The organism is Salegentibacter sp. BDJ18 (genome assembly GCF_017579965.1).
In the GTDB taxonomy this organism is placed as follows: domain Bacteria; phylum Bacteroidota; class Bacteroidia; order Flavobacteriales; family Flavobacteriaceae; genus Salegentibacter.
Window position 1 is genome coordinate 1 of sequence record NZ_JAFLQX010000028.1, and the last position, 115,343, is coordinate 115,343.

A 115,343-nucleotide genomic window follows, 5' to 3' on the forward strand; every position below is an offset into this window, starting at 1 on the left:
AAAAAGGAATTAGTGCTGATGTGATTAATATTCACACTATAAAACCTTTAGATGCAGAAGCCATAATCAAGTCGGTTAAGAAAACCGGATGTGTGGTAACTGCTGAAGAACATAACTTCCTTGGCGGTCTTGGAGAAAGCGTTGCCCGCACTTTAGCCGAAAATAATCCGGCACCACAGGAATTTGTGGCCACCCAGGATACTTTTGGAGAAAGCGGTACCCCGGAACAATTATTTGAAAAATACGGACTTAACGCGGAAGCGATTATTAAAGCCACAGAAAAAGTGCTAAAAAGGAAATAAAACTTCTTTTTAATTATCTTTAAAGCCTTTGAGAATGTGATTCTTAGAGGCTTTTTTTATTCAGTCAAAAATAACAGGCACTATTTGTGCGTTATTTAAACCTAACAATAAAACAATCTACTATGAAAAAATTAATGTTTATCGCTCTTTTTGTGTGCTCCTCTGCGGGACTCATGGCACAGGAAGCAGATTTTGGAATTAAAGGTGGTTTCAACTACGGGGCTACCGGAGATCTTAAAATGGAAAATGCTTCTAACGATTTAGGAGATATCATTGAAGGAAAGGAAAAATCGGGTTATCATATAGGGCTTTTCAGTCGTTTTGAGATTGTGGGAATTTTTCTTCAGCCAGAATTAATGTTCACTCGCCTGAATACCGAATATGAAACTTTCAACTATAAAATTGATAAAATTGATGCGCCAATTTTATTGGGCGTAAATGTTTTAGGACCCTTAAATATAAAAGCAGGTCCTTCTTTTCAATATATTATAAATAACGAGCTGGAAGATACTTCCTTAAAAATTGGCGACGTAGAAAAAGATATAACGGTAGGTTACCAGTTAGGTGCCGGCTTAAATCTTGGTCGATTAGGTTTTGATGTAAGATATGAAGGCGCTTTTACCGAAAATACCGCTTTTAGTGAAGAGGCTTCAGATAATTTTTCGATAGATTCCAGACCTTCTCAATGGATTTTGAGTTTGTCTTATGCTTTTTAAGTTCAAAGCAACCAAACAGGAAAGTTCTATTCTGTTTAATAAAAAAGGAGAGGTTAAGTAAAAAGACTTTCTTCGTCAAGCTGAACTAGTTTCAGCTTCTAGTATGTTTTAAAACAACTTAGATCCTGAAACAAGTCCAGGATGACGTTTAAGTTAACTTTCTACTTAACCTCTTTTCTATATAAAATACTTAAGCTTTTACTTATTCAAAAGTATCGGGATCTAAATAATCGGGAGTTCCATTTCCATTAGAATCTGGAAACTCTATACTACCATCTTCATTGATAATTATTTCGTCACGGGTTGGTTTTCCATCACCATCATCATCGGCATCAGCAAAATTTGGAGTGTCGTCACCATCGCTATCATCGTCCAAAATATTGTTATTTTCATTTAAATCTTCCATCCAGCTGGGTATACCATCCCGATCGTGATCGGTTTCATTAACACGGAATAACTGCACGTTAAAAACCAAAGGACTATAAGGTGGAATACTGGTTTGTGAACTTGAAAAATATCCTAAACCTGAAGGAAAAATTAAAGCTCCAATGCCGTAATCGTCATTAAAATCTACCGTATTATCTGGATTTACTTTATATCCTGAAGCTCCTTTAAATTCTATAATTCCTTCAGTAAAGCCTTTTATTAGTGTGGTAAGATCAAACCAAACAGGTGTATTTGCATTATCAAAAGCGGTAAGGTTTAATAGTTCCCCACGGTAACTTACAAGAGTAGAATCGGTGAATTTTGGTTGTTGGCCTTCCCCTTCTCTAACCTTTAATACATACATATTGTATTCTACATCATTATTCACCACCGTTTTCATAATCAGGTTTTCCTCTTCAGAAAGTGGTGTTTTATCTGCATTTTCACCGGCTATAGTATCAAGACGAACCATATAATCAAAATCATCTGAAGGGTTTTCAAAATCTTCGTAATTATAAAAATGGGTATCCAGGAAATTATTTATTGAATCGGCATCAGTCAAAGCCTGCTCTTCAGGATCTCTTTCCTCAATTTGCGGCGTATTTCTATTATCATCATCGTTACAGGAAATTAGAGTTGAAGCTGAAATAAGGCTTAGAATAAAAAATTTGTTTAATCGCATTGTCTTTATTTTTGGCGCGCAAGATACAATATTCTTGTATTTTTGTTTAAGATTAACGCAGTTTTAAAGGAGAGATTTTATGAGAGTTGACAAGTTTTTATGGTGCGTAAGATATTTTAAAACCCGAAGCATTGCCACCAACGCATGCAAGCAGGGAAAAGTGAAAGTAGATGGCGCTAATGTAAAGCCCTCTAAAGAAATTTTTCCAAACGATAAACTTACCGTAAGAAAGAACCAGATAGATTATCAAATTGAAGTTTTAGACCTTCCGCCCAGCCGGGTTGGTGCAAAACTGGTAAATCTTTATATAATTGATGTTACCCCAAAAGAAGCTTTTGAAAAATTAGAGCTTTTAAAATATTCTAAAGATTATTATCGTAAAAAAGGTACCGGAAGACCTACTAAAAAAGACCGTCGTGATATAGACGATTGGTTTGAAAATACAGATCCCAATCCAGATGACATCAAATAGTAGTTTTTCTTCGGAATTTTGGTCGCAACGCTACGAAGAAAACCAAACCGGCTGGGATATTGGCGAAATATCTACCCCACTGAAGCATTATATAGATCAGCTTGAAGACAGGGAACTTAAAATATTAATTCCCGGCGCCGGAAATGGCTATGAAGCCGAATATTTATTTAAACAGGGTTTTAAAAATGTGTATGTAGCCGATATTAGCAAAAATCCCCTGAAAAATCTAAAAAACCGTTTACCCAATTTTCCTGAAGAACAATTATTGCACATTAATTTCTTTGAAATTGAAGATTCTTTTGATCTTATTTTAGAGCAAACCTTCTTCTGTGCGCTTCCGGTAGGTTCCAGGCAGGATTATGCAAAAAAATCGGCTGAAATTTTAAATGAAAATGGATTGCTATGTGGACTGCTTTTTAAGTTTCCCCTTACAGAACAAGGTCCGCCTTTTGGCGGAAGCAAAGAAGAATATTTAACGTATTTTAGTCCGTATTTTAAAATTGAAATCCTGGAAACCTGCTACAATTCTATAAAACCAAGGCAGGGAAACGAATTATTTTTTAAATTCAGAAAAAAGTCAGTTTAACGCTGAACCCAAACATATAAGCAAATGAAAGAACGTGTACTTATTTTAAATCACGAACAAATTCAGCATAAAATTAAACGTATAGCCTACCAGGTTTACGAAAGCAATATTGATGAAAAGGAAATTATTCTTGCCGGTATTGCTAAAAAGGGCCATCAATTAGCCTTGCATTTAAAAGAAGCTTTAGAAACGATTTCCCCGCTAAAAATCAAGTTGTGCGAAGTTTACGTAAATAAGAAAAATCCGCTGGAAGAAATTACTACTTCGTTAGAACCTGAGGTTTATCAGGATAAATCGGTTATTTTGGTAGATGATGTTTTAAACTCTGGAACCACCTTAATTTATGGCGTAAGACATTTTTTAAATGTTCCGCTTAAACAATTTAAAACGGCGGTTTTAGTAGACAGAAATCATAAAAAATACCCTGTAAAGGCCGATTTTAAAGGAATTTCGCTTTCCACTTCTTTAAACGAAATGGTAGAAGTTTCTTTTGAAGCCAATAAATTTAAAGCAGAGCTTTTATAGTTTTTCTATAATTTGATCTACAATAAATTCAGGTTCTTTTTCGTCTACGTTTACAGTAATATCTGACTGGCTGTAATAATAAGCGCGCTCAAAGAGATGTTTTCTAATAAATTCTTCTAAAGCCTCCCGGGAGTCTAAATGACTAATTACAGGTCTATGAACTTTTTCCTGAAAAAGCCTTTCGGTTAATGTTGGGATAGATGCTTTTAAATAAATGCTTTTTGCATCTTTTTGGGCACAAATTCGGTCAAAATTATCTCCGTAACATGGCGTTCCCCCTCCTAAAGAGATCACCATATCTGAATTATTTTCCAAAATATCGTCTAAAATTTGTGATTCCAGTTTTCTAAAATAAAGTTCGCCTCTATCTTCAAAAATATCATTAATACTTTTTCCCTGGATCACTTCTATTTGATCATCGAGATCTACATATTTGTAATTCAGATTTTTAGCAAGCTTCTCTCCTACCACCGACTTACCCGATCCCATATACCCGGTTAAAAAAATTTTCATAGTTAAAGTACTTATTATTAGAAGGATTCAAATCTAATATAAATTTATCTCAATTTAGGCTTGAAAAATAAATTAATGAATGTATATTTGCACCCGCATTCGCAAAAAGACGGATGCTTTTTATTGATCTGGTAGCTCAGTTGGTAGAGCATCTCCCTTTTAAGGAGAGGGTCCTGGGTTCGAGCCCCAGCCAGATCACAAAATAAATTTTGATTTAGTTGGCGGGAAGCCTGTCTCGAACGAAACGAAACGCAGTGAAGTAGAGTTTCGGGAAGCCCCAGCCAGATCACTTTTTAAGTTCAGGATTCTTAATTGAATTCATTTTTTTGAAATATTCACAACCGATCTGGTAGCTCAGTTGGTAGAGCATCTCCCTTTTAAGGAGAGGGTCCTGGGTTCGAGCCCCAGCCAGATCACATTTTTAAGTTCAGAATTCTTTGAATTCAATTTCTTGCTACAGCCCTAGGAAATTTACTATTTCCAGACTTGTTTTAAGCCCGGGTGCTGGAACTGGTAGACAGGCATGGTTGAGGGCCATGTGTCCATTAGGGCGTGCGGGTTCGACTCCCGCTCCGGGCACTTTCTAAATTACTATCCTACTATTTTCTTTATCAATCCAAAAAACTTATAAGGCGGATACTTTAAAGGTATATCCAATTTTGTAGTTGAATTTACCACGCCTCTTTCATGCGTAAAAGCCAGGAAACTTTCTTTACCGTGATATTTCCCCATTCCGCTGTTTCCCACACCGCCAAAAGGCAATTTATGGTTCGCTACGTGTAAAAGCGTATCGTTTATACAGGCTCCCCCAGAACTTGTTTCTCGTAAAACTTTATCTGCGCCATTATCTTTTCCAAAATAATAAAGCGCCAGCGGTTTTTCATTCTTGTTTATATAAGATAAGGCTTGCTCTATTTCTTCAAATTCCATTACCGGTAAAATAGGTCCAAAGATCTCTTCCTGCATAATCTCATCTTCAGGTTTTACATTATTTAAAATCGTAGGAGCAATATATTTTTTTTCTAAATTTACTTTTCCGCCGTAATATATATCGCCATCTAAATATTTCATTAACCTATTCATCGCGTTTGGGTTTACAATTCGGCCATAATGATTAGAATGTGCGATATTATCTCCCAGCATTTCTTCAAAAGAATTCGTAATTTCAGCTAAAAGATCTTTTTTAACCTCTTTATGAACCAGCAAATAATCTGGTGCGATACAGGTTTGTCCTGCATTTATAATTTTACCCCAGGCAATTCTTTTTCCGGCAATTTTCAGGTTTGCTGTTTTATCTACTATACACGGGCTTTTACCTCCCAGTTCTAAAACCACTCGGCTTAAATGCTCGGCGGCGGCTTTCATTACGATCTTTCCAACACCGGGACTACCGGTAAAAAACATAACATCAAATGGAAATTTAAACAGCTCCTGGTTGGTTTCTTTCCCTCCCTGCACTACCGAAATATATTCTGAAGGGAAAAATTCTGAAATCATTTCTTCTATAACCCGGGCTACATTGGGCGTATCTGGCGAAGGTTTTAGTACCGCACAGCATCCGGCAGAAATGGCACCAATTAATGGATTTATAGTAAGCTGAAACGGGTAATTCCAAGGCGCGATTATTAGACCAATGCCCAGGGGCTCATAATAGATTTTTGAACGGGAAGGTTTAATTTGTAAAGGTGTCCCTACTTTTTTAGGCTGTGACCATTTCTTAAGGTTTTTAATATGATAATTCAACTCTTCTATAAGCAAACTGGTTTCGGTAAGAAAAGCTTCTTCCTTAGATTTATGAAGGTCTGCCCATAAAGCTTTATTCACTTTATCTTCGTATTGAAGAATGGCTTTCTTTAATTTCTTTAACTGCTGAAGCCTGAAATCTATACTTTTAGTTTCCTGAGAAGCGAAAAACGTTCTTTGCTTTTTATAAATTTCAGAAATTGTACTTGCTGAAGTTTCCATCATAATTTTATTTTTTTCGACCTTTAAAATCATCCATCGTTTTATAAACTCCAATTAATCTTCCTACAAACCAGTCGTAAAACCAGATTGGAAAAAGTCCTTGCGAAAATCTTACAAAACGCATACTCCATGGCATGCTTAGATAGATCCTGTTCTTTTGTATTGCTTTAATTACTTTTTTAGCCACATTATATTGATCCAGAATAGGAATATTAGATTTTACGCCATCAAACATTCCTGTATTTATATAGTAAGGAGTAACCGTGGTAACGCCAACGCCGGTTTTAAGCTGTTTCATTTCCAATCGTAAACTATCAGACCAACCGGTGGCCGCCCATTTGCTCCCCGCGTAAACCGCCATTTTTGGATTAGAGACCAAACCAGCCGAAGAGGTTATATTACAAATATGACTTTGTTTCCTTTTCATCATTCCGGGGAGAAAAGTTAAGGCAAGCTGCATTGGGGCAATGGCATTCACCTTCATTGTCTTTTCTATTTTTTCTGAAGAATTCTCGTGAAAATAACCTCCATACACAATCCCGGCGTTATTGATTAAAATATCTATGTTGCCAATTTCATCTTCAACCTGTCTTGCCATTTCTTTAACCCAAACCGTATTAGTGATATCTATGGTGTAGCCATAGACCTGGCCTAATTCTTTAAATTCATCAAGTGTACCTTGCAAATTGAGCTTATCAACATCCCAAATTACCAGTTTACCCCCGTGTTTTAATACTTCCCGGCCCATTATTTTTCCTATACCAGATGCACCACCGGTTATAAGGACAAGTTTTGAAGAAATCTTCGTCATAAATTTTAGTGTTTAACTTTTTAACTAAACCATTAAACATTTTAACACTTCCGTAAAGTGTTTAATGTTCATTTTTAGTTAGATTTGACTATCTTAAACACAATATGGAACTAATTAAGCAAAATTTCAGTATAAAAGACCTTGAAAATTTAAGCGGTATCAAGGCTCACACCATAAGAATTTGGGAAAAAAGGTATAATATCTTAAATCCCGACCGTACTTCTACAAATATAAGGACCTACGATAGTTCTAACCTCCAAAAGATCTTAAACGTAGCCTTTTTGAACGAACACGGTTATAAGATTTCCAGGATTTCCAAACTCAGTGATGAAGAAATTGCTAAAATGGTAAGAAGTATTTCTGCCAGTACAAGTAAAGAAAACCGCGCTCAAAATTCATTTAAACTTTCTATGATGAATTTTGATGAAGAGCTTTTTAATAATACCTACGAGACGCTACAGAAAGATAAAAGCTTCAGGCAAATCTTTCATCAGGTTTTTCTTCCCTTACTGGAACAAATTGGTATGCTATGGCAAACCGATACCATTAAGCCAATTCACGAGCATTATATTGTAGATCTCATTAAACAAAAACTATATTTTAATCTCGCTGAAATAAAAAAAGAGATAAAACCAACTACCGATAAGCTATATGTACTTTTTCTTCCCGAAAATGAAATTCATGATATAGGAATAATTTATTTGTATTATGAACTTCTTTATCACGGGAACCAGGCAATTTACTTAGGCCCCAGTTTACCACTAACAGATCTTGGCTATTTACTAGAACGCCACAATAACCTGAGCTTTGTAAGTTATTTTACCACCGCTCCCGGAGATGTTGAAGATTTTATAAACCAGTTTAACGAAGAAGTTTGCGAAAAGAAAACTTACGAGCTATTGCTTTTTGGACATAAAATAAGGGAAATTCAGCATAGAGAGCTTCCAGCCTTTGTGAAGACCTACACCAACTTAAACCAATTTATAGATAACCTTTAAATATGAAGAAAAAAGTTGCTTTAATTGGTTCTGGTTTTGCATCTCTTGCTGCTGCCTGCTATCTCGCAAGAGATGGTTATAAAGTTGAAATATTTGAAAAAAATGCAAATATAGGCGGACGCGCACGCCAGCTTAAAAAAGACGGATTCTGTTTTGATATTGGTCCCACCTGGTATTGGATGCCCGATGTGTTTGAACGCTTTTTTTCCGATTTCGGTAAAAAACCTTCAGATTATTATGAGTTGGAAAAATTGAGTCCCGCTTATAAAGTTTTCTTCGGAAAAAATGATAGCATTACCATAGAAGACAGTCTGGAGAAAATTTGCGCGGCTTTTGAAGCCGAAGAACCCGGAAGTTCAATAAAGCTAAAACAGTTTATTAAGGAAGCTAAAAACAATTATGATATAGCCATTAAAGATTTGGTATATCGCCCCGGCGTTTCTCCTTTAGAATTAATTACGCCCACCACAGCCGGCAAAATAGGCCAGTTTTTTAGCACAATTTCTAAAGAAGTCAGGAAAGAATTTACCAATCAGAAACTTATTCAAATTCTTGAATTTCCGGTACTATTTCTTGGAGCTAAAGCCAGCCACACCCCGGCTTTTTATAGTTTTATGAATTACGCCGATTTTGGCCTGGGAACCTGGCACCCCAAAGGCGGAATGTATAAGGTGATTGAAGCCATGGAAAACCTGGCGAATTCCCTGGGCGTTAAAATAAATACCAATGCCCCGGTTTCTGAAATTTTTGTTGAAAACAATACCGCAACAGGAATGCAGGTAAATGGTAAAAAAATAAGTGCCGATTATATTCTTAGCGGTGCCGATTATCATCATACCGAAACTTTACTGCCGGAATACAAAAGACAATACAAGGAGTCTTACTGGCAAAAAAAGACCTTTGCTCCTTCAGCTTTATTATTTTTTGCCGGTTTTAATAAGAAATTAGAGAATGTAACGCATCATACCTTATTTTTTGATACCGACTTCGAGAAACACGCAAAAGCAATTTACGACGATGCCGAGTGGCCAGAAAATCCACTTTTTTATGCGAGTTTCCCTTCAGTAACAGATGATGCCGCCGCACCGGAGGGAAAAGAAGCCGGTATATTTTTAATTCCGCTGGCACCCGATGTGGAAGATACTCCAGAAATTAGGGAGAAATATTTTCAGAAAATTATAACCCGTTTTGAAAGTTTAACCAATCAAAATGTAACCGACCATCTTCTTTTTAAAGAATCGTTTTGCGTTAAGGATTTTAAAGAAGATTATAACTCTTATAAGGGTAATGCTTATGGTCTGGCAAATACCCTCTTGCAAACTGCATTTTTAAGACCTAAATTAAAGAGTAAAAAAGTGCACAAATTATTTTTTACCGGGCAGTTAAGTGTTCCCGGCCCCGGGGTGCCTCCTTCCCTTATTTCAGGAAAGCTCGCTGCGGGATTAATTCAAAAAGAAAATTAAATTATGAAAGCCATTTTTGACAATGTTTCACGGGCTTGTAGTAAAACTGTTACTCACCAATACAGCACCTCGTTCTCTACTGCAACAAGGATGCTCGCGCCCTCTATTCGTCAGGATATTTATAATATCTACGGCTTTGTGCGCTTTGCCGATGAAATTGTAGACACTTTTCACGACTATGATAAGGAAAAACTATTTAACGATTTTGAAGTAGATCTTTATAAAGCAATTGAAGATAAAATTAGCTTAAATCCCATTCTAAATTCTTTTCAGGAAACCGTACATAAGTATCAAATAGACGAATCGCTTTATCGCGCTTTTATGAAGAGTATGCGCTTAGATTTGCATAAATCTGACTATCTTAGTATTGCCGAATATAAAGAATATATCTACGGAAGTGCAGACGTAGTAGGCCTTATGTGTTTAAAGGTTTTTGTAAAGGGAGATCATAAAAAATATGAATCGCTGAAGCAGTCGGCAATGAGTTTAGGCTCTGCTTTTCAGAAGGTGAATTTTTTAAGAGACCTTAAAGCCGATTTTGAAGATCTTAGCCGTAGTTATTTTCCCGGCACCAATCTTGAACAATTAGATGAAGCCAGCAAACAAAAGATTATAGCAGAAATAGAAGAAGATTTTAAACACGGTTTAAGCGGAATTTCGCATTTACCGGTAGAAGCTAAATTTGGTGTTTACACCGCATATATTTATTATAGAAAATTATTGCACAAGCTTAAAAAAGTACCTTCTTTAGAAATTAGGAACAGCAGGATTAGAGTTCCAGATTATCAAAAAGCAGGGCTTTTGGCCAAATCTTACATTTCTTATAGATTAAAACTTATTTAATATGGATATTTTATTATGGATTCTGGTTTTTCTGGGCACTTTCGCCGGTATGGAAGGAATGGCCTGGTTTACCCATAAATATATAATGCACGGGCTTCTTTGGAAACTTCATAAAGACCATCACCATAAAGATCACAGTCACTGGTGGGAACGCAACGACCTTTTCTTTATTTTTTACGCCCTGGTGAGTATTGGTTTTTTCCTACTTTGGCGTTACGAAGATGTTTGGATTGGCCTACCCATTGGCCTGGGAATTTTAGCCTATGGCATTACTTACTTTACGGTTCACGATATTTTTATACACCAACGATTTAAAATGTTTAGAAATGCTAATAACCGTTTCGCTAAAGGAATAAGAAGAGCACATAAAATGCATCATAAACATCTTGGCAAAGATGATGGCGAATGTTTTGGAATGTTATTCGTACCTTTCAAATACTTTAAAAAATAAAATAGTAATGCTGCGTTTAGTAATTTTATGCTAGGTCCCGTATATTTTTATGTTATTATTGGTGGAGGACTTGCAGGCCTTCAATTAGCCCGGCAACTTAGCCGGGATGTTTTTTTCAAAGGAAAAAAGATTGCCATAATAGATTCTGATTTTTCTATGCCGGTTAAAACCTGGTGTTATTGGGAAAAAGGCTCAGGCAAATGGGATCATCTACTTACCAAATCCTGGAATAATGGAAAATTTATTTCTTCTGAAGAAAATATAGATTTACAACTTTCCCCTTATTCCTATAAGATGATAAAAGCGGCAGATTATCATCAAAAATTGCAGGAAGAGATAGAAGAATCTGGTGATATAGAATTTATTACCGATGAAATTCAGAAAATTGATCCCGTAACCATGAAAGCCAAAGGCCGAAAAACATCTTATGGCGCTACACATTTTTTTGACAGCAGGGTTGATCCTTCTTACCTGGAAAGTAAAAAACACACTACTATATTTCAACATTTTAAAGGCTGGGAAGTAGAAACCGAAAAACCCACTTTTAGCCCAGATTCTTTTACGATGATGGATTATAGAATTAAGTATCCCGGCGCTACCGCTTTTACTTATATCCTACCTTTTACCGAAAGAAAAGCATTAGTTGAATACACTTTTTTCTCTCCATTTTTAACTGAAGATAAAGTGTATGATGAAATGCTTCAGAAATATTTTGAAAAGGTTTTAAAAACAAAGGATTTTACGATTAAAAGCACTGAAACCGGTGTGATCCCAATGACCGATTTCCCTTTTAATAAAGCAAACACTAAACAAATTACCAAAATTGGTACCGGTGGTGGCTGGGTAAAACCTTCTACCGGTTATTCGTTTAAAAACACGGAAAAACGTATAAACCGAATTATTAAAAATATTAAAAGCGGAAAAATACCGGGAGAGAACTTAATAAACGAGAAATTTAGAAAATACGATGCTATTTTCCTGGATGTGCTTGCCCAGAATAACCAAAAAGGAGAGGAAATTTTCACTAAATTTTACACTAAAAATTCCCCGCAAGACATTTTTAAATACCTGGATGAAGAAACTACGGTTTCAGAAGACTTAAAAATTATGTTTTCGCTTTATAGTTTCGATTTTGTGAAGTCCTTCTTCAGGAAAACCTTTTAATTTATTCAGCTAATAGCTGACTTAACAGGTTTCTAAAATTCTGACTATTCCAATCGGCTGCGCCTTTTTTATCCACTACAATAGTTCCATTCTTATCGATTACATAGGTAGAAGGCAGCGTATAACCATCTAAAGGCTTTGGATCTTCAGAAAGCATTCGGTAACTGGAAAAACGATAGCCTTTACGCTTTAGAAAGTTGTTGGTAGTTTCGTGATCTTCTCCAGAGATAAAATAAAATGCTACATCGTCTTTATAATCGGTATAAAGTTCCTGGAAACTTGGCATTTCGGCAATACAGGGTGGGCACCAGGTAGCCCAGTAATTTACGATTATCACTTTTCCTTTAGATTCAGCAAAATCAACTCTATTTCCATCTTTCGTTTCAAGGGTCCAATTGTAAGTTTCCAGCTCTTTCCTGTCTTCTTCATCTGTTGCCGAAGGACTAAACGCAAAAATTTTATTTACCACAATTTGAATGGGTTTCCGGGTTTGTGGGATAATCATTACCAGGATAATTACAATAAAAATAATGTTAGACCATTGATTCTTGAAAAGCTTCTTCATTGCCGAATTTTAATACTTAGACGTAAATAACAAAGGTACTTAACATCTAAATTTAATCCATAAAAAAGAGGCTGATTAAAATTGATTTTCTCCACGTCACCCTGAACTTGTTTCAGGGACTAACTCCTAAGAATTTAGATTCTGAAACAAGTTCAGAATGACGAGACGATCAAAAATTAATCAGCCTCTTTATAAATATAACCCTAAACTAATTAAGCGGCGTTTTGCTTCTTAATTAAGTTTAAAGCTGAACCATGTTTATACCACTCAATTTGAGGTTGGTTATAAGTATGGTTTGTTTTAATAGTATCCTTACTACCATCGGCATGTACAATCTCTACAGTAATTTGCTTGTCTGGAGCAAAATCTTCAAGATCTATAAAGTTAAAGGTATCGTCTTCCTGGATAAGGTCGTAATCGGCCTCATTATCAAAAGTCAATCCTAACATACCTTGTTTTTTAAGGTTGGTTTCGTGAATACGGGCAAAAGATTTTACCAATACCACTTTTACTCCCAGGTGGCGAGGCTCCATAGCCGCGTGCTCTCTAGAAGAACCTTCCCCATAATTGTGGTCTCCTACAACTACAGTTGGAACACCTTCTTTTTTATAGGTACGTTGTACAGCGGGAACACCATCATACTCACCAGTAAGTTGACTTTTTACAAAGTTGGTCTTTTTATTGTAAGCATTAATAGCTCCAATAAGGCAGTTGTTAGAAATATTATCTAAGTGACCTCTATAACGTAACCACGGTCCTGCCATAGAAATATGGTCGGTAGTACATTTACCAAAAGCTTTGATTAGCAACTTAGCTCCCATAAGATTTTTACCATCCCAGGGTTCAAACGGAGTTAATAACTGTAGTCTTTCACTGTCTTCAGCTACTTTTACAACTACAGAGCTTCCATCTTCGTTTGGTGGCACATACCCATCTTCTTCAACATCAAACCCATCAGAAGGTAATTCAATTCCTGTTGGTTCGTCTAACATCACTTCTTCCCCATCTTCATTGATAAGTTTATCGCGAGTGGGATCAAAATCCAATCTACCTGAAATCGCTATTGCAGCAACCATTTCTGGAGAACCTACAAAGGCGTGGGTATTTGGGTTACCATCGGCACGTTTTGAGAAGTTTCGGTTAAAAGAATGCACAATAGTGTTTTTCTCGTCCCCTTTTCTATCACTTCTATCCCATTGGCCAATACAAGGTCCACAAGCATTGGTGAAAATTGTAGCATCAAGATCTTCAAAGATCTTTAACAATCCGTCACGCTCTGCAGTAAACCTAATTTGTTCAGATCCTGGATTAATACCAAAATCAGATTTTGCTTTTACTTTCTTATCTACAGCCTGTTTTGCGATTGAAGCTGCCCGTGTTAAATCTTCGTAAGAAGAGTTAGTACAGGAACCTATAAGCCCCCAGTCTACATTAATTGGCCAGTCGTTTTCTTTTGCTTTAGCGCCCATTTCAGAAATAGGAGTTGCTAAATCTGGAGTAAATGGCCCATTAAGGTGAGGTTTTAATTCAGAAAGATTAATTTCAATTACCTCATCAAAATATTGTTTAGGATTTGCGTAAACCTCATCATCTCCTGTTAAGTGTTCTTTAATCTCATTGGCGGCGTCTGCAACTTCAGCACGATCTGTAGCGCGTAGGTAACGGTCCATAGACTCATCGTACCCAAAAGTTGAAGTTGTTGCACCAACTTCAGCTCCCATATTACAAATAGTTCCTTTTCCGGTAGCCGACATAGAGCGGGCACCTTCGCCAAAATATTCAATAATTGCTCCCGTTCCTCCTTTTACAGTAAGAATTCCGGCAACTTTTAAAATTACATCTTTTGCAGCGGTCCATCCAGAAAGGCTTCCGGTTAGTTTAACGCCAATAAGTTTTGGAAATTTAAGTTCCCAGGCCATTCCGGCCATTACATCTACCGCATCGGCACCACCAACACCAATCGCAACCATTCCTAGTCCGCCAGCATTTACCGTGTGAGAATCGGTACCAATCATCATTCCTCCAGGGAATGCATAGTTTTCTAAAACAACTTGGTGAATAATACCTGCTCCCGGTTTCCAAAAACCAATTCCATATTTGTTAGAAACAGATTCAAGAAAATCAAAAACTTCACTACTTGATTTATTGGCAGCCTGCAAATCTATTGCAGCTCCCATTTTGGCCTGGATAAGGTGATCACAATGCACTGTAGTAGGTACTGCAACCTGTTTTTTCCCGGCTTGCATAAACTGCAATAAAGCCATTTGGGCAGTTGCATCCTGGCAGGCAATCCTGTCTGGCGCAAATTCTACATAGTCTTTTCCTCTTTGGTAAGCCTCTTTGGCTGCACCATCCCATAAATGCGAATAAAGGATTTTTTCTGAAAGGGTTAAAGGTTTTCCAACCACCTCGCGTGCAGTATTCACACGTTCGGCCATTTGGCTGTATACCTTCTTGATCATATCAATATCGTATGCCATATTATTATATATTTAGTTCTAAAAAAGTCTAGCAAATTTAAGGATTTCGAGTGGATTTTGAAAATAAGAAGTGATTATCAAAATTTAATGAAAATAATTTTACATTTCATAATTTATGATAACTTAAATTCAACTAAAGATAATATTGAGGATGAATATTGTGAATTCCGCAAATTAATATTACCGAATTCTCAAAAATTCAATTACTCGTACTGAATAAATCAAAATTTAAACCCATTCTTGATAAGGGAATGCTGGTGAGACCTTACTTGAATTTTTTGAACCTGTTATTTTAAAGGTGGAATAAGTTTTTTCCTCAGAATTGAGAAAAAAGCCCAAAAATAGAAAAGCCTTCCAATGCGAAGTTTTTGCCCAATTATTTTCAAAAAAAGAAATAGGCAAAATCCCATCTCCGTTAATAAAGGTCTCTAATAATTTTTTCTTCTGAAATTCCTTCGGCTTCAGCTTTGTAATTTTTAATAATTCTATGGCGTAAAATTCCAATAGCTACGGCCTGTACATCTTCAATATCGGGCGAGAATTTTCCATTCACCGCTGCGTGAGATTTAGCGGCAAGAATAAGATTTTGAGAGGCTCTTGGCCCTGCCCCCCAATCTAAATAGTTTTTTACAAATTGCGGGGCTTCAGCAGAACCTGGCCTGGTTTTTCCTACCAGTTTTACAGCATATTCCACCACATTATCGGCCACAGGAATTCTTCTAATTAATTGCTGAATTTCCACGATTTCTTCCGCAGAAAATAAAGCATTTATCTTTTGAGTTTTATCTGAAGTTGTGCTTTTCACCACGTCTACTTCTTCCTGAAAACTTGGGTATTCCAGAAGAATAGAAAACATAAACCGGTCTAACTGTGCTTCAGGCAAGGGATAGGTTCCCTCCTGCTCTATTGGGTTTTGAGTAGCCAGTACAAAATAAGGATTGGCCAACTTGTAATTATGCCCGGCAACAGTTACAGATCTTTCCTGCATAGCCTCTAGTAAAGCGGCCTGTGTTTTTGGTGGAGTTCGGTTAATTTCATCGGCCAGGACTATATTTGAAAAAACCGGACCTTTTATGAATTTAAAGCTCCTGTTTTCGTCCAGGATCTCTGCGCCAAGAATATCGCTGGGCATAAGATCTGGGGTGAATTGTATTCTTTTAAAATCGAGGCCTAAAGCCTGGGAAATGGTATTTACCATTAAAGTTTTGGCTAAACCGGGAACCCCAACCAACAACGAATGCCCTCCTGAAAAAACCGAAAGTAGGATTTGGTCTATAACCACATCCTGCCCTACTATTATTTTGGCAATTTCTTTCTTTAAATCCCGGTGTTTAACCACCAGTTTTTCTACTAGAGCAACGTCTGACATTGATAAAATGCTATTTTTTTAACCAGTTACTGCTATACTCACAGTCTTTAAACTTTCCGTTTATTTTTATATAGGTATCTCCTATTTTTTCCTGTTGCCACTCTTCTATAGCTTCTAACTGTTTATCTCTTAACGCAAGCTCTTTGATCTTTGTAAAATCTGTAGCGTAATTGGCTTCGTGTTCCGCTATTCTTTTATTTACTTTTATAAGTTTAAAAAATGGGCGCCCGGTTCTATCCTGGTCGCGCATTCTTAAAGAAAGTTCACCTTCCTGCAAATCTCCTACCTCATCATACAATTTGGGGTCTATCTTAGAAAGTTCAAAACGAGTATCACCCGTTCTTGGGTTTATAAGTTTCCCACCATCTCCCCTGGTTTCTTCTTCGTCAGAAAATTCACGGGCAGCTTCAGCAAAATCTAAAACCCCTTCGTCTACTCTTTTTCTAATGCTATCAATTTTTGCCTTGGCTTCTTCTACTGAAGCATTGGTTACATCTGGAATAAGTAGTATATGTCTTAGGTCTATGTTTTGCCCTCTAATTCTATCTACCTGGATAATATGAAAACCGAATTCGGTTTCAAAAGGTTCGCTCACTTCCCCGGCTTGAAGACTAAAAGCTACGTCTTTAAATTCTTTTACAAAATTATCTTTTCTTGAAAGAGAAATTCTACCCCCGTCTCTTGCACTTCCAGGGTCTTGAGAATATAACACCGCTTTAGTGGCAAAGCTGGCGTCGTTATCTAAAACATCTGCCCTAAAATCGTTTAAACGATCAATTACTTTTTGTTTTTCACTTTCAGGAATTTCCGGCTCTACAACAATTTGAGAAAGCTCTACTTCCTCTCCAAAAACCGGTAATTCGTCTTCGGGAATGCTTTCATAATAAGCTCTTACTTCTTCCGGAGTAATTTCTACATTTTCCACAATTCTTTGCTGCATACGGTTTGCTAACTGTCGCTCTTTATTAAGCTCGAACAATTCGCTTCTAAATTCAGCTTCATTTTCTTTATTGTAGAATTCCAGGACTTTATCCATAGAACCTACCTGGCGTACCATTTCAGAAATTTGCTGGTCTATATAACTATTAACCTCGGCATCCATCACAATAATACTATCCTGGATGGCGTGGTGTGCATAAAGTTTGTTTTCCATAAGAGAACCGGCCAGCTGGCAATCGGTCACATCTGCAGTAGACATTCCCTGGCTTTGCATATCCTTGTACATCATATCTACATCGCTGTCAAGAATAATATAATCACCAATAACGGCCGCAATTCCGTCTACTTTACGACGTTCTGAATTATTAGTTTCGGCAACGGTATTTTGTGCGATCTCCTCTTCTGGTTGAATTGAGGTACTATCGGTTACAATCACATCTTGCGAATAACCGGTAAAACCCAGTAAAACGGCCAAAAGAAAGCCCGTATTTTTAATTATAGATTTCAAATTGTTCATTTTTAATTGCATCTTTTGTAATATCTTTTTCCAGTTCTTTTATTAAATTTCTTTTTCGCCTATTAAGCAAAATCTTTTCTATGGTAGGCTCTGCATACTCAAATGGAGCATCCTGCCCATGTTCTAACACATCATTTACGTAGATCAAATATACACCTAATGAATCTTCTACCTGAAAAAAATTAGATTTGTTTAATAGATTGTCCCTATTATTAGATGATAACGCGGGGATCTTATCGTAAACCGTTTTAATCTTTACCCAAACCGAATCGTTTAACGAGTAATTTTTAAACTGAAGCGATAATTTTTCAAGTTCTTCTTTATCCTCTTCATTAAAGCGTTTTAGATAAGTTTTTATTTCCTCTATATTGGTGTTATTTTCTTCCAGGCTTACATACCTTAGTTTTAATAAATCTTCAGTAAGTTTAAAATTTCCTTTATTTTCTTCAAAATAAACCTTTTTCTCGTTCTTGGTTAAACTACTATCTAATTGCCTGCCTACTACAGCATCTTTATATGCACTTGTATAAAGTTCATTTTTATAGTTTTCTATAAGATCTCTAAACTCTTTTTGCTGACTTTCAGGAAGGTTTAATTGCGCCCGGTCTATAAGTAATTGCTGTGTTGCCCAACGTGTAATGTAATTAGACACAATAAGACTACTGTCTTCTGTAGAAGTATTTTCGTTAATTAAAGCATTAATATCTTCTTCATACAAATAAGAATCGTTCACTCTTACTATTACCTTACGCGCTTCATCTTTCTCAAAATAAGTACAACTTGCGAGCAAAAAAGCGGCAATTAAAGAAACTATAAAAAACGATGATATCTTCAAATTCATTAAGTTGAGATAGCAATTTACATACCATTTTTAAAAGACTAACAGCCTGTAATTTGCGCGTAGGCAAAAATAAGAATTCCTATAGGTTCTACAAGCTTATGGCTAAACGATTATAAGCTTCTTAAAATTATAATTTTAAAATGAAATAAGCCTGTTAAATTGAAAATGAGCCAAAATAATTTTGAAGCTGCAATAGTTTTAAGAGATTTTGTATGAATAATTAAAACCTGCTATTATATTTGCCAAAAACAATATTATTATGACACGCAGCAGTTTATTAATTGCTTTTTTATGTTTTAGCGTTTTTGTTAGCGCACAAACAAAAGTAGGAACCATAGACACCGATTACATCCTTTCCCAAATGCCCGAAATGGAAGAGGTAAATGAAGGCTTACAGGCCTACGATAAGCAATTGCAACAAGATTTCCAGGGAAGTGTGAAAAAATATGACACCCTGGTAAAAAGCTACCAGGCAAATGTAGAAACACTTGCCGATGAAGCCCGGCAACAAAGTGAATCTGAAATTATGGAGTTGGAAAACCAAATCAAGCAATTTAGACAAAGAGCCCAGGTAATGATGCAAATGAGACGAAACGAACTTACCAATCCGCTTTACGAAAAAATTAATGTCGCTATGCGAGCAGTAATACAGGAAGAAGGTTATACGCAAATTCTTCACGCCGGCGGAAACAGTCTTGCTTTTTCGGCTGAAGAATATGATATTACCGAAAAGGTAATGAATAAAATGGGAATTGAAATTCCTGAAACTACAGAAGAAGAATAGAGTTTAGAGTCTCTATTTTATTTAAAACTGGAATAAATAATAAGACCCCACAGCTTCAGAAAACTTGTGGGGTCTTTATTTTTGAATAACCGGTCTAACCTACCTACTGTAATTAGGAGACTCGTTGGTAATAGTTACATCGTGCGGGTGGCTCTCGTGAATTCCTGAAGCGGTAATCTTCACAAACTTTGCATTTTCCTTTAAAGTTGGAATATCTTTCGCACCGCAATAACCCATCCCGGCTTTTAAACCACCTACAAACTGGTGTATACTTTCTTCCAGCTCACCTTTATAAGGAACCCTACCAACAATACCTTCGGGTACAAGTTTCTTTATATCATCCTCCACATCCTGGAAATAACGATCTTTAGAGCCTTTTTGCATAGCCTCTACAGATCCCATACCGCGATAGGATTTAAATTTTCTTCCTTCGTAAATAATTGTTTCCCCAGGAGATTCTTTAGTTCCGGCAAGTAAGGATCCAAGCATTACACAATCGGCTCCAGCAGCTAAAGCTTTTGGAATATCACCGGTATATCTTATTCCGCCATCGGCAATTACAGGAACTCCTGTTCCTTTTAATGCAGAAGCTACTTCCAGTACAGCAGAAAATTGAGGAAAACCAACTCCTGCTACAACTCTGGTAGTACAAATAGAACCGGGACCAATTCCTACTTTTACCGCATCTGCTCCCGCTTCAACTAAATATTTAGCAGCTTCACCGGTAGCAATATTTCCTACTACTACTTCTAAATCTGGAAACTTTGCTTTTACGTCTTTTAAAACCGAAACCACACCTCTGGTATGCCCATGTGCAGTATCAATAATAATTGCATCTACCCCTGCATTAACCAAAGCCTCTGCTCTATCTACCGCATCTGCAGTTACCCCAATGGCTGCAGCAACACGAAGTCTTCCAAAGCTATCTTTATTTGCATTAGGCTTTTGGGTAAGTTTAGTAATATCCCTAAAAGTTATAAGTCCAACAAGCTTGTTATCTTTATTAACCACAGGAAGTTTTTCAATCTTATTTTCCTGTAAAATATCTTCTGCCTCATCCAGCGAAGTGCCTTCGGCCACAGTTACTAGATTTTCTGAAGTCATAACCTCAGCAATTGGCCTGCTATTATTTTTTTCAAATCTAAGGTCCCTGTTTGTAACAATGCCAAGCAATTTCCCTTCATCGTCTACAATTGGGATTCCACCAATACTATGCTCGCGCATATTTGCTTTCGCATCGCTCACATTGGCTGTAATAGGTAAAGTAACGGGATCTATAATCATTCCGCTTTCGGCACGCTTTACTTTACGAACTTTAAGTGCCTGTTGCTCGGCAGTCATATTCTTATGCAAAACACCAATTCCGCCTTCCCTGGCCATAGCAATAGCCATCCTGGATTCGGTAACGGTATCCATTGCGGCCGAGATTATGGGCACGTTTATAGAAATATTTTTTGTGAATTTTGTGCGAATACTTACTTCTCGAGGTAGTACTTCAGAATAAGCGGGAACTAGCAATACATCATCGTAAGTAAGGCCTTCTCCTAAGATTTTGGAATCGTGTGCGATCATAGCAATTAAAGATTTAATTGCGTGCAAATATAAGCTTTTTATAGCAAAATCTGGCTTAAAAGCTATTAGTTATCAGAAAATTAAATTATAAGATTTAATGATAAGCGCTAAAGATTTTAGATGCTTCATTATAGGCCGATTCAAAACTCGTCATTTTTATATTTGAATCTGCTTTTTTGGAATTGAAATAGGAAAGCATTTTTTCTGAAGGCATATTTCCTGTTAATTCGTCTTTGGCCATTGGGCAACCGCCAAATCCCTGGATCGCTCCGTCAAATCTTCTACAACCCGATTTGTATGCTGCATCAATTTTTTCGTGCCACTTAGTTGGGGTGGTATGAAGATGGGCTCCAAATTCAATTTCAGGATATTCTGGAATTAAATTTGAAAATAAATATTCAATTATATCAGGAGTAGAACTCCCAATAGTATCAGATAAAGAAAGTATTTTCACTCCCATTGCCGACAATTTTTCTGTCCACTCCCCTACTATTTCAACATTCCAGGGATCTCCATAAGGATTCCCAAAGCCCATAGAAAGATAGGCTACTACTTCTTTGTTCGTTTTTTCAGCGATTTCCAGGATCTCACTTAAAATATCTACCGATTCGGCGATGGTTTTATGCGTATTACGCATCTGGAAGTTTTCAGAAATCGAAAAAGGGTAGCCCAAATAATCAATTTCATTGTGAACGGAAGCATTTTCTGCACCACGGGTATTGGCAACAATAGCCAGTAATTTACTTTTAGTGGTGCTCAAATCTAGTTTGGATAAAACCTCGGCAGAATCTGCCATTTGCGGGATTGCTTTGGGGGAAACAAAACTTCCAAAATCTATAGTATCAAATCCGCAACGCAATAAAGATTGAATATACTGTACCTTTTTTTCGGTAGGAATAAAGGTTTTAATTCCCTGCATTGCATCTCGTGGACACTCTATAAGCTTGATTTTATCCATACTTTCAAAGATAGTATTTTAAGGAATATCTAAAAACCTTTAGAAATTAATTCATTTTATTAAATTGAAAGTATAATAGCACCGCTCTAACTAAGTTTCTTTTAAACTAATATAAAAACTGCAATTCCTATAAAAACTACAATTTGCAACCATTTTAAAACCACCCCAGAATGTTTATGTAATTTAAGATAGGTAGATATTTTTCCCGCCAGCAAGGCTACGCTTCCAAAAATAAGAATGGTTAAAAGCATAAAAATGGCTCCCAGAATATAAAATTGGATCACTGTATTTCCTCCGGGCTCCCAAAGAAAACCCGGAAAGAATGCGAGAAAAAAGATAGTAACTTTAGGGTTCAGCATATTCATTATAAAACCCTGTTTAAAAAGTGATAACAGGGATTTTTCTTTTATTCCTTCAGCCGAATAGGCAATTTCGGGATCACTTTTGTAAACCTGCCAGGCGAGATATAAAAGGTAAACAGCGCCGAACAGTTTAATAATAAAAAAGAGGCTTTCAGAACTTTTAATTATAGCTGAAACTCCAAAGGCCACAAGACTGGTATGAATAATAATCCCCGCAGCAAGCCCCAAAGCAGTTACAAGACCGTGTTTTTTTCCATTGGCCATTCCCTGTACCATTACATAAATAATATCGGGACCGGGAGAAATGGTAAGAATTGCCGAGGCAGTTAAAAACGGAATAAGTTGTTCTAACAAAATTTATCTTCTTTCAGATTTCTTCCTGGTAAGCAAAAAGTAGATCACGTAAAACCAGCTAAAAATTCCGTGTATAATCATTAATAAAACCGAACGGTTACGCTCCCATGAGGTGATGGCAGCTACAACGGTTCCTAAACTAATCCCATTCCTAATTACTGTATGGGTAACTTCAGAAGTTGTTTCAGAGAAACTATAGGCATCAAGACAAATTAAAACTATTAATAAAAAACTTAGGTGAAATTTCCTCATTTACGACTTGTTTTTAGCTAAAATTTCCTGGTTAATCTTTTTTATTAATTCCGGGCCTTCATAAATAAATCCCGTATAAAGTTGTACTAAACTGGCACCGGCTTCAAGTTTTTCCAAAGCATCTTTTGCAGAATGAATTCCGCCTACACCAATTATAGGAAAAGCTTTATTGCTTTTTTCAGAAAGAAACCTAATCACTTCTGTAGCGCGATTTTTTAGGGGTTTTCCGCTTAGGCCGCCCATTTCGTTCTTGTTTTCTGACTGTAAACCGTCTCGTGCAATGGTGGTATTTGTAGCAATAACCCCGGCAATTTTAGTCTCCTTTACTATGTCTATAATATCTAAAAGTTGCGCATCAGTAAGATCGGGTGCAATTTTTAGTAAAATTGGTTTTTGTTTTGGCTTTGTAGCGTTTAAACGTTGCAGCGTATTTAGCAAATTAGTGAGTGGCTCTTTATCCTGTAATTCCCGTAAGTTTGGAGTATTGGGGGAACTCACATTTACTACAAAATAATTCACATAGTCGTAGAGTGCTTCAAAACAAATCTTATAATCGTCTACAGCATTTTCGTTTGGCGTAATTTTATTTTTACCAATATTTCCGCCAATCAGCACATTTTTATTTTTCTTTAGTCTTTCAACAGCGGCTTCTACACCATCGTTATTAAAACCCATTCGGTTAATAATCGCACCGTCTTCTTTTAATCTAAATAATCGCTTTTTATCATTTCCTGGTTGCGGCTTTGGAGTCACAGTACCAATTTCAATAAAACCGAAGCCAAGATCTGATAATTCCTGAAATAGCTTTGCGTCTTTATCAAAACCGGCAGCAAGCCCAACCGGATTTTTAAACTTTAAACCGAAAACTTCACGCTCTAACCTCGAATCTTCCATCTGAAAATTCTTCCGTACAAAACTTTTAAAAGCAGCTGTTTTGCCGAATTTCTTTAGGGTTTTAAAGGTGAAGTGGTGTACCCATTCCGGGTCAAAACGAAATAATAAAGGCCTAATCGAAGATTTATACATGGTGGTTGGTTTGTGCAAAAATAGCAGAAATCATAAAAAACCGGCAGTAAATCTTAAAAGGTTTTGAAGCTGAAATGTGAATGTTTAATTTTGAATCAAACTACTAACCAATGATTAATAAACAGCGCATCATAGATCGCTTTATTAGCTATATTACGATTGATACCCAAAGCGATCCCCATAGCACAACTACTCCAAGCACCGACAAACAATGGGTTTTAGCCCAAAAACTGGCCGGTGAGTTAAAAGAAATGGGAATGACCGAGGTAAGCATAGACAATCACGCCTATGTAATGGCTACGCTCCCGGCAAATGTTCCGCATAAAGTACCGGTAATTGGTTTTATTTCGCATTTTGATACTTCGCCAGATTTTAATGCTACCAATATAAAACCCCAAATTATTGAAAATTACGACGGTAATGATATTATCCTGAATAAAGAAAAAAACATCATATTATCTTCCGAATATTTTGATGATTTAAAACAATATAAAGGCCAAACCATAATCACCACCGATGGTACCAGCCTTTTAAGCGCCGATGATAAAGCTGGAATTACCGAGATTATGACCGCAATGAAATATTTGCTGGATAATCCTGAAATTCCTCACGGGAAAATTAGGGTAGGTTTTACACCCGATGAAGAAATAGGTCGTGGTGCTCATAAATTTGATGTAGAAAAATTTGGTGCAGAATGGGCGTATACTATGGATGGTAGCCAAATTGGCGAACTGGAATTTGAGAATTTTAATGCCGCAAAAGCAATTGTTAAAGTTAATGGGAAAGGTGTTCACCCCGGCTACGCAAAAGATAAAATGGTAAACAGCCAGTATATTGCCGTAGATTTTATTAACTCGCTACCGCGTTTGGAAACCCCAGAGCATACTGAAGGCAGACAGGGTTTTTTTCACCTAAGTGATATGAAAGGCGATGTTGAAGAAACCGTGTTGGAATATATAATTCGGGATCACGATTTAGGCCATTTTGAAGCTCGTAAAGAAATGATACAGGACCTGGCTTCAGAGATTTGTTCGCAATATGAAAATGATTGTATTTCAGTTGAAATTATCGATCAATATTTTAATATGAAAGAAAAAATAGAGCCGGTAATGCATATTATTGAAATAGCTGAGAATGCAATGAAGGCAGTAAATGTTGAGCCTATTTTAAAACCAATTCGTGGCGGAACTGATGGCGCGCAACTAAGTTACATGGGACTACCCTGTCCTAATATTTTTGCCGGCGGCCACAACTTCCACGGGAAGTATGAATATGTACCGGTAGAAAGTATGCAAAAAGCCACTGAAGTAATTGTGAAAATCGCTGAATTAACTTCAGAAAATTATAAGTAATCAGTTTGTCTAAAAGTTAAAAATGGCAGTAAAATCGGTAGATCAGTATATTGAAACCCACCCAACCTGGGAGCAGGAATTACTTTCTTTACGTGAAATACTACAAAACACTGAATTGGAAGAATGTATAAAATGGGGTGCACCCGTTTATGCTTTAGATGGGAAAAATGTAGTAGGAATGGCTGCTTTTAAAAATCATTGTGCACTTTGGTTTTTTAATGGCGCTTTATTAAAAGAAAATACCGCTTTACTTTACAATGCCCAGGAAGATAAAACCAAAGCTTTAAGACAAATAAGGTTTAAAAAAGAAGATGAAATAAAACCGGAAATTCTTCAGAAGTATATAGCCGAAGCCATACAGAATCAACGGGAAGGAAAAGAAATAAAACCTTTAAAAAATAAAACACTGGTACTGCCTTTAGATCTCAAAGAGGCATTAGAAAAAGATGAACATTTCAAGAATTCCTATTATCAGTTAACTAAAGGTAAACAAAGGGAATACGCCGATTATATTTCTGAAGCAAAAAGAGAGGTTACAAAAAAATCCCGCCTGGAGAAAATTAAACCGATGATTCTAAGCGGGGTCGGGTTAAATGATAAGTATAAAAATTGCTAAGATCTTTTATAAGAACCTAAAACAGTTTCTGTTTCTAATATCTTAGATTCTGAAACGAGTTCAGAATGACGTTTTTTACAGTTCTTAAATCTTCTATAAAATAAGAATCCCCAGCGCTATGGCCTGGGGATTCTAAATTCTATTGATTAAAACAGAAAAAACTATTTCTTTTCTTTAATAGCTTTTGCCTTACTTTCTTTTTCTGGCTTCGCCGGTTCGTTGAGTTTTTTACTCATTTCCATCGAGATGGAAGAACGATCAAAGGTTATTTTTCCTGCTCCGGTTTCTATAATTACCGCATTATTTTTTTCGCTAAAATCAACAATTTTGCCGTGCATTCCGCTTTTGGTAACCACACGGTCACCACGCTTTAATTCTGATGCAAAATTACGTTCCTGTTTAGCTTTTTTCATTTGCGGGCGTATCATAAAAAAATACACCACCACAAACATTAATATTATTGGGGCAAACTGGGTTAATTGATCCATTTACTAGCTAGCATTTTCTTCGGTTTCTACAAAGGCTTTAATTCTAAGACGCTCTGTACCAGCTTCAGTATTAGCAGTTACTGTAACAGTTTTTGTTACCTGTCCTTTTCCAGAACCGTTGAATTTAACCAACATTTCACCACTTTCTCCTGGCTGAATTGGTTCTTTGGTCCAGGTTGGTACTGTACAGCCGCAAGTACTTTTTGCATTGGTAATTACCAATGGTGCCTGGCCGGTATTAGTGAATGTAAAAGTATGCTCTACGTTCTCACCTTTTGGAATATTCCCGAAATCATGTTCAGATTTCTCAAATTCCATTTTAGGATAAACAGTAGCCTGAGCATCACGCTCTGCAGCGCTTTCTACGTTTTCGGCTTTAACTTTTTCTGAGGCGTTATTGTTGTTTTCTTTACAAGAAGTAAATAGCAGCGCCCCTACTGCAGCTAACATTAAGATTCCATTTTTCATAATAGTGAACTTTATAATTTAATTTTTAAAAATAAGAAATTTTATTGACTACATAAGGCCCCGCCCTACTTTATTTAACTTATTATCATCTTTATATTCTTTAGAAAGTTTATCTAAAACTCCGTTAATAAAAATGCTACTCTTTGGGGTACTATACTCTTTGGCAAGTTCCAGGTATTCGTTAATAGTAACCTTTACCGGGATTGATGGGAACTTTAAAAACTCACAAATTGCCATTTTAATAAGGATCATATCAATTTCAGCAATTCTATCTTTATCCCAATTGGGGGTTTTCCCTAGCATTTCGTTGGCCAGAGTTTCATCATTCAAATACGTTTTTCTGAATAATTCTTTGGCAAAATCTTTATCCTCTTCATTTTTATAAAGCTTTCCAATCTTTAGATTTTCAGCAGAATTAGGCTTTAATTTCTGAAGGAATTTCAGCACCGCCGTGTTTACCAGTGGAAGATCGTCTACCCAGGTAAGTTTGGCATCTTCTAGATAATCGTATAATTTTTCATTAGGTGCTATTACTTCTTTAAAAATAGCAATGATAAACTCTTTATCTTCTTTAAAACTGGAATCGCGGGTTTCCATGTAATTTTCGTAAAGATCGCTTTTCTTTATCTCCTGCCAGATAATTTGCACATAATCATCATCCCTTTTCCAGTGCGTTATTTTTCTTGATTCCAGTGCGTCCTGTAGGCTTTCATTATGCTCAATAATTTCAAAAATGGCGTTAGAAACAAATTTTTTATTAGGATCTTTATCTTCGCTGGTGGCAAGATGTTTTTGTTGGGATTTTTCTAAAAAGTTTTCGGCCTGGCCTTTTAGTTCGGCAATTAAGCTTAATTGTACAAGGAACAGGTCGTACATCTCTTCCATACTTTTAAGCAGGAATCTCTCCTCGGTTCCCAGGTTATCGTTTTGGCTTTGGTTAAAGGCGTAAAGTGATTGCATTACTTTAACCCGAATATGTCTTCTTGTCAACATAAGTGTAAAAGAACTTTTTAGAATTAGAAAAGGCGAAAGAATATTCTTTCGCCTTGCAAAAATACCAAACTTTTGAAATTGATTACTTCAAATTTTGTTTTTTTCTATCATCAATTCTTTGCTGTGCAATTTTAAGTGCTGCAAAGTGGGATGTCATATCTTCCTTATCTGCTTTAGAAAGAATTTCTAGCGTAGTATTGTAGATATTTTCAGTCTTACGTATAATTTCCTTTTTATCGTAATTCTCTAATTCGGCGTAAACATTTATAATTCCGCCGGCATTAATTAGAAAATCCGGAGCATAAACAATACCTCTTTCTCTTAAAATTGTACCGTGAGTAACCTCATTAGACAACTGGTTATTGGCAGCGCCGGCAATTACCTTAGCCTTAATACGGTTTACCGTATCATCGTTAATGGTAGCGCCAAGGGCACAGGGGGCGTAAATATCTACTTCGGCTGCATATACATCAGCGTCATCATAAATAATTGCTCCATATTTATTTTTTACTGCTTCAAGACGTTCTTCGTTAATATCACTAATAAAAACTTTAGCTCCATCTTGTGTTAAATGCTCTACAAGGGTCTCACCAACGTGACCAATCCCCTGAACCAATACCGATTTCCCTTCAAGATCGTCACTTCCAAATTTGTGATTTGCAGCGGCTTTTATTCCCATAAATACACCGTAAGCGGTAATTGGAGATGGGTTTCCTGCTCCACCTTTATCTTCAGAAATTCCGGTAACGTATTTAGTAACTTCACGAACAGTGTCCATATCTGCAGTTTCCATTCCCACATCTTCTGCAGTAATATATTTTCCGCTAAGAGAATCTACAAAACGTCCAAAACTTTTCATAAGTTCAGGAGTTTTTTGGGTTTTAGCATCCCCAATTATTACGGCTTTTCCACCGCCAAGATTAAGTCCGGTAATCGCACTTTTAAAGGTCATACCTCGGGAAAGGCGTAAAACATCATTTAAAGCTTCCCATTCACTGCTGTAGTTCCACATTCTGGTACCACCCAGCGCTGGTCCTAAAACCGTGTTATGAATACCAATAATTGCCTTTAAACCTGTATCTTTGTCGTTGCAAAAAACTACTTGCTCGTGGTTGTCAAAAGAGAGCTGACCGAATACCGGGGCAGACTTTTTAAGTTCATTTGCATTTAGAACATCAACTTGCATAACTTGTTACATTTTATAAATTAGTGTTTTCATATTTCTGAAAATTACAGTGCAAAAATAAAGAATATTTCAACAAAGAGGTTTTTAAAACGTGTTAAAATAACATATCCTCAAATTTTAGCTTTTTTACTCTTAGATGAAGAACCTTAAGCATCTCAATAAATATTTCCTAAAGTATAAATGGAAACTACTAATTGGTCTCGTAATTACCATCGTTGCCCGCATTTTCGCCTTATATTATATTCCTCTAATCGGTGATTCTACCGATGCGATAGAACAATATATTAATGGGGAAATAAGTACTATGGAGGTACTTAGAACCGAACTTGCCATAAACATTGCCCTAATTATAGGAGCCACCTTGGTAGCTGCTTTCCTTACCTTTTTAATGCGCCAAACCTTTATCGTGGTTTCCCGATATATTGAATTTGATCTTAAAAACGAAATCTATAAACACTACCAGGAACTTTCGCTTAATTTCTATAAAAAGAACCGTACCGGCGATTTAATGAATAGAATTAGTGAAGATGTGAGTAAAGTAAGAATGTACCTTGGCCCGGCCATTATGTACACGGTTACCACCTTCACTTCTACCGTGGTGGTTTTAATTTTTATGGTTCAGGCAGCGCCAGAGCTCACTTTATATACGGTGGCACCCTTACCGGTTTTAGCATTTTCTATCTATAAAATTAGCGTTGCCATTCACAAACGCAGTACGGTGGTGCAACAATATCTTTCCAGGCTCAACACATTTACACAGGAAAGTTTCAGCGGAATTGCAGTTATAAAATCCTACGGAATGGAAACCCAGATTAATCACAATTTCGTAGACCTGGCTAATGGAAGTCGCGATAAAAATATTGATTTGGTTAAAGTTCAGGCATTTTTCTTCCCGCTAATGGTATTATTAATAGGGATTAGTAATGTACTGGTAATTTATATAGGTGGTAACCAATATATAAACGGTGAGATTGAAAATATTGGAGTTATTGTTGAATTTCTCCTTTATGTAAATATGCTTACCTGGCCAATTGCATCTATAGGCTGGGTAACTTCTTTGGTACAGCAAGCTGATGCTTCCCAGGAACGCATCAATGAATTTTTGGACGAAAAACCTGAAATTACGAATAAGAAAGAAACACCAGATGAAATTCACGGAAGCATCGCTTTTAATAACGTGAGCTTTACCTACGATGATACGAATATTACTGCGCTTAAAAATGTTTCTTTTGAAGTTGAAAGTGGAGAAACTCTCGCCATAATTGGGAAAACCGGGGCAGGAAAATCTACAATCCTTGAACTTATTGGAAGACTATATGATGTTGACCAGGGATCTATTAGCATAGACGGAAGAAATATTGAAAATCTTAACCTTGATAGTTTAAGAAACAGTATTGGCTACGTTCCGCAGGATGCATTTTTATTTAGTGATTCTATTAAAAACAATATCAAATTCGGGAAAACCAATGCCAGCGACGAAGAAATTTTTGAAGCTGCCAAAAACGCATCGGTTCATAAAAATATTGCTGGCTTCAGCAAAGACTATGACACTGTTTTAGGAGAGCGCGGTATCACGCTTTCTGGCGGACAAAAGCAACGTGTTTCTATTGCTCGCGCTATAATTCACGATCCTAAGATCTTATTGTTTGACGATTGCCTTTCTGCCGTAGATACTGAAACTGAAGAAGCTATACTGAATAACCTTTTTAAAATTTCAAAAGAAAAAACTACAATTATTGTTAGCCACAGGATTTCTTCAGCAAAAAATGCCGATAAAATTATTATCCTGGAAGACGGTGCTATAGTGCAACAAGGGACTCATTCCCAATTACTAAACCAGCAAGGCTATTACAAAGAATTGTATGCAAAACAGCTAAATGAAAAAGAAATGTGAAAATTTTTTGCTAGATGTTAAAAATTTTTAGATTTTTGAGCAGTACTAAAACCAAACTATAAAGAATCTATTTTATGAGCGACAAGGGAATGATGGAGAAAGAAGAAATATTCTCTAAAGTGCTAAGGGCCGGAAGAAGAACTTACTTCTTTGATGTGAGAGCCACACGTGCAGACGATTATTACCTAACTATTACCGAGAGTAAAAAGTTTACCAACGACGATGGTTCTTTTTTCTACAAAAAACACAAAATTTACCTTTACAAAGAGGATTTTGCCGGTTTTAATGAAATTTTACAGGAAATGACCGACTTTATTCTGAATGAAAAAGGAGAAGAGGTAATTAGCGAACGTCACCAGAAAGATTTCAAAAAAGAATATGAAACTTCAGAAAACGGTGAGACGCAAGGTGTTTCTCCAGAGAAGTTTACCGATGTGAGTTTTGACGACATCTAAAATTTTTACCTGAGCATTGAGATTAATTGCTCTAATGCTTAACTTAAAATTACAGTAATTTTATAAAGTGCCTCAGGCGTTTGTTTCGAGGTAACTATTTGAAAACTATACAAAACCGTCCCGATATTTTCAGGACGGTTTTTTTTATATTTATAACCAAACAAAAAATAACATGCAAAGACTTTTACCCCTACTTATTTTCTTTCTTTGTTTTAGCGCTTTTGCCCAACAAGAAGAACTGAGTTTAGATTATTACCTACCCCAGGATGTAAGTTACAATGAAGAAATTCCAAAACCCCAGGATATTATTGGCTACATCCCGGGAGAATGGCACGTAACCCACGATTTACTTTTAAATTATATGCGGGAACTTGCAAGAGTTTCCCCGAGAATTGAGGTAGAAAATCGCGGCAAAACCTATGAAGGCAGACCGCTTATTCTGCTTATCATAACTTCAGAAGAAAACCATAATAACCTGGAGGAAATCAGGGAAAAACATCTTGCTCTAACCCAGGAAAACGCTTCTTCGCTTAATACCGAAGAAATGCCTATTGTAGTAAACCAGGGTTTTTCCATTCACGGGAACGAAGCAAGCGGCTCTAATGCTGCGCTTTTAGCAGCTTATCACCTGGCTGCGGCTGAAGGTGAGGAAGTTCAGGAATTATTAGACAATACGATTATTCTTTTTGACCCAGCTTTTAATCCTGATGGTTTACAACGTTTCTCCTACTGGGCTAATACCCATAAAAGTGAAAATATAAATCCCGATCCGCAAGATAGGGAGTACGACGAAGTTTGGCCGGGCGGAAGAACAAATCACTATTGGTTTGATATGAACAGAGACTGGCTGCCGGTACAATTACCGGAGTCTCAGGCTCGCATTGAAACTTTTCATAAATGGATGCCGAATATTTTAACCGATCATCATGAAATGGGCTCTAATTCCAGTTTTTTCTTCCAACCGGGAATTCCCTCAAGAACCCACCCGCTTACACCCGATATTAACCAGGAACTCACAAAGGAAATCGGGACTTATCACGCAGCAGCTTTTGATGAGTTAGGCTCTTTTTATTATACCGAAGAAAACTACGACGATTTTTACTACGGAAAAGGCTCTACTTTCCCCGATATTAATGGAAGTATAGGAATTCTTTTTGAACAGGGAAGTTCTCGTGGTCACGCCCAGGAAACCGATAATGGTATTCTTACTTTTCCGTTCACCATAAGAAATCAATTTACTGCAGCGCTTTCTACTTTAGAGGCTGCTAAAAATATGCGCGAAAAAATCCTGAATTATCAACGCGATTTTTATAAGAATGCCCGCAATTCTGCTGAAAATGGTGCGTATGTTTTCGGCAGTGAAAAAGATGCTTCATCAGCTTACGAACTGGCAAAAATCCTGGAAAAACATAAAATAGAAATTCATAAAATCAAGGAAAATTTTGAATCTGACGGGAAGAATTTCAAAAAAAATTCGGCTTATGTAGTTCCTAAAAATCAGCGCCAGCATAGATTGGTAAAAGCTATGTTTGAGCGTAGAACCGAGTTTGAAGATAGTTTATTCTACGATATTTCGGCCTGGACGCTTCCTTTAGCTTTCAACCTGGATTATGCTGAAGACGTAAAAATGAATAAAGCCGGGGAGAAAATAAAAAACCTGGAAAAGCCAGAAATTGATCAGGTAGAAATAAGCAATTATGCTTATGTGATGCAGTGGCACGATTTCTATTCACCGAAAGCTTTAAATATGATCCTGGAAAAAGGTTTGCGTGCAAAAGTTGGAATGCAACCATTTTCTTTGGAAAATAAAGAATACGATTATGGAACAATTTTAATTCCGGTTCAAAATCAGGAATTAGAGGCTGATGAAATGCACCAATTTCTGCAAGAAGTATCTCAAAAGTCCAATGTACAAATAGAAGGGATAAACACCGGTCTAACCCAGGGCGTAAACCTTGGAAGTAATCAATTTAGAGCATTGCAACCTGCTAAAGTTGCTTTAATTGTAGGCGAAGGGATCACGCCGTACGATGCTGGTGAGATCTGGCATTTATTCGATCAGCGTTATGACATGAAAATTACAAAACTTGACACCCGAAATTTTTCAAGAGCAGATCTAAGTAGATATACTGCCATTATTCTGCCAAATTCCTGGGGCAGCGCTTTAGATAACAGCGATATTGATAAATTAAAAGAATGGGTTCGCGATGGCGGAACTTTAATTGGTTATCGCAATGCAGCACGCTTTTTTGAAAAAGAAAATTTTATGGATCTCGAAATTAAAAAAGACAGCCTGGTTGCAGAGAATATAAGTTTTGAAGAACAAAGAGATTTTAGAGGTGCACAGGGAATTGGCGGTGCTATATTTGAAGCAAATATAGATCGTTCTCATCCCGTGAACTTTGGTTATACCAATGATAAACTTCCTTTATTTAGGAATACCACGATCTTTGTAGAAGCAGATAAACAGAGTTATAATAACCCAATTCAGTATGCTGAAGAACCTTTATTAAGCGGTTATATTAGCGCACCCAGATTAGATTCTATTGCCGGTACGGTTCCTTTTAAACATACAGGAATGGGACGCGGAAATGTGATTTTGTTTACAGATAATACCAACTTCAGAGCTTTCTGGTTTGGAACCAATAAATTATTGATGAATGCCATCTTCTTTGGCGATGAAATGTAAATTTCTGGATAGATGCACGCAACCTTTTGTGGGTGTGTGCATCTATTTAATATAACTAAAAACCAAAAGATGAGAAATTTGCTCTTAATTGTATTATTCGCAGCGATAACAAGTTGTTCTACCACTCCAAATAGTCCAGATCTTAATTTAGATAACGAAGAAATTACCGGAAAATGGCAATTAACCGAAACCCTTGCCGATCCCGGTGACGGAAGCGGTACCTGGCAAACTGTTGAAAATGGAAGAACCCTTGAATTTACCTCTAATGGTTTAGTGAAGACTTCAGGTAGCTTTTGCAACGAAGAGGATATAAATGAAACCTCTTACGATAACGCTGAAAAAATAATAAGTACAGATTGCGGTGAAAATACTTTTGAGCTTAAATATGAATTAAAAGAAGGAAAATTATTTATTTATCCTCATAGCCCAAGATGTATTGAACCTTGTGGGAGTAAATATGAAAAAATAGAAGATTAATTTTAACCCACTCGCAAACCGTTTTCAACTTTAAAATCGGGGTTTAGTAGGACGATATCATTGTTTTCACCTACTGCCCCCAAAACCAAACATTCGCTCATAATATTAGCGATCTGTTTCTTCGGAAAATTAACCACCGCTACAATTTGCCTGTGGAGTAAATCCTCTTTTTTGTAACGCTTAGTGATTTGAGCCGAAGTTTTTCTTTCCCCAATTTCTTTTCCAAAATTGATAAGCATTTTGTAGGCAGGATTTTTCGCTTCAGGAAAGTCGGAAACTTCAGTAATAGTCCCTATTCGCATTTCCACTTTTTCAAAATCTTTCCAGGAAATTTCCATAGTTTATTTTTAAGTCCAATTTAGAAAAAAAGTGGCTATTCCGAAGTGAATTCGTAAATTACCTTGTGCGAGCCAGCGAAGCATAAATATGGAAAAATATTTTAATTTCGAAGCAAGCGCTGGAGCATTTTAATTCTAGATTATCGAGTAAATTTATAAGAAAAGAGACTATGGCCAGAACTGCATCAAATATGATCGCTTTGGGTACCAGGGCCCCAGATTTTAACCTTGTAGATGTAATTACCAGCAATAGGTATTCTCTAAAAAATATTCGGGGAAAAAAGGGCACTTTAATTATGTTTATAAGCAACCACTGCCCGTTTGTAAAACATGTAAACGAAGAAATAGTAAGACTGGCAGGCGATTACCGGGTTTTAGGTTTTGGTTTTGCCGCTATTATGAGTAATGACGTAGAAAATTACCCGGCAGACCATCCTGATAATATGAACGAAGTAGCCAGGAAACATCAATATTCTTTTCCTTATCTCTATGACGAATCCCAGGAAGTAGCAAGAGCTTATAAAGCTTCCTGTACACCAGATTTCTATCTTTTTGACGATGAATTAAAACTAATCTATCGCGGCCAGTTAGACGATTCCCGCCCCGGAAATGGAATTCCCGTAAACGGTAGGCATTTGCGGGATGCTATGGATGCCGTACTTTCTAATAAAAAAGTTCCTGAGCTACAGAAACCCAGTTTGGGCTGTAGTATTAAATGGAAATATGCCCCGGAATCTTAAGCATAGAAAATTTGCTCATTTTTAAATCAAAAAGTAACAATCAGTTAATCTTATCACAAAGCAAGTAAATCCTATTGGTTTAATAGGTTTTACTGAATATTATTCTTTAATTTTATAATTCGAATCACTAAAAATATAATATTATGAGCGAATTAAAATTAGGAGATAAAGCACCAAATTTTGATGCTGAAACTTCAGAAGGAAAAATCAATTTTTACGATTATTTAGGAGATAGCTGGGGAATTTTATTTTCGCACCCTGCCGATTATACTCCGGTTTGTACTACCGAGTTAGGAACGGTAGCGAAATATAAAGATAAATTTGAAGCCCGTAACACTAAAGTAATGGCTTTAAGTGTAGACGGCGTTGAATCTCATAAAGGCTGGATAGACGATATTAACGAAACCCAGAACACTACAGTTAATTTCCCAATTATTGCCGATGAAGATAAGAAGGTTTCTAACCTATACGGAATGATTCACCCTAAAGCCGACAACACGCTTACAGTACGTTCGGTTTATGTAATTGGGCCAGATAAAACCATCAAATTAATGATTACCTACCCCGCCAGTACCGGGAGAAATTTTGATGAATTACTTAGGGTAATAGATTCGCTACAACTTACCGCCTACCAAAAAGTAGCCACACCGGCTAACTGGAAGCACGGAGACGATGTAGTGATAAGTCCTTCGGTTTCTAATGAAGATGCCAAAGAGATGTTCCCTAAAGGTTTTAAAGAGGTAAAACCATACCTTAGAATGACCCCGCAGCCAGATTCTAAGTAAAACGAACTGCTATTAAGCACGTCATCCTGAATTTACATCGAGATTCTAAGCTTTTATAATTTGAAACAACTTAGATCCTGAAATAAATTCAGGATGACGTCATAAAAAAATACCTCACAGGTTATTGAAACTTGTGAGGTATTTTTTTATTTAAGTTCCCCCTTCGGGGGTTAGGGGGCTTTTATTTTACCGCAACCAATTCCACATCAAAAACCAAAGCTGCGTTTGGCGGTATCACACCACCGGCGCCCTGTTCCCCGTAAGCCAAATGTGAAGGAATCACAAAACGGGCCTGGTCTCCAACATTCAATAGTAAAATACCTTCATCCCATCCGCTAATTACGTGCCCTACTCCTACCGGAAATTCCAGTGGCTGATTTCTCTTGTAAGAAGAATCAAAAACACTACCATCGGTAAGCATTCCTTTGTAATGAACTGAAACGGTTTGTCCTTTTTCAGGTTTTGCGCCTTCGCCTTTCTTTTCAATTTTATATCTAAGTCCGCTTTCTGTGGTTTTAAAACCTTCTGAAAGCTTTCCAAGCAGTTCGTCTTCCCTTTTTTTAGCAGCTTCTTCTCTTTTAGCTTTAGCGCCATCAAATTGTCTAAAAGACTCTACAGCATTAAAGTTTTCTGCTTTCTCTCCAGCTCTAAGGATTTCCAATTTTTCAATTTTATCTCCTTGCTTAATACTATCTACCACATCCTGGCCTTCAATAACGCTACCAAAAACAGTGTGTTTCCCGTCTAACCAGGGAGTTTCGGTATGCGTAATAAAAAACTGGCTTCCATTAGTTCCGGGACCGGCGTTTGCCATAGAAAGTTTTCCCGGGGCATCGTGTTTTAAATCGGGATGAATTTCATCTTCAAATTTATATCCCGGGCCACCAACACCTGTTCCCTGCGGGTCACCACCCTGAATCATAAAATTAGGAATCACACGGTGAAATTTAAGATCGTTATAATAAGGTTTTCCTTGCGGAAAAGCGTCGTTTTCCAGTTTACCTTCAGCAAGACCTACAAAATTCCCAACCGTTCCCGGTGCTTTTTCGTATTCCAGTTCCACTAAAATCTGGCCTTTAGTGGTATAAAATTTAGCATATAATCCGTCGTTCATTTTCTTATATTTTTAAAGTGCAAAGATATCTATTTTAATAGAATGCATTAATATACTTTTTCAGCATTTATGTAAGTTTCCAAAATTTTTATTCCAGGAATTTCAGCGGCATCAACTTTCATAATATCCTTATCAAGGATTATAAAATCTGCAAATTTCCCTGCTTCAATACTTCCTTTTTCTTTTTCTTCAAAATTAGCGTAAGCCGCCCAAATAGTCATTCCTTTTAAAGTTTCTTCACGAGATAAGGCCTGCTCCATCATAAAACCATCTTCAGGGAAATTATTGGTATCCTGTCTTGCAACAGCAGCGTAAAAAGTAAGAAACGGGCTCACTTCTTCTACCGGAAAATCGGTTCCTAAAGCTACAATTCCGGCCTGGTCCAGTAATTTTTTAAAGGCATATGCACCATGCATTCTTTCTTCACCCAAACGATCTTCTGCCCAGTACATATCACTGGTTGCGTGTGTAGGCTGTACCGACGGAATAATATTTTTGCTGAAATACTTAAAATCTGCCGTATCTATTACCTGGGAATGTTCTACCCTCCAACGGCGGTCTCCACCATCTTTTAAAAGTTCATCGTAAGTTTTTAAAACCAGGTAATTAGCTGAATCTCCAATAGCGTGTGTATTTAACTGAAACTTTGAAGCAGCAAGGCGTTCAGCGGTTTCTTTAAAATCTTCAACCGGTGAAAGTAAAGCCCCAAAATGGCCGGCACGATCGCTATATTCTTCTTTTAAAGCCGCGCCCCTGGAACCAAGTGCACCATCACCATAAAATTTAACCGACCGTACATTTAATCTTTCGGTTTTAATTGGGTCTTTGTCCAGATAATAATCAAGATTTTCTTCGGTATTACTAATCATCGCATACAGCCTTATTTTAAGACTTTCCTCCCGGTGAAGGCTATCCATAAGTTCTATAGTTTCCCTATCAATTCCCGCATCTACCACCGTGGTAAGTCCGTATTCAAAAGAAATTTTTTGAGCGTCCAGCAAGGCGTTCACCTGCTCTTGCGTAGAAGGTTCCGGTTGAGCATTGGTAATTAGACTCATAGGATTATCTACGATAATTCCGGTAAGCCTGCCATTTTTTTGTTCAATATCGCCACCATCAAAAGGAGTTTCGGTAGTTATTCCCGCTTTATCTAAGGCAGCCTGATTGGCTAAAAGTGCGTGACCGTCTATACGGGTAACAGCAATTGGAGTATCGGGAAATAATTCATCCAGGGTATCTTTTGTGGGAAATTCTTTGTTTTCCCAGTCGTTTTGATCCCATCCTCTCCCGGTTATAAATTCTGCGCCACGCTGATTTTGAAAATCAACAATTCGCTGTACAACTTCATCAAAACTTTTGGTACCGGTGAGATCTACACGCTGCTGTTGTAAACCCAGGCGGTAGAAGTGGGCGTGCCCATCTATAAAACCGGGAAATACACTTTTGCCACCGGCGTCTAGCTTTTCAGTAATTTCATATTTTTTCTCTAGCGCTTCTGCGGTTCCTATTTCCAGGAATTTGCCATCTTTAGTTACAAAAGCTTCAGCAGAACTAAAATTATTATCTACAGTATAAATTTCAGCATTAAAAACAAGAAGATCTGCTTTCTCTTTATCTTCAGAATTACAGGAAATAAGCATCAGACTCAATAGCCCGAAAAGTAATATTTTTCTCATTATTGTCAATTTTCGTATAAAAATAAAAAATGCGCCCATTAAAGGCGCATTTTATGAATTTTATTTAATTAATGCTTAAAAAATAGCATTTATAATTTGATCACGTATACTTTTATTTGCCGCTGCGGCAAGACCTACAGACACGAATAAACCAATCATAGCATATGCAAAATCTTTAAAGATCATTCTACCTGCTTTCTTACGGTGTTTTTTGCCTTTTTTAGTTCTTGCCAAACTAATTGCAATTTCCCTACCACCAATAATTCCAAGGAAAACCCAGGTGGTACTCATTGGTACGGTACTTATAAATAGTTTGTAAATAAGCAGGATTACATAGGTTAAATCTACTAAGGTGGCTGCACGAATATCAGAAATCCTGGATTTTTCACTCACCACTTCCTGAATTTTATCTCCCCTTAAGTAAAATAATAGTCCCAGGCCACCAAATATTGTTAAAGCAAAGACTATAAATTGAAAAGTGTCCAGGCTTCGCGGAAGGAATACTGCTATATTAGCTCCATCTTGCATTACCCAAACTCCCCACAGTGTACCACTTACAATCCATTGAACTGCTGTCCAGCTGTGATTAAATTTCCTGCTTTTAAAGTATTTTTTTATAAAATTATAAGAAAGATACCATACTAAAAACGATAGTATAAAAGCCATAATATAGCCTGTCCAGCTTTTCCAGACTACCGAAGTAATCCCCGAAGTATCGGCACTAAACACACTTAAAATAAGAAAAGTGGTAGAAACCGGCATTTTAAGCCTGGTTAAAATTAATAAAACTAAAGGTGCTATAATTTGAAAGAAACTGAAGGATTCAGGGTGCGGATATGGTGAGGATCCATCGGGTTTAAGTAACCTTTGGAAAGTTACATCGCCATCAAAATAAAACCAACTGAAACTTACTACTCCCAAAAAAATAGAACCCACGTAGAGCCATAAAATCCACCAACGTTTAGCTTTATTACTTTCAATAAAAGTTCCCAAAGACTGGATACTATCATTAGCTACCGTTGCATAGGCAGCGAAGAAAAAACCAAGCCACATGGCTGCAGTTTTATTACCGGTAAAAATACCGGCCATAATAATACCAACTATAACAATTGCAAGGAATGCCTTTTCCTGAACCATAAAGTCCAGAATATTCAAATAGGGACGGGACCGGTCACTCCTTTTAAACTTTTTGCCTTTTGCCATTTAAGTAGCTTTTTTAATAATTTTGATATTTAGATTTTGGTCTTTACTAAAAGACCTCCTTAAAAATTTGGGTACAATATTAGTTAGTTCTATTGTTAATTTTGAATTTCCAATGTTGTGTTATTGTTAAGGAATTTTCCCTTACCAACTCCTATAAACACTTGAATTGAAGCTCCCTACCGGCTATTATTTGGCCGAAGATATTATTAATAACAAAAAAAAGCATCAATAAATGATGCTTTTTTTAATTTAAAGATGGCTTTTTTATTAAAAATCGAATTTATAAGTCGCTCCTGCCAGTACTTGTAATCCCTGTACCTGGAAATTTGTCCAACGTTGGTAATCGTTATTTAAAAGGTTACTTCCTTTAGCAAATATTGAAAGCCTATCGTTAAACCTATAGCCTAAATGAGCGTTCACATCAAAATAGCTATCAAGGCTAATTGTATTCATAGAAGGCTCTCCTGCTGAAGCAATTCTTTCCTGGTCGAAACGCTCGCCCACGTAAAATAAATTAGCGCCGGTATACCACTTTTCATTAATTTGATAATCGGCATTTAATGAAGCTTTAAAATCTGGAAGGTTCCAGGCTTCAACCTGGTTATCTGTGCTGTAATTAAAATATTCAGCATTAATTCCCAATCTAAAATTTCGGTTTACATCTACATTTAATTCCCCGGCAACCGAAAGGGTTTTCACATCGTCATAAACCACTTCAAAAGAATTTCCGTAGGCATAATTTTCTGTAGTGATATCGTTAGCCCGGGCATTTCGTCTAAACAAAGCTTTGTTAAACTGCGACTCATAACCGGTTTTAAAATTATAAGAAATACTATTGCTTAATTTCCCTTTGGCACCAACATAAGCATTATACTCATTATCTGTAGGTTTTATTACCAAGCCCGGAAAAACGTAAGGATTCTCCTGTATAAAACTATAATAGGTGTTTTGTTGCAGGCCACCTTCCAAACCGGCGTAAGGGGTAAAATAATCGCCCCCTAATCTATAGCTAGCGGTTACTTTAGGATAGATATAAAAATTACCATCACTGTTTTCTACATCCTGACTATAGAAAAATGCAACGCCAAGATTTAAAGTAAGATCATCTCTTAAAATTAATAAACTGGGATTTATACCGAAATTCATAAAAGTATAATCGTAAGTATCGGTTGCCAGGAATTGTTCTCCCATTTGTCCGTTTACAATATCAGTATAAATATTTGTGGTGATTAACTCATCGGCAATATTCAGTTCAAAAGTACCGCGGGCATCAAAATGATTTTCTGAAGAAGAATAGGAATCTCCGGTATGCCTAAAAGTACCACGGGCATTGTCAAAAAAAGAATCGTAAAGCTCAATTTCGGCTCCTGCATAAGCTGAAAAATAATTTTGTGCAGGATCTATTGAATTTATTTCTTCGTTGCTAAAATTAGCATCTTGCGGTAAACCATACCAGTTAAATAACTGGTGCTGCGCGCCTACTTCGGTTTTCCAACCTAAATTTCTCGTTTTTGAGTTATAACTTAGGTTAAGCTCGGTATCATAAAATTTATCGTCTAGCGCAATCCCATCAATTCCACCCTGGGAGGAATTATGGTCTAAATAAACCCCAAAATTATCGGTGCGGTTCACTTCCAGGTTACTGTAAAATTCGGCTAAAAGGTTGCCATAATTTCCAAATCCAAGACTTGCATAATTATCGTAAACCTTTACCGGGCGTTCTCTTTCTACCGTGGTAGCACGCCCTTTTGCCGGTGTAAAAGTAGAAGCTACAGGCACTGAAAATATACTGTATTGCACCGGTCTTTTCTCTGTCCGCACAGAATCTGACTCTTTGGGAGTTTGTTTTATTTTATTTGCATCTTTAACTGTTGGGGTATATGGTTTTACTACGGTTACAGTTTCGCTGTCTATAGGATCCTGAGCAAAAAGAAGCCCACTCATTAAAAACAGACTTAAAAACAGGTTTCTTTTTATTGAAAACATTTGCATATAGAAATTCTTAAATGTTAGATTGAAAGTTGAATTAGTTGTTCGCTTCTACCGAAGAATTGGTTTTTGCTTCTTCTGTCTTTATTCTGGACAATTCCTGCTTAGCTTCCTGAACAATTTCGGGATAATTAGAGAAATTATTGATTACGTTTTCCAGAATATAAGTAGCCTGGTAAGCATCATCCAGCTCGTAGAAGTTATCGGCCATTAAAACTAGGCCTTTAGCGCCCCAGCGTTTATAGCCAGAGAAGTCTTTTGCCAGGATTTGCACCGCTGCGTTAGAAGCTTCGTAATTTCCGCTTTCATTTTTAAAGTAAGCATCGTAATATAAAGCTTCAGCAGCCAATTCTCCCTTAGCAGTTTTTTGAATTTCTGAATAAGCACTTTTTGCTTTACTCATATTTCCGGAAGCAAAAGCAGCACGTGCCACTATTACACGCGCATCGTTTCTCGCCTCTGAATCTGACGCTGAATTAGCCAACACCTTATCGGCATAAGTTGCAGCCTTTCCTGGCTGGTCTAATTCCAGGTAAGATTTCATAAGATTAGATTGTGCAAAAATCACATTCTGTTCAGAACTCGCTTCCTTCTCTAATCTTTCTAAATAACTTACCGCTTCCCGGTAATTTTTATTTTCAAGTAAGATTTCAGATAATCTTGAAAGCGCATCTTCGGTGAATTCATTTTTAGGCTTATCGGCTACTGAACGGTAATTGGCAGCCGCTTTCTGCTTGTTTCCATTTCTAAAATACATTTGTCCTAAATAGAAGTTCGCGTTTATAGAATGAATTCCATTAGGAAAACGTTGCAGGTAATTTTCAAAGCCACTAATCGCCCTGTCATATTCATTCTTGAAATATTGATTTTCTGCAGACTCGTAAGTAGTATTATCCAAATCGGCATCTGTCACTTCAACAAAATCTATATTTTGTACCCAGCTTGCATACTCATCGGTTCGGCCAAGATCTACGTAAACCATTCTTGCTGTAGAAACGGCCTGCATAGCTTCAGGTGTGTTAGGATAATCGTTTACCACCTTTTTCAATCTTTCTAAAGCACGATTGCCGTTATCGGCATTATAATGAATAAGCGCCTGCCTAAGCATTGCTTTGGGTACAAATGCACTTTGCGGCACCTCTCTAATTAGCCTGTCGTAAGCAGATAAGGCTTCAGAAGTATTATTTGCAGCAACATAAGTATTTCCCAATTCATACATTGCATCGTCTCTAAAAGAAGAACGGGAATATTGATTTATAAAGCTTTTTAGGTCAGAAATTTTTGTATCTCTTCTATCAATAAACCCATAACTCATTGCTTTTTGAAACGCAGCGTAATCATTATCGCCACTTAACGAAAGTGCTTTGTTATAAGCTTCAATCGCCGGCCAGTACTGGCTGCTCACAAAATAAGTATCTCCTAATCTTAATAAAGCATCGTTTCTACGGGCAACCTCGTTCGCGCCGTTTTCAGAATAACGTTTAAAATATTCTATTGCTCTTGCATACTCATTCTTTTTAAAATATGCATACCCAAGGTTATAATCAAGATTTTCAAGTTCATCGGTGCCTTGTGCGGCATTCATTCCTGAAAATTCACGATATCCAATTATAGCATCATCAATTCGGTTGATGTTATATTCGCTTTCGGCTTTCCAGAAAGTAGCTTTAGCCGTAATTTTTTGATCTCTGGGTTCAGAAAGTGCTTTTTCAAAATTATTAATCGCTCTTTCATAATCACCTTCTTCATATAACTGAAGTCCGTAATAGTAAGCTACTTTTTGATAGGCTTGTTTATCGCTAAAGTTGCGATTGTTTTCCAGCAAGCGCATTGCTTCCTCAAAATTTCCTGAAGTAAGGAAAGAATCTATAAGTAAACTTTCCATGGCTTCCCGGTTTTCAGATTCCGGGTATTTTTCAATATAATTGATTAAAACCTGCGACGGACTTTCATAACTATTCCCAATCTCATAACTGAGTTTTGCATAATTCATATACGCATCCTCCTGGATTTGAGAATTGAAATCCATTTCACTGGCATTTTTAAATGCGTTTAAAGCCTGCTGTTTTTGGTTAGATTCTAAATAAGATTGCGCTAAATGATAATAGGCGTTTTGGGCAATCTCATTTTTTCCATCAATAATTTTATTGAATTCAGAGATTGCTTTTTCGTAATCTCCCTGCTTGTAATAAGCATAACCCAACTGGTAATAATCGGTATTATTCCATTTTCCGCGTTCACCATCATATTCTTTTAAATAAGGCAGCGCCTCTTCATACTGCTCTAAGTTGAAATAACTTTCACCAATAATCTTATTTAATTGCGAACGTTCTATACGATTAGAACTTTGTAATTGTTCTTTAGCCAGTTTTATAGCTTCCTCGAAATTACCCAGTTTAAAGTTCATATCGGCCTGGAAATAAGAAAGGTCTTCACTGTACCTATCGTTACTACGTACCGCTTCAAAATTTTGATTGGCTTCCTCATAATCATCACCCTCGTAGGCCATATAACCAATGTAATATTTTGCCTGCGAACCAAACTCCTGCGAATCCCGAACCCTTTCTAAATATGTGCGCGCCTGGTCGTATTGTTTAGCTCTAAAATAGGCGTAGCCATTATTAAAATAATAGCGTTCCCTTTCTGCCCTGCTCATACTTTTTTCATCAACTTTATCATACCACTTGCGGGCAAGGGAATATTTTCCGGTTTGAAAATAATAATCGGCTACATCCAAATAAGCCGAATTAGTTTTTGTGCTGGTGGGATAACGACTTACAAAGCGCTCCATTAACCTGTCGGCGCCGGGTTGGTTTAACCTTACGGCCGCATTGGCAATATAGTAAGCACAATCTCCTTCAATTTTCTCGTCATCGGTTTGCTCTTTTACTTCATCAAACAAGTTTTGGGCAGCCAAAAATTGCTGATTATTATAAAGTTCAAGAGCTTTGTTAAATTCAGCGAGATCGTGGGTATAGTTAGCCGATCGCTGAGAAATTCCTTTAAAAGAGAAGAAAATTAAAACAACAAACAGTAAAATTTTGTTAGGTGTCATTTATTGATTTTTAAGTTGAGTATTCAAAGATAATTTAAACCTTGCTTTATTAACGCCGATATAAAGTGATAATTATGTTAATGTAAAAAAAAGTAAACCCGCGCCTTTTGAAAAATGTATATTTACCGATATTTTTACACTGAAGAAAAGCCTAAAACTTTATGTCTAATACCGTCCTGGAATTAAATAACGCTGCTATTTACCAGCGTGAAAGCCTTATTTTATCTGAAGTAGATGTACACATAAACAAAGGCGATTTTGTTTATCTTATTGGTAAAACCGGAACCGGAAAAAGTAGTTTTATGAAAACACTTTACGGCGATTTACCACTTACCGAAGGTGAGGGAACTATTGTAGACTTTAATTTGCGTACACTTAAGGAAAAAGATATTCCTTTTTTAAGACGAAAACTTGGTGTGGTTTTCCAGGATTTTAAATTGTTAACCGATAGAAATATAAAAGACAATTTACTTTTTGTACTAAAAGCAACCGGCTGGAAAGACCAAAAAGCAATGGATCTTAAAATTGACGAGGTTTTAGATAAAGTAGGAATGAAATCTAAAGGATTTAAATTTCCTTATCAACTCTCTGGCGGGGAGCAGCAACGGGTAGCTATTGCACGTGCTCTTTTAAACGACCCTGAACTTATTCTTGCCGATGAACCTACCGGAAACCTGGACCCGCAAACTTCAGTAGAAGTTATGGAAGTACTTCAGGAAATTAGCAAAAATGGGAACACCATTCTTATGGCTACGCACGATTATGCTTTACTGCTTAAATATCCTTCAAAAACTTTAAAATGCGATGGGCAGCGTGTTTTTGAAGTTGTTCAAAAATCGGTTTAAGGCTGAACTTCATCAGCTTTTACCCTGTGCGGTTTTTTATTGATAAAAAGGTAATAGAAATTTACACAAACAATTACCGCGTTGGTAATAATTACCGGCCAGGAATCTATTAAAACTCCGTAGACAATAAAAAAGACACAACCCAGGCTATTTACAATTCTAAGCTTTATGATATTCTTCATAAAGAAAGAAATCGCTACAAAAAAGGAGGCTAGATAACCTATCCATTCAGTAAGACTAATTCCCAGGAATTCCATATAAAAAAGAAGAGTTTGTTTGAAAATTCTCTTTTAACGTCAACCTGAACTCGTTTCAGGTTCTAAGTTATTAGATGCTGAAACAAGTTCAGCATGACGCCTTTTGAAAATTAGCAAACAAACTCTTTAAAGTTGAGTGATTAAACTATTTTATTTCTCTTACGCTCGTTTTCGGTAAGATAAATTTTACGCAACCTTAAGTGACTTGGAGTAACCTCAACATACTCATCTTTCTGAATATATTCTAAGGCTTCTTCCAAAGAGAACTTAAGTGCAGGTACAATCTTCGCTTTATCATCGGCACCAGAAGAACGTACGTTAGAAAGCTTTTTGGTTTTGGTAATATTTACCGCCATATCATCCTGACGGGAATTTTCACCAATTACCTGACCTTCATAAATTTCTTCTCCCGGATCTACGAAAAACTTCCCTCTATCCTGTAATTTATCAATAGAATAAGGAATTGCTTTTCCGCGTTCCATAGAAATTAAAGAACCGTTTTGACGCTGTGGAATTCCACCTTTCAACGGCTGATATTCTTTAAAACGGTGAGCCATAATCGCTTCACCTGCAGTAGCAGTAAGCAACTGATTACGCAAACCTATAATTCCTCGCGAAGGAATCATAAACTGTATGATCATACGTTCGCCACGGGTTTCCATGCTTAGCATTTCTCCTTTTCGCATCGTTACCATTTCTACAGCTTTTCCTGAAACTTCTTCAGGTAAATCTATAGTTAGTTCTTCAACCGGCTCACATTTTTCACCATCAATTTCCTTGATAATTACCTGTGGCTGTCCAATTTGAAGCTCGTAACCTTCTCTTCTCATTGTTTCAATAAGTACAGAAAGGTGCATTACCCCACGGCCATAAACCAAAAATTTATCGGCACTATCGGTTTCCTTTACCCTAAGGGCAAGATTTTTCTCTAATTCCTTGGTAAGTCTTTCTTTAATATGCCTTGAAGTCACAAATTTTCCATCTTTTCCGAAGAAAGGAGAATCGTTAATGGTGAAAAGCATACTCATTGTAGGCTCATCTATAGCGATGGTTTTAAGTCCTTCGGGGTTTTCAATATCAGCAATAGTATCACCAATTTCAAAACCTTCAAGACCAACAATAGCACAAATATCACCTGGTTGAACTTCGTCTACTTTTTTACGGCCTAAACCTTCAAAAATAAAAAGTTCTTTAATTCTTGTCTTTTTTATACTCCCGTCACGCTTCACTAATGAAACCTGCATTCCCTCTTTTAAATGCCCACGTTGTAATCTACCTATAGCGATTCTTCCTGTAAAAGAAGAAAAGTCTAAAGAAGTAATAAGCATTTGAGGAGAACCTTCCTGTACTTTAGGCGATGGAATGTGTTCCAGTACCATATCAAGAAGCGGTTCAATATTATCTGTTTTTACATCTGGATCGTCGCTCATCCAGTTATTAAGCGCTGAACCGTAAACTGTTGGGAAATCAAGCTGCCATTCTTCAGCACCTAATTCAAACATAAGGTCAAAAACCTTTTCGTGTACCTCATCTGGAGTACAGTTTGGTTTATCTACCTTATTCACTACAACGCAAGGTTTTAAACCAAGGTCTATAGCTTTTTGCAACACAAAACGGGTTTGCGGCATTGGACCTTCAAAGGCATCTACCAATAATAGAACCCCATCGGCCATATTTAATACTCGTTCTACCTCTCCACCAAAATCGGCGTGACCAGGAGTATCAATAATATTGATTTTGGTGTCTTTATAGACTACCGATACGTTTTTAGAAGTAATGGTAATACCACGTTCCCGTTCCTGGTCGTTATTATCCAGGATAAGATCTCCAGTGTTCTGGTTATCTCTGAACAAACGGCAGTGATACATAATCTTGTCTACCAGGGTAGTTTTACCGTGGTCTACGTGCGCGATAATCGCGATGTTTTTAATAGCTGTCATATAAGCGCCTCATTTTTAAGGCTGCAAATGTACGGCTAATTTTAAAGATACAAGTATCTGAGGCGACTAATTCAAAATAAAAAATATAGAAGCAAATTAACTGATATTCAAAAGGTTAATTTTGAATATGGAATTTAATAAAATCAGGAAGTAGATTTTAGCCTTTTATATACGAAGAATCCAAAATAAATAGTAGCAATAGTTCCAAAACCAATACCGAGTAAAGGTTCTTCTGGTCTTTGATAGATAAAGAAAATGGTAGCAGCCGTCATTATTAGTGCGTTGATAAGTAAACGCTTAGGGGTATAATAATTACTGAACTGTTCTTTTAATCCTTGCATAGCTAAAATTTTTGCAAAGCTAAGGATTTAAAATTGATCTTTTAATTTTCGTCGGCTGATGGCCCATAAGTAGCCGGCAGAGGTATATCCAGTAATCTAAAATAAACGCCCAATTGCGCCCTGTGGTGCGGCAATTGATTAAGGACCATCATTCTAAGAACAGAATATTTAGGCATATCCATTAACACTTTTCCATCCTGCATCATTTTCCAGTTTTTCTCATATTCACTATCCGGTTTTCTTAAAGCAGCTTCGGCTTCAGAGGTATTATTCTGCAAAATTTCGAGGATTTCCTCCATACTATCAAAATCTGGAGATTTATAACCAGCCATATCCATTTCGTCCATTTCCATAGTAGCAGTTATCCAACTGGGAATTTCAGCTAGATGATTCGCTAATTGCTTTATGCTCATTGATTTTTTATGTGGTCGCCAGTCCAATTTATCGGCAGGAATACGTTTCAAAAATTTTTCGGTAAGCACAACTTCGTGTTGTAGTTCAGAAATTAGCAAATGTTGCAGTTCCATATTTTAAAAATTACCACGGGAAATTACAACAAATAGTTCTTACGTATAATGTAGTAAGCAGAAAATTAAACTCGGGAAAACACTTATTTTTTGAATTGTAACACCCGCTTAATTCTGTTACCTTTGCTTTCCTAATTCCCATTTTATGAAACTTGAAAAGATTCCGCAGTTAAAACATATTAATTCTAACAATTTCTTTTTACTAGCCGGGCCCTGTGCAATTGAAGGTGAAGAAATGGCGCTGAGAATAGCCGAAAAAGTAGTTGAAATAACCAATAAACTGGAAATTCCCTACGTTTTTAAAGGATCTTTTAAAAAAGCTAATCGCAGCAGAATTGATAGTTTTACAGGAATTGGGGATGAAAAAGCTCTCAAAATTCTTAGAAAAGTTTCTGAAACTTTTGAGATCCCTACTATAACCGATATTCACGAAATAAGCGACGCAAAAATGGCTGCTGAATATGTAGATATTCTCCAAATCCCAGCCTTTTTGGTGCGGCAAACAGACTTAGTAGTTGCCGCCGCAGAAACCGGAAAAGTGGTTAATCTTAAAAAAGGACAGTTTATGAGTCCTGAAAGTATGAAACACGCGGTTACCAAAGTAACCGATTGCAATAACGAACAGGTTATGGTTACCGATCGTGGGACTATGTTTGGTTACCAGGATATGATTGTAGATTTTAGGGGAATTCCCACTATGCGTGAATTTGCTCCTACCGTTTTAGATGTCACTCATTCTCTCCAACAACCCAACCAAAGCAGCGGTGTTACCGGAGGCAGACCGGAAATGATAGAAACTATTGCCCGCGCAGGAATAGTAAATAAAGTAGATGGCCTGTTTATAGAAACCCATTTTGACCCGGCCAACGCTAAAAGTGACGGTGCTAATATGCTAGATCTTAACTATCTGGAAAAATTACTAGGTAATTTAGTTGCAATAAGAAAAACGGTAAATAGCTTATAAAAATTTCTTTAAGTGCAAGGTAGGCCTCGTTCTACTTATCACTTATTTTATCAAATCACCCGGCCATATGTTCTGGGTGTGATTGTTATTGCACTAGCCTGTTTGTTAAAATTCATCAAAATTTAAAGTTGTTTTTCTTCAGTTAAAATCTTTTATATTTTAAAGCTGCTGGTGGGCATTTTATTGCCCATAGCTTTATTTATCTCCTTCTAGAATACAAAACCTATAGCTCTCTTAACAGCTGTTATATTTAATTAAATAAAAGTTAATCTAATTCATTATTAAGAGTTTCCGTTTTAAATTAAGTTAATTTGAAATTCAACCAACCTAAACCTTAATGCAAAAACAACCTATTTCGAAAGGTGTATTTACCTGGAAATTCTGTTTAGCTATTTTCTGTATATTTATAGTAGCTCCTTTAACCGCGCAGGAAGAACCAGAAGTATCTGTTGGTGGTGCGCTTCGTTATAATTACAACCTTTCTTCCTGGAAAGACGGACAAAAAAACCGTGGTGGTGATTTTGGTTACGATATTTTTAGAGTAAACTTTAATGCAAAATATAAAGGGGTTTACTTAAATGCTGAATATAGATTATACTCTGACGCTTTTGGCGGTGGCGTAATGAAGCAAGGCTGGATGGGATATAAATTTAATGATATAGACGAAATTCAAATTGGCCTTACCCAGGTTCCATTTGGTATTCAGCAATATAATTCCCACAACTGGTTTTTTAATTTAACCTATTATATGGGGCTGGAAGACGATCACGATATGGGTATAAAATATATTCACGCCGGGGAGAAATATGAATATCACTTTGCATTCTTCAAAAATTCGGAAGAATTGCGATTTGGCAGTGATACCGAATCTTCTACCAGTAGATATTCTTATGATGTTGTTGGCAGAAACAAAGAAATAAATCAATTCAACGGGAAATTCGTTTATAAATTTGGAGATAAGGCTGCTAATAGATTAGGCATTTCGGCACAATATGGCGGCCTCTATAATTTAGACACCCAGGAAACCGGAAATCATTATGGTTTGGCCGCGCATTACGAAATCACTCAAAATCGTTGGAATTTAAAAGCCCAGGCTTTAACCGCTTCGCATAATCCAATTAATGCTGAAGGAGAAAACAGGGAAGCTTTAAGTTTTGGTGCTTATGGCGCACCTTATGAAGTAGCTGCCGACTTTAACTTATATTCCCTGGCAATTTCAAGAAATATCCCTGTAAACCTGGGGCCCGTTTCTAATTTGGAATTCTATAACGATTTTGGTTATATGCAAAAACATAAGAGCAATTTTACTGATTCTTATATGAACGTTACAGGAGTACTGGTTACCGCCGGGCAGGTTTATACTTATATAGATTACGCCGCCGGTTATAATCACTCCTGGTTGGGAGGTAATTTTGTAGACGATTTTGCAGCCGGTAATCCCGATGCAAAATGGGAAGCAAGATTCAACATCAACATAGGCTACTATTTTTAATTTAATTTCTGAAAACCACTTATATGGCAAAGAAAGTTACCAGAAGCGATGAGAAAAAATCAATTTTTGGATTAGAAGTAAACGGTCCCGTTTTCTTTATTTCATCCTTTATAATTATTGTAAGCATCGCTCTAACCCTCATTTTTGAAAAACAGGCAGAAACTATTTTTGCAGATATTCAAACCGCGGTTGCCAATAATGCCGACTGGTTTTTTATCATGTGTGTAAATATATTCCTGGTTTTCCTGGTCTACCTGGCTCTAGGGCAATTTGGAAATATGCGCATAGGTGGCCAAAATGCCAAACCCGAATTTAAAACCCTCTCGTGGTTTGCCATGCTGTTTAGTGCGGGGATGGGAATTGGGCTGTTATTTTTTAGTGTGGGCGAACCTGTAATGCATTTTACAGCACCTCCAACCGGTGAACCAGGAACTGCAGCTGCCGCCCAGGAAGCTATGAATTTCACGTTTTTACATTGGGGTTTTCACGCCTGGGGAGTATATGCCTTAGTTGGCCTGGCACTTGCTTATTTTACCTACACTCGAGGTTTGCCACTAACTATTCGTTCTATTTTTTATCCTTTCCTGGGAGATAAAATTTATGGGAAAATTGGAGATGCAATAGATATTTTTGCAGTTCTAGCTACTTTATTTGGTTTAGCTACATCGCTGGGGTTCGGGGTTCAGCAAATTGCCTCTGGTTTAGATCACGTTTTCAATATTCCCAGCGGAATTACCACGCAGGTATTGTTAATTGCTGGAATTACGCTTATTGCAACAATTTCAGTGGTTCTTGGTGTAGATAAAGGAGTTAAATTTCTTAGTGAATGGAATATGCGGGTTGCCTTGCTTTTGCTTGGCCTGGCTTTAGTGCTTGGTCCTACCGTATTCATTTTTAGATCCTTTGTTGAAAATACCGGAAGTTATCTATTCAATTTTATTGAAATTTCTACCTGGAGTGAAACTTTCACTAATAGCTCCTGGCAAAACGACTGGACCGTGTTTTACTGGGGCTGGTGGATTGGCTGGTCGCCATTTGTTGGAATGTTTATCGCCCGAATTTCTAAAGGACGAACCATTAGGGAATTTGTGTTAGGAGTATTATTAGTACCTTCTTTAGTCACTTTTTTCTGGCTTTCCGCCTTTGGTAGTGTTTCAATCCAGGAAGCTCTTGGTGGAGATATGAGTATAATAGACGCCGTTAACGATGATATTGCCACTGCCCTATTTGTTTTCTTTGAAGATTACCCGCTTTCTATGGTAATAAATGTAGTAGCAGTAATTTTAATTGCCGGCTTTTTTATTACTTCATCAGATTCTGGATCATTGGTAATTGATAGTTTAACTTCTGGAGGAAAAATAGATGCACCAAAAGGTCAGCGAATCTTTTGGGCAGTTACCGAAGGAACTGTAGCCGCAGTTTTATTAATTGGCGGCGGGCTACAAGCGCTCCAAACCGCAACCATAGTTACCGGATTGCCCTTTGCTGTTATTCTGCTTATTATGTGCTACTCCCTCTACAAAGGTTTAAAAGAAGATCTGGTAGAAATGCAGGATAAAAAAGAACAAAAGGAGATGGAAAATTATGAGGATATCGTGAATGATATTGTTAAGAAAAGAAACCTAGGCAAAAACAATAACCAAAACTAAAAAACAGGCATTATGGAAAAATTCACCAACATTCTGGTTGCCTTAGACCTTTCAGACATTGATAATTCAGTTATAAAATATGCTTCATTCTTATCGGAGACGCTAAAAATTAAAAAGGTATATTTTGTACATAATATTAAGAAATATGAGATTTCTTCGCTTTTTGATGAACAAATGAAAGATGTAAATCTTGATGAGATAATTGGCGACGAACTCAATGAAAAAGTAGAAACCCATTTTAATAGTAAGGCAGAATGGGAAGTTCTTATTTCTGAAGACCCTTATACCGAATCCTTGATAAATTATATCGCCAATAAATATTATATAGACCTGGTGATGGTTGGAAATAAGAATAGAAAAAAAGGAACAGGAATTGTAAGCAATAAATTGCTGCGTCTTTTAAAATGTGATATTCTCTCTGTTCCACGGGACTTTCATCCAGAAATAAAAACAATTTGGGCGGGAACCGATTTTTCCCGTGAATCTCGAAAAATATTTCCTATAGCACAAATGCTTCAGAAGGCTACTTCGGCTCCTGTAACTGCCGCACATGTATATTCGGTACCGGTGCAATTTTCACCTTATGTTCCTAAAGAAGCAATGGCCCCGAAAATTGAAAAACACGCCCGGGAAAAAGGAGATAAATTTCTTAGCAAATTAGATTACCAGGGCGAAGTAACACCCTTAATTATTCCCGGCAGGGACGCCAGTGTGGCCAGTAATTTATTGGAATGTGCAAAGAAAAATAACGTTGATATTTTAATTGTGGCCGATAAAGGTGCGAATAATATTTCCAGCCTGTTAGTTGGAAGTGTAACCGAAGAATTATTCGGGAAAAACCCCGAAGTACCTTTATGGATTTCTAAATAGATCTTATAAAATCCGTCATCCTGTAACCTGGTTTAGGATGACGAATTTTTAAGAATAGATTATAGAGAAAAAGTTTAAAAAAATATCTTCCGAAATGGGTCTATTTAAGATCAACTTCCACCCAAACCGGCAGATGGTCTGAGGGGTATTTTAGATCTTTTGAATCACTCAAAACGCCATATTTTTTAACTTCAATCTCATCTGAAGTAAAAATATAATCAATTCTTCGAGTTACGGGTTCCTCAAAATTATAACCGTTATAAGTACCTTCTGGGCCAAAATCGAGTTTAGCCACCGCTTTAGAATCATTCATTTTTCGCATTAAAAATCTTATTCCACCAGTATGGGGTTCCAGGTTTAGATCACCCATTAAAATCACCGGAAGATTTTCTTTATTTAATGCTGAAATTTTCTCCCAAATAAGTTTTGCGCTATTTTCTCTGGCTTTTTCTCCAACGTGGTCAAAATGCGTATTAAAAACCCAGAATACTTTTTCCGATTTTTTCTCTTTGAATTTTGCATAAGTACAAATCCTTTCCATCGCAGCATCCCATCCTACTGAAATTTCAGCTGGAGTTTCCGAAAGCCAAAAAGTATCATTTTCCAGCATTTCAAACTCTTCAGCATTATAAAAAATAGCACTGAATTCACCGGCTTCTTTCCCATCGTCTCGCCCTACTCCAACATATTTATAATTATCCATTTCGGCTTTGAAATGTTTTAATTGAATCTCCAAAGCTTCCTGAACTCCAAAAATCCCGGGTTCGTAAAACTTAATTTGTTTGGTTATATGGTTCTTACGATTAGACCAGGAATTTTCACCATCATTTTCATTGGCATATTTAATATTGTAACTCATCAGTTCTACTTCCTGGCTAGAAAGAGTAGTTCCGGTAAAAATGAAAAGCAGTAAAAAGAAGAAAGTTCGGTTTATCATATTTCTGATTTTTGATAAAGTTCGGAAAAAAATTAAAAAAACAGGCCAATTTAATATTTTGATGATTTTTAAATAATAATTGAAGTTTTTTATTTTACTTTGTATTTCAAAGTACTTTATAATGGAAAATGAAAAGTATCTTCAAGATCTAAGCGACATCAAGCGCATGATGGACCGCACTTCTCGATTTATTTCCCTAAGCGGGCTTGCCGGAGTTTTTGCAGGTGGTTATGCAATTATTGGAGCTATAGTTGGAAAATTTTTACTGGATAGGCATAATTCAGCCATAGATTCGTTGAGCCCGGCTTCAATGGACGGGATAATATTGACGCAGTTATTTTTATTAGCTATTGCAGTTCTTCTTCTGGCTATTGGAACCGCGGTTTTTCTAACCACCAGGAAAGCTAAAAAAACAAAAGATAAAACCTGGGACAGCACCAGCAAACGATTACTTATCAATTTTTTTGCTCCTTTAACATCAGGTGGAATTTTCTGTCTAATCCTAGTGCAATATAATCTTATAGGACTTGTAGCTCCCTCTATGCTTATTTTTTACGGGCTTGCCCTTATTCATGCCAGCAAATATACTTTTGGTGATCTTAGAAGTTTAGGATATTCAAATTTAATCCTGGGCCTTATTGCCACCCAGTTTTTAAGCTACGGATTATATTTTTGGGCAGTTGGGTTCGGACTTTTTCATATTGCCTATGGTATCTGGATGTACAATAAGTATGACAGAAAAAATGCCTAATGAAGAATATTATTAGTAATATAAATAAAGCTTTTGATCACAGGGTACGCCTGGGAATAATGAGTGTATTAATGGTAAATGAATATGCCGATTTTACCGGCTTAAAAGAACTCCTGGGAGTTACCGATGGTAATATTGCGAGCCATATTAAAGCCCTGGAAAAGAAAGGTTATGTAACGGTAGAAAAATCTTTTATAGACCGAAAACCAAATACACGATACAGTGCCACCAAAACCGGCCGGAAAGATTTTCAGAAACATATTGACGCCATTGAAAACTTATTAAAGCAACAGAGACAATAAGGATAAGCCTTTTTTTTATCATTCAACTTTGAAATTCAAAGTACTTAAAATAACTTTTAATCAAAATTTATTATTATGAAAACTAACAGATTTCTAATTATCCTTCTTATTGTGGGTGTACTTTTACTAATTCCCTTTTTCGCGATGCAGTTTAGCAGCGAAGTGTTTTGGACTGTTTCAGATTTTATTATTATGGGAATTTTACTCCTGGTAACCGGGCTGGGAATTGACCTTGTGCTGAGAAAGGTTTCCAGCAGCAAAAACCGCCTTATAATCGGTGGAATTATTCTTGCAGTATTTTTTATGATCTGGGCAGAACTTGCTGTTGGAGTTTTTGGAACTCCTTTTGCCGGAAGTTAAAAAACTTCCAGAAGAATATTATAAAATCGAGTAATGCAATATTTTGTAGACAAAAACTCTATAGTTCGCGAAATTTGGGGAAAGGGTGATACCATTCTCTTTATTTTCGCCGGAGCTTCGGCTGAATTTGCGCTCAATAAAGCTGTAGACTGGCTTTATTATACCGGCCGTTTACCTCAAGATCCGCTTGGCAGGCTTTTCTCAACGGTTTCCTATGCCCGGGAAATAGTCTTTGCTGAAAAATCGTCGGCACTTAAGGCAATAGATCATATAAATTCTATTCACGCTTCGCTGGAAAATAAACGCGGAAAAATTATTCCAGACTGGGCTTACCGGGACGTGCTTTTTATGCTTATAGATTATTCTATCAGGTCTTTTGAAATCCTGGAACGCAAGCTAGAACTTTCTGAAAAAAAAGAAGTTTTTGATGTTTTTTTTAGGGTAGGTAAAAGAATGAATTTAAAATATCTACCAAAAAATTTCCACGAATTTGAAAAGATGCGGCAGGAACACCTGGAGCAAAACCTTAAGTATGGAGAATATACCAAAGACCTTTACCAACAGTACCGCAAACACCTGGGGTTAATGCGTTACAGGCTATTAATGGAAACACAAAGCCTTATTACTCCCGTTAGCGTTCGTAACTATTTAAATTTGCGTAAGTTTTCTTTCTTAAACCCGGTGATCCCTATTTATAAAATTAGCAGAATTATAAAAATAGACGGACTTCTTAAATCGCTGATCCTACCTTCAGAATATCAAGAAGAGATTAAATCCTTAGACATTCAAAATGCATATACCACACAAGAAAAAAGAAGAATCTAAAGAATAAAAATTGAGCATCTTCACACTTAACCGAAATCGCAGAAAAAACTATCTCATTGGCTTTTTCTCCCTGTTAATTACTGAAATTCTTATCGCCAGCTTTATAAAAGATGATTTTATAAGACCATACCTCGGGGATTTCCTGGTGGTAATAATGCTTTATTGTTTCCTAATGGGAATAAGCCGATTCTCCATTTATAAAAGCCTATTTATTGTTCTGATATTCTCCTTTATAATAGAATTTCTCCAGCTTATTGATATCGTAAAATTACTCCAATACCAGCCACCCAAACCTATAATGATAATACTTGGTAGCAGTTTTTCGGTTTGGGATTTGCTTGCTTACCTGTTAGGACTTTTAAGCTGTCTTATTTTAGAGATTATTATGAACAGATCCTATACTCCATCTACATAATTCTGTAAATAACTGAATTTTGAAGTTAACCTGCCATTTTGAGTCATCTGCGCTCGGGCTAAGACTCCATTTTTATCATTATTAAAGAAAGCGGGGATCACGTGTTCCATAAACATTTCTCCAAAACCCTCGCTGGCATCTTTGGGTAATTCGCAAGGCAAATTATCTACCGCCATAACCAGGATACTCTCTTTCTCGCGGAAATCTACTTCGGCTTCAGTTGCAGGATCGTAACCATAAAAAGGCTCAGCTATGGTTGAAGGCCTAATTGTACTGGCAATAGGCTCATTAATATCGCAGGAAATATCTGCTATATATTTTATAGTAAAATCTTTAGATTTTGCATCTTCAGCAGTAAAAAATACCGGCGCTCCATCTCCGTAAAAATGCCCAGAAATAAAGAAATCACTGCATTTAGCGAAACGCAGAAAGTTTGAATCGTACTTGCCGGGTTCTTTAAAAAACTCTTTCTGACTACCCGCGGAGCCATCCTTCTTTATATTATAATCAAGCACATCTATATTGCAATAAACCGGCTCATCTCCTTTAAATTTCAGAAAATCCTCCACGTCCAGCTCTTTGATCTTTAAATGATCTAAAATTTCTTTTGCGCCCCGGGCCACCTTACCTGCGCCGGTCAGTAATATTTTAATTGGCGGAATTTTAATTTTATCGAGTTCTGCCAACATGGCATCAAGATCTGGCAGAGATTCTACTTTCGGTAAAGTATATAGATTTTCTTTTAAACCAATTCCTCTAAATCCATTGTAAGTTCCTACCAGACCAGCATATCGACCAAATCCGATAAGCCGGTGATTCTTTTGATTTACTATTACCTCGTGGTCGTATAATTCGATATTATTTTTGAGAATTTCCCTAAGCAAATCGCGGTTATAAGGTTGCTTTTTAATGGTATGGGAAAAGAAAAAGTATTTTTTATTCGGAATTAGCGCCGGTAGCGGAACTTCTTTTACACCCAGTAAAACATCGCAATCTGAAACATCTTCAGAAACTTCAAAACCGGCATCTTGATATTCTTTATCGGTAAATATTCGAATATCAGAACTTTGCACTTTAAAATCAGCTTCCGGAAACTTTTTTACGAGTTCTTTTAATTTATTAGGTGAAAAAACTACGCGACGGTCTGGTGGCGTTTTTTCTTCTTTAATCAGTGCAAATTTTATCATTTATGGTATGGGTTTTGTACTTCTATGTGTGTAACTCAAAGGTATGAATTTAAAATTGTATCTTTGCAGGCTCAGATCAGCTAAAAACTGACTGGATTTCCGCCTTTGCGGAAATAACAATGTTCTTTATTTATGGGGTCGACTTGGTTTTGACAGCGAGTCTAATTGAGTTGTAAGCACGTCGAGCGCTGGGATATAGCTCGTAAATCTCATATTTCACACTTTTTTAAACGGCGAAGATAACTACGCCTTGGCTGCATAATCCGAATCACAGTAGGATTGCTTAGTCCCTGTAAGACAGGGAGCCAAGATGTCCCGCGAAGGCCTTGATTTACGGCATTCGCATTAGGGGCACCGATAAAGTAAATATAGGAACTGTAGGACCTTGATGCAGTTCTGAAATCTAATTGAGGATACGGAAAAAGTTAGGTTGTTTCCGGCCAGACTTTTTCCCGACAATCTAAGCGGAAACTAAACGTGTAGAAAGCATCTGAATTGCTTGTTTGGACGAGGGTTCGAACCCCTCCGACTCCACTTTTAACATTTCAAAATGTTTCAAAAACCCCGAAATCCTAGGATTTACGGGGTTTTTTTTTTTAAGAATATCAAAATAACTCAAATAATATCAAAAATTATGTGTGCAATCCGGTGACCAATAACTACGGGGAAAATTGCACACTGAGAGCGTCAAAAACGCCTTTATATCAATTGTTTACAAAATATTAAAGTTTTCCAACCTATCATTTAATAGTGTACATTAATTACTCAATTTAAACTCAAAATTATGGACACTTATCATCACGTATCATTTTACACTAGAAAAAGCCGTAGTAATAAATCATCAGAAAGTGATATTTACCTACGCGTTACAGTCAATTCCAAGCGGTCTGATATGAGTATCGGAAGGAAGGTTGACCCTCGAAAATGGAATGTAAATTCTGAAAAAATGATGGGAAGAAGCCAGGAGGCTCAGGAATTAAATAATTATATGGATGTTTTAAAAAATAAACTAAAACGAATCCAACAAACACTTTTAGAAAAGGATCAAAGAATTACAGCAACAACCTTGATAAGAGAACTTAAAGGAATTGGCAAAAACAAATCTAAAATGACCTTAGAGGTGTTTAAAGAGCACAATGAACAAATGGATCGTCTTTCAGGAAAAAGTATCTCTAAGAGCACCGCTAAGCGTTATTGGACCTGTTATAACCACCTTGAGCAGTTTCTAAAGGAGGTTTATAAAACCGAGGATTTCCGAATGAAAGATATAGACCACCAGTTTATTACAAGATTTGAATATTTTTTAAAAACTAAAAGAAAGTGTAATCACAACTCGGCCTTGAAATACGTCAACAATTTTAAAAAAATAGTTCGTATAGCACTAGCCAATCAATGGATGGACAGGGATCCTTTTTATAATTATAAGGTTCAATATGAAAGCGTAGATCGGGAATTCCTAAATGAAGATGAAGTGAAAGCCCTGATAGAGAAGGAACTTCATTTTGACCGTTTAAAAATTGCTAGGGATATGTTCGTTTTCAGTTGTCATACCGGTTTAGCTTATGGTGATTTAGAGAAACTCTCTGAAAAGGATATTATTAAAGGTATTGATGGTGGAAGATGGATAAGAACAAAAAGAAAGAAAACTAAATCTATAACCAGCGTCCCCTTACTTCCAATAGCTGAAGAGATTATTGAACGCTATAAAGATTATCCAAGAGTAAAAGAGGCGGACTTAGTTCTTCCCGTCCCCAAAAATCAAAACTATAATGCTTTTTTAAAAGAGATTGCTGTGCTTTGTGGAATAAAAAAGACACTTACCACGCACCTTGCCCGCCATACATTCGCGACTACTGTAACACTTTCCAATGGAGTGCCTATAGAGTCTGTAAGTAAAATGCTAGGCCATAAGGATCTGAGAACGACCCAACATTACGCAAAAATTGTGGATAGAAAAATTAGTGAGGATATGAAAGCGTTAAGGAAGAAGCTAGAAGAAAAAGCCGCTAAAGACTCAAAAAAAACCAATTCTAAGAAGAAAAAATAGTAGGTCGTTTTTTATAATTCCAAGTGAAAAACTTTCACTATTTAATTGAGTCTACTCTTCGTTAAAAAGATCGTATACCTCCCTATTAAGGTCTGGAATATATTTACCCAGGGCCCTCAAGGCTCTTTCCTGAATTTTACCGAAACTTTCTAATTCTAAATCTCCCCCGGCAATATCCCAATCTTCAAAGTAAAGAACCTGAGAGAGATAAGTATCATCTTCACCATAATACATAATAGAAACACGAGTCCCACTAAAAGCTAATTGTAGAGAATAAAAAACGTTCTTAAAATAATCCGGAGTATGAACTTCAGGTAAATCCAGGGAAATCATATTTGTTTCCGGGTCATAAGAAAGCCACGTTGGTAAATAAACTTTTCCCAGTTCTAACATTAGAATTCAATTTACAGGGTAATTACTTAAAAATAATATTTTTTACTTTTAAAAAGTTCGCTTTTAAGAGAAGCTTACAATAAATCATTTTACCTAAAATAGTATCACATCTAGAGTATAATCACCTCTTCTTTGCTGGCAATAAGACACTTTCTTATCTTTATTAATTCAGCATTTCCCCATTTTCATCAAATATCTTGAAACTTTTATAGGATTTAGAAAAGAAATTCTCTTCAGTTTCTGTGAGTAATTCTTCAAAATCATATCCTGGGATTTTAAAATCTTTCGGTATACTTAGCATAATTACATTACTATTTTCTAGTAGAATGTATCGAACATATTTTCTATTGGGATAAGAGATATAGAAGGATATTGCATTATTGTAATTTAATTTCTGAAGTTTTTTAGGCATTTCTTTTAGAACTCTATTCCTAAAATTCGAAAATGACCTATCTCCAGTAAATTTAAGATATAACTGATTCTCTGAATTTGTACTTAAGAGTTTATTTATAAAATCATGTTCTTTAATTCTATTGGTTAAAGATTCTTTTCTAAGTAGAAAGTTTTCTAGAGGAGTAATACTGTCCTCAATTGGCATTGTAAGATCATATATTATTTTGCTATTTTTCTCTTTATCTCGAATTTCCGCCATCCAACAATCTCCGTCATAACTATAAGAATATATATTACCGATAGAGGTATCTAAAATTTCAAATTTTTCAAGTTCATTTATTTCTTCACGTAGAAGATCTTTAAGTTCTTTATTTGGGTTCTTAAATCTTGATTGTAGAACTGGCGGCATATGCTCTTCTAGTTTTGTAATTCTTTGTTCTATTTCATTCTTTTTAATAGTATCTTTTATGAAATATTGATAATGTTTTAAAGTATTATAAAAATGTAATTTATTGAAAGCATCAACATGCTCATCCTGAATTAATTCTGAAATAGTTTGTTCAAAAAACGCCTGATTTTTTTCATCCAATGCGGAAAAAGCTTTACCTATTTTTGATCCATCCGAAAAGTAATGTTGCTGGTTCTCATTATCGATTCTCAAATTTGACCCTAATAATAATTTTGGAATATTAAGATTTAGCTTACTCAATTCTTCTATATATGTTTTTCTCGCGTTAGAAGCAATATTACTATTAGCTACTCTTGAAACCTGATCGTTCATCACATTCAAAAATGATTTTATAAAGACACCCCAATTTGGTATTTGGGCTGCCAAACTAGCCATCCTTTTTTGTTGAATAATGGGACCATTATCAAAACTACACGAACCAACGTGCTGGTTGAAACGCATTAATTTCAATGCTTTTTCTTTAGAAATTAACTCCGCAGTGAAAAATTCCAATTCACCGTTAGATTTTTCTTCGTTTTCCGCATATTCTAAAGATAGATTAAGTAATTCCTTAAATTTTGAATCTTCATTAAACAAACTATCAGCAAAAAATGATCTTTTTTTCTCCCAATCATTTAAGCTTTTTTGGAAAGAAATAAATTCCTGATCTTTAGAGCGCTTTGGTTTATTTGTTTTTACTGCATAATAATTAACTAAGGAATCGATAATATTTTCCTGCCGATTATATAGTGAGTTGTGGTTACTATCAGTATTGAAAAATAAATTTTGATTGGGTAAAACAAGAAAGTCTGTATATGAAACCCAGTCAGCATATTTTTCGGGTAAGATGACCTTTGAAAAATGCTCCTTAATCTTAAAACCTCTAATATTTGTTGAATTTAATTTCTTATTTGTGTAGGAAGTATAATAAAACTTAATATTTTCCCTAGACAATGAATCTGTATAATCAATTGTAATGCGATGCTCACTGTTATTTTTTATTTGAAAAGATTTAATTTGTAGTTTTTGTTCGCCATTGGAATATTCTACCCTGTTTTTTAAAACCAGCAGATCTCGATCAATTTGAAGATTTGGGAAATTTTTCAACAAAGAGTCTAGTTCTACTTCATTGGTCAAAGCAAGAATAAATTCTTCAGGTTTATTCGTTTTTACTTCAAAATAATCTCCGGTTCCTTGAGGCAGTGATTCTATATTGGATCTGGGACTGTTCTGATACTCGGTTTCCAATGAATCTATAATAATATCCAATACTGGAATGTCTTCTTCAGCTATAATTTCATTTTGAGAAAAACTCTCTTGACTTGAAATTAATATTAGAAGTAGTAAAAATAAATTCCTCATTCGTATGTTTTGTGTATTTATGGCATTGGTCAGGGTTAACAACAATTGGTATTCAGGTTTTGAATTAATTTACCTTTTCAATTACCAATTGTTTATTAACCGATGCTACCCTTTGTTTTTTACTTCGACAGCTTATAATTATTCACAAGTACTGAAGCAGAAATATGTAAAATCCGTTCTAATTCTCGAATCATATCTACCGTCAATCTTTTCTTTTTATTGAGAATCTCTGAAACCCTGCTTTTTCCTCCAATTATTCCAACTAAATCTTTTTGTTTGAGATTCATTTCTTCCATTCTTATTTTAATTGCCTCTATTGGATCTGGAGCTTCTATTGGATAATGTTGATTTTCGTAATTCTCGACTAAAAGTGATAGGATTTCCGCTTCGTCTCCTTCCTTTGAATTTGAGTCAGCATCAAAAATTACTTCCAATCTTTCTAAAGCTTGTTCGTAATCTTTTTCTGTTTTTATAGGTTTTATTTTCATAGTCTTTTGTTTTAAATCGTGTCCGCATTAATTTTATCATACTCGGCGTGAGTTCCCACAAACCTTATAAACGCCCATTGTCTGTCATAGTTGAATTTTACAATCAATCGATAGGAATTTCCTTTTATGTTGAAAACCACTCTGCTATCTTTTAGAATGCTTGCGTTTATGTACGTTTTCTTAATATCGTTTGGCGACTTCCAATTTGAAGATTTTGCCGTTTCATACCAGGTTTTCAAATATTGTTCGGAATCGGAATGCTTCTCCCAAAATTCACGTAAAGTTCTTTTGGCAATTATTCTTTTCATCGATTAATTTCTACGACAAATATAAATAAAAGTTCTCTATTTTAGAACTTTTACTGTCAGTTTTTCTTTTGTAAAAATAAAGGATAACTCGTTATATCACATTTAAATATTTTTTTAATAAGAAATATTATGGTAGACTTTAAAGAGGAATTTGATATTCTATAGATATTTTTAAACTCCTGATAGGATATTATGTAGTTTTAGCAAAACTAAAAATACTCTTTTCCAAACAGTGATTAAAGAACACCTCTTAATCAAATCCCGTTTCATTGCAGAGAAATTAGAAGTTGGAATTTTAAGATGGCAATTAAAGTGTGGAATCTAGCGCAGAATTTAATATCCTTTCAGCCCATTCCCACTACATTTCGCAAAAGCTTCATTCCGGGAAAAGCGCTTCTCTACAAAGTTCTTGGACACCATCAAAAAAATTGCGACTTCTATTACGCTAACCGATGAAAAATCGGAACGCTTCATTACAGTTCGAAATTTTTCGATGAAGTCCGCTAAATGGGATTTCATATTTAATTTAATTCCACTTCCTGCTCCTTTCGTATTCTTTCATTTACTTTTCTAAAGTTCTCCCAGCATTCACTGTTACTACCTTTTTCTGTAATGCAAAAAACCAAGATATAGAAGTTAGTCCAGACTGCATAAAGCCGGTTCCTATGCTCCCTTTTTATAAGTCCTCCCTAATTCTAAATCTTGAAAATGGATTAGCATCAGAAAAAGGTAACAGTGAAGGCGCTACGGGAAGTAAATCGAATAACGGAAAAATGAAATCATGCAAAAATCCACAAAAAGGAAGCGGAATTAAAAAATCAAAAAAGGAAAACGCTCAGGATACAATAAGTAAATCAATTAAAATCAGATATATATAGCTTTAAATTCTGCCCGACTATTTCAGTTTTCCGGATGATGGGATTTTATAAAAAAAATAATAAGATTTTAAAAACGGATTATGATGTTCATGATCTGTTTTTCATTTACGAAATTCCCAATTATTTGGTCATTTTTCTATAGTAAACTTCAAAGATTTTATTTTCAAATCATAAAAAACAAGATTCAGTTTCTAAGCATTTAAAAGGCTATTAAATTCATTTTAATAGTCTAATTTTTTGTCCCTGCGGGACGAAAAGGTAGAGCAAGAGGGTAACGGGCAGAGCCCCGTTAAGAACTACCTTTTATCCTTTAAAATATTGATTTCCAATTGTTTGAAAAATTTACTGAATATTATAAAAATAGGAATTTACTGGTTTTGGCCTCTAAACCCCAATAAAATGGTTTAAAAAACCAGTAAACCTTAAAAAATGACTGAATTATGAAGGAGGTTAAGAACATCACATTCGAAAAGAAAACGGCCGAACGCTTTCAGCAATTTTCCAGAATACATTACAAAACACACTCTGAAGCTTTGGCCGGAATGCTGGATTTTTTCTTCTACAATGAAATCTCTCCAAAAGAAAATTTCGGCCCCACCGGAAGGAGAATTGAAAATATTATCAAGAAAAGAATTAATGCAGTGATCGCAATAACCAGAGATATGGAAAAGAATAAAGTAAACCCTACTTTATCAATTTTGCAATCTTTGATGGAAGCAGCAGATCCCAAAAATAGTTATGAAAATCGATTAAGAGATTATGAGCAAGATGACACTCATCCCGACTTTTATAAATAAGATGTTATATTATCATCTCTCCATAGAAAATCTTATTCTGGGTATAAAAGATAGAATGAGGAGCTTTTCTTTAATCAGAAAGAAGAGGAAGTTTCTCAGGTAAAGGTTATAAAGGAAATAGATACCAACCAATACCGCTAAAATTGGAAAAAAAAGGAATTTTACTCCTATTTGAACTATTTTGATCTCAAATGAAAATGAAAATTCGATTTTTTAATAGCCCTAAAGTCAGGTGAAATTATAGGAGTTAAAACGTCAAATTGGTAATTTGGCAGTGGTTAAAATGAGGGTTTTGTTATTTAACCCTAATTGAAATTACGATTTCGACTATTTTCTCTTATCCCCTGTGTTTTCATCAAAAGAGACCAAATTAAATAGTTGACGCATTCTGCTTTTTACCCTGGTTCCATAGCGCTCTTCAAGTTCATCGGAATCTAAATTTGTTGTAGCATGAGTCCTTATTTTATGATTAAGAAATAATTCATAGCGGGAAAGTAGAATTTCTCCCATCACATTGCAATCCTTTCCATAAAACCTTCCTGCCGGTTCAACACCAAGATCATCAAAGCATATATAACTGCTATTCCCGTAATCTTCAATTATTTTATACCCCAGGTGGTGAAAAGCAAAAGCGATATTTCTGCAGGGTATCACCTGATATTCTTTTTGGTGTGGCACCAGGTAGCGTAACAACTTAAGAAAACTCGTTTTTCCACAACCCACGGGCCCGGTTAGTAAAATTCCTTTTGCAGGATCAAGATCAAATTTTGAGCATTTATCCTTATCTGCAATGATGTAATTACAGAGTTTGAAAAGTAATTTTTCATCTTTTTTGTAAAGCTGAAATTCTTTTCCAAAAAGAATTTTTCCTTTTACCTGGAGATATTCAAGCATTAATGGAAAATCATAAAATACTTCTTTTCCTCTAAATTTCCCGATCTTGTAGACTACTCCGCCTTCTATTATTTCACAAGGGTTTTCCATAGTTCTTTTCTTTTTTAATTTTTAGATAATCAGGGTTCTTCAATTTTAAATCTTGCTGAATCTCTTTTGACTTTTTCATCCACCGGTGTGCTAAAGCCTGCCAGTTTACAACCGGAGTATTCCGATTTATTTTCCAACCTACAGCTTCATAGTGCAGATAGAATTTGGAAGCTTCATTAGCCGGCCAGCCTTTTTCATTAAAATATTTTAAAACTTCAAATTCACTTTTTGGCCAATAAGTTTTATTCTGTTTAATATGTTTAATATTGTTTGTTTCATATACCGGAGCTATTTCGTTACTCTTACCGGACTCTTCTGCAACCTGTTCTAAAAAAGTCTCAAACTTATCCGGGTCTTTTACGCTACAAATTGAATACTCATCTTCTGCTTGTTCCTCTCTAGTCCAAAAAATGGACATCTTAACCTGGCTGCCTTTTAAGGGGTTCTTAGAAGGCAAATACAAAATGTAATTCCAATCACTTAATTCCCTAATACATTTATGGTAGGTTGAAAGCGAACCAACCTTTGAAGCTTCCATAATTTCCTGCCTTTGTATATAGAATTGCTTACAGAACCTAAAAACATTCCAATACTGAAATAAAGCATAGTAAATGCTCACGTGTGAGGGATTTAAACGGCTATCTTCATTAAATCGATAAAAAACCTCGGTAAGGTGCTTTATGTAGTTCATATTAATCAATATTATCTATCTTATACTTTTCCATAACTCGTTGTACATCTTCCCAATCATAAAAGACTGTACCGCCAATTTTTGTGTAAGGCAGATTTCCATTTATTCGTATATTCTGTAAAGTTCCCCAACTTATATCCAGTAGTTTTCTCACTTCAGAAGATTTCAAATACCTTTTATGGATTCCGGTTGAATGCTCTCTAAGCAATTTCTTAAGCTCCTCAAATAACTCAAGCTTAAAATTCATTAGATCATCGGTAGTAATTATTTCTTTTGGCATTTTTAAAATGGTTTTAGTTTAAAATCCCACCGATGGTTATACTTTTTACACAGTGGGATTTTGTTGATTTGACTTCTAGGCAAATTTGAGCAGGTTTAGGTAATTAATTTCACTATGTCCACCGGACTACGAGAAAATTTAACATTGCCTATAAACTGCAATATTTGGGTGTTTTACCCCGGAAAACAGAAGGGTATAAATTGAAAAAGTAAATGAAAAAGGGTAGAATATTAGTTTTCGGAGTTACGTTCACCTACCGAAAATTATAGCTCATTTTCACGGTTCACTTTTTGCAGAAAATTTCAGGTAATTTCGTCCAGGAATTTTGTAATTCTAACTTTCCCACCCTTAATTTCTGAAAGCTTCTTATAGCAATTACCCAGCTTGATTAAAGACTACCTCAGACAGGAAAGCGATATTTACAATGCCATATTAATTAGCTCATTAGGATAAAAACGAATAAGAATACGTCATATTTTGACGCTTACCTGTCGTATAATTGTAATTCAATCAAAGGCAAATGAAAAAACTGGAAATTACACTTACCGAAGAACAATACCAACATATTCAGGAAGAGATCAAATATGGCGGTAGAACAATGCTAGAAGAACAAACTTTTGGAGGTTTCGAGTTTACTCTACACGTTGGCGTACCGAATATCTATACTTATCTCGAAATGAATTATATCAATAAGATCGACCTGGGAGAAGTGGAATGGAGTTTTCGTAAAAATTAATCATCTTAAACCTCTAAATAAAAAGCGATGACAGCATACAGAGAGAAAATAATTCTTACTTACAGGCATCTACTTAAGGTGCACGAGGAACTTCAAACCAGTATTATCAATGTAGGAATGACCGGAGAATACTCTGAAGTGAATACAGTTTTCAAGCCCGGCGACACCTATAAATTTGATCTTGAACAATTTCGCGGAACGGAAGATTTAAATCTGAATAAATTATTGAACTTCTTCGATGAGCTTGAAAAGCTAATGAGCTCCCTTGCAAATATTAACAGGATTACCGAAGAGGAGCTTGGCGATGAAGTCTTATAAACGTAAACCTGAAAATATTGAAAGTAGCTTTTAAGAACTAGTTTTATATGAACAACTACCCCAACTTTTCGTAATAAAAATAGATGCAACCCATAAAAAATGAGCGCATAATCTAAGGTTTAATTAAAAATAGGCGCACTGCTAAAGGGAAAATTAAATCATTTTACAGCGACATATTTTGTCGTGATAAATTCTTTAATTTGTGATATACAATCGAGATAATGAGTAGATCCAAAAGAAAAACACCTATACTTCCCAATTGTACTGCTACTTCCGAAAAATCCGAAAAGCAAAAAGCCAATCGCAAATTAAGAAGAATCGTAAAAGAAAAATTAGCAGTTCCAGAAGGAGAGCTTCCGCAGAAAAAAGAAATTTCGGATATCTGGAATTGAGGAAAAGATGGTAAATCTTATCGAGCCGATCTAACCAACAGAGAAAAAACCAAGTAATATGTATATACTTTACCTCCACGGACTCAATAGTAAATTAAGTGACGAAAAAAGAGAAGTACTGGAACAATACGGCCAGGTTTTAGCACCTGATATAGATTATTCAGATAAACATTTTCAACCCGATCTTATCCTAAAACAATTCCCAAATACGGAATTCAATGTGGTCATGGGAAGTAGTATGGGCGCATTAAATGCTTATGCTATTTCAGAAATTATAGGCAGGCCGGCTTTATTGTTTAATCCGCCATTAATTAAATACCGGGAAACAGAATTCAGCAGTAAATTTACGCGAGGACTTTCGCCGAAACAGATATTACTGGGAGGAAGTGACGATGTGGTGAACGCAGCCGAAACCCTAAACTTTTTAGGACAAAACTTGCAGAAATCAGTACTGAATATCAAAGTACTGCCACAATTAGATCATCGAATTCCTATAGATATTTTTACTGATCAGGTTGAAAAAATTTTTAAAGATATTTGTGCTTAAACCTGGTTCGTCAGTTCGAGTGATCCCGATGGCATCGGGATTGTATCGAGAACAATTTTTGAACTACAATTAAATAATAAAAAAACTATGTCTCTACGCCAAACTATAAAACGCCATTATAAAATTATCTCTCTGCTACGGTTACGCCCTATGAGTTATGAGGAAGTTCAGTATGAAATGATGAATGATCCGGATTCTATAGAAGAAAAGCTACTAACTTCTCAACGTACATTTCAACGAGACCTGGAGGATATAGAATCTATACATAACATTGTAATAAAATGTAACCGAAGTACTAACAAATATTACATCAACGAAGATGTTGAGGAAACGCATTCTCAAAGATTACGGGAAAACTTTGACCTTTTAAATGCTATTAGACTTTCAAAGAGTTTCGGAAACCAACTTATTTTTGAAGAAAGAAAACCCCTGGGGACCCATCATTTAGCGGGTTTATTACACGCCAGTCAGAATTTTTTAGAAGTGGAGTTTGAATACCACAAATTCTGGGATACTTCAATTAGTAATCGGAAGGTGAAACCCATTGCGCTTAAAGAAGCCCGGAACCGTTGGTACCTTATTGCAGAAGATACCAAGGATGATATTATTAAAAACTTTTCGCTCGATAGAATTAAAAATCTGGAAATCACCAAAGACAAGTTTAAGCCAATTGAATACCAGGCGTACGAAGAATTTAAAGACAGCTTCGGAATAATAAACGGCACAGATGAAGAACCAGTTAAAGTCATCCTATCATTTACACCCAGGGAAGGCAGGTATGTAGAATCACTTCCACTACACCATAGTCAGCAATTAATTTTGAGTAACGAGGACGAGATCAGGTTTAGTTATTTTATTCGTCCTACCTACGATTTTAGAATGGAAATACTCTCTTATGGCGACCAAATAAAAGTAGTTGAACCGGAAAGTCTAAAATCTGAAATCAAAAAGGAATTAAAGCGGTGTATAGGAAACTATGAATAGATTTTTCAGACTCTTCACTCTCAATAACTTTCAAATGACAATCAAACAACTTGCCCATATCTTCCTCTTCAGTTCCCTCATTAATGCGACTGCTTATGCTCAGGCCGTAAAAGAGGAGAACAAATATGGAGAGCAGCTTTATTTTGTTGAGGGCAATACGCTAAAGCAAAAAAATAAATATGGCGAGGAGCTATTCTATTGGAATAGCGAGGAAATTAAACTAAAGAATAGATACGGTAAGAGTCTTTATTATTTAGATGGCAACACGGTAAAACTGGAAAATAAATATGGAGATCGCTTATATGAATTTGATGGATATTACATCCGGTACCGTGATAAGTATGGTCCGAAAATCTGGTATTTGGATGGCCGGGTTTTAAAACGGAAAGATAAATACGGCAAACCGGTTTATTATTTTGAAGGGATTCCTGATAGATGGGTATTAGTGGCTTTGCTGGATCTTTCAAAATAAATGTATTTATATCATCTTGAGAAAGGCTTTGTTAAGAATAGATAAATTAAAAAATAGCATGACAGAAATCATTTTAGATCGTGAATTTGAAAAATTTTATTGTCCAGTTACCGGTGAAACTGTGCTACATCCAGAAGGATACCACACTCCTCCCAGCCTGCTCTTTATTTACGTAGAAGAGATCCAGGACTTTGAATACTGTAGTGAGAAATTAAAAGAAAAATTTCCTTTACACTTTAATGAGAACGGGGAAACAATTAACGGAGAATTCTTATACAAAACGATGAAGAGACACCTTCGTTGGACGCAAGACAAACTTCTAATCACTTATGGGACTATGGGATCAGCTACCTTATGCTTTGATATGGGATATTCCAACAATTGAATTTACACAAATCGGCCATTATTTAAAAGACGACACACCTTGTCGTGTTCTCCATTTATATTTGTTTCAGCAAAAAAGGCAAAAGCTTATGATGATTTGATTTTCTCACCGGGAATGATTGTTTTGATTAATTTGATTTGTCAACAAATACCCACTGCTCCCGGGGTGGGTATTCTTCTCTCTCATCTAAACTATAAATATGGATCAGCTCTCAGACCAAAACCATCTAATTGAATTTAAAAAATTAGGAGTACGTACCGACAAAAAGATAGAGGTAATGTATTCAGACCTTTATCGTATCACTGAGAATATTTTTCATACCGAGTGTTTACTCCATGAAGGTTATGAGGCTGAGGATTTCTTCCAGGATCCTAAATTCAGTAAACTGCGAGAACTCAAAAAGCATCTTGAGGAGGTGATGGAATGGATGTTCCCGAAAGGCCTTCCCGAGTGGCCAAAACGCTGCCAAAGTAGCTATGAGCGATTACGAAACCCTTACCTCAGCGTTGATTTAGATTCTAGATGGAATGGAATTCATTCCTCAGAATTATTTATCGCAGCTTTTAATATCCGTTGTGGAAAGCCAGGAGAGCAATTCAAAAAAGATAGGGAATACATTCTAGAAAAACTGGAGAAGAAGCACTATTGCCTGTCTAATTTAAAAAATTATTGCAATAAAGATTCTGCCTTAATCCCTCCTATAGGCATAGCAGTTATGGAGCAAAAGATCTATTTTCCTAATGCCGGGAAAGTTTATGCGGACGGAGTTTATAACGAAGTAGCTGCCTTTGAGATTTGGAAAGAAAAATATCAAAGAAAATTTAAAACTTTCAGTAATAATCACCTTCAGGCATTTTATAATAACCGGGTAGGAAGAGATAATAATAGCGTTGTATGGAAAGGTATTATCCGAGCATTACAAAACGAATTCCAAAACCTGGAAATAGATATTTCTTCTATCACTATTGAAGAAAAGCTTGCTACGAATAAATGCGCGATTCTGGTCAATGAAAAACTACATAGTATAGAAGAACTTCCTACTAAGATCATAGAACAAATGATCATGCTTCACAGCCAGGAAAGAGCTCATGGAAAAAGTATTGTGAGTGACTGTAAAATTAAAGATGGAAATATCTATTATTTGTCTAACTACACTGATGCATTTATAAACGGGAATCATCTTTTAAACTTCTTCTCAGATTATTTAATAGGTTCTTCAAGAGCAAAATTCAGACTTTAATAAATAAATAATGGAGAATCCAGAGGAATACAAAAAGCTTAGCCAACCATTCGAGTTGCTCGAAATAGATGTTAAGCATAAAACTATAACCCAGTTATACCAAGAGCTTAATTTTAAGGCTAGGGAAGAATACCTTGAGCATTGTTATAGAAGTAAAAAGAGTTATAACCGGGCAATGTTTACCCAAAGTATTTTCTATAAAAGATTTATTTTTCTCAAGGTACATTTACGTGACCTGAGTTATTGGCTTTATGGAAATAGTAAATCTATGCCCGGGGAATTACTTAATGCGATGAAAGCAGCACCAGATTATCATAATCCCTGGGGGATCAATACTAGAAAAAATATGTTTAAGAACCTGAAATTTTCAGAAAGGAAAAAGAAGTGAAAAATCTTGCGGATGAACATAACGGAGCCCTATATCAACATTGTGAGAACCTACCCTCCTATAATTTTTAAGCTTGCTTAACAAATATAAAGAAGGTGACTTAAGGTGAGGATATGCATCAGCATATTAAAACTGAGAAATACTGAACCTCTTTCATTACTACAGCGATGTTGAAGAAATTATGATAATTTATTAACATAAAATTATGCTTTGTGAGAGAAAACTTATATTTTTGGAAGGTCCTCAAAATAGAGGTTCTTCTTTTGCCCCTACACGAAAGAAATTTCAGCAACTTAACCAACTAAATATGAGAAATTCATTTCCAGAGGAATTACCTGCCATAAATTTTCAATATTCTTTTTTAAGAGCACACAGTTAAATACTCGTTCACAGAACCATCTCTATAATTAATTAGAAACGCAGCTATGACCGAAGTTGATTTAAAAACTGAATTAGAAAACCTTTACTGCCCTATAACCGGGCAACGGGTACTAGATCCAGAACAGTTCCATCCATCCCCTGCAATGGTTTTTTTATTCTTACATTCTTACAAGTATTTTGAACACTTACAAGAGGATCTAAAGGAAAAATTCTCTGAAGAATTTAAAGACGAAGACAAACACGGAGAACTTTACCTGAAATTAACGGAAGAAGTGCTAAAAGATGAACCAAATCACCTGTGGTTCACCCACGGTGGGCCGCCTTTTGGGTATGTTAGTATGTGTTTTGATATGGGTTATAAAAATCCACAACAAAATTAATTCATTATTACAGCTATACTAAGGCACCCTAAATTAACAACTTACAATACCAATCTAAACCCTTCGTAAATCTAAATTATATATGCAAAATGCTACTTATTTCGATGATATTTCTACAACTATCATTGAAAAACTTCACTCCGCAGAAAAGAATATTCGAATAGCTGTAGCTTGGTTTACAGATAAAGAGATTATTGCCCAACTTGAAGAAATTGCTTTAAGAAACGTTACCATTGAAATTATAGTTGGAGATAATGATATCAATAGAAATGTAGATTTCAGCAATTTAATCTCCAGAGGAGTAGATGTCTTATATTTTCCAGTAAAAGGATATGGGATAATGCACCACAAATTTTGTGTAATTGATGAAAAATTAGTGATTAATGGTTCTTATAACTGGACTCTAAATGCTAAAACAAATAATGGTGAAAACATTCAGACTGTAACGGATTCCAAATCGATTGAGCAATTTATCGAGAAGTTTAAGGAATTGAAAAACCAAACCCTGGGGAACCCTATCGAAAATGGCCTTGAGGTCGAAAAACCTAAGACTGAAATTGAAAGAAAAACAATTGAGATTGAAGAAGATTTCGAAGAGGAATGGAATATTTACCTCAATTCTAAAGTCTCTAATTATGACAGGGACGATTTAGAAAAACAAGGACACGTAGCTGCTGAAAACACTCATGGAAATCCCGAAGTAATTCCTAATAAAATGAATAGGATTTATCAGTCTGTAGTAGAAGATACTGAGGTTGATAAAAAAGAGATTGAAAGATTAAGAGGAAGACTGGAAAATAAGATTGATAATTACCACAGTTTACATCTGCAAGAAGCTGAAGAAAAAAGAGCAACTATAGGTCTAGATACTGAAGCTCAAAGAAAAAACTTAAACCTAAGAATTCAGAATTCAGAAGAACAGATTAAAAAGCTAAATAATAACAAGAACAATATAAAGGAAAACAATATTCCTGACAGTGAAAATAAGATTCCCGGATACGAAAAAGAAATTGAGGAATCGAGGTTAGACCTTACTCCTCCTCCCCTGCGTCGAAGAGTATGGTTAGAGTCAGGTCTCTTGGTAGTACTTACAGGATATTTATTCTTATTCTACTCTTCCATCATTTATACGATACTATATGGACGGGAGGATGCCATGGAATATATGAATGTCTATGGAAAATTACCCGAAATGGAAATCTTCAATAGTGAAGCGATTAGCCTGGCACTAGGTAGAGGATGGTCTACAGTTCTATTTATTTCGATATTTACCGTTCTTCCTGTTGTATTCGGATTCCTATTTCATACCATAAAGAAAAAATGGATTGCCCGATATTCCTATTTAATAGCCGCAATTTTATTGGACGGATTACTCGCTTACCTAATTGCTAAAAATGTTTATTTAATAGATTATCAAGCCGGTTTAGAAACCGAGCCCTGGCAGTGGGACATGGTATTTTCTATAGCTAGGTTCTGGATTGTATTAGTACTGGGGGCTGTCCCATATTTGGCTTGGGGAGCCTTGTATGAGCATATAAATGAACAGTTTGATGGAAAAAGTAGGAACGTATTGCATCTAAAAATCAAAAAAAAGATCGAAATCCTGAAAGAGAAAATCGAGAAAATAAAAGTTCAAATTGAGGATTATAAACAAGAAATCAATACTTTGGAAAACAGAATTATTGAAGAAGAATCTAACATCCTCCAGTGCAAAACCAATATTAATCATTTGGAATATGAGCAAAAGGTGAAATTTGATAAAGTGGGGCAAGACTTAAACTTACTGCAGCAAAAACTGGATAACCAACGGGATAAAATAATGACCTATTTAGATAGGGATCAAATACCGGTTTCTAAAAGTATATTTAAAGAACGAGTAACGATATTTATGGCTGGATGGGAAGACTGGCTATATTCTTTCTATAATATTGAAATTGCTGATAAAAAATTCACCGAAGCACAAACACAAGTTGAAAACTGGACTAATCAAACCTTTAAAACAGCCCGGTAAGATGAAGAAAAAAGCTTTAACCCTAATTATTATTTTCCTTGCTACTTTACCAGTTTTAGGCCAAGGGGATTCCAACAGGGAAACACCACGTAAAATAATTCATTATAATATAAAAATTGTTTCAGATCTTTCTAATCGACTAGACAATGAATTGTATCCTAGACAATTAGACGACAAAGAGATTATTAATACGATCCTGCAAGTTTTCCCTGATTTACTAACCAATTATAATCGATTAGCCTTACAAAAGGATAAAATTTCCTACACCCTTCTCAATCCACTGGAAATAAGGAATTATAATGAGCTTAAAGACGATTTAACCATAGACCTCGGGGAATTTGGCACAAACCAGTTCCAACGAATTGATTTTATAAAAAACAGAAAGTCTCCTACTTTAAATGAAAGCATTGTATCCTTTAATTCTAAAATTAGTGAAATCTACAAATCTCCATTAGAAAGAGGAAGTTTCTATACAGCTGATACCTGGGGGTTTTTTAAACAGGTTATTGATGAAAATTATTTTAAACTCACCAATCCAATAAACTCTATTAAAGCCAAAGATGTTTCCAGAAATGTAATCATCCTATTAACCGATGGTTTTATTGAGCTAGCTGCAAGAAATAGTCCCAATTCTTGTCCAGAGAAAACCTGTGATTTATTAAATACTCATCAAATTGAAAAGTTTAGGAAATATTATAATAGTTTGGAAAATAGAATTTCAATAGAAGAAGCCTTCGAACAATCTGGGTATGGATTAAAACCAGTGAACAACCCTAACTTAAAGGATTTGGAAGTTTTAATGTTAGAATTTAACGGGCGTTCAAAAACGGTTAGTGGTCGTATCACAAAAACCCCAACTGACTTTGAAATCTTAAAACTATTTTGGGAAGATTTTTTAAAAAATGAAGGAGTAAAAAAAGTAGCCATAAAAAAAACCCAACCTTCTACAGACAATATAAATCAAATTGTAAAAGAGTTTTTAGAAGAATGAGAATACCACCTAGTACCTTGATTTTAGATTTACCAACTTAAATTCCTCAATATGAAAATAATTTCTAATAAAGATATACGATTAATAGACGAAATCGAAGGTTTGATTTCAGCCCAATCGAATATATACCTAAGTTGTAATTACTTCACCTCATTTGCTATTTATGAGTTACTCAACTCATTCTCCAAAGCACAAAAAATCAAGGTTCTCTTAGACAAGTTTCCTAAAGATGATGAATTTTCTTTTCTCCAACAAGACAACGAAAATCAATTAAATTTTCAATTAAACAGAAAGTATAAAATCCATCAGGTACTTGGGCTAATAGAAGATAAATTTGAAATGCGTCGTGGAAATGTTGGGAATCAAAACATTTTGTTGATCGAAAATGGATCGGAAATTACTTGTTTCACTTTAACCCCACTAAATCTTGATACTATAAGTCTGGGGATTACTCCTACAGAGGAATCCATGTTTATTAATTCTTTCGAAGATACGTCCCATCAATTTTATAATCTCTTCCAAAATGCATGGGAACACAGCTTACAAGTGCTTAACAAAACTATTGAGGGAAAAATTGAAAAAGGAATTAAAAATTTTTCTGGGGCATCAATTTACAAATACTGCATCAGGGAAATTTTCCATTACTCCACCATCAATGAACGGGCAGACCAACAACTTCAAAAGGTTGGCTTTAAAGACACCAAAATTTGGGATCTGCTTTACAACTTTCAAAAAGATGCTGTTATTGGTGCTATAGAAAAAATAGAAACATACGGAGGTTGTATTATTGCCGATAGTGTAGGTTTGGGAAAAACCTTCGAGGCCCTGGCGGTGATGAAATATTACTTGTTAAGGAACAGTCGTATTTTGGTACTTGCACCTAAGAAATTAAGGGAAAACTGGACTATTTATCAAATGATCAATGACAGGCGCAACATTCTTGCTGAAGATCGTTTTAAATATGACGTCTTAAACCATACAGATCTATCCAGGGAAACGGGGAAATCTGGTGACATCGACCTGGAAATGATCCATTGGGGAAATTATGACCTGGTGGTGATTGACGAGTCTCACAATTTCCGAAACAATCCAACCCGAAAAGGCCTAACACGCTATCAGCGTTTAATGCGAGATGTTATTAAAGCTAACATTCGCACCAAGGTTTTAATGCTTTCGGCTACCCCGGTGAACAATAAGATGAATGACCTGAAGAACCAAATCGCTTTTATCACCGAAGGTGATGATGAAGCTTTTTCAGGTTATGGAATTGATAGTGTCTCGCAGGTAATGAAAGACACCCAAAGGAAATTTACCCAATGGTATAGAGATGGAGATGTAGACCATCCTGATGTAAATGAATTAATGCTGCAACTCGACGGCTCGTACTTCAGAATATTGGATATGCTGACCATTGCAAGGTCCAGAAAGCATATCGAAAAATATTATGATACGGCCGAAATTGGAAAATTTCCGGAGCGTCTTACTCCAATTACAGTTCACCCTGAAATAGATACCAAAAATCAATTTCAGGATATTGAGCAGATCTATGATGAAATAAGCCGACTTACCCTGGCGTCCTATACACCGCTTGGATATGTTAGGACTGAAAAAAGACCTTTTTATGAGGAAAGGTATGATATGACCACCCACACAGGAAGTATCTTTAAACAGGTAGATCGGGAGCAAAGTTTGATTTACTTAATGCGGGTGAATCTACTGAAGCGATTGGAAAGCTCGATCCACTCATTCAAGATTACTCTGGAAAAACTAATTGACCTTGTTGACAGGAATCTTGATCAATTAGAAAATCACAGTAATTCTGATCTTGACCTTGATTTTAATATCACAGATATTGATCCCGATGATACTGAACTTGAGGATCTATTAGTAGGCGGAAAAACTAAGGTCCTAATCCAGGACATAGATCCAATTAGATGGGAACAGGATCTAAAACTGGACAGGGAAATTCTCCTAAACCTAATGGGAAGCATTGAGCTTATTGATGCTAACAGGGATGCTAAACTTCTCGAACTTAAAGAAAGGATCAATCATAAAATTGAGAATCCCACCAATGCAGGCAACAAGAAAATCATCATTTTTACTGCCTTTGCAGACACGGCTAATTACCTTTTTAAAAACCTAAAGGAATGGATACATCAGGAGAAAGGCCTATATTCTGCCCTGGTGACAGGTTCTGGACAGAATACAACCAATATGCCCGGCTGCCGAAAGGACCTGAATTCCATTTTAACCAACTTCTCCCCTGTTTCTAAGAAGAGACAAAATATTTTTCCCGATGAGAAGAATGAAATTGATATCCTTTTCTGTACCGACTGTATTTCGGAAGGACAAAACTTGCAGGATTGTGATTACCTGATTAATTACGACATCCACTGGAACCCGGTAAGGATCATTCAAAGGTTTGGACGTATTGATCGTATAGGTTCCAAAAATGAGAAAATTCAGCTGGTTAATTTTTTCCCGAGTATGGAACTGGATAGTTTTATTGACCTGGTGGGAAGAATTAAGGGAAGAATGGTAATGCTGGATGTTTCTGCCACCGGTGAAGACAATATTATTTCTAAGGATTCCAGAGAAATGCAGGATCTGGAATATCGCCGACGACAGTTGAAACAATTACAAAACCAGGTAATAGATCTTGAAGATGTACAGGGTAATATTTCAATAACAGATCTTACCTTTAACGATTTCAAAATTGACCTGGAAAAAAGCACCGAAAAGGAATTGAAGGAATTGGATAATATTCCTCCTTCCTCTTATGCGATTGTGCAGTCAAATTTGGAAGAAATCAAACCGGGGGTGATCTTTTGCTTAAAAGATATCAAGAACGATTACAGAGAAAATCTAAAGAATAACATCCTCTACCCCTATTTTCTTGTGTACATAAGTATGGATGGAGAAGACTTGCTTACGGCTAATGAGACCAAAAAAGCACTCGATTACTTTAGGAAACTCTGTATGGGCAACAACAAGATTTTACCAGATCTTATTGCAGAATTTGACAAGGAAACCCGCTCCAATAAAAAAATGGACACCTACACTGCCCTGCTTAAAAAAGCAGTGGAAGAAGTGGTAGGCGTACAGGAAGAAATTGGTCTTGATTCCCTGGCAAATCCCGAAGGAACTTTAATGGTAAAAGAAGGGCTTGAAAAAGAAGATAATCTGGAATTAATAGGGTATTTAATCATCAAATAATGGCTTTAGATTACAACCAAATTCTACATCTTCCTGAACGTACCGTTCTTAATAAAAAAATGACCAAGGCTTTTTTCCTTCGGAATTTTGATTTGAGTGCTGCAGAAAAAAAACTTCTTAAAGAGCAGATTGAAAGTATGCTATGGATAGGGAATATCAAAACCGCCAATAGCAATATTCCTGAAGTGGCTAACGAAACCCATATTTTTAAGGAAGTACAGGTGATACAAGGCCAAGTGGTAGATGGTGCTCCTCAAAAAATTTGGGAGGCCTGCATACAGCTGTTCCAGAAATATATTCCTTTTCATATCCTGCTTATAATAGAAGATGAGACAGAGTTTATGCTCAATGCCGTGGACAAACGCATAAACCAGGCAGATCGCAGCAGACGCACAGTGGAGAAGCACTACAATACTCCAAAGCTTAATAAGCTGTACAAAAAAGAACAGGCAGAAGCTTTTTTTAATGCCTTAGCTTTTGACCAGCTGGATAAAACCAACCTGGAAACTCTTTACACTGGCTATATAAATGCCATAATACAATTTCAGGTGGCCAGCCAAACGGGGAATTTTAAGGCACAGCGAAAGCAACGTACAGCCGAAGACCTTGAGGTACTGGAGATGATCACTTTCTACGAAAAGGAGATTGAAGAGTTAAGAGGTTACCTGAAGCAGGAAGATCAAATGAGTATGCGGGTGGAATTTAACCAGCAGATTCAAATAAGAAAAGAAGAAATAGACAAACTAAAAAATAAACTCGCCGAAGTATGAGTATAGAATTAATAACCGCCGAAGAACCCGAAAGCAAAAGCAAAGATCTTATGCAGGAGAACATTGAGAAATTAAAAGAGTTATTTCCGGAAATAGTTACTGAGGGAAAAATTGATTTTAAAGCCTTGCAGGAAGTTTTAGGAGAAGAAGTAGAAGAAGGTGAAGAATATTACCGCTTCACCTGGGCCGGAAAAGCGCAGGCAAGGCGCGAAGCTCATAAACCGAGTACCGGTACCTTACGCCCGGCAAAAGAGGAGAGTGAAGATTGGGATAAAACTCAGAATCTTTATATAGAGGGTGACAATCTTGAAGTTTTAAAGCTGATGCAGAAAAGCTATGCAGGAAAAATTAAGATGATATATATAGATCCTCCCTATAATACCGGGAAAGACTTTGTTTACAAAGACAATTATAAGGATAACCTCCAAAATTACAGAGAAGTTACTGGGCAGGTAGATAGCGACGGCAACCGTGTAAGTACCAATAGCGACAGTGAGGGGCGTTACCATTCCAACTGGCTAAATATGATATATCCTCGCCTCAAATTAGCTCGTAACTTGCTTCAAGAAGATGGCGTTATCTTTATGAGTATAGATGATAATGAAGTTGAAAACCTTAAAAAGTTAGGAAATGAAATATTTGGTGAAGAAAATTTCGTTTCTACCATATCTATTTCTACCGGTGCTAATCAAGCAGGTGAAGGAGTTCAAATTCAAAAAAATATTGAATATTGTATTGTTTTCGCCAAAAATTATTCAAACTTAGATATTATTAGAGTTGATAAAACTGAAGAAAGTTATAGAAACTTAAATGATGCTCCGACCCCTTTGTCAACGAGACCAGAAATGGGTTACACACTCTATTACAATCCTGATACAGCAGATATTGTCCCTTTAAAAGACTATAATCCAGCTGACATAATTAAGAATAAAGAATCTGAACTATACAAGGATAACCCAGACCTTATTTCAAAAGGTTATGTACCAGTCCGACCTGGTTTTAGAAACGGTAAACTTCATAGATGGAGATGGGGGCTTGATACCTTCAAAGAAAGAATTGAGGAGGTTGAAATAAAAGAAAACGGTAACAACTTTAAAGCGGTTTTTAAACAACAAGGTTTTAACGCTCCAAAGAATCTTTGGAAATATAGTGTTGGAACAATTGAAACAAAAGAACTATTTAATGGACAAAAGGTTTTTGATTATCCCAAAAGCACTAAATTCCTAAAGTACATTTTAAAAATTTCCACTGAAAGAAAGGATATCGTTTTAGACTTTTTCTCCGGCTCCGCCTCAACCGCTCACGCAGTGATGCAGCTCAATGCTGAAGACAATGGCAACAGAAAACATATCCAGGTGCAATTACCTGAGCGTACGGATAAGAACAGTGAAGCCTATAAAGCAGGTTATAAGACTTTAACCGAGATAGGTAAAGAACGTATTCGTCGGGCTGCTAAAAAAATAGCTGAGGAAGATCCTGAAAAAGCCAAAGATCTGGATTTGGGTTTCAAAGTTTTTAAACTAGACACTTCCAACGTTAAAGCCTGGGATGGCTCAATAAAAGAAGAAAATGGTGAGAAGAAGGATGTGAAGCAAATGGTGATGGAGATGGAAAGCAATATCAAGGAAGACAGGAATGAAAAAGATGTACTGTATGAGATCCTTCTAAAATATGGGCTTGACCTAACTCTGCCAATTGAAGAAAAAGAGATTGCCGGCAAAAAGGTATATAATGTAGGTATGGGGGCTATATTCCTTTGTCTGGGAGTTAACATTCCACCCGCCATTGCAGAAGGAATTGGTAAATGGAAAGAAGAACTGGAGCCCGAGATTTGCCGGGTAATTTTTCGGGACAGCGGTTTCGGTAGTGATGCAGATAAGACTAACATTTCCCAAACCTTAAAACGTTTTGGAATTGAAGAAGTGAGAAGTATCTAATCAAAATCCGCAGTAATGAAAATTAAATTTGACAGTAGTCTCGATTATCAGCAGGAGGCAATAAGTGCGGTGGTAGATATTTTTCAGGGCCAGGAAACCTGCGCTACTAATTTTACCGTCTTCTCACCTGAGTATATTCAGAAGCAACAAAACTTTGGCTTTAACGATGTGGGCTATGGTAACCGCCTGAGCATTGGAGAAAGAAAACTGGCAGAGAATGTTCAGAAAATCCAATTGGGCCACGGCTTAAAACCCAGCACCAAAAACCAGATAGACCCCAAAAACCTGGATTTTACCATAGAAATGGAAACGGGTACCGGGAAAACCTATGTGTATTTGCGCACTATCCTGGAGCTTTATCAAAAATATGGTTTTACCAAGCATATTATTGTTGTACCCTCCATCCCTATTAAAGAAGGGGTGAATAAGTCTCTGGAGATCACGGAAAAGCACTTCAAGGAGCTTTACAGCAATGTAAACTACAACTTTTTCATTTATGACAGTAGCCGCTTAAATGAGGTGCGGGATTTCGCTATCAACGACACTTTGGAAATAATGGTGATCAATATTGATGCTTTCAGAAAAAGTTTTGAAGATCCGAACAACCCTAACAAAACGGCTAACATCATCCACCGCTATAATGACAAGTTGGGTTATAAGCCACTTGACCTTATCCAAAAGACAAATCCGGTGGTTTTTATTGATGAACCCCAAACCACAATGAGCACTCCGCTGGCGAAAAAGGCAGTTAAAAGCCTGCACCCTCTTTGCATTCTTCGCTACTCTGCCACTCATAAGGAAAAAGTAAACTTAATGTATAAGCTGGATGCAGTAGATGCCTACGACAAAAAGCTGGTAAAGCAAATAGAAGTAGGCGCAGTACAATCAGACGGCTTACATAATGAGGCTTACATTAAACTTGTGGATGTAAAAGTTTCCAGAGGCTATCCGGTTGCACACCTGGAACTGGACTTTTTGGAGAATGGAAGAATTCGGAGAAGAGTAAAAAGAAACATCAAGCAAAACACCGATCTGGAAGAGTTAACGGGTCGGGAAGTATATGCCGGTTATATCATTAGGGATATCTATGCTGCTGAAGGAAATGAATACATAGATTTTACCAGTCGTCCTGAAGAGATACGAATTGGCCAGTCTATTGGCCAGGAAGATGACACTCAGATAAAAAGGGCCTTGATTAGTAAAACTATTGAGGAGCATCTGGATAAAGAATTGATTTTAAATCCGCAGGGAATAAAAGTTCTGAGTCTTTTCTTCATTGACAGCGTAGGCAAATACAGGATCTATGATGAAGAAGGCAATTCTCAGAATGGAGAATATGCAAGGATATTTGAGGAGGAATATCAAAAGCTTATCAGGAAGACGAAATACGCGAGTCTGTTTGGTGAGATCCAGGATTATGAATTAGAAGCTTCCCAGGTACATAATGGATATTTTTCAATAGATAAGAAAGGTAAAAGCTCCAACAAAAAAGAAAAATTTGAATATTTCAAGGATACTTCCGGGAACGTAAAAGCAGATGAGGACACCTATAATCTTATTATGAAAGATAAGGAAACCCTACTATCCTTTTACGATGGTGTAGATCCTAAAAAGAAGATGCGCTTTATCTTCTCCCACTCTGCTTTAAAAGAAGGCTGGGACAATCCTAATGTCTTTCAAATTTGTACCCTTAAAGATGCAGGAAGTTCAGAGATCAGGCGTCGTCAGGAAATTGGGCGTGGATTGCGCTTATGCGTTAACCAGAATGGAGAACGGGTATACGGCCACGAGGTGAATACCCTTACGGTTATGGCTTCAGAATCTTATCAGGATTTCGTCAAGAATCTTCAAAACGAAATAGAAAAAGATACAGGAATCAAATTTGGAGTACTGGAAGACCATAGCTTCAACAACATTGTTCTAAATCTTGATGAAGAAGAAACGGAATACCTGGGCCAGGAAAAGTCTGAGAAACTTTATAACTATCTAAAGGAAAAAGGATATGTAGACCATCGCGGAAAAGTGCAGGATTTGCTAAGAATTCATTTAAAAGAAGAAAAAGTAGAGCTACCTGAAGAACTTACCGAAAACGAATATGTAGAAAAACAGATTCTTTCTACTTTAAAAGATGCCGCTGGTAAACTGGAGATCAAAAACAATGATGATAAAAAGAAAGTAAAAGTTAACAGCAAAGTTCTTAATAGTCCGGAATTTCAGGCACTATGGGAAAGAGTTAAATTTAAGACTGTATTTTCTGTAGATTTTGATAGTGAAGACCTTATTAAAGAATGTATCAACGCTCTGAATCACCGCTTAAAAATTAGCAGGGGAAAAATTCATTATACCAAAAAGGACATACACATTAAAACAGGTGGAGTTGAGGCTAGTGAAGAAGAAACCACCTATTCTTATGCCATCGAAGAAGAGGTTGAAACCCTACCTGACATTGTAAGCTATCTTCAAAATGAAACCCAATTAACCAGAAAGTCTATTGTGCGCATTCTTACAGGCACGAATAAACTTAATTATTTTAAAATTAATCCACAGAAGTTTATAGAAGGTTGTATTGAGATCATCAATGAACAGATGAGAATGCATATTGTAGACGGTATCAAATACCAGAAAATTGGCGACGCTGAATACTACAGCCAGGAGTTATTTGAAAATGAAGAGCTTTTTGGATACTTAAAAAATAACCTGAAGGAAAGTGAAAAATCGCCCTATGATTATGTGGTATATGATTCTCAGGTAGAATCAAACCTTGCCACGGAATTTGAAAACAGTCAAAACATTTCAGTCTACGCAAAACTTCCCAGTTGGTTTAAAATTGATACTCCATTGGGAACCTATAACCCAGATTGGGCAATTCTATGGAAAGATCAGGATGAAGAGAAACTTTACTTTGTTGTGGAATCAAAAGGCAGCACCGGTTTCTTTGATCTAAGACCTAAAGAGCAGGGTAAAATTGATTGCGGAAAAAGGCATTTTGAAGCATTAGGTAGTGAAATGCTTTTGGCTACAGATCTGGCTGATGTACAGAATGAAATTTTAACTTCCAGTCATTCTATAAACTATAAGGATGAATAAAACCTACTACAAAAAAGATGTTTTAAAACCTTTAAGGAAAAAATATCCCGAGGCTATTAATCCACAGCTGGCATCATTGGTTATTTTACAAACAGAGGATAACCTCTATTTAGAAAAATCTTATAAATCAGAACCCGGTAAATTTTACAGTACCGCTATGGATTTTATTGCAGAGGATGAATTTATTGAACTGGAACCAATTATCTCTGCTTCAATGTTCAATACAGGATTGAGTCTAGAAGAGAATGTAGACAAATTTCTAAATGAACTAGATAAAGAAACTATTGATTATTGCTTTGATGATATTATTATCTAATGTAAAAATTTATGGAAGAAGAATATATAGAATTAAAGCGGGAAGGAGATAGAATTGAAGTACTGGAACTTATGAAGAGTCAGTATCCCTTTTACGTGAACCCTGAATTTCTCTCTTTGAAAATCTATCAAACAAAAGACTGTGTCTTCCTTGAGAAAATTTACAAGAGCAAACCTTCTGAAGTTATTAACGAACCCTTGAATTCCATTTCTGACTTTTTTGATCCTAATGACTCTCTGGAGAAAAATGCCATAGACTTTGTCTTTGAGCTTGGGGAGTATACCATTATGATGACTTTTGAAGATGTATTTACCGAGGAAGTGGCACAGGAAATTATTAATAATGCTCATTCAGAGGAGGAGGAATGAGTATTTTTTATGAAGATTCTCTATTAGAACTAATAATCAATTTGAAATAAAAAAATTACCAATTAAAACCTAAATCATAATGGCAGAAAATAAGCTTCAGGCCCTTACCGAAATATTTAATGAAAAATTCTTCAGAATACCTGATTTCCAGAGAGGATACTCTTGGGAAACCCGTCAATTAGAAGATTTCTGGGAAGATTTATTAAATCTTAAAGAAGATAAAATTCATTACACAGGTCTTCTAACGGTAGACCCCATTGAAAAATCTCAGGTTGTTAGGCAGGAAAAATGGCAGGATGATTTATGGTTAATTGACAGGGGGTACAAAGCTTATTATCTTATTGATGGTCAACAACGTCTTACTACTTCGATAATTTTAATAAATGAAATTTTAAATTGTCTATCTCCTGACCAGGGAATAAATTTCAAACCGAAGTCATTCTGGGATAATAAATTTTTATACGAAGAATACAACAAAAGGTATAAGTCTTTCATCTTTGGTTATGAGCGGGATAATCCCAGTGATGAATATTTTAAGACAAAAATATTAGACCAGGAATCTTCAACTGCAGATAAAGTACCGGAGCAAACACTTTACACATCTAACTTATCAAATGCCAAAGAGTTTTTTAGAACAAAGATGGAAACTCTTACAGACGAAGAACGAGAAGAAATATTTAAGAAGGTTACAACAAAGTTTAAGTTTAATCTTTATGAAATAGATGATGAGGAATTGGATATCTACGTCACCTTTGAAACTATGAATAATAGAGGGAAACCTCTTTCTAATTTAGAACTCCTAAAAAACAGGTTAATTTATTTGACGACATTACTCGATATAGATGATTCTTCACGACAGCGATTGAGAAAAGACATCAATGAGACCTGGAAAACGATTTATGAATTTCTCGGAAAGAACAAGAACCGTAAAATGGATGATGATGAATTTTTGCGAAACCATTGGATTATGTATTTTAAATATGACAGAAAAGAATCCGGTTCCTATGCAAAATTTATTCTCAACAAAAAATTCACTGCAAAGAATGCCATTAAAGGAAAAATTGGACTAGATGACGTAAAGGATTACATTCATAGTCTATCCACATCTGTCAAGTCTTGGTTCTATTTGTTTAATCCTCAGTTCTCGCATTATACAGGTGAAACTAAAGAATGGATACAAAAATTGAATAGACTGGGGATGAGCGCCTTCCCACCTCTACTTATGGCCAGCATGACTAAATGCTCTGAAAAAGAATTTTCACCACTTATTAAGGCAGCTGAGAATTTTATTTTTCTGGTCTTTCGCTTATCTCAACGACCTTCCAACACGAAAAACAGTCATTTTTATCGATTAGCTAATGATTTCTACTTTGAAAAGCATGAAACTTCGATTTCTTCTGTAATAAGCAATATAAACTGGATGACTAAAGGAGAGAAAGGTGAGGGAGATAGCTATGAATACCATGGTTGGTTTGATTTAGAAAAATTTGAAAATTATATAATTGATCAGTTTAGAAAAGGGGAAGGTTTTTACTCCTGGAATGGTCTTAGATATTTCCTTTTTGAATATGAGCTCTATTTACAGAGAAAAGCCAATGGAAACACAAAAGTTAGATGGTCAGATTTTAACAAACGAAAAAAAGAAGATACTATAGAGCATATTTATCCGCAAACTCCTACTGAAAATTGTTGGACAGAAGACTTTAATATGTATTCTCAAAAAGAAAGGAAGGTTCTTCTTCATAACCTCGGTAATCTCGTTCTCCTAGGCCAATCGAAAAATTCTGAGCTTCAAAATAAATGTTTTGAATTTAAAGATCAGCACGTCAATAGTGACGGTGACAAAGTAGGTTATTTTAATGGTGCCTACAGTGAAATCGAAGTCTCTAGTTATAAATCCTGGACTCCACAACAAATTGAAAAAAGAGGAAAAGAAATGTTGGACTTTTTGGAAACGAGATGGAATATCAGTTTTCAAGAATGGAACCTTCAAAAAGAAGAATTGTTACAATTGAATTTTCTACAAGACCAAGAAAGTGTTACTATCAATAGTGAAATAATTCAAGATCTATAATTTTTCTAGTAAGTTATACTCCCCCCAATGGCTATTGAATTTTATAGATTAAATGGAACAAATCCGTCCTTCAACTACAAAGTATTTGAAGAAACAGCAAAGGAAGAACTCTGCAAAACCTGCTCTAATGCTAAAATTTATTTCCTAAATAACTTTCCTCTTTCTGTAAGCGGCTTATCCAATATAGACCTCTTGTTGGTTATTAGTATTGCGAACCGTCATGGAAATTATTTTAGAATAGAAAATGATGCCGGTAAGTCTAATATCCACAACCTAATAATTGCCCTTCAAATTAATACTGAATATGCAAAACAAGAGTTTAATATTGTCGACAGCGCAATAGAAAGTCAAGATTTAAACATTTTGGAATATAATGAAGAAAATTCAGCCTTAAAATGGGGACTCACAAATTACCTCAGCGAATTTTGTGGTATGGAGAAAAAATCGATCTCCATTTTACCTATCACATATGTTCAAAATTTAAAAAACTACTTTGGAGAAGGTTTAATAATTTCACCGAAATTTACTTTTTATAGTTTAAAAACCTTTTTAGAAAAATCTGGTAAGCCAGTCTATAATGGTTACTATCCCTGGTTTAAAGATAAAATACATGAAGATTTAGAGAGGGAAATAACCGCAATTCTAGAGCAAGCATCTAAAGATAGCAATGATGGATACCTTACAAAAGCTAAAATTGAACGAATCCAGAAAAATTTAACCGCTCCCCAGCAAAATGCTTATGACCAAATAGGCCAACAACTGGTTCAGGTAAAAGGAAAGGCAGGAACAGGTAAATCTTCTGATCTTTTAAAATGGATGTTGCGATTAAATACTGAAAAAACTAATACTGCATTTTTTACTTATAACCATCTTCTGGTTTACGATATCACCAAACAGGTGAAAAGCTTTCAGGATATCAAGATTTCCCAGGGAATAAAACTAGGCACTGCTAGTGTTCAGACATTACATTCATTTTTTTTTCGTCTTTCAAAAAAATTAGGTGTTCTCCATCTCATGTCAGAAAAAAGAAGTGCTGAGATTTTAGAAATTTTAGACTCAAATTTAAAGATTTTAGAAAGCTTCATCAGAAGAAACATACGAGAACATCAAGATGAAATAAGTCTACAAAAACTTAAGTACCTTATTCAAAACGACAAAAATTTAAAAGAGGGCACAAAAAGAGAGGGAATTGAGTTTGTAAACGAAGTCCTCCAATCTTTTACGCATATTAATACAAAAACTGATCTTAACGCCTTATTGAATACCTTTAGAAGCCGCAAGAAAAAAAATCTGGAGCAGTTACAAGCCCAGAAAATATTCCTTCCTGATTATTATAATGTTCTAAAACAAACTCTTGAACTTATTAATAACCGGGATTCCTTCTTTGATGACTTTAATGTGAGTAAAAAATACGAATTATTAAGTCCGGTTATGAATTTGGATAAAAAAATTCTTGATGAAGATTCAAAAGAACCTGAAATATCAAGAGAAAAGTACAGAACACGCATTAACCGAAGCCTGGGAGGAATAAAAAAAGGAAGAATAATTTTTATTGATGAAGCTCAAGACTGTCACGAATATGAAAGAGATATCCTATTTTCCATCTTTAAACCTGAAAACATTGTAATTGCGAATGGTGGAAAAGAACAACTTATAAGGCATCATATACTATGTGACTGGGAAATTTCACGAGCTCAAAAGATTAAAAGTTACATATACTCAAAAAGGAGTAACTCCTTCAGGATGAAGCCCGCAATAGCCCATTTGAGTAACTTTATTGCCAATGCATATGACATTGACCTAAACATTGAACCCTTAAATTCGGAAGACCATGGAAAGATAATTCTTGACACTGACTTTTCAAATGAAACCGCTTCAATTACTAGATTAGCACATCTTTCAGCTATTCAAGGTTGCTCACCATATGAAGGTCTTTTGGTATTGAACAATGCATCCACAACAGGAAAAAACTATGTAGGACGAAAAGTTGAAACCAAAATTGGGGAGTACGGGAATATAACAATTCGTGAAAGCCTTGTTCGAGAAAAAACACCGGAAGAAGAACATTTGAACCGTGAGTTTCGTATTTGGGACGGAGTAGTAACAAATAAAAAAGATCTAAGTGTACCAGTTTCTTCATCAATAAGATCCATACTCTACGAATCATGCCGCGGAGTAGAAGCCTGGTGTACTTTATGCCATTCCCTCGACAGTTTCTTTGAATCCAAAAGAATTGAACCTGAAGCTGAAAATTACTTACTCACAGACTTGTTTGATCAAATTAACAACGAGAAAAGAAAAGACATGTTTGCTGCTACATGGGTATTAATGGCTTTGACCAGAGCTATTGATACCTGTTACATCCACATTGATAATAAGGATTCTCAGTTAAGTCAATTAATTTTTCAGTTCGCAGCAAAATATCCTCATTTTGTAGAAACATTGAAAAAAGAATCGGTATTCTAGAATAGAAAATATTCTTTTTAGACCAGTCGATACAAGAGCACAAAACTTAATTACATTTTTTATAAACATACAAGACATACTTTAAAAATATACTCATAATGATCAAGAAAATAGGCGTTGAAAATTTTCGGGTTTTCAAAGAATATACAGAATTTGAACTCAGACCAATAACACTCCTAACGGGGCCTAATAATAGTGGGAAGAGCTCTTTAATTAAACTTTTATTACTCCTAAAATCTGGTGTTTTTAATTTCAATTTTAAAAGTGGAAATCATAATCTTGAAGATTTTGATAAGATTTTGAATTGGGATTCAAATAACGATGAACTCAATTTAAGACTGGAATCGAAAATACCGGTTTTCAAAGGAATGAATGTAGAGTATAGTTATAAAAAAAATAGGGTTCTTGAAATTAATTTATACCACTATGATGATTTAATAATTAATTATACCTACAAAATAGATGGTCCAAGTGATAATTGGGGAGGATTTGTCGATAATGGCTATGGTTATTATTATGATTTTTTAGACATTAACATTAAGGCCATTATAGATATTATATATGACGGAGATTTTGAAATATTAAATTCATGGAAAACAGTGATTCCAGATCATCCGCTACCTATGTGGATAAACCCTAACAATTACTTACTTGAAATCGATTATAATTTAGAGAATTATAAATCTTCAGACGTCGGATTACCAGAACACAGCTTGGATGTTAAGGCTCTTTACGCAATTTTTAATGAAGTAAAAAAGCTTGAAAAAAATTATCTATTGTATGAACTTTATATAGAAGATCAAAATTGTACGGATAATAATTTAGAGGAAGTACTGAAAGTGCAGAATGAGGCTTTTCGAAAAATTAGTTTTGAAGATGATCCAGAAGATCCTTCAGGAAACATTACCGATGTGTTTCAGGCGTTTGGTAATAGCTTTTTGGATGTGGAAGACCAGGCGCACCAAAAAATTGAAGAATATTTTCTTGAAAAAATACCCGATTTAAAAGTAGAATTAAAGCCAACGCTTCTAAACAAAATCATTTTTCATGAAAAATGGTTTTCTTATGATAATTCTAATGTTGTGAGTAAAGACAGGCTCTTCGACCAATTCTTTAATTTTGACTTACATTTTTCAAAAGATCGAGATCAACTAGATTTTATCTCAGCTAATAGGGGAAATCAAAAAAGAGTTTTACAAAATGAATCTGAGAGCGAAATAGATAAACTTGTTGCCGATTTTATCGATGGCGGTAAAAAAAACCTAGATTTCCTGCACAAAATATTAGCAATTTTGGGAATAAAAGGAAAGATGGTGCCTGAGCGGTTTGAAAACACGATTTCCGTTGTTTATATCGAGAACGACAATAAGAAGGTTTCTTTGGCTGATTTAGGATATGGATTCTCACAAGTCATACCAATAATTTTGAAAATAATGATGTCGGGAGATCACTTGATAATTGAAGAACCCGAAGCAAATCTACATCCCAATCTACAATCAAAATTTGCAGATATCCTTTTAGCTACCATTAAAGAATATCCTGAGCAAAAGTTTATAATAGAAACCCATAGTGAATATTTAATTAGAAAACTTCAGTTTTTAACCGCCAAAAAAGATTTATCTACCGAAAATACAATTATCTACTATTTTAATGCAGACGAACACGTCTCTCATGAAGAACCTAAAGTTAAAAAGATTGAGATTACAGAAACGGGCAATCTCACTGAAAATTTTGGCCCCGGCTTTTTTGATGAAGCTACTCGATTACAATTCGATCTAATGAAGGTGAAAAAAGAGCAAAAAAACTAGTATGGAATTATATATTGAGAAAGAATTCCTCGATAATTTCTACGCTAGTTACATGGAAGAACAATCAACCAAAGGGCAGGAAGTTATTAAAACTATTTTAAAAGATTATGAGGAAATTGAATGGTTTTTCGACCATGAAATTGAAACGGAAAAACAATTGGAAAAATTAAAAGTTGATAACCCGTTTTTCGCTTACCGCTGTAGTTATTCACCACCTCTTAATGTAGTAGATTTTGAGCAGCATATTTTTGAAAATTCAAATTTTGCACAAACCATAGTACTAACAGAAGTGCATCAAGATTGGTTTCCAAAGGCAGAAGCGAAAGGAGTTCTGTGCATGAACTTCAATAATTATGAAGAGCGAATTGCTGAAATTATCGATTCCTGCCATTTTAAAGTTGATCTTAGTAAATCGTTTATTGGCTGGGAGATATTTAATTTCACTAAAAATGTACCTATTAATTTTCTCAGCATAAATGACAATTATATCCTTACAGACAAGAAGGAACAAAAAATGGATAGAAATATCATTAGTATTTTAAAATATTTTTTAAAGGATCGTAAAGAAAAAGTGAGTATAAAAGTTCTAACTAAAGAATTTAATGCCCCACAGGCTGCTAATCCTGAAATGATTGCAGAAACTGCACATAAGAGACATAATCGTATCAATAGTGCCCTGGCTAATTTTTCTAAGGAGGTTTATACTATAAATAATGAGTATTCCAGAGAATTTGATCTTCACGATAGGACAATATTCAGCAATTTTCTAATGATAGATAGTGGAAAAGGCTTTAATCTTATTCCTCACAAGCCTTCGAATTCTCAAATAATTGTGGAGAGTATTTTTAATAAATACACTTATAATCGCATTCGTAATCATAATAGAAATCATCAAAAATATTTAGAGAAATTAAAAAAATTGGAAACAAAAAATTTCAAGTATGTACCGGACTTATAATATTCAAGATTAAAACCACTAAAGCGTCACCTTTTGTCGCAATACTGAGTTTACTTTGCTTTTGAAAATATGTGGAATATCAATGTATCGAATAAGAAAGTAATTAGAGCCATTCAAAAAAACATTTGAAATGTACTTTAATTTCTTTACCTGTTTGGTAGGTAACCTTGAAAGACTAATTAAATCATATTTTAAACTAAAATTTTATACTATGGGATTTTTTAATACAGAATGTCCAAAATGCGGCAGCGAAGACGCCTACCACAATGGAGTATGTTACGAGTGTCCGGAATGCGATTATGAATGGGCTTCCGTATAATTTTCTGGCTCTAACACATAAAGTAAACCCTTTGCCCGGCTAAGCTGGGTATAAAGTCTGTTCTTATGTTTAGTTTCTCCGTTTTGGATCTTCTCCAGCCTTTGCTTAAGAAGCAGGATCACCACAGGAGCCTCGCAACCTTTAAAGCGGCGGATGGAGGAATAATATATCTTTTCTTTTTCCCTCGCCTTTACTGGGTCTAAGACCTGGTATTCAAAACCGTTTTTATGGATCGTTAGGTCCCAGTCTTTTGTAGAGCCGTCTGTAAGGATCATGATATCCTCTTTTGGTACTTTTCCGACATTGAGTAGTTCGAGCAAACATCTCTTTAAAGATCCGACAATATCCTCAGGAGAATACTCTTTAATTCTAACTTCTTCTCCATCTTCAACTCCATAAGAAACAGCATCTGTTCCAACGTACTCATTTATAAAAGTATTTATCTTTCCGGTATTCCTGTAGTTGCAATTTAAAGGATGATAGTGCCAATTTTGTCCCTGCGGCAATACAAAATTCCGTTCAAAAATGTTTTGCCGCTTGTCGTAGAAAAGAAAATACTGAGCATCTGGATTAAGATATTTGAGCAGCATATTAAGCCAGCCAACTTCGAAATCCTGGGCCTCGTCTACCAGGATCACATCAAACTTCTCTTCTTCCTGAAGTGGGTAGACCTTCAGTAATTCTTTAAACTTTTCCGGTAAACCTTTATCCCAAAAATCCCTGTCTTTTTCCTGGGCCCCAAACCAGTCCGGCTCACGGTCATCGGTAAATTCTCTCATCAGGTTGTGGATATTATCGGTTTTTATTTCTGGATCCAGACCTGTCTTTAGCTGGGAGCACAAATAAGTATTATAACACAAGAAGAGCACTTTTTTCCTTTTCTTGTTCAAAACCTCAGCCGCACATTTGGCCAGCACGGTTTTGCCGCTACCGGCGCCACCTTCCACTGCTAAACGGGAGTGATTCCAAAGTCCGTTTAAAAAAGCTTTCTGGCTTTCTTCGGCCTTATCTATATTTATATCCATATTCTCCAGTAGCGTCCTGAAATTTTGAGAAACCTCAAGCCCCTGCAGCAGATCTTTTTGGATTTCACCTTTATACTCATCTATGGAAATCCGTTTAAAATGACTATAATCGCTCTCCCTGGACTCTGCTGTCCTGTTCAGAGCCTCCCTGGGATCATCCAGGTCATTTTGATCTAACACATTCCAGGATTCACATTGGGTAGGCATATTTTCTTTGTCGATAATTCCATCGGGAAACCAGAGCATCCAACTAACAGGGACTTTATGCTCAATCACATCTTTATACCTTTTAAGAATATTTGAAACATACCCCATAGCCTGCAGATCAGGGCCTGTTGTCATTTCCCGGGAATTCTGGAACCAGGCATTTTCTTCAGCATTATAAGTTATCTTCCCTCCTTTGACTTCTATCACATAAATATGATCCAGCCGCTCTTCCCGAAGGTCGAATATTAAAAAGTCTATCTCGTAGTGCTTATCTTCTTCTTTGGTCTTTCCCGTAAATCCGCGACTCCAGAAAACGTCGAAATTATGAGGGTCGAGTTTCTGAAGGGCTTCAAATACTTTTCTTTCGGCGTGATTATCGTTGTAGGTTGGGAATTTTGAGGGGTAGATCATGTTAGTATTGAGATTTGAGTAGTGAGTATTGAGATGGTTTTCTATGCCGCTGGTTCATTCTTATAGAATAAGGATTCCAGTTTCTCAACCTGGTCAAGAGTAGGTCTATTAGTATAGATGCCAGTTTGTTTTTCTTCCCTGGTTCCTCGAAGGAATATATAGATCACCCCACCAAAATGTTTTTCATAGTCAAAATCTGGTATTCTCTGTTCCAAGTAATTTTTCACCGCTACTGAATAAATGAGATACTGAAGATGGTAATTACCTTCATTCATTGCCGCTTTCATTTTGTCTTCTCCATCGTAGTAACTGAGATCATCTCCGAGGTAATTTGATTTCCAGTCCAGGATATAGAATTTATCTTCGTACTTAAAGAGTAGATCAATAAAGCCGGATAGCAATCCGCTTTTGGCAGGGTGCTGCGTGTTGCAACCCAGTTCTATTCCTTCTCCTCCATCAAAAGCATTTAGGCCAACAAGATCAACGTTCTGGGTGCGCAAGTCGAATTCCATTTCATTTTTCTTCCTGGAATTTGCGATTTCCCTTAAAGGAATTTTTTGTCCTTTAACTTCTATATCAGCCTTCAGAACGTGGTTGATCATTGATAGCAGACCTTCCCGATATTCCTCCTTTTTATGTGGGTAAAACCTATCCAACAGTTTTTCCAATTCCTCGCGATGATGTTCCTCAGAGCCTGTAAAATCTATATTTTCGAACAGCAGGTGAAGCATATCCCCTATCACCGTACCCCTGGGCATATCTTTAAAGATGAATTGATCATATCCTGTTGGATCACCGTTATTTTCTTTTGGGATATAGGCTCCGTGAGCGCTTATCCCGGAGAAGCTGAGATTGCCGGTGAGGTGGTCAGCGAGTTTGAAATTGGCCTTAAAAGCTTTTCCAAAATTCTCTCCTAGATTTATCCCTTCAGGCTTTACCTTCACTTCTTCCTTCAGGTTGATTAGTGGAGAACTGTTTTGCCATTTATTGACAAAATCTTTTAAAGATGAATTCTGAAAATGTTTACTGTTATTATTAAAAATAAAACCATGGTATTTTGCACGGGTAAGAGCTACATATATCAACCTACGATTCTCTTGTTTAAGCTGATTTTCAAAAGCATTTGACATAGAAGCATCACCTTTCTTTTTGGGGTAGAATTTATAAATCCCCTCCTCATCTCTAAAAGAACAATAATCGTGGGTCTCTTCTGCATTTAAATCTAAAAAGGGTGTAATTACTATGGGAAATTCCAAACCTTTAGCCGTATGAATGGTTAATAGTTTTACAGCATTTTCATCGCTTTCCACTCTTTGTTGGTATTCATCAGTATCCAAGGATCCTTCAGAAATCCTTTTATTTAAAAAATCATAGACACCGGTTGGTTTTAATTCCTTACGGAATTCTGCTTCCTGTAATATCTCAAGGACTTGATTAAAGTTGGTAAGAGCGCGAAGGTCATTTTTTCTCATCAATCGTTCCGCCACCGAAAATTGATCCATAAATTTTTTTATCGCTGCAAAGAACCCAGATTTGGTCCAGACCTCTCTGTATTCTCTAAAACTATCTACCAATATATCATTATCCAACTGATTGATTTCAGAGGAATTGTAACCTCCAATATTATTTAGCAAAGCTTTATTAATATTGCTTTCTGTCGTGGTAAGAATGGCTCCTAAGATATAAAGCAGATATTTTGCCTCTGGAGAGTCTTCAAAAACTTTAGAGTCATCTATAGTTACTGAAGGAATACCTGCAGCTGTTAATTTCTGTTTTAACTCTCTTGCCTGGGAATTAAAACGAACCAAAATAGCTATATCTGATGCTTTTACCTTCTGATCTTCATTCCATTTCGCTTGATAGCTATTTAATAATAAATTTACAAGGTGAATTACATTGTCTTTTATCTCATCTTGATTACTGAAAGAAAAAGTCTGTAATGCTGAAGGTTCATCAGTATTTTTAAATAATCCATTAGAGGAACCATCATTGGCCTCTACTGCTATGTAATTAATGTGATTTTCTCCATCTGCTTCAGTCTCAAAAGGATTGGGTGGGCCTAAAAAGAATTTATTGATATCGTCGATATAGCTTTGGGAAGACCGGAAATTACGATTCATCTGAAACTTCCTATTTACATCTTTTCTGGCTGCAAAATAGGTGTTGAGATCGGCCTTACGCCATCCATAGATTGACTGTTTGGGATCACCTATATAAAAGATGATTTTATTTTCGCTAAAAAGCTCGTTATAAATTTCGTACTGTAGTTTATCGGTATCCTGAAATTCATCTATAAAGACAGCTTCGTATTTTTCTCTTAATTTTTTCTTTAAGTTTTGATTTTGACAAACAACTACTTCATCGTGCATTCTATAAATCAATTCATCGTAAGTTATAAGATGTTTTTGCTGAAGGTAATTATTCATCTCTTTCAAAACTTCTTGGATACATTTTGAAATGAACCAATGGATACAAACCTCTTTTTTAGAAAGCAACTCATTCACATTTTTTTTATCTGTGGCAAACAGAGTATCTGATATCTTCACCCTGGTAGCTTTTGTTGAATTTAGAATATCGCAGTATCCTGAAAAAGTAGAAGCATCCATAAGAATGCCTGATTTCCAATCCTCTCGAAGTTTATAATTCTGGATTTGATCTAAAATTTGATTTCTGTTTTGCTCATATGAATGACGGAATTTCAAAAACTCTTGTTCAAAGATTTCTACTAAAAATTCTTTGGCTGTTTTTAAAGCATATGTTTTTCCACCTAGACTTTCCTTAATCACTGATTGAAAATTTCCAAGGTTTAATTCCTTTACTTCCTGTAGAATTACTTTGGGAAGAATACTTATATTTCTTCTCCAAAAACGCTTTACTGCGTCGTTTGCAATTTCGAGTACATCCGCCTGCAGTTCAAGTCCAAAAGGTTGTCCAGAATCCAACGCATTATTGAGCAAGGCTTCCTGGCAAAAACTATGAATGGTTTGTATAGAAGCTTCATCAAGCTGTGAAAGAGCTTCCTTTAATTTAATCATTACTAATTCTTTATCAGGATAAGTGGCAATTAATTGTTCTATCGGTTTTTCCACTTCTTCACCTTCAGCTGATTTTATGCCTAAAAGCAAAAACTTCCTGATTCGGGCGGCCAATTCAGCTACAGCCTGATTGGTAAAGGTCACCATTAAAACTTGTGATATTTTGAGATCCTTTTCCAATAGCAGTCGCAATACCAATAAACCTATGGAATAAGTCTTTCCAGTTCCAGCACTGGCCTCAACCAGATTGGAACCTTCAAGTTTAACAGCACTTTTATCTAAGGGATTAAAGTTTTCCATATTTATTTTGAATTTGCTAGTTCTACTGGTTGCATTATTAATTTGTAATTCGATTTAAAATCGTCCAAGTTATCTTCATTTTCAAAGAAGCCATCTCTATACTCTGCTTTTAGATAGTCTGAAGGAAAAAATCCGTAAGGTCTCTCAAACTTGTTATTAATTTTAATTTGCAAGTCATTTAATTCCTCTCCCAGATCATTTATGGCAAAATCAAATTCGGGCGAAAATGCTTGAATTCTTTCAAAATTCTTTAGATATAATGAGAGCCAATCCCGCAGTATTTGACGCGCTTGTTCTTTTGTCATCAAACCTGAATAGGAAATTATTTTAGCCTCTTTTTCACCTTCTTCCAGAAGAAAATAATTTAACTGACTTGCCTTATCAGCGGCTACTAAAGTTAAATACTTGAGATAGGCCGCAAGTTTATATTTAGATTTCAGCTTTGAAACTGACAAATACAATCCTTGCCCACCAAGCATTGGAATTTTACATTTTAAAATGTGATTACCGGATTCTTCAAAATAAAATGGAAGATCGAATTCTATTTCTGAAATTTCATCCGATGAGATTTCACAAAGCTTTTCAGTTAAAAGTCGAACTTTTCTTTGGGAGTCATCTACTACGATTTCTCCGGGAGTTTTAAGTGGAATCATCCCATTATTAATTAAAATCTCACGTTGTTCAACCGGATCTAATTCTACTTTCAAGTTCTGATTTAATACGGAATACTTGATATTCCACTCCTCCAGTTTATTGGGTTCAAACATCTCCCAATCTGGCATATTCACATCATCCTGATAATAAATATTTAAGACATGGTGATAATAATGTTTAAAAGGATCTTTCAAGAAGTTTTCAAGGCTAAAGAGATGAATGACTTCGGCCTTTTTCTGTGATTCTGTTGCCTTTTTACCAGTATTGAGCTTATTATCATTTCCTATCAAATAGGTGAAATAATCCTTATCCTCCACGAAATATTTTGAATTATAAGAATGTAAATGATGTTTGACCTCTTTTATCTTTGCCCCTGTCTTTTCAACATAATCCTGCAATTCATTTATCAAAGAAGATGAAGGAATTTCTGAATTATCCTTTACGTTCTGCCCAATATAGCTTAGCAGTACTTTTTGTTCAGCATTTAAAAAAGTTTCCAGAAAAGCACCTCGATCCAGGATCCTAGTTTCCGGCTTTTTGTTTTCCGGTAAGAGATCAAAACTCAGCTCCTGAGACCGGCGCGGGAATTCTTTAAAATTAAGGCCCAGGAGAGCCACCACTTTTTTAGGCATGATCATCCCAGGATATAGTCCGGAAAAGGTAATACCGCCCTGTCCTTTGAGCTGTTGCAAATCTTTATTAAGCAACTGATCTTTTAAGCGGAAAAAGAATGTTTTGAATTCAATTTTTTCCCCTGCCGAAGCTTCCATTCCTCCCAGTTCCAGCATGAGATCCAGAAAATGCTTCTGCTGCCATTCTTCCGGCTCCAGGAATTCATCGGCGATCTCCATTAATTTCGTATGCCAGTCAGCTGCACTTTGCTTTTCAGCTTTAATTTTCAGAAAATTATTAAGCAATTCCACCAGGTGATGTAATCGAAAAAGATCATTTGCCTGTTGGCCTTCAGCAATGTCTACAGGATACATTTTCTTGCCGCCTATCTCCACCGGCTCCTCGCTTCCCAGACAAAAGCCATATATGAGTCGGTTTAGCCCGTAGCTAAAGGAAGCGTAATTCGTCTCCAGCTCTTCATCGCCTTCATATTCCCTCCGGATATTGGCATCTATAAAAGCTTTTTTCAGGAGGTCCAAATCTTGAAAGTCGAAGCTCTTTTGAATAGGCTGCATTTCCAGCAGATTAAACACTCCAGGGGCGGTGAAATCCTCCTTTTCAAAAGACAATACCTGCTCCAGGGCAGTCCAGAAACTTTCTTCCCGGCTGTATCCACGGCTGACCAATGTATATGGAAATTTATAAGGAGCCGAATCAAAGACCGTCTTTATAGCAGAAATGTAGGGATCCAGGGAAGGCATACACACCATAATATCGCGTGCACCCAATTTTCCTTCACTCTCATCTACTGTTTTAACCAGGTAATTGTAAAGAGCCTCTACTTCCCTAACGCGTGTAAAGGAATTATATATGAGAATGGAGTCATCCTTAGGAAGTTCTTTAGAAATGCTATCTGTTAGAATATCTTTCTGGATCCTTCCAAGAAGATTATCGGCTTCCGGAAGTGTTGGGTTTTCCGGTAAATTCCCTAACTGATTTAATTGGTTATTTGTTCTTGTAAGATGATCCCCCCAATTCTGGGCCAGCGGATTTTCTTTATGATCAAACCTGAGATGTGTGCGATAAATATGAAGTCGGAAATTTTCCACTTCAGCGAGGGCCTTTAAATATTTGAGATGTAGCGGACTTATCTCAAGATTTCCGAATAAGTACAGAGAATGAAATTTTTCAAGAACTTTAGGATTCCGTCTTAAAAGTATCTCGAATTGTGCAGGCGATATTTGCAGTTGTTCAAATTCGCATTTTTCAAACAACCAGAGTTGCCATTCAAGATCTTCTTTATCCGTCGATTCTTTCCACCTTCCTTCCGGATCAAACTCCAGGTAATCTTCAAACAATCCGGCAAGCTTTTGAGCCAGGGCAAGCCGTTTGATTTCATCTTCCCCGCAGTAAGTTTTTATCTTTTGAAATAGGTTTTTAAATTCAGCTTTTCCCATTTCTGAAAACAATTTCCAAATGAACTTTTCTTTTCTCGGCTTATCTTTTGTGGTGGGATCCAAAGAACCGATTAGTTTCTTAAAAAAGGAATTAAGGTTATACTGCTCCAGGTTAGCAATAAACCCCAGTTCCTCCGCCAGCTTTTCTTTTAACCATTGATGTTGGGCTTTATTGGGAGTAATGATATGTACCGGCTGGAAAACAAGCTCTGAATCCCTGAAAGTAGCCTTAATATGAGTGGCGAGTTCTCCTGCAAGTTCTGTATTGGAATTAGCGGTAAAAAATTTAGCCTGAGCCATTAGTACTTCTTTTTGCATGATTAGATCCTGTTAGTTATTCCCGATGCTCTCATCACCCTGCCTTCAGAAGCTTTCAGGATGATCTCTTTCGTACCCTGAATTTTCAGTTTTTCTTTTGCTCTGGTAATTCCAGTGTAAAGCAGTTCCCGGGTTAGCAATGGTAATTCCTCCGATTTTGGCATTACCAGTAGCACCTTTTCAAATTCAGAACCCTGACTCTTATGTACGGTCATTGCGAAAACCGTTTCTACATCGGTTAAAAGTCCGGGAGAAAAACTTCTGACCTTTTTATCTACTGCTTCTTTACTCTCAGCACCGTCAGCTCCAGTTTCTGTTTTTTTCCTCTCATCATCCAGCTGTTTCTCTTCGTCCAGGAACCAAATCCTCATTTTTCCATCTTTATCCTTTCGAACAATTCCAACGTCTCCATTAAAGAGATTAAGGTCGGAATGATTACGGGTAACTATTACAGGACGGTTCTCGTAAAAAACCTGGGAAAGGTTGATCTTTCCTTTTTTTGCAAGATATTTTTCAACCCTTGCATTCAATCCGGCAACACCTTGATTTCCTTCCCTTATCACGGCAAGGATGCGAAGTTCATTTAATTTTTCTATTGCTGTAGCCACATCCTTTTCGGATATATAAGCTTCAAAACCTTTTATGAAATTTTCACAAATACTCTCCTTATATTCCTGGTCTACAATTATGGCTTTTTCATCCCTATTCCCATCGAAAAATTTTTCAATAGTGGGTATATCGTTAGAGATCATTGCCTTACTTAGATCACCTAACTCAGGTTTTTTCACAAAACGGTAGGAATGCTGCAACTCCACCAAATGATCCTGCAGTAGTTCATCCTCCTTAGGATTGGATTTTAGATCAAGCTGCGGCAGTATTCCTTTTAGATCAGGGAAAATATTTTCTGAAAAATGATTTTTATTTTTCACCGTATTACAAAGATCTCCAAGTAAACTCCCCGCCTCCACGGAAGCCAACTGATTCTGGTCTCCCAGGAGTATCAGTCTAGTTTCCGGTGAAACTGCAGCTATAAGTTTAGCAAATAAGGCAACATCTATCATAGAAGCTTCATCAACGATAATTACATCGGCTTCCACTGGATTTTCACTGTTGCGTTTAAAGTACGGTGATTGATGTTTATACTCCAGTAACCTATGGATGGTATATGGTTTTAATTCTGATATGTCCTTTCTAAATTCCGACGGCACCATTGCATTATTTGCCAAGGATTCTTTCATCCGCATCGCAGCTTTTCCAGTGGGTGCAGCCAGCTTAACAATCAGTTTAGGATTTTCCTCATACAGCAGACTCAGCACCTTGGCCACAGTAGTAGTCTTCCCGGTTCCCGGTCCTCCGGTGATGATGGTGAAGTTATTGAGATAAGCTATCGCCGAAGCCAGTAGCTGCCAGTCGGTCCCCACTTCTACTGAAGTTTCCTTGCCCTCCACAAGTCTAGCTAATTGAGGGGAAGCTTTAAGATCTTTTAATCTTTCTTGCCGGTCTAACTTACCTTTTGAAATCAGGCTGTTGATACTCTCAATTATCTGCGTTTCATAATTAAAATAGCGGGTAATATAGAAATTATCACCGTGCAGGATGAACGGCTTCTTTACATCGTTCTCGCTACCAACCAAATCTGAGATCCCATTTCCATCCGCTATTTGACTTTTAAGATCTTCAGAACTAAGATCTGAAAGATGAAACTCCCGCCACTCTTCCAAAGAATCCTCTTGTTGTTCTGTCTCTCCTTCTCTTATTTCATTTAGATCAAGGCAAATACTACCTTGAGCCAGTTTTTTTGATACCGCATAGGCGTATGGTTGAATTGACTTTTCTTCTTTTTTTTTGAAGAAATTGGCGAAGTGATGATGGGTATTGAACATTGATTTATTAATAATAATCAAGAAACTTGAACAAAATTTAAGATTGGTATAAATTTCTCTATTCAATTTCCACCAACCTTAAATCTTTTTTACTTAAAATTTAAATACAATTCAATTACTCTCTTAAAAAGTATATAGAAAATTGTATTGAATTCTTAATTTTTCTTCAACTCAATTTCTAAGATTTCTTTCGCAATTTCATGACATTGCTCTAAATAAGAAGATCCAGCTGCCTTTGTAATTGCAAACCCCACACTTGCGGCAACAGCTGGCCCTACAAAAGGAATATATTTAGAAATTTGCTTAGTTGCTGTTTTTGAAGCAAACCTTTTTAACAACAATAGGACCCCTTGTTTACCAGCTAATTTTAAAATACTATTAGCCGCATGTAAAGCTGATGGGGAAAAGAGTTTATATTTACTGAGACTTTCTTCTGTTAAACCATAAGTATTTCGAAGCTTTTTGAAAAGTGATAACAATGCGCTAACATCTATACTCACGTCTAAACCTGGAACGGGGTTGATACCATTAGCGGCAGATAATCCGGCATATAAAACAACCATCCTTTCTGCTTCTTTTTTCTTTTTTTCTAGAAATTCAAAAGAATAGGCTTTAGTCGATGTGACCCACCGAGATCTTTTTGATTCATTCAAGCTGCGGAAAATTGCATTTTGAAGTTTATCAAATCCAAAATTGTCCCTCCCACTTGTAAAAATTATTTCTTCACCATAAGAGCCGATTTGATTATTCAAATCTTTAACTATAGCCTCTGTTAGTACTTCAAAGGTTTTATTCGAATCCCAAATCGTATCACATTTATTTCTGACAAATATGCATTTTTTACCATGCTCCTTTAGAAGAGTAAAAAATTCTGCATTTTCTTTAGATAACTTCCCTTCAAAAACGCAAATAAATATATCAAAGTCTTCGAGAATACGAAACTTCTCTAGATATTCTTCTGCCGGAAATTTTTTGGTATTATACCCTGGTAAATCTGTAAGGAAGATTCCCTCCCACTCATAATTTTGCTTTTTAGTTGTTGTATCAGTTTTAACATCAACTTTAGCCAGTTCCTTTCCCGTTAGCTTATTTATGATGGTCGATTTTCCAGCCCCAGAATGTCCAAATAAAGCAACTGAGACTTTTTCATTTTCAATCCTATCTATTTCCTCTCGAATTAATTTTGCTTGTTCAAGAATGTCAATTTGTGTTTCCATTGGTTTAATCTTTATTATTAATTGTTAATTACATTATTATTTTTTCTTCTTCTTCTAAATATTTTAATTTTTTATTCCAATCTGGGCCGATTGAGATTATACCCATTGCAGCCATTAGTTTAAATTCTCAACTATGAATCCTTGATAATTAAAGTATCCGCCACCTAAATTAAAATCAATAAGTGAAATGTTCGATTTTTGAATTAAAGGAATGTATAAAAGCTGACAGCCTTTATATAAAGATTGGATTTCAGGATTCTCTTTTGCTAACCCTACGATTTGTTGATGCAAAAGAAGAGCTCCTTCAGAAATTTCTGAATAGGTTGAAGCTAGCTTCATGTTCTGGTTTGGTTATTTAGGGATTTTGAGGGTAGGGACTTAAAATCTTGTTAAATATAAAATTAATTTTAAGGATTTATTATGGGAATCCGCATTTTTTATTGAATTAATTCCGATACCATTGAATATTAATTAATTACCATTATTTCTTTTTATTTAATCATCCATTCCTATAATGGCATTCCATAAACTAACTCCTGCTGCAAAAATGAGGGTTCCCTGGTTAACTTTAAAATGATTGGGAATCCATTGGCTCAATATATAGAGAACCACCACCAGGATCACGAAAATACCGGTAAAGAGAAACAGAAACTTCCAAATGCCTTTCAAAGTTCCATAATTCGTCCAGAAGATCAATTGCCAACCTGAAGGGTATTTTGTTCCAGAATTGTCAATATTCCAAACTTTCGTCACCGGCCCTTCTTCGTATTCCTTATATAAAATCTTGTTTACTTTTTTCGAAGCAGGCTTACTTTTTAAACTCGTTTCTATAAACTGCACCAAAGCTTTTAAAAGCTGCAAAATTCCAAGAAGAACCAGTAAAAGAACACATAAGACTAATTGAAATAACATGCCGATGAATAAAAAATCTTTTTCAACAGATCCGGGCTGGGTTTTCCTTTGTGCTGAAGAAACCGCGTTCACCCATTTCTCCGCTTCCAGAGTATATCGAAGATTCGTTACTGCAGAATTATCATTTGGCCTCCACTTAAAACCATTATTAGACATTGGCATAATAAAGATCTTTAACGATTACAAACCTAATAGACTTTCAATTAAGTTATTACAACTGTAAAACTAAAATACAAAAGCGTCAATATGTGTCGTTAAAAAATAAAAGTGACAGAACTACAAATTGGGATTCTATTCATCCTGGAAATTTCATTTACCTATTATAGTTTATTAGTATATACCTCAATTACTTTTCCTTTAAAAATCTAATGTAGTTGCTCAACAATTCCCTAATCTGCTCCGCCGCTACAGGATTGGCAGAATGCACTTTAAAACGTAATCTACGAAGATCTAAATTCGATTCGTATACTAACCACTTGGCAGCAGCATATCCATCCGGGGCCACTTCTCCATTTTCATTCAATCCCAGATCATTATCAAAGCTGATAAAATCCGGAAGACCGTTTTGTTTTATGTACTTTACAAAATCAGCATAATTCCTTACCACAATAAAATCTTTGGTTTCAATTGTATCATATACCATTTTTGGAATACGAATATCATCTAGAAATAACTTTTTCATACTTACTTAAACCCTACAGCTTTTCGATCTGGCACTTTATATTGCTCCTCCTCAGTTATATTAAAAATTTCGGCCAGTGTCATTGCTTCATTCACATTATAATCTACCCCCTGCTCCTTAATCAATGTAGTAGCTTTTACCAGGCAAGGCTTTAAATTCGTAAGCCGACTTCAACCTTCCCTTTCGTTTAAGAGCTGGATCTATATTTCTCACATCGGTATTAAAAGTTGCAATGATTTGTATTCCCAGGGACTCCCCTAGAATTCCGTCGGTAATATTAAGTATCATGGATAAATTGGAATTGCGCTGACCTTCCCTGGAAACAATCAGTTCTTCTGCATCTTCTATTACCAGTATTGAATTTGCATTTCCCATCAGGTATCTAATCATTGCTACATTGTCTAAATTCTGTGCCATTTGCCCGGGTAGAAATACTATTTCCTTTTTTAATAAACCACATAAATATCGAATGTAGGTGCTTTTTCCAGTACCGGGTTTACCGTAAAGTAAGTGAAGTCCACTTTTATTTTCTTCTCTAAGAATTTGAATAATTTGGTTATGAAAAGTTTCAAAATCATCATTGTACATTTTATAGAGATCAATTTCAGGCTTTTCAAAGTTAATTTTCTTGTTATCCAGGCCTCTTGGTTGACTTATTATTAAATTTATAGAAGGTTTATTCTTTTCTTCTATGATTAATTTCTTAGTGAAATCTATAATCTCACTTAATAACTCACAGGTTTCGTTTTGGAATAATATATATATTTCATCACTATCCTGAATTACTAAGATCTCCTGGTCCAGCACATATACAAAGTCATTTTTAAAGTCGCTATTCTTTGACACTTTCTTAAAGTGATATCCTAAAATATAATCTTGAAAACGCTTAGGGAAATCTAAATGAAATTCCTCCATATTTACTTCCTTGTAAGAATACCGACTGGGCACTTTTCCAAAATACCCAATAAACAGCGTATCTATATCCAAATCACCCCACTTATCAAAAAGTGAGCTTAAATTAAATCCCGGTAGAAATTTCGGTTCCTTATTTTTCTTATAGTTCATAGTAATTCCACTTTCGGTTCTGAAATCAGAATAAGATTCCGCTTCGTCCTTTAATTTTCCTTTACCCCTACATATTGGAAAAGTCACAGACTGAAGCGGATCTATTCTTAACATTAAACAACACGAAGCAATTAACTTCGCTACTTATATTTTCAAAGATGAAAGGAAAGGACGCCAAACTATGACGCGAGAGTATTAATGTTGAAAACAATTACTACTATACACCTGCAAAACATCAGCAGACGCTAATTAATTTAATATGTTAGGCCGCTATTTTTTAGCGGCTTTTTTTATTTATTTTCGCTTTATGAACCCACGTCCCCTTCTTCATATTTATAGCATTTTATATTTCCTGCTTTTATCCTCTTGCAGCAATGAAAAGATGTCTTCTGAATCTTATAAACAAAGCAGGGCAGATTCTTCATTTTCCTTTTTTGAAAAAGGAAAAAATTCCAAAGAAATCAGGGATAAGATCGCTAATTTCAATAAGGCACTTCAAAGCAACACGGATAAAAATGATACCCTAATTCCCGATCTCCTGGACTATAAAATTTATTATCATATAAAATTAAAGGAATATGATAGCTCGCTTTATTTTGCAGACTCTCTTATAACTACCGCTAAGGCACAAAGTGATTCAAATTATATTGCAACAGGATACTACAGGAAATCCGCAATTTTTGATTACTTAAATAGCGATGAGGAAGTTTTTGAAAATGCTTATAAAGCGCGGCAACTCTATTTAAAAATTGGCGACACTGCCGATGCCGGACGAAGAACTACTGAAATGGCCATTGCACAAAGTCAATTGACCGATCATACCGGGGCTCAGCAAACTGCCACCGAGGCTTTAGGGTATCTTGCCAATGAAGATTCTACCTTTGTAAGCAGCGCTTATAATACCATTGCAACTGCCTACCGTAACCAGGGGTTTTATCAGGATGCCATAACCGAATGGCGAAATGCACTTAACTATGCTGTTACAACCAGAGATAGCCTGAGCAACCTGAATAATATTGCGCTTGCTCTTCAGGATCAAAAAAAATACGACGAGGCTATAAAAATTTTTGAAAGGATTATCGAAAGATCCAATTCAATAAGTATTCTTTCTAAAGCCAGGTTTGTGGATAATCTTGCCTATACAAAATGGTTACAGGATTCTTCGGCCAAAGTCAGGGACGAGCTACTGGAAGCTACGAATATTAGGCGGGAACAGAATGATAAGAATGGTCTTCTAGCCAGTTATGATCATCTTGGAGATTATTACCGAAATAAGGATTCCCAAATTTCAAAACTGTATGCCGATAGCTTATTATTAGCCGCTAAGGATATTAATAGTAAGAATGCCGAGCTTACCGCTATAGAAAAATTAATTCAACTTTCTTCTTTAGAAAAAGCCAGGGATTTATCTAATCGTTATATACAACTTAATGACAGTATAAAAGCTGAAAATATTCAGTCAAAAAATCTCTTCGCTAAGATTAGGTTCGATGAGGAACAAAAGCAAAAAGAAATTAATAATCTTGAGGCTGAAAAAATAAAACAACTACTGGAAACAGAAGAACTTAAGAGTCAAATCATCATTCTCTCCCTTGGAGGATTATTGCTTATAGTATCTGGTGGATTCGGATTTTTCTACCTGAGACAAAAGCACTTGAAAGAAAAGATTCGCGAAACCCATAAAACGGAAACCAGAATTTCCAAAAAAATTCACGATGAGTTGGCCAATGACGTTTATAATGTGATGAGTAGTTTGGAAGCAATTGCACCTGCAGCAACGATGGACAGAATTGAACACATTTACAAGCTTACCCGAAATATTTCCAGGGAAAACAATGAAATTAATACCGGTGAGGGATACCTCGATCAACTCGTAGCATTACTCTCTTCAATTTGTCCTAAAGATGCCAGGCTTATTTTAAGCGGTGAAAAAAGCATTGCCTGGAATGATTTAAATATCGAGAAAAAGCTTGTGATTTATAGGGTGTTGCAGGAGATCATGATCAATATGAATAAACACAGCAAAGCAAGTTTGGTGGCGATTATATTTTCTTCTGAAAAGAATCTATTAAAAATTCAATATTCCGATAACGGGATTGGAGTTAAAAAAGAAAGCTTAATATCAGGGAATGGGGTTCAAAATATGGAAAACCGTATTTTTTCTATAAATGGAAAACTTAAATTTGAGACCGAACAGGAAAGAGGATTAAAAATTCTCATCCAAATTCCAATATAGATTAAGGCTATGTTTAAAAAGGTATTAGTTGCAGAAGATATGGACAGCATTAATCACGCTGTAGCATCTATTTTAAATGAATTGAATATTCCGGAAATAACTCACGCGCAATACTGTGACAAAGCCTGGCTTTTGGCCAAAAAAGCTTCTCAAAATAACGAACCTTTTGATTTACTTATCTGCGATCTTTCATTTAAAAAAGATTATTGGGATGAAAAGATCAAATCAGGAAAAGAATTGATCGCCCTCTTAAAATCTGAATATCCCGATCTTAAAGTTCTTGTAAATTCTATTGAAGATTATCCCCAAACAGTAAAAGAATTATGGGAATCTGGTAATATAGACGGCTATGTTTGTAAAGATCGCAGGGGATTAAAAGAACTAAAAATAGCGATCGAAAAACTATGGAAAGGGGAAACTTATAATTCCCCAACAATAGAAAAGGCTTTAAACCAAAATAATTTATTAGTTCTAAACGATTTTGAGATCAATATCGTGAAATTTCTATCTAACGGACTTACCCAGGATCAAATGCAAGAGGAATTAAAGATTCTTCATATAAAACCCAGCAGTAAAAGTGCGATTGAAAAAAGATTAAAAGATTTGAGAGATGAGTTCAATGCCAACACAAATCCTCATTTGGTTTCCATAATGAAAGATCTCCAACTGATATAATATTTAAAATTAGGTAAATATGTTTAATTTATTTTAGAGAAGAATGGTGCATTTTAAGCTGAGATAACTGGAAAACTTGAGTTGAAACGTTAAAATTTGTTAAAGCGAGACCAATTCGGTGACCAATAAAATTTGACCCTTTGGAAGGCCCTGAAAACACCATAAAACTAAAATTTAGGTCGTTCCCTCCGACTCCACTTTTTACATTTCAAAATGTATCAAAAACCCCGAAATCCCAGGATTTACGGGGTTTTTTGTTTATCCCTCCAATTTACACAGTAGAAAATGGCCTAAAATTAACTGTCTTTTTTATTACGCAATTCTATTCTTAATTTGTTTAAATTGAGTTTTTGCTAATATTATTTTACAGTTTTGGCTTCAGATCTTAGAAAGCCTTTCCTTGCTTGGCTACTAATTTTATATATCCATTCATAAATTCCTTAACAATTTAAAAAGAACCTTAACTGTTTTAATACCTTTATTCGCACGAATCTGAACCCTTTTGAGTATTACCGGGAAAGTGGGTTAAAATTTATCTAAAGCACTTTTAGCTATCTGGTTTAAGAGTTAGTTTTAGGCTATGATTGAGAAAAAAATATTTAACGATACCGAAACCGCATTTAGATTAAAAACAGATTTAGAACTTAATAGAGCGCTGCTTCTCTTTAATGTAATGGGAATTCCTTCATTAATTAAACCTGGAATTTTATTGACCAAATTCTCTTTAAAGGCAAGACTTCCTATACAACCATTAATAAAAAGTACCATTTTTGACCAGTTTTGCGCAGGCACCAGCAAAGATGATTGCAAACCGGTAATTAAAGAAATGCACCAGGTAAACCTCTCCAGCATTCTTGATTATTCTGTGGAAGGTAAAAAGACAGAAGAAGAATTTGATGCCGCCTTCCGGGTAAAAAAAGACCTCATCAAATTTGCGCAAGAAGAAACCGAAATACCTTTCGCGATTTTTAAACCTACGGCCCTGGGGAGTTTCGAAATTTGGCATAAGCTTAGTTCTCATATTAATCTCAATGAGGAAGAAAAAGTAGAATGGCAAAAAACAAAAGCCCGGGTGGAAGACCTTTGTGAAGAAGCTTACAAGCAAAATGTACGTTTATATGCTGATGCTGAGGAAAGTTGGATGCAGGATGCCGCTGATGATCTTATGGAAGAGATGATGGAAAAGTACAATAAAGATAAAGCTGTTATTTATAATACTTTTCAATGCTACCGCTGGGATCGGCTGGATTACCTTAAAGCATTGCATAAAAAAGCAAATGAAAAAGGTTTTAAAATTGGCGCCAAGATTGTACGAGGTGCTTATATGGAGAAGGAAAATAAACGTGCAAAAAAATACGGTAAGAAATCTCCCATTTGCGAAAGCAAAAAAGTTACCGATCTTAACTTTAATAATGTGATGACGTATTGTTTAGACAATATTGATGATATAGCTGTTTTTATTGGAACACATAACGAAATGAGTAACTATTTGGCTTTACAGGCTATGGAAGACCAGGGAATACCCAAAGATGATCCCAGGGTATGGTTTAGCCAGCTTTATGGTATGAGTGACCAAATTAGTTATAATCTGGCAAGTAAGGATTATAATACAGCCAAGTTAGTACCTTTTGGCCCCGTTAAAGAAGTAGTTCCTTATTTATTGCGAAGGGCCGAAGAAAATTCTTCTGTTGAAGGGCAAACAAACCGGGAACTTAATTTACTGCAGTGCGAAAAGAAAAGAAGAAAACTGGTTTTAGAAACTAATTAGGATTCATTTTCTAAAAAAATTGAAACAAAAAACCCCGAAATCCTAAGATTTACGGGGTTTTGTTTTTAAGACGATAAATGGGAAAAATCCTGAAAAAATATTCCATTTATCAATTCTTTTCTTTCAAATTTTAAAAAGCGATTAATCAACTTTAATATCTGGAATCTCTTTCATTTTTCCGTTCTCAGATTTTCCTAAAACAATCACCTCTTTGCTCTCCTTGTACTCCTCTATAGCAAGCAGTAGCTGTTCTTTGGTATCTCTTCTAATCTTGATACCGCTTCGTTGGTTCTTATTCCGGACTTCAATATAATATCCATCTCTCAAATCTTTAGCTTTTGTGGAAGGTCTGCCCATAGTCAATTTTTAAATATAAAATAGTAAATATTTTCGTTCTGTTACCAAAAACCGGTAAGATAATTAATTTTTACTACATGGTTAAGCTTAGAAGTTTGAAAACGAAGCTAACATCTAAAAAAAATTCATTTTTTACGGAAATTTGAAAAATTCTACCACCTTTCGAGACTTTTAAAATCTCGATTTTCGAAAAACTTTAGTTTTAAATATGATTTCAATCATTAACCTTCCTTTATTATAGCTGTTACTTTGTTACCGAATTAAAATTGAAATAAAACCCGAAAATATTTCTAAATTGAAGAATCACACTTTTGGTAATTAAAAATTGAAAAATGGTTTTTATAGATAACGAAGGAATTAATGATCCCACGATAAACCTCGCATTGGAGGAATATGCATTGCGCAATTTTAATCCTGAAAATGATTACTTATTATTTTATATAAATGAACCTTCTATTATAATTGGTCGAAACCAAAATACCCTGGAAGAAATTAATTTTGATTATGTAGAAGAAAACAAACTTCACGTGGTGAGAAGAGTTTCTGGCGGAGGTGCCGTATATCACGATTTTGGCAATTTAAACTTCAGTTTTATCACAAATCACGATGTAAAAAGCTTAAATAACTTTGCGAAATTTACCGAGCCGGTGATAAAAATTCTTAGAAAAATGGGAATTCCAGCCGAATTAAAAGGCCGGAATGATGTGCTGGCAAACGACAAAAAGATTTCAGGAAATGCACAGTTTTCTACGGGAAAAAGAATGTTGCATCACGGCACTCTCCTGCTGGATAGTGATCTGGAAGAAGTTGTAAAAGCCCTGAATGTAAAAATGACCAAAATTCAATCTAAAGGACACAAATCCAGCCGTAGCCGGGTAGCAAACATTAGTGAATTCCTCTCAAAAAAAATGGAAATTGAAGAGTTTAGAGCATTAATTCTTAAGGGACTATATAACGAAAGCGAAGATTTTAAAACCTATCATCTCTCTGCCGAAGAATGGAAAGCAGTTCACGCCCTAAAAGATGAAAAATATGGAACCTGGGAATGGAACTATGGTAAGTCGCCTAAATTCAATATTCAGCGCAGTAAACGTTTTCCTGTAGGAGAAATTGATCTTAGGATTTATGTAGAAAAAGGGGAAATAATAAATTTTAAAATCTATGGAGATTTCTTCGGAAAAGAACCCGTAAAACAGCTGGAGAATCTTTTACTGGGCGCGCGATATGACCGGCAGGAAATCAATAAATTACTGGAACCGGTAATAATAGAAGATTATTTTGGTGCCCTCCCAAAGCCCGATTTCTTAGAACTGGTATATGGAAACGATGAAGTTGAAAATTCCTAAAGTATCCTCAACTAGCTCGCAGCCTGAGCCCAACTAACGAAAAAATTAAAGAAAAAATTAAAATCTATTAAAAATGAAGAAAGCATCATTAATTAAAAATCTAGAATACAGCGAAAAGTCTCCTGCGGTAAAAGTACTTTTTGAGACCGAAGTGAGTAAAGAAATAAGAATAGCCTTTAAAACAGGCCAGGGACTTAAAGAACATAAAACTCCATTTCCTATCGTGGTAGAAATTTTTGAAGGAACTATTGATTTTGGGGTCAATGGAGAAAAACAAACTTTAGAAAAAGGAGATTTAGTTGCCCTGGATGGCAATGTACCCCACGATCTAAAAGCCAGGGAAAACAGTATTGTAAGACTAAGCCTTACAAAAGCAGATACTACCCAACGGGTTGAGAATGTGGCAAAAAATTCCTGATTTTTGAAAGAATAAGCTGCTCCATAGTATTCAATC

General features: G+C 35.9%; 106 protein-coding genes, 3 tRNA genes and 1 other RNA gene. 62 read left to right on the forward strand and 48 right to left on the reverse strand.

What is annotated here, in order from left to right:
- A partial coding sequence (locus J0871_RS16025; protein ID WP_275952268.1) for a transketolase C-terminal domain-containing protein occupies positions 1-302 on the forward strand: 302 nt, incomplete at its 5' end.
- 122 nt (positions 303-424) lie between these two features.
- A complete protein-coding gene (locus tag J0871_RS16030; RefSeq protein WP_208226228.1) occupies positions 425-1,018 on the forward strand; it encodes an outer membrane beta-barrel protein in 594 nt (197 codons plus the stop codon).
- A 202-nt stretch (positions 1,019-1,220) separates the two neighbouring features.
- Here the strand turns inward: J0871_RS16030 and J0871_RS16035 are convergent, their stop codons facing one another.
- Positions 1,221-2,126 (reverse strand): FKBP-type peptidyl-prolyl cis-trans isomerase, encoded by a 906-nt coding sequence (locus tag J0871_RS16035; protein ID WP_208226229.1) that lies wholly within the window; start codon positions 2,124-2,126, stop codon positions 1,221-1,223.
- 79 nt (positions 2,127-2,205) lie between these two features.
- On the opposite strand from J0871_RS16035, the gene J0871_RS16040 reads away from it, so the two are divergent.
- The 3 genes from J0871_RS16040 to J0871_RS16050 are packed head-to-tail and all read left to right on the forward strand — an operon-like array spanning position 2,206 to position 3,709.
- Positions 2,206-2,598 carry an RNA-binding S4 domain-containing protein gene (locus tag J0871_RS16040; RefSeq protein WP_208226230.1) on the forward strand — a complete coding sequence of 131 codons (393 nt, stop codon included), beginning with the start codon at positions 2,206-2,208 and terminating at the stop codon, positions 2,596-2,598.
- Positions 2,585-3,184, forward strand: a complete 600-nt coding sequence (locus tag J0871_RS16045) for a methyltransferase (protein WP_208226231.1) — start codon at positions 2,585-2,587, stop codon at positions 3,182-3,184. Before J0871_RS16040 ends, J0871_RS16045 begins: the two co-directional genes overlap by 14 nt.
- Before the next feature lie 24 nt (positions 3,185-3,208).
- Positions 3,209-3,709: a phosphoribosyltransferase family protein gene (locus J0871_RS16050; RefSeq protein WP_208226232.1), complete on the forward strand. Its 501-nt coding sequence runs from the start codon at positions 3,209-3,211 to the stop codon at positions 3,707-3,709.
- Here J0871_RS16050 and J0871_RS16055 read toward each other — a convergent pair.
- A complete protein-coding gene (locus J0871_RS16055; RefSeq protein ID WP_208226233.1) occupies positions 3,704-4,222 on the reverse strand; it encodes a shikimate kinase in 519 nt (172 codons plus the stop codon). The genes J0871_RS16050 and J0871_RS16055 overlap by 6 nt on opposite strands.
- 125 nt (positions 4,223-4,347) lie before the next feature.
- On the opposite strand from J0871_RS16055, the gene J0871_RS16060 reads away from it, so the two are divergent.
- From J0871_RS16060 to J0871_RS16070, 3 genes are all read left to right on the forward strand, one after another.
- A tRNA-Lys gene (locus tag J0871_RS16060) sits at positions 4,348-4,420 on the forward strand.
- A 145-nt stretch (positions 4,421-4,565) separates the two neighbouring features.
- Positions 4,566-4,638, forward strand: a tRNA-Lys gene (locus J0871_RS16065).
- Positions 4,639-4,717: 79 nt separating this feature from the next.
- Positions 4,718-4,801: transfer RNA gene (locus J0871_RS16070), tRNA-Leu, on the forward strand.
- A gap of 12 nt (positions 4,802-4,813) precedes the next feature.
- On the opposite strand, the gene J0871_RS16075 is transcribed toward J0871_RS16070, so the two are convergent.
- Both J0871_RS16075 and J0871_RS16080 read right to left on the reverse strand, forming a co-directional pair.
- Positions 4,814-6,190: an aldehyde dehydrogenase gene (locus J0871_RS16075; protein WP_243870527.1), complete on the reverse strand. Its 1,377-nt coding sequence runs from the start codon at positions 6,188-6,190 to the stop codon at positions 4,814-4,816.
- Positions 6,191-6,194: 4 nt separating this feature from the next.
- Positions 6,195-6,998: an SDR family oxidoreductase gene (locus tag J0871_RS16080; RefSeq protein WP_208226234.1), complete on the reverse strand. Its 804-nt coding sequence runs from the start codon at positions 6,996-6,998 to the stop codon at positions 6,195-6,197.
- A 104-nt stretch (positions 6,999-7,102) separates the two neighbouring features.
- Between J0871_RS16080 and J0871_RS16085 the strand changes: the two genes are divergently transcribed.
- The 5 genes from J0871_RS16085 to J0871_RS16105 are packed head-to-tail and all read left to right on the forward strand — an operon-like array spanning position 7,103 to position 11,917.
- The gene (locus J0871_RS16085) at positions 7,103-7,996 is read left to right on the forward strand and encodes a MerR family transcriptional regulator (RefSeq protein ID WP_208226235.1); all 894 of its coding nucleotides are present in this window, start codon (positions 7,103-7,105) and stop codon (positions 7,994-7,996) included.
- 2 nt (positions 7,997-7,998) lie between these two features.
- Positions 7,999-9,459, forward strand: coding sequence for an oleate hydratase (locus J0871_RS16090; protein WP_208226236.1), 1,461 nt, complete (start codon positions 7,999-8,001; stop codon positions 9,457-9,459).
- A gap of 3 nt (positions 9,460-9,462) precedes the next feature.
- Positions 9,463-10,302: a phytoene/squalene synthase family protein gene (locus J0871_RS16095; RefSeq protein ID WP_208226237.1), complete on the forward strand. Its 840-nt coding sequence runs from the start codon at positions 9,463-9,465 to the stop codon at positions 10,300-10,302.
- A 1-nt stretch (position 10,303) separates the two neighbouring features.
- Positions 10,304-10,753, forward strand: coding sequence for a sterol desaturase family protein (locus J0871_RS16100; RefSeq protein WP_075327602.1), 450 nt, complete (start codon positions 10,304-10,306; stop codon positions 10,751-10,753).
- A gap of 27 nt (positions 10,754-10,780) precedes the next feature.
- On the forward strand, positions 10,781-11,917 hold the full coding sequence (locus J0871_RS16105; RefSeq protein ID WP_208226238.1) for a lycopene cyclase family protein: 1,137 nt from the start codon (positions 10,781-10,783) through the stop codon (positions 11,915-11,917).
- Position 11,918: 1 nt separating this feature from the next.
- Here the strand turns inward: J0871_RS16105 and J0871_RS16110 are convergent, their stop codons facing one another.
- From J0871_RS16110 to J0871_RS16130, 5 genes are all read right to left on the reverse strand, one after another.
- Complete coding sequence (locus J0871_RS16110; RefSeq protein WP_208226239.1) at positions 11,919-12,482, reverse strand: TlpA disulfide reductase family protein; 564 nt, start codon at positions 12,480-12,482, stop codon at positions 11,919-11,921.
- Between the two features lie 212 nt (positions 12,483-12,694).
- A complete protein-coding gene (locus J0871_RS16115) occupies positions 12,695-14,962 on the reverse strand; it encodes an aconitate hydratase (RefSeq protein WP_208226240.1) in 2,268 nt (755 codons plus the stop codon).
- A gap of 415 nt (positions 14,963-15,377) precedes the next feature.
- Positions 15,378-16,331 (reverse strand): MoxR family ATPase, encoded by a 954-nt coding sequence (locus J0871_RS16120; protein ID WP_208226241.1) that lies wholly within the window; start codon positions 16,329-16,331, stop codon positions 15,378-15,380.
- Between the two features lie 10 nt (positions 16,332-16,341).
- Positions 16,342-17,787 carry a peptidylprolyl isomerase gene (locus J0871_RS16125; protein WP_346014353.1) on the reverse strand — a complete coding sequence of 482 codons (1,446 nt, stop codon included), beginning with the start codon at positions 17,785-17,787 and terminating at the stop codon, positions 16,342-16,344.
- Positions 17,762-18,628, reverse strand: a complete 867-nt coding sequence (locus J0871_RS16130) for a peptidyl-prolyl cis-trans isomerase (protein WP_208226243.1) — start codon at positions 18,626-18,628, stop codon at positions 17,762-17,764. The genes J0871_RS16125 and J0871_RS16130 overlap by 26 nt, the downstream gene beginning before the upstream one ends.
- 259 nt (positions 18,629-18,887) lie before the next feature.
- Between J0871_RS16130 and J0871_RS16135 the strand changes: the two genes are divergently transcribed.
- The gene (locus tag J0871_RS16135; RefSeq protein ID WP_208226244.1) at positions 18,888-19,412 is read left to right on the forward strand and encodes an OmpH family outer membrane protein; all 525 of its coding nucleotides are present in this window, start codon (positions 18,888-18,890) and stop codon (positions 19,410-19,412) included.
- 99 nt (positions 19,413-19,511) lie between these two features.
- Here J0871_RS16135 and guaB read toward each other — a convergent pair whose 3' ends face one another.
- The 5 genes from guaB to J0871_RS16160 all read right to left on the reverse strand — a co-directional run bounded on the left by guaB (position 19,512) and on the right by J0871_RS16160 (position 23,936).
- Positions 19,512-20,984 carry an IMP dehydrogenase gene (gene guaB / locus J0871_RS16140; RefSeq protein ID WP_208226391.1) on the reverse strand — a complete coding sequence of 491 codons (1,473 nt, stop codon included), beginning with the start codon at positions 20,982-20,984 and terminating at the stop codon, positions 19,512-19,514.
- A 94-nt stretch (positions 20,985-21,078) separates the two neighbouring features.
- Entirely contained in the window at positions 21,079-21,942 is an 864-nt protein-coding gene (locus J0871_RS16145) for a hydroxymethylglutaryl-CoA lyase (protein WP_208226245.1), read from the reverse strand.
- 101 nt (positions 21,943-22,043) lie between these two features.
- Positions 22,044-22,658 carry a LysE family translocator gene (locus tag J0871_RS16150; protein WP_075327612.1) on the reverse strand — a complete coding sequence of 205 codons (615 nt, stop codon included), beginning with the start codon at positions 22,656-22,658 and terminating at the stop codon, positions 22,044-22,046.
- A 3-nt stretch (positions 22,659-22,661) separates the two neighbouring features.
- On the reverse strand, positions 22,662-22,910 hold the full coding sequence (locus J0871_RS16155) for a hypothetical protein (protein WP_208226246.1): 249 nt from the start codon (positions 22,908-22,910) through the stop codon (positions 22,662-22,664).
- Positions 22,911-23,936 carry a quinone-dependent dihydroorotate dehydrogenase gene (locus J0871_RS16160; protein ID WP_208226247.1) on the reverse strand — a complete coding sequence of 342 codons (1,026 nt, stop codon included), beginning with the start codon at positions 23,934-23,936 and terminating at the stop codon, positions 22,911-22,913.
- Positions 23,937-24,046: 110 nt separating this feature from the next.
- Between J0871_RS16160 and pepT the strand changes: the two genes are divergently transcribed.
- Positions 24,047-25,288: a peptidase T gene (gene pepT, locus J0871_RS16165; protein WP_208226248.1), complete on the forward strand. Its 1,242-nt coding sequence runs from the start codon at positions 24,047-24,049 to the stop codon at positions 25,286-25,288.
- A gap of 22 nt (positions 25,289-25,310) precedes the next feature.
- Positions 25,311-25,904 (forward strand): DUF1801 domain-containing protein, encoded by a 594-nt coding sequence (locus J0871_RS16170; RefSeq protein WP_075327616.1) that lies wholly within the window; start codon positions 25,311-25,313, stop codon positions 25,902-25,904.
- A 161-nt stretch (positions 25,905-26,065) separates the two neighbouring features.
- Here the strand turns inward: J0871_RS16170 and yajC are convergent, their stop codons facing one another.
- From yajC to J0871_RS16190, 4 genes are all read right to left on the reverse strand, one after another.
- Positions 26,066-26,392 (reverse strand): preprotein translocase subunit YajC, encoded by a 327-nt coding sequence (gene yajC, locus J0871_RS16175; protein WP_070053409.1) that lies wholly within the window; start codon positions 26,390-26,392, stop codon positions 26,066-26,068.
- 3 nt (positions 26,393-26,395) lie between these two features.
- Positions 26,396-26,860 (reverse strand): DUF1573 domain-containing protein, encoded by a 465-nt coding sequence (locus tag J0871_RS16180; protein ID WP_075327617.1) that lies wholly within the window; start codon positions 26,858-26,860, stop codon positions 26,396-26,398.
- A gap of 48 nt (positions 26,861-26,908) precedes the next feature.
- Entirely contained in the window at positions 26,909-27,853 is a 945-nt protein-coding gene (gene nusB / locus J0871_RS16185) for a transcription antitermination factor NusB (RefSeq protein ID WP_208226249.1), read from the reverse strand.
- A gap of 82 nt (positions 27,854-27,935) precedes the next feature.
- Positions 27,936-29,039: a Glu/Leu/Phe/Val dehydrogenase gene (locus J0871_RS16190; protein ID WP_208226250.1), complete on the reverse strand. Its 1,104-nt coding sequence runs from the start codon at positions 29,037-29,039 to the stop codon at positions 27,936-27,938.
- Between the two features lie 136 nt (positions 29,040-29,175).
- Here J0871_RS16190 and J0871_RS16195 point away from each other — a divergent pair, with 136 nt between their 5' ends.
- The 4 genes from J0871_RS16195 (at position 29,176) to J0871_RS16210 (ending at position 34,554) form a co-directional block, all read left to right on the forward strand.
- Positions 29,176-30,933 (forward strand): ABC transporter ATP-binding protein, encoded by a 1,758-nt coding sequence (locus J0871_RS16195; protein WP_208226251.1) that lies wholly within the window; start codon positions 29,176-29,178, stop codon positions 30,931-30,933.
- A gap of 74 nt (positions 30,934-31,007) precedes the next feature.
- A complete protein-coding gene (locus J0871_RS16200) occupies positions 31,008-31,388 on the forward strand; it encodes a PUR family DNA/RNA-binding protein (RefSeq protein ID WP_075327621.1) in 381 nt (126 codons plus the stop codon).
- A 172-nt stretch (positions 31,389-31,560) separates the two neighbouring features.
- Positions 31,561-34,077, forward strand: a complete 2,517-nt coding sequence (locus J0871_RS16205; protein ID WP_208226252.1) for a M14 family metallopeptidase — start codon at positions 31,561-31,563, stop codon at positions 34,075-34,077.
- 69 nt (positions 34,078-34,146) lie between these two features.
- A complete protein-coding gene (locus J0871_RS16210) occupies positions 34,147-34,554 on the forward strand; it encodes a hypothetical protein (RefSeq protein WP_208226253.1) in 408 nt (135 codons plus the stop codon).
- Between the two features lie 2 nt (positions 34,555-34,556).
- On the opposite strand, the gene J0871_RS16215 is transcribed toward J0871_RS16210, so the two are convergent.
- Positions 34,557-34,892: a tRNA-binding protein gene (locus J0871_RS16215; RefSeq protein ID WP_208226254.1), complete on the reverse strand. Its 336-nt coding sequence runs from the start codon at positions 34,890-34,892 to the stop codon at positions 34,557-34,559.
- A gap of 170 nt (positions 34,893-35,062) precedes the next feature.
- Between J0871_RS16215 and J0871_RS16220 the strand changes: the two genes are divergently transcribed.
- Positions 35,063-35,632 carry a thioredoxin family protein gene (locus tag J0871_RS16220; RefSeq protein ID WP_208226255.1) on the forward strand — a complete coding sequence of 190 codons (570 nt, stop codon included), beginning with the start codon at positions 35,063-35,065 and terminating at the stop codon, positions 35,630-35,632.
- A gap of 143 nt (positions 35,633-35,775) precedes the next feature.
- A complete protein-coding gene (locus J0871_RS16225) occupies positions 35,776-36,417 on the forward strand; it encodes a peroxiredoxin (protein ID WP_075327626.1) in 642 nt (213 codons plus the stop codon).
- Positions 36,418-36,598: 181 nt separating this feature from the next.
- On the opposite strand, the gene J0871_RS16230 is transcribed toward J0871_RS16225, so the two are convergent.
- The 5 genes from J0871_RS16230 to J0871_RS16250 form a co-directional block, all read right to left on the reverse strand.
- Positions 36,599-37,531 (reverse strand): peptidylprolyl isomerase, encoded by a 933-nt coding sequence (locus J0871_RS16230; protein WP_208226256.1) that lies wholly within the window; start codon positions 37,529-37,531, stop codon positions 36,599-36,601.
- 47 nt (positions 37,532-37,578) lie between these two features.
- The gene (locus J0871_RS16235; protein ID WP_208226257.1) at positions 37,579-39,207 is read right to left on the reverse strand and encodes an amidohydrolase; all 1,629 of its coding nucleotides are present in this window, start codon (positions 39,205-39,207) and stop codon (positions 37,579-37,581) included.
- Between the two features lie 75 nt (positions 39,208-39,282).
- Positions 39,283-40,410, reverse strand: coding sequence for a hypothetical protein (locus J0871_RS16240; protein ID WP_208226258.1), 1,128 nt, complete (start codon positions 40,408-40,410; stop codon positions 39,283-39,285).
- Positions 40,411-40,677: 267 nt separating this feature from the next.
- A complete protein-coding gene (locus J0871_RS16245; RefSeq protein WP_243870528.1) occupies positions 40,678-42,354 on the reverse strand; it encodes a TonB-dependent receptor in 1,677 nt (558 codons plus the stop codon).
- An 82-nt stretch (positions 42,355-42,436) separates the two neighbouring features.
- A complete protein-coding gene (locus tag J0871_RS16250; protein ID WP_208226259.1) occupies positions 42,437-45,454 on the reverse strand; it encodes a tetratricopeptide repeat protein in 3,018 nt (1,005 codons plus the stop codon).
- 161 nt (positions 45,455-45,615) lie between these two features.
- On the opposite strand from J0871_RS16250, the gene J0871_RS16255 reads away from it, so the two are divergent.
- A complete protein-coding gene (locus tag J0871_RS16255) occupies positions 45,616-46,299 on the forward strand; it encodes an ATP-binding cassette domain-containing protein (RefSeq protein WP_075327632.1) in 684 nt (227 codons plus the stop codon).
- On the opposite strand, the gene J0871_RS16260 is transcribed toward J0871_RS16255, so the two are convergent.
- From J0871_RS16260 to J0871_RS16275, 4 genes are all read right to left on the reverse strand, one after another.
- On the reverse strand, positions 46,296-46,556 hold the full coding sequence (locus J0871_RS16260) for a YgjV family protein (protein WP_075327633.1): 261 nt from the start codon (positions 46,554-46,556) through the stop codon (positions 46,296-46,298). The genes J0871_RS16255 and J0871_RS16260 overlap by 4 nt on opposite strands.
- Positions 46,557-46,696: 140 nt before the next feature.
- Complete coding sequence (typA, locus tag J0871_RS16265; protein ID WP_075327634.1) at positions 46,697-48,496, reverse strand: translational GTPase TypA; 1,800 nt, start codon at positions 48,494-48,496, stop codon at positions 46,697-46,699.
- 143 nt (positions 48,497-48,639) lie between these two features.
- On the reverse strand, positions 48,640-48,837 hold the full coding sequence (locus J0871_RS16270; RefSeq protein ID WP_208226260.1) for a hypothetical protein: 198 nt from the start codon (positions 48,835-48,837) through the stop codon (positions 48,640-48,642).
- 41 nt (positions 48,838-48,878) lie between these two features.
- Entirely contained in the window at positions 48,879-49,364 is a 486-nt protein-coding gene (locus J0871_RS16275; RefSeq protein ID WP_208226261.1) for a DinB family protein, read from the reverse strand.
- A gap of 145 nt (positions 49,365-49,509) precedes the next feature.
- Between J0871_RS16275 and kdsA the strand changes: the two genes are divergently transcribed.
- The 4 genes from kdsA to J0871_RS16295 all read left to right on the forward strand — a co-directional run bounded on the left by kdsA (position 49,510) and on the right by J0871_RS16295 (position 54,339).
- On the forward strand, positions 49,510-50,328 hold the full coding sequence (kdsA, locus tag J0871_RS16280) for a 3-deoxy-8-phosphooctulonate synthase (RefSeq protein ID WP_075327637.1): 819 nt from the start codon (positions 49,510-49,512) through the stop codon (positions 50,326-50,328).
- 337 nt (positions 50,329-50,665) lie between these two features.
- Entirely contained in the window at positions 50,666-51,820 is a 1,155-nt protein-coding gene (locus tag J0871_RS16285; RefSeq protein ID WP_243870529.1) for a hypothetical protein, read from the forward strand.
- Positions 51,821-51,843: 23 nt separating this feature from the next.
- Entirely contained in the window at positions 51,844-53,469 is a 1,626-nt protein-coding gene (locus J0871_RS16290) for a BCCT family transporter (protein WP_093305076.1), read from the forward strand.
- Between the two features lie 12 nt (positions 53,470-53,481).
- Positions 53,482-54,339 (forward strand): universal stress protein, encoded by an 858-nt coding sequence (locus J0871_RS16295; RefSeq protein WP_208226262.1) that lies wholly within the window; start codon positions 53,482-53,484, stop codon positions 54,337-54,339.
- A 100-nt stretch (positions 54,340-54,439) separates the two neighbouring features.
- Here the strand turns inward: J0871_RS16295 and J0871_RS16300 are convergent, their stop codons facing one another.
- A complete protein-coding gene (locus J0871_RS16300) occupies positions 54,440-55,276 on the reverse strand; it encodes an endonuclease/exonuclease/phosphatase family protein (RefSeq protein WP_208226263.1) in 837 nt (278 codons plus the stop codon).
- A gap of 121 nt (positions 55,277-55,397) precedes the next feature.
- On the opposite strand from J0871_RS16300, the gene J0871_RS16305 reads away from it, so the two are divergent.
- From J0871_RS16305 to J0871_RS16325, 5 genes are all read left to right on the forward strand, one after another.
- Entirely contained in the window at positions 55,398-56,027 is a 630-nt protein-coding gene (locus tag J0871_RS16305) for a hypothetical protein (RefSeq protein WP_208226264.1), read from the forward strand.
- Complete coding sequence (locus tag J0871_RS16310; RefSeq protein ID WP_208226265.1) at positions 56,027-56,329, forward strand: transcriptional regulator; 303 nt, start codon at positions 56,027-56,029, stop codon at positions 56,327-56,329. Before J0871_RS16305 ends, J0871_RS16310 begins: the two co-directional genes overlap by 1 nt.
- 75 nt (positions 56,330-56,404) lie before the next feature.
- Positions 56,405-56,689, forward strand: coding sequence for a hypothetical protein (locus tag J0871_RS16315; RefSeq protein WP_208226266.1), 285 nt, complete (start codon positions 56,405-56,407; stop codon positions 56,687-56,689).
- Between the two features lie 33 nt (positions 56,690-56,722).
- Complete coding sequence (locus tag J0871_RS16320; protein WP_208226267.1) at positions 56,723-57,514, forward strand: oxygenase MpaB family protein; 792 nt, start codon at positions 56,723-56,725, stop codon at positions 57,512-57,514.
- A gap of 10 nt (positions 57,515-57,524) precedes the next feature.
- A complete protein-coding gene (locus J0871_RS16325) occupies positions 57,525-57,929 on the forward strand; it encodes a DUF2809 domain-containing protein (RefSeq protein ID WP_232228864.1) in 405 nt (134 codons plus the stop codon).
- On the opposite strand, the gene J0871_RS16330 is transcribed toward J0871_RS16325, so the two are convergent.
- Positions 57,911-59,116, reverse strand: a complete 1,206-nt coding sequence (locus J0871_RS16330; protein ID WP_208226268.1) for an NAD(P)-dependent oxidoreductase — start codon at positions 59,114-59,116, stop codon at positions 57,911-57,913. The genes J0871_RS16325 and J0871_RS16330 overlap by 19 nt on opposite strands.
- A 134-nt stretch (positions 59,117-59,250) precedes the next feature.
- Here J0871_RS16330 and ssrA point away from each other — a divergent pair.
- Both ssrA and J0871_RS16340 read left to right on the forward strand, forming a co-directional pair.
- Positions 59,251-59,653, forward strand: a transfer-messenger RNA (tmRNA) gene (gene ssrA, locus J0871_RS16335).
- Between the two features lie 247 nt (positions 59,654-59,900).
- Entirely contained in the window at positions 59,901-61,163 is a 1,263-nt protein-coding gene (locus tag J0871_RS16340) for a site-specific integrase (protein WP_208226269.1), read from the forward strand.
- A 51-nt stretch (positions 61,164-61,214) separates the two neighbouring features.
- Here J0871_RS16340 and J0871_RS16345 read toward each other — a convergent pair whose 3' ends face one another.
- The 4 genes from J0871_RS16345 to J0871_RS16360 form a co-directional block, all read right to left on the reverse strand.
- Positions 61,215-61,556, reverse strand: a complete 342-nt coding sequence (locus J0871_RS16345) for a hypothetical protein (protein WP_037319768.1) — start codon at positions 61,554-61,556, stop codon at positions 61,215-61,217.
- 163 nt (positions 61,557-61,719) lie between these two features.
- Entirely contained in the window at positions 61,720-63,759 is a 2,040-nt protein-coding gene (locus tag J0871_RS16350) for a hypothetical protein (RefSeq protein WP_208226270.1), read from the reverse strand.
- Positions 63,760-63,878: 119 nt separating this feature from the next.
- On the reverse strand, positions 63,879-64,247 hold the full coding sequence (locus J0871_RS16355) for a transcriptional regulator (RefSeq protein WP_037319764.1): 369 nt from the start codon (positions 64,245-64,247) through the stop codon (positions 63,879-63,881).
- 11 nt (positions 64,248-64,258) lie between these two features.
- Entirely contained in the window at positions 64,259-64,555 is a 297-nt protein-coding gene (locus J0871_RS16360; RefSeq protein WP_208226271.1) for a type II toxin-antitoxin system HigB family toxin, read from the reverse strand.
- Between the two features lie 1,318 nt (positions 64,556-65,873).
- Here J0871_RS16360 and J0871_RS16365 point away from each other — a divergent pair.
- A complete protein-coding gene (locus tag J0871_RS16365; protein WP_198639241.1) occupies positions 65,874-66,230 on the forward strand; it encodes a BfmA/BtgA family mobilization protein in 357 nt (118 codons plus the stop codon).
- Between the two features lie 327 nt (positions 66,231-66,557).
- On the opposite strand, the gene J0871_RS16370 is transcribed toward J0871_RS16365, so the two are convergent.
- Genes J0871_RS16370 through J0871_RS16380 form a run of 3 tightly spaced genes read right to left on the reverse strand, consistent with a single transcriptional unit; the run spans position 66,558 to position 68,185 of the window.
- On the reverse strand, positions 66,558-67,214 hold the full coding sequence (locus J0871_RS16370; RefSeq protein ID WP_208226272.1) for an ATPase: 657 nt from the start codon (positions 67,212-67,214) through the stop codon (positions 66,558-66,560).
- The gene (locus J0871_RS16375; protein WP_208226273.1) at positions 67,198-67,905 is read right to left on the reverse strand and encodes a hypothetical protein; all 708 of its coding nucleotides are present in this window, start codon (positions 67,903-67,905) and stop codon (positions 67,198-67,200) included. The genes J0871_RS16370 and J0871_RS16375 overlap by 17 nt, the downstream gene beginning before the upstream one ends.
- A 1-nt stretch (position 67,906) precedes the next feature.
- Positions 67,907-68,185, reverse strand: coding sequence for a helix-turn-helix domain-containing protein (locus J0871_RS16380; protein ID WP_198639238.1), 279 nt, complete (start codon positions 68,183-68,185; stop codon positions 67,907-67,909).
- A gap of 520 nt (positions 68,186-68,705) precedes the next feature.
- Here J0871_RS16380 and J0871_RS16385 point away from each other — a divergent pair.
- The 22 genes from J0871_RS16385 to J0871_RS16490 all read left to right on the forward strand — a co-directional run bounded on the left by J0871_RS16385 (position 68,706) and on the right by J0871_RS16490 (position 94,410).
- Positions 68,706-68,921: a hypothetical protein gene (locus J0871_RS16385; RefSeq protein ID WP_208226274.1), complete on the forward strand. Its 216-nt coding sequence runs from the start codon at positions 68,706-68,708 to the stop codon at positions 68,919-68,921.
- 27 nt (positions 68,922-68,948) lie between these two features.
- Positions 68,949-69,239, forward strand: coding sequence for a hypothetical protein (locus J0871_RS16390; RefSeq protein ID WP_208226275.1), 291 nt, complete (start codon positions 68,949-68,951; stop codon positions 69,237-69,239).
- Between the two features lie 221 nt (positions 69,240-69,460).
- Positions 69,461-69,631, forward strand: coding sequence for a hypothetical protein (locus J0871_RS16395; RefSeq protein WP_208226276.1), 171 nt, complete (start codon positions 69,461-69,463; stop codon positions 69,629-69,631).
- Positions 69,632-69,689: 58 nt separating this feature from the next.
- Positions 69,690-70,178 (forward strand): YqiA/YcfP family alpha/beta fold hydrolase, encoded by a 489-nt coding sequence (locus J0871_RS16400; protein WP_208226277.1) that lies wholly within the window; start codon positions 69,690-69,692, stop codon positions 70,176-70,178.
- Positions 70,179-70,265: 87 nt separating this feature from the next.
- Positions 70,266-71,162: a WYL domain-containing protein gene (locus J0871_RS16405; RefSeq protein WP_208226278.1), complete on the forward strand. Its 897-nt coding sequence runs from the start codon at positions 70,266-70,268 to the stop codon at positions 71,160-71,162.
- 34 nt (positions 71,163-71,196) lie between these two features.
- Positions 71,197-71,634: a hypothetical protein gene (locus J0871_RS16410; RefSeq protein WP_208226279.1), complete on the forward strand. Its 438-nt coding sequence runs from the start codon at positions 71,197-71,199 to the stop codon at positions 71,632-71,634.
- A 58-nt stretch (positions 71,635-71,692) separates the two neighbouring features.
- Positions 71,693-72,019: a hypothetical protein gene (locus J0871_RS16415; protein ID WP_208226280.1), complete on the forward strand. Its 327-nt coding sequence runs from the start codon at positions 71,693-71,695 to the stop codon at positions 72,017-72,019.
- 199 nt (positions 72,020-72,218) lie between these two features.
- Positions 72,219-73,259, forward strand: a complete 1,041-nt coding sequence (locus tag J0871_RS16420) for a hypothetical protein (protein ID WP_208226281.1) — start codon at positions 72,219-72,221, stop codon at positions 73,257-73,259.
- 10 nt (positions 73,260-73,269) lie between these two features.
- Positions 73,270-73,647 carry a hypothetical protein gene (locus tag J0871_RS16425; RefSeq protein ID WP_208226282.1) on the forward strand — a complete coding sequence of 126 codons (378 nt, stop codon included), beginning with the start codon at positions 73,270-73,272 and terminating at the stop codon, positions 73,645-73,647.
- Between the two features lie 425 nt (positions 73,648-74,072).
- Positions 74,073-74,408 carry a hypothetical protein gene (locus J0871_RS16430; RefSeq protein ID WP_208226283.1) on the forward strand — a complete coding sequence of 112 codons (336 nt, stop codon included), beginning with the start codon at positions 74,073-74,075 and terminating at the stop codon, positions 74,406-74,408.
- Positions 74,409-74,490: 82 nt separating this feature from the next.
- Complete coding sequence (locus tag J0871_RS16435) at positions 74,491-76,419, forward strand: phospholipase D-like domain-containing protein (protein WP_208226284.1); 1,929 nt, start codon at positions 74,491-74,493, stop codon at positions 76,417-76,419.
- Between the two features lies 1 nt (position 76,420).
- A complete protein-coding gene (locus tag J0871_RS16440) occupies positions 76,421-77,410 on the forward strand; it encodes a hypothetical protein (protein WP_208226285.1) in 990 nt (329 codons plus the stop codon).
- Positions 77,411-77,461: 51 nt separating this feature from the next.
- Positions 77,462-80,626, forward strand: a complete 3,165-nt coding sequence (locus J0871_RS16445) for a helicase-related protein (RefSeq protein WP_208226286.1) — start codon at positions 77,462-77,464, stop codon at positions 80,624-80,626.
- Positions 80,626-81,396 (forward strand): DUF4391 domain-containing protein, encoded by a 771-nt coding sequence (locus tag J0871_RS16450; protein WP_208226287.1) that lies wholly within the window; start codon positions 80,626-80,628, stop codon positions 81,394-81,396. The genes J0871_RS16445 and J0871_RS16450 overlap by 1 nt, the downstream gene beginning before the upstream one ends.
- Positions 81,393-83,333 (forward strand): site-specific DNA-methyltransferase, encoded by a 1,941-nt coding sequence (locus J0871_RS16455; RefSeq protein WP_208226288.1) that lies wholly within the window; start codon positions 81,393-81,395, stop codon positions 83,331-83,333. The genes J0871_RS16450 and J0871_RS16455 overlap by 4 nt, the downstream gene beginning before the upstream one ends.
- A gap of 15 nt (positions 83,334-83,348) precedes the next feature.
- A complete protein-coding gene (locus tag J0871_RS16460) occupies positions 83,349-86,420 on the forward strand; it encodes a DEAD/DEAH box helicase family protein (RefSeq protein WP_208226289.1) in 3,072 nt (1,023 codons plus the stop codon).
- Positions 86,413-86,736 (forward strand): hypothetical protein, encoded by a 324-nt coding sequence (locus J0871_RS16465; RefSeq protein WP_208226290.1) that lies wholly within the window; start codon positions 86,413-86,415, stop codon positions 86,734-86,736. The genes J0871_RS16460 and J0871_RS16465 overlap by 8 nt, the downstream gene beginning before the upstream one ends.
- 11 nt (positions 86,737-86,747) lie before the next feature.
- Positions 86,748-87,104: a hypothetical protein gene (locus tag J0871_RS16470; protein WP_208226291.1), complete on the forward strand. Its 357-nt coding sequence runs from the start codon at positions 86,748-86,750 to the stop codon at positions 87,102-87,104.
- Positions 87,105-87,183: 79 nt separating this feature from the next.
- Positions 87,184-89,178, forward strand: a complete 1,995-nt coding sequence (locus tag J0871_RS16475) for a DUF262 domain-containing protein (RefSeq protein ID WP_208226292.1) — start codon at positions 87,184-87,186, stop codon at positions 89,176-89,178.
- A gap of 27 nt (positions 89,179-89,205) precedes the next feature.
- On the forward strand, positions 89,206-91,644 hold the full coding sequence (locus J0871_RS16480) for a hypothetical protein (protein ID WP_208226293.1): 2,439 nt from the start codon (positions 89,206-89,208) through the stop codon (positions 91,642-91,644).
- 98 nt (positions 91,645-91,742) lie between these two features.
- Positions 91,743-93,452: a DUF3696 domain-containing protein gene (locus J0871_RS16485; protein WP_208226294.1), complete on the forward strand. Its 1,710-nt coding sequence runs from the start codon at positions 91,743-91,745 to the stop codon at positions 93,450-93,452.
- A gap of 1 nt (position 93,453) precedes the next feature.
- Positions 93,454-94,410 carry a hypothetical protein gene (locus J0871_RS16490; protein WP_208226295.1) on the forward strand — a complete coding sequence of 319 codons (957 nt, stop codon included), beginning with the start codon at positions 93,454-93,456 and terminating at the stop codon, positions 94,408-94,410.
- 297 nt (positions 94,411-94,707) lie between these two features.
- Here J0871_RS16490 and J0871_RS16500 read toward each other — a convergent pair whose 3' ends face one another.
- The 10 genes from J0871_RS16500 to J0871_RS16540 all read right to left on the reverse strand — a co-directional run bounded on the left by J0871_RS16500 (position 94,708) and on the right by J0871_RS16540 (position 108,507).
- Complete coding sequence (locus J0871_RS16500; protein WP_208226297.1) at positions 94,708-96,372, reverse strand: nuclease-related domain-containing DEAD/DEAH box helicase; 1,665 nt, start codon at positions 96,370-96,372, stop codon at positions 94,708-94,710.
- A 41-nt stretch (positions 96,373-96,413) separates the two neighbouring features.
- The gene (locus J0871_RS16505) at positions 96,414-99,707 is read right to left on the reverse strand and encodes a UvrD-helicase domain-containing protein (RefSeq protein WP_208226298.1); all 3,294 of its coding nucleotides are present in this window, start codon (positions 99,705-99,707) and stop codon (positions 96,414-96,416) included.
- A gap of 2 nt (positions 99,708-99,709) precedes the next feature.
- Positions 99,710-102,748: an exodeoxyribonuclease V subunit gamma gene (locus J0871_RS16510; RefSeq protein ID WP_208226299.1), complete on the reverse strand. Its 3,039-nt coding sequence runs from the start codon at positions 102,746-102,748 to the stop codon at positions 99,710-99,712.
- Between the two features lie 2 nt (positions 102,749-102,750).
- Positions 102,751-104,631: an exodeoxyribonuclease V subunit alpha gene (recD, locus tag J0871_RS16515; RefSeq protein ID WP_208226300.1), complete on the reverse strand. Its 1,881-nt coding sequence runs from the start codon at positions 104,629-104,631 to the stop codon at positions 102,751-102,753.
- A gap of 155 nt (positions 104,632-104,786) precedes the next feature.
- Positions 104,787-105,848, reverse strand: coding sequence for a GTPase (locus J0871_RS16520; RefSeq protein ID WP_208226301.1), 1,062 nt, complete (start codon positions 105,846-105,848; stop codon positions 104,787-104,789).
- A 114-nt stretch (positions 105,849-105,962) separates the two neighbouring features.
- A complete protein-coding gene (locus tag J0871_RS16525) occupies positions 105,963-106,187 on the reverse strand; it encodes a hypothetical protein (RefSeq protein WP_208226302.1) in 225 nt (74 codons plus the stop codon).
- A 156-nt stretch (positions 106,188-106,343) separates the two neighbouring features.
- Positions 106,344-106,922, reverse strand: coding sequence for a hypothetical protein (locus J0871_RS16530; protein WP_208226303.1), 579 nt, complete (start codon positions 106,920-106,922; stop codon positions 106,344-106,346).
- 184 nt (positions 106,923-107,106) lie between these two features.
- The gene (locus tag J0871_RS16535) at positions 107,107-107,442 is read right to left on the reverse strand and encodes a cyclic-phosphate processing receiver domain-containing protein (RefSeq protein WP_208226304.1); all 336 of its coding nucleotides are present in this window, start codon (positions 107,440-107,442) and stop codon (positions 107,107-107,109) included.
- Between the two features lie 2 nt (positions 107,443-107,444).
- A complete protein-coding gene (locus tag J0871_RS17385) occupies positions 107,445-107,567 on the reverse strand; it encodes a hypothetical protein (protein WP_262897404.1) in 123 nt (40 codons plus the stop codon).
- On the reverse strand, positions 107,560-108,507 hold the full coding sequence (locus tag J0871_RS16540; protein WP_208226305.1) for an AAA family ATPase: 948 nt from the start codon (positions 108,505-108,507) through the stop codon (positions 107,560-107,562). Before J0871_RS16540 ends, J0871_RS17385 begins: the two co-directional genes overlap by 8 nt.
- Positions 108,508-108,889: 382 nt before the next feature.
- On the opposite strand from J0871_RS16540, the gene J0871_RS16545 reads away from it, so the two are divergent.
- The 3 genes from J0871_RS16545 (at position 108,890) to J0871_RS16555 (ending at position 113,186) form a co-directional block, all read left to right on the forward strand.
- The gene (locus J0871_RS16545; protein WP_243870531.1) at positions 108,890-110,743 is read left to right on the forward strand and encodes a tetratricopeptide repeat-containing sensor histidine kinase; all 1,854 of its coding nucleotides are present in this window, start codon (positions 108,890-108,892) and stop codon (positions 110,741-110,743) included.
- A 9-nt stretch (positions 110,744-110,752) separates the two neighbouring features.
- Positions 110,753-111,418, forward strand: a complete 666-nt coding sequence (locus J0871_RS16550; RefSeq protein ID WP_208226307.1) for a response regulator — start codon at positions 110,753-110,755, stop codon at positions 111,416-111,418.
- Between the two features lie 580 nt (positions 111,419-111,998).
- Positions 111,999-113,186, forward strand: a complete 1,188-nt coding sequence (locus tag J0871_RS16555; protein WP_208226308.1) for a proline dehydrogenase family protein — start codon at positions 111,999-112,001, stop codon at positions 113,184-113,186.
- A 141-nt stretch (positions 113,187-113,327) separates the two neighbouring features.
- Here J0871_RS16555 and J0871_RS16560 read toward each other — a convergent pair whose 3' ends face one another.
- On the reverse strand, positions 113,328-113,543 hold the full coding sequence (locus J0871_RS16560; protein WP_075327680.1) for a hypothetical protein: 216 nt from the start codon (positions 113,541-113,543) through the stop codon (positions 113,328-113,330).
- Between the two features lie 332 nt (positions 113,544-113,875).
- On the opposite strand from J0871_RS16560, the gene J0871_RS16565 reads away from it, so the two are divergent.
- Together J0871_RS16565 and J0871_RS16570 are read left to right on the forward strand one after the other, a co-directional pair.
- The gene (locus tag J0871_RS16565; RefSeq protein WP_208226309.1) at positions 113,876-114,889 is read left to right on the forward strand and encodes a lipoate--protein ligase; all 1,014 of its coding nucleotides are present in this window, start codon (positions 113,876-113,878) and stop codon (positions 114,887-114,889) included.
- 73 nt (positions 114,890-114,962) lie between these two features.
- On the forward strand, positions 114,963-115,307 hold the full coding sequence (locus tag J0871_RS16570) for a cupin domain-containing protein (protein ID WP_208226310.1): 345 nt from the start codon (positions 114,963-114,965) through the stop codon (positions 115,305-115,307).
- Positions 115,308-115,343 lie beyond the last annotated feature (36 nt).

What these genes read in the sequence shown, in the direction of transcription:
- J0871_RS16030 (WP_208226228.1), top strand. Translation starts at nt 425, where the DNA reads ATGAAAAAATTAATGTTTATCGCTCTTTTTGTGTGCTCCTCTGCGGGA.
- J0871_RS16035 (WP_208226229.1), bottom strand. Translation starts at nt 2,126, where the DNA reads ATGCGATTAAACAAATTTTTTATTCTAAGCCTTATTTCAGCTTCAACT.
- J0871_RS16040 (WP_208226230.1), top strand. Translation starts at nt 2,206, where the DNA reads ATGAGAGTTGACAAGTTTTTATGGTGCGTAAGATATTTTAAAACCCGA.
- J0871_RS16045 (WP_208226231.1), top strand. Translation starts at nt 2,585, where the DNA reads ATGACATCAAATAGTAGTTTTTCTTCGGAATTTTGGTCGCAACGCTAC.
- J0871_RS16050 (WP_208226232.1), top strand. Translation starts at nt 3,209, where the DNA reads ATGAAAGAACGTGTACTTATTTTAAATCACGAACAAATTCAGCATAAA.
- J0871_RS16055 (WP_208226233.1), bottom strand. Translation starts at nt 4,222, where the DNA reads ATGAAAATTTTTTTAACCGGGTATATGGGATCGGGTAAGTCGGTGGTA.
- J0871_RS16075 (WP_243870527.1), bottom strand. Translation starts at nt 6,190, where the DNA reads ATGATGGAAACTTCAGCAAGTACAATTTCTGAAATTTATAAAAAGCAA.
- J0871_RS16080 (WP_208226234.1), bottom strand. Translation starts at nt 6,998, where the DNA reads ATGACGAAGATTTCTTCAAAACTTGTCCTTATAACCGGTGGTGCATCT.
- J0871_RS16085 (WP_208226235.1), top strand. Translation starts at nt 7,103, where the DNA reads ATGGAACTAATTAAGCAAAATTTCAGTATAAAAGACCTTGAAAATTTA.
- J0871_RS16090 (WP_208226236.1), top strand. Translation starts at nt 7,999, where the DNA reads ATGAAGAAAAAAGTTGCTTTAATTGGTTCTGGTTTTGCATCTCTTGCT.
- J0871_RS16095 (WP_208226237.1), top strand. Translation starts at nt 9,463, where the DNA reads ATGAAAGCCATTTTTGACAATGTTTCACGGGCTTGTAGTAAAACTGTT.
- J0871_RS16100 (WP_075327602.1), top strand. Translation starts at nt 10,304, where the DNA reads ATGGATATTTTATTATGGATTCTGGTTTTTCTGGGCACTTTCGCCGGT.
- J0871_RS16105 (WP_208226238.1), top strand. Translation starts at nt 10,781, where the DNA reads ATGCTAGGTCCCGTATATTTTTATGTTATTATTGGTGGAGGACTTGCA.
- J0871_RS16110 (WP_208226239.1), bottom strand. Translation starts at nt 12,482, where the DNA reads ATGAAGAAGCTTTTCAAGAATCAATGGTCTAACATTATTTTTATTGTA.
- J0871_RS16115 (WP_208226240.1), bottom strand. Translation starts at nt 14,962, where the DNA reads ATGGCATACGATATTGATATGATCAAGAAGGTATACAGCCAAATGGCC.
- J0871_RS16120 (WP_208226241.1), bottom strand. Translation starts at nt 16,331, where the DNA reads ATGTCAGACGTTGCTCTAGTAGAAAAACTGGTGGTTAAACACCGGGAT.
- J0871_RS16125 (WP_346014353.1), bottom strand. Translation starts at nt 17,787, where the DNA reads ATGAACAATTTGAAATCTATAATTAAAAATACGGGCTTTCTTTTGGCC.
- J0871_RS16130 (WP_208226243.1), bottom strand. Translation starts at nt 18,628, where the DNA reads ATGAATTTGAAGATATCATCGTTTTTTATAGTTTCTTTAATTGCCGCT.
- J0871_RS16135 (WP_208226244.1), top strand. Translation starts at nt 18,888, where the DNA reads ATGACACGCAGCAGTTTATTAATTGCTTTTTTATGTTTTAGCGTTTTT.
- guaB (WP_208226391.1), bottom strand. Translation starts at nt 20,984, where the DNA reads ATGATCGCACACGATTCCAAAATCTTAGGAGAAGGCCTTACTTACGAT.
- J0871_RS16145 (WP_208226245.1), bottom strand. Translation starts at nt 21,942, where the DNA reads ATGGATAAAATCAAGCTTATAGAGTGTCCACGAGATGCAATGCAGGGA.
- J0871_RS16155 (WP_208226246.1), bottom strand. Translation starts at nt 22,910, where the DNA reads ATGAGGAAATTTCACCTAAGTTTTTTATTAATAGTTTTAATTTGTCTT.
- J0871_RS16160 (WP_208226247.1), bottom strand. Translation starts at nt 23,936, where the DNA reads ATGTATAAATCTTCGATTAGGCCTTTATTATTTCGTTTTGACCCGGAA.
- pepT (WP_208226248.1), top strand. Translation starts at nt 24,047, where the DNA reads ATGATTAATAAACAGCGCATCATAGATCGCTTTATTAGCTATATTACG.
- J0871_RS16170 (WP_075327616.1), top strand. Translation starts at nt 25,311, where the DNA reads ATGGCAGTAAAATCGGTAGATCAGTATATTGAAACCCACCCAACCTGG.
- yajC (WP_070053409.1), bottom strand. Translation starts at nt 26,392, where the DNA reads ATGGATCAATTAACCCAGTTTGCCCCAATAATATTAATGTTTGTGGTG.
- J0871_RS16180 (WP_075327617.1), bottom strand. Translation starts at nt 26,860, where the DNA reads ATGAAAAATGGAATCTTAATGTTAGCTGCAGTAGGGGCGCTGCTATTT.
- nusB (WP_208226249.1), bottom strand. Translation starts at nt 27,853, where the DNA reads ATGTTGACAAGAAGACATATTCGGGTTAAAGTAATGCAATCACTTTAC.
- J0871_RS16190 (WP_208226250.1), bottom strand. Translation starts at nt 29,039, where the DNA reads ATGCAAGTTGATGTTCTAAATGCAAATGAACTTAAAAAGTCTGCCCCG.
- J0871_RS16195 (WP_208226251.1), top strand. Translation starts at nt 29,176, where the DNA reads ATGAAGAACCTTAAGCATCTCAATAAATATTTCCTAAAGTATAAATGG.
- J0871_RS16200 (WP_075327621.1), top strand. Translation starts at nt 31,008, where the DNA reads ATGAGCGACAAGGGAATGATGGAGAAAGAAGAAATATTCTCTAAAGTG.
- J0871_RS16205 (WP_208226252.1), top strand. Translation starts at nt 31,561, where the DNA reads ATGCAAAGACTTTTACCCCTACTTATTTTCTTTCTTTGTTTTAGCGCT.
- J0871_RS16210 (WP_208226253.1), top strand. Translation starts at nt 34,147, where the DNA reads ATGAGAAATTTGCTCTTAATTGTATTATTCGCAGCGATAACAAGTTGT.
- J0871_RS16215 (WP_208226254.1), bottom strand. Translation starts at nt 34,892, where the DNA reads ATGGAAATTTCCTGGAAAGATTTTGAAAAAGTGGAAATGCGAATAGGG.
- J0871_RS16220 (WP_208226255.1), top strand. Translation starts at nt 35,063, where the DNA reads ATGGCCAGAACTGCATCAAATATGATCGCTTTGGGTACCAGGGCCCCA.
- J0871_RS16225 (WP_075327626.1), top strand. Translation starts at nt 35,776, where the DNA reads ATGAGCGAATTAAAATTAGGAGATAAAGCACCAAATTTTGATGCTGAA.
- J0871_RS16230 (WP_208226256.1), bottom strand. Translation starts at nt 37,531, where the DNA reads ATGAACGACGGATTATATGCTAAATTTTATACCACTAAAGGCCAGATT.
- J0871_RS16235 (WP_208226257.1), bottom strand. Translation starts at nt 39,207, where the DNA reads ATGAGAAAAATATTACTTTTCGGGCTATTGAGTCTGATGCTTATTTCC.
- J0871_RS16240 (WP_208226258.1), bottom strand. Translation starts at nt 40,410, where the DNA reads ATGGCAAAAGGCAAAAAGTTTAAAAGGAGTGACCGGTCCCGTCCCTAT.
- J0871_RS16245 (WP_243870528.1), bottom strand. Translation starts at nt 42,354, where the DNA reads ATGAGTGGGCTTCTTTTTGCTCAGGATCCTATAGACAGCGAAACTGTA.
- J0871_RS16250 (WP_208226259.1), bottom strand. Translation starts at nt 45,454, where the DNA reads ATGACACCTAACAAAATTTTACTGTTTGTTGTTTTAATTTTCTTCTCT.
- J0871_RS16255 (WP_075327632.1), top strand. Translation starts at nt 45,616, where the DNA reads ATGTCTAATACCGTCCTGGAATTAAATAACGCTGCTATTTACCAGCGT.
- J0871_RS16260 (WP_075327633.1), bottom strand. Translation starts at nt 46,556, where the DNA reads ATGGAATTCCTGGGAATTAGTCTTACTGAATGGATAGGTTATCTAGCC.
- typA (WP_075327634.1), bottom strand. Translation starts at nt 48,496, where the DNA reads ATGACAGCTATTAAAAACATCGCGATTATCGCGCACGTAGACCACGGT.
- J0871_RS16270 (WP_208226260.1), bottom strand. Translation starts at nt 48,837, where the DNA reads ATGCAAGGATTAAAAGAACAGTTCAGTAATTATTATACCCCTAAGCGT.
- J0871_RS16275 (WP_208226261.1), bottom strand. Translation starts at nt 49,364, where the DNA reads ATGGAACTGCAACATTTGCTAATTTCTGAACTACAACACGAAGTTGTG.
- kdsA (WP_075327637.1), top strand. Translation starts at nt 49,510, where the DNA reads ATGAAACTTGAAAAGATTCCGCAGTTAAAACATATTAATTCTAACAAT.
- J0871_RS16285 (WP_243870529.1), top strand. Translation starts at nt 50,666, where the DNA reads ATGCAAAAACAACCTATTTCGAAAGGTGTATTTACCTGGAAATTCTGT.
- J0871_RS16290 (WP_093305076.1), top strand. Translation starts at nt 51,844, where the DNA reads ATGGCAAAGAAAGTTACCAGAAGCGATGAGAAAAAATCAATTTTTGGA.
- J0871_RS16295 (WP_208226262.1), top strand. Translation starts at nt 53,482, where the DNA reads ATGGAAAAATTCACCAACATTCTGGTTGCCTTAGACCTTTCAGACATT.
- J0871_RS16300 (WP_208226263.1), bottom strand. Translation starts at nt 55,276, where the DNA reads ATGATAAACCGAACTTTCTTCTTTTTACTGCTTTTCATTTTTACCGGA.
- J0871_RS16305 (WP_208226264.1), top strand. Translation starts at nt 55,398, where the DNA reads ATGGAAAATGAAAAGTATCTTCAAGATCTAAGCGACATCAAGCGCATG.
- J0871_RS16310 (WP_208226265.1), top strand. Translation starts at nt 56,027, where the DNA reads ATGAAGAATATTATTAGTAATATAAATAAAGCTTTTGATCACAGGGTA.
- J0871_RS16315 (WP_208226266.1), top strand. Translation starts at nt 56,405, where the DNA reads ATGAAAACTAACAGATTTCTAATTATCCTTCTTATTGTGGGTGTACTT.
- J0871_RS16320 (WP_208226267.1), top strand. Translation starts at nt 56,723, where the DNA reads ATGCAATATTTTGTAGACAAAAACTCTATAGTTCGCGAAATTTGGGGA.
- J0871_RS16330 (WP_208226268.1), bottom strand. Translation starts at nt 59,116, where the DNA reads ATGATAAAATTTGCACTGATTAAAGAAGAAAAAACGCCACCAGACCGT.
- J0871_RS16340 (WP_208226269.1), top strand. Translation starts at nt 59,901, where the DNA reads ATGGACACTTATCATCACGTATCATTTTACACTAGAAAAAGCCGTAGT.
- J0871_RS16345 (WP_037319768.1), bottom strand. Translation starts at nt 61,556, where the DNA reads ATGTTAGAACTGGGAAAAGTTTATTTACCAACGTGGCTTTCTTATGAC.
- J0871_RS16350 (WP_208226270.1), bottom strand. Translation starts at nt 63,759, where the DNA reads ATGAGGAATTTATTTTTACTACTTCTAATATTAATTTCAAGTCAAGAG.
- J0871_RS16355 (WP_037319764.1), bottom strand. Translation starts at nt 64,247, where the DNA reads ATGAAAATAAAACCTATAAAAACAGAAAAAGATTACGAACAAGCTTTA.
- J0871_RS16360 (WP_208226271.1), bottom strand. Translation starts at nt 64,555, where the DNA reads ATGAAAAGAATAATTGCCAAAAGAACTTTACGTGAATTTTGGGAGAAG.
- J0871_RS16365 (WP_198639241.1), top strand. Translation starts at nt 65,874, where the DNA reads ATGAAGGAGGTTAAGAACATCACATTCGAAAAGAAAACGGCCGAACGC.
- J0871_RS16370 (WP_208226272.1), bottom strand. Translation starts at nt 67,214, where the DNA reads ATGGAAAACCCTTGTGAAATAATAGAAGGCGGAGTAGTCTACAAGATC.
- J0871_RS16375 (WP_208226273.1), bottom strand. Translation starts at nt 67,905, where the DNA reads ATGAACTACATAAAGCACCTTACCGAGGTTTTTTATCGATTTAATGAA.
- J0871_RS16380 (WP_198639238.1), bottom strand. Translation starts at nt 68,185, where the DNA reads ATGCCAAAAGAAATAATTACTACCGATGATCTAATGAATTTTAAGCTT.
- J0871_RS16385 (WP_208226274.1), top strand. Translation starts at nt 68,706, where the DNA reads ATGAAAAAACTGGAAATTACACTTACCGAAGAACAATACCAACATATT.
- J0871_RS16390 (WP_208226275.1), top strand. Translation starts at nt 68,949, where the DNA reads ATGACAGCATACAGAGAGAAAATAATTCTTACTTACAGGCATCTACTT.
- J0871_RS16395 (WP_208226276.1), top strand. Translation starts at nt 69,461, where the DNA reads ATGAGTAGATCCAAAAGAAAAACACCTATACTTCCCAATTGTACTGCT.
- J0871_RS16400 (WP_208226277.1), top strand. Translation starts at nt 69,690, where the DNA reads ATGTATATACTTTACCTCCACGGACTCAATAGTAAATTAAGTGACGAA.
- J0871_RS16405 (WP_208226278.1), top strand. Translation starts at nt 70,266, where the DNA reads ATGTCTCTACGCCAAACTATAAAACGCCATTATAAAATTATCTCTCTG.
- J0871_RS16410 (WP_208226279.1), top strand. Translation starts at nt 71,197, where the DNA reads ATGACAATCAAACAACTTGCCCATATCTTCCTCTTCAGTTCCCTCATT.
- J0871_RS16415 (WP_208226280.1), top strand. Translation starts at nt 71,693, where the DNA reads ATGACAGAAATCATTTTAGATCGTGAATTTGAAAAATTTTATTGTCCA.
- J0871_RS16420 (WP_208226281.1), top strand. Translation starts at nt 72,219, where the DNA reads ATGGATCAGCTCTCAGACCAAAACCATCTAATTGAATTTAAAAAATTA.
- J0871_RS16425 (WP_208226282.1), top strand. Translation starts at nt 73,270, where the DNA reads ATGGAGAATCCAGAGGAATACAAAAAGCTTAGCCAACCATTCGAGTTG.
- J0871_RS16430 (WP_208226283.1), top strand. Translation starts at nt 74,073, where the DNA reads ATGACCGAAGTTGATTTAAAAACTGAATTAGAAAACCTTTACTGCCCT.
- J0871_RS16435 (WP_208226284.1), top strand. Translation starts at nt 74,491, where the DNA reads ATGCAAAATGCTACTTATTTCGATGATATTTCTACAACTATCATTGAA.
- J0871_RS16440 (WP_208226285.1), top strand. Translation starts at nt 76,421, where the DNA reads ATGAAGAAAAAAGCTTTAACCCTAATTATTATTTTCCTTGCTACTTTA.
- J0871_RS16445 (WP_208226286.1), top strand. Translation starts at nt 77,462, where the DNA reads ATGAAAATAATTTCTAATAAAGATATACGATTAATAGACGAAATCGAA.
- J0871_RS16450 (WP_208226287.1), top strand. Translation starts at nt 80,626, where the DNA reads ATGGCTTTAGATTACAACCAAATTCTACATCTTCCTGAACGTACCGTT.
- J0871_RS16455 (WP_208226288.1), top strand. Translation starts at nt 81,393, where the DNA reads ATGAGTATAGAATTAATAACCGCCGAAGAACCCGAAAGCAAAAGCAAA.
- J0871_RS16460 (WP_208226289.1), top strand. Translation starts at nt 83,349, where the DNA reads ATGAAAATTAAATTTGACAGTAGTCTCGATTATCAGCAGGAGGCAATA.
- J0871_RS16465 (WP_208226290.1), top strand. Translation starts at nt 86,413, where the DNA reads ATGAATAAAACCTACTACAAAAAAGATGTTTTAAAACCTTTAAGGAAA.
- J0871_RS16470 (WP_208226291.1), top strand. Translation starts at nt 86,748, where the DNA reads ATGGAAGAAGAATATATAGAATTAAAGCGGGAAGGAGATAGAATTGAA.
- J0871_RS16475 (WP_208226292.1), top strand. Translation starts at nt 87,184, where the DNA reads ATGGCAGAAAATAAGCTTCAGGCCCTTACCGAAATATTTAATGAAAAA.
- J0871_RS16480 (WP_208226293.1), top strand. Translation starts at nt 89,206, where the DNA reads ATGGCTATTGAATTTTATAGATTAAATGGAACAAATCCGTCCTTCAAC.
- J0871_RS16485 (WP_208226294.1), top strand. Translation starts at nt 91,743, where the DNA reads ATGATCAAGAAAATAGGCGTTGAAAATTTTCGGGTTTTCAAAGAATAT.
- J0871_RS16490 (WP_208226295.1), top strand. Translation starts at nt 93,454, where the DNA reads ATGGAATTATATATTGAGAAAGAATTCCTCGATAATTTCTACGCTAGT.
- J0871_RS16500 (WP_208226297.1), bottom strand. Translation starts at nt 96,372, where the DNA reads ATGATCTACCCCTCAAAATTCCCAACCTACAACGATAATCACGCCGAA.
- J0871_RS16505 (WP_208226298.1), bottom strand. Translation starts at nt 99,707, where the DNA reads ATGGAAAACTTTAATCCCTTAGATAAAAGTGCTGTTAAACTTGAAGGT.
- J0871_RS16510 (WP_208226299.1), bottom strand. Translation starts at nt 102,748, where the DNA reads ATGCAAAAAGAAGTACTAATGGCTCAGGCTAAATTTTTTACCGCTAAT.
- recD (WP_208226300.1), bottom strand. Translation starts at nt 104,631, where the DNA reads ATGTTCAATACCCATCATCACTTCGCCAATTTCTTCAAAAAAAAAGAA.
- J0871_RS16520 (WP_208226301.1), bottom strand. Translation starts at nt 105,848, where the DNA reads ATGGAAACACAAATTGACATTCTTGAACAAGCAAAATTAATTCGAGAG.
- J0871_RS16525 (WP_208226302.1), bottom strand. Translation starts at nt 106,187, where the DNA reads ATGAAGCTAGCTTCAACCTATTCAGAAATTTCTGAAGGAGCTCTTCTT.
- J0871_RS16530 (WP_208226303.1), bottom strand. Translation starts at nt 106,922, where the DNA reads ATGCCAATGTCTAATAATGGTTTTAAGTGGAGGCCAAATGATAATTCT.
- J0871_RS16535 (WP_208226304.1), bottom strand. Translation starts at nt 107,442, where the DNA reads ATGAAAAAGTTATTTCTAGATGATATTCGTATTCCAAAAATGGTATAT.
- J0871_RS16540 (WP_208226305.1), bottom strand. Translation starts at nt 108,507, where the DNA reads ATGAACTATAAGAAAAATAAGGAACCGAAATTTCTACCGGGATTTAAT.
- J0871_RS16545 (WP_243870531.1), top strand. Translation starts at nt 108,890, where the DNA reads ATGTCTTCTGAATCTTATAAACAAAGCAGGGCAGATTCTTCATTTTCC.
- J0871_RS16550 (WP_208226307.1), top strand. Translation starts at nt 110,753, where the DNA reads ATGTTTAAAAAGGTATTAGTTGCAGAAGATATGGACAGCATTAATCAC.
- J0871_RS16555 (WP_208226308.1), top strand. Translation starts at nt 111,999, where the DNA reads ATGATTGAGAAAAAAATATTTAACGATACCGAAACCGCATTTAGATTA.
- J0871_RS16560 (WP_075327680.1), bottom strand. Translation starts at nt 113,543, where the DNA reads ATGGGCAGACCTTCCACAAAAGCTAAAGATTTGAGAGATGGATATTAT.
- J0871_RS16565 (WP_208226309.1), top strand. Translation starts at nt 113,876, where the DNA reads ATGGTTTTTATAGATAACGAAGGAATTAATGATCCCACGATAAACCTC.
- J0871_RS16570 (WP_208226310.1), top strand. Translation starts at nt 114,963, where the DNA reads ATGAAGAAAGCATCATTAATTAAAAATCTAGAATACAGCGAAAAGTCT.